The following is a 114,129-nucleotide window of genomic DNA, read 5'->3' on the forward strand; positions in this document are numbered from 1 at the left end:
GCGCTCACGGGCCTGCTCGTGACGACGTTCGCGTTCCTCGGCGTCAACATGTTCCTGTCCGGGCTGCACAGCTACGGACAACTCTGAAGCGCGTGCGGCGCGCCTACCGTGTTCTACCCATGCACTTCGGCGGGCATTACCCCTACAAGCCGGAGGCATGCCGGGCAAGAATGTCCTGACGAGCATCGCCGCATTGCGGGTGTGACGTAGGAGGAACTGCCATGAGACGTGTCTATTTCCTGGTGCCGACGGCGCACTGTGCGCAGTCGGTCGTCGGCGAACTGCTGTCGCTTCGAATCGAGTGGCGGCATATCCATTGCATCGCGAATCACGATGTCTTGCGCGACGGCTTGCCGGAAGCCACGCTGGTGCAACGCAGCGACCTTTTGCCGTCGCTCGCGCGCGGCACCGTCGTCGGTTTTGCGACCGGCATGCTGCTGGGGCTGATCCTTCTGGTGTTCCCGCCCGCGGGTTTGCCGATCGGTGGCGGCGTCGTCGTGGCGATCACGCTGTTCGGTGCGGCCTTCGGTGCATGGGTGGCGACGATGATCGGCGTCGACATGCCCAGCACGCGCCTGAAGCGCTTCGAGGACGGCATCGAGCACGGTGAACTGCTGCTGATGATCGACGTTCCGACCGACCGCGTTCACGAGATCGAGGACACGATCAAGCTTCACCATACGGATGCGCATCTGCAGGGAGAAGACCCGACCGTCCCGGCCTTTCCATGAACCGTCGGCCGGCCGAACGCCGGCGCGCTACGCGTTGCCGGACGCCATCGTTTCATGGCGCCGGGCAACGCGTCGTGCACGCGACGCAGGCGGCATTGCCGCGTGCAGGCCGCCGCGAGTCTCGCGTGTTTCAACTCGCGGCGAGCAGCCGTTTGTAGCGCGCGAGCACGCGCGGCACGTACTCGCGCGTCTGCGGCAGCGACGGGATGCGATACCCGGCCCGAATCACGGCGTTCTCTCCGGCATTGTAGGCAGCGAGCGTGAGCTCGACGTTCTCATTGAACAGGGTGAGCAGGAAGCGCAGATACCGTGCGCCGGCCAGCACGTTGTCACGTGGATCGAACATGTCGCCGCCCGAGAAGCGCCGCGCCGTTTCCGGCATCAACTGCATGAGTCCGAGCGCGCCTTTGTCCGATACCGCCTTCGGGTTGTATCCCGATTCGACGTCGATCACGGCGCGCAGGAGTTCGGGCGGAACATTGAACGCCCGACTCGCCTCGGCAATCACGTCCGCGAACGACGACGCGACAGCCCGTTTCGGCATGGCCCGCTTCGTCGCGGATTCGGCCGGCCGGGCGGCCGCGACGATCACTTTCAGATTGGCCGTGCCGGGCACGTTGGTCAGGACGATGACCCCGTTGCTCGCCACCGTGCCGAAGATCTGCGCGTGCGCGGCGCATGACCATGCCGAGCCGAATCCCACGCATGCGGCAATGACGGTCTCGCACAATCCGGATGAACGGCGGCGGTGCATATTGATGGCCTCCTGCATCTGCATTGTCGTGGCCGGGTCATCGCATCGACAATGGGGCACCCTCCTACACTTCGATGCCGGACGAGACGCCCCGCGGCGGCGCTGCAAAACTGTTACACAAGTAATCGCCGGTAGCGGGCGGTAATCCGATGAAGTTGACAATCCTTACGCGGACCGGTTGTTTTCTGCTCAATGCAACTGTTGTTGCAGAAGAAATCGTTTCCTGCCATGCGGAAGCGATCGGATAGTCCCGCCATCCGTAGTCCTACGGATGCGACGCGCACGCCCAATCGATTCAACCCTGCAACATTCCCGCCATTGCGCGACGTTTCCGCAGGCATGTGCCCGGCGCGGGCGCTGGCACGCGGCGCGGTGGCGCGAACCTTGCTCGGACGACGGGCGTGGCCAGTCGCTCGCGAGGCGGGCCACCAGGCCGGACCAAGGAAAGCATCAGAAAAAGCGTCCGGCACCGTGCAATCGGGGCATTGATGTCCGACGTGGTGCAAGCGCGGGAAAACTTGGGGGGGAGTCGTGAATACCAAATATCGCGTGATCATTGCAGAGGATCACGATCTGCTGAGAAACGGGCTCCGGTCGATGCTTTGCGCACAAGGCGAATACGAAGTCGTCGGCGAAGCGCGGGACGGCAAGGAGGCATGCCATCAAGCCATGACGCTCGCGCCGGATCTGATCCTGATGGATCTGTCGATGCGCGGGATGAACGGCATCGATGCGAGCGCGACGATCAAGCGTCGAACGCCGGCCATCCGGATCGTCGTGCTCACGGTGCATCAGAACGAGGAATACGTGCGCGAGGCACTGCGCGCGGGCGTCGACGGCTACGTGCTCAAGGACGTTTCGTTTGACGAATTGCTGCTCGCGATGCGCATGGTCATGCAGGGGAAGAAGCACCTGAGTGCGGATGTGTACGGCTACATGGTCGACTCGTTCGTGACCGGTCGCGAAATGCCCGCGCCGAAAAAGGCCTGGGACATCCTGACCGCGCGCGAACGCAGCGTACTGAAACTGATCGCGGAAGGGCGTACCAACCGGCAGGTCGGCCAGTACCTGAACCTGAGCCCGAAGACGATCGAGAAGTATCGGGCGAGCATGATGCACAAGCTCCATCTCGCGAATCTGACGGAGCTGGTGCTCGTCGCGATGAACATGGGGCTGTTGACCACGCTGGCGGCGAAATGCGCGGAACCGAACGTGGACGACGTGCCGGCGCACCCGGTCGTCGACGGAGGGGCAGACGCAGTCGCGCGGCTGGACGACTATCCGGCAGGCAGCGCGAAGCGCTGAGCGCGGCTGCAGGTCAGAGCGGCCAGGTTGCCGAGACGCGCGTACCCGTCGTGGCGGACGACCGGATCGCAAACGTGCCGCCGTGCGACTCGATGCGGTGCTGCATGCCGATCAGCCCGAGCCCCGCCGCGCGCGCGTCGTCCGTCGAAAGCGGGTGACGCTCGTAGCCGACACCGTTGTCGTCGATCGTCAGCAGCAGGCCGCCCGCGTCGTGTTGCAGGCCGATCAGGATTTCGGTGGCCTGCGCATGCTTGACGACATTATGCAGCGCCTCCTGCGCGACCCGGAACATGTCCGCCTTCAGATGATCCGGAATGTCGTCGTCGTCGACGTCGCAATTGAACTCGACCGACAGCTGGTTCGCGTCGCGCTCGATGTGGCGGCACAGCGAGGCGAGCGCGGCCGGCAGCCCGAGCCTGTCGAGCATGGGCGGCTTCAGTTCGCCGCAGATCTGGCGCACTTCGCCGATCGTCTCGCGGATCCGCAACACGGCGACGTCGAGCAGATTCGTCGCGTCGACAATCTCGCCGCGGCGAATGCGCATGAGCGCGTCCTCATTCATCAGCTTGATGAGTGTCAGTGCCTGGCCGAGCCCGTCGTGCAATTCCGCGGCAAGCCGATGTCGTTCCTTCTGCTGGCCCATCAGCAGATACGTGTGGCGGGCATGCACGCCCGCATCGTTCGCCGCGGCGCCGCGCCGTTCGGGCTCGGGCGTCGACGGTTCCTCGAACAGTGTCAGCGACAGGTGGGTGTCGGGAAGCGCCTGCTGATGTACGACGAATCGCGCGGGATGGCCGCTTCGCCCGCTGAGCATCGCCGTGAACGAATGATGCTGAAGGGCGGCGCTCGTGGACAGTTCGTTTGCCAGCTCGGCGTGGGCGTCGTCGGGCGCCAGGTCGAATAGATGCAGGCCGACGAGTTCGGCGGTCCTGTACCCGAACAGCGCCGCGGCACTGCGATTCACCGATACGAAGGTGCCGTCGTCGGCAAGTATGGCGAGCGCCGCGCCACGTGCATCGGTGACGATAGCGGTGCGGCGATCGTCGGGACGAAGCGCACTGCGCAGCTTGCGCATCGCGTCGATCAGATCGAGCAGCCTGATCCGTGGCCCTTCGGGCTGGCGTTCAGTCATGGTGGCTCCCGAGGCGCAGTTTTCAGGAAACCGTAAAGTTTCGATCATTCTAGGACGTGACCGACTCGGGCCGCAACATGGGGATTTCGCGCGTCCGTCATAGGGAAATACCTGCCGCGTGCAGTGGGGAATCCTGGCAAGCGGGCATGTCCTACCGGCCTTTGGGGGGCGTCATCCCATGACGCTCGCGATCAGATTCATGACACTGCATTGGCGGGGCGCGGAATTGTCCGCTGCCTGGGCGCGTGTCAGGGAGGCTGGTATGAACAGGATCGCAAGATCGACGATGGGCGCGTTCGTGGTCGCGGGCGTCGCGCTTGCAGCGACGCCCGCGTGGTGTGTGACCGATGGCGGCGCGATCGAGAATGCCGGCGGTGCGGTCGCCGAGAATGCCGTCGAGAACGCCGCCGCGAACGCGAGCGTCACGGAGAATGCCGCGCCGGATGCCAGCGCGAGCATGATGGGAAAGGACATGCAGAACGGTGTCGACAATCCCGTCACGAACGCCGCCGACAGCGCCGACGGGAGTGCCGCCGACAGCGCGGCGACGCACACCGCGGAGCACCCGATGGAGCCGGCTACCGAGCCCGCGATGCAGCCCGCCGCGGAGCATGCGACGGAGCCGGCTGCCGAGCCGGCGACGCCGCCCGCCACGGAGCCTGCCACCGGAACCCCCACGGAGCACGTACCGGCCGCACCCACCGAGAGCGCGGTGAGCAAAGCCGACTCGCCCATGACCGAGGGGGCGACCGAAGCCGCCGGCATGCACATGCATCACGCCGTGATGCCGGGCACCGTGCACACGATGGTCGAGTATGCCGCGCCGTCGGTCCAGCTCGTGCGAGACGACGGTCGGGCCGTCTCGCTGGTCAAGGAACTGGACGACGGCCGGCCGGTGATCCTGACGTTCATCTACACCAGTTGCACGACCATCTGCCCGATGATCAGCCAGACGCTCGAGCAGCTGCAGGGCGAACTCGGCGCCGACCGCGACAAGGTGCACATCATGTCGATCTCGATCGATCCGGAGGCGGACACGCCCGAGCGGCTCAGGACCTACGCGGCACGCTTCGGTGCAGGCCCCGAATGGCAGCACTACACCGGTACCGTCGATGCGAGCGTCGCGGCGCAACGCGCGTTCAACGTGTATCGCGGCGACAAGATGAACCACACGCCGGTGACGTTCGTGCGGGCCGCGCCGGGCCAGCCGTGGCTGCGTATCGACGGCTTCGCGACGCCGACCGAGCTGCTCGCCGCCTATCGAGACGTCGTTGCGTCCAACTAGCGCGTCTCTGCAAGGAGCGTCGAAATTGGAGAACAAGCATCGTGTGCTGATCGTCGAGGACCAGCATCTGTTGCGAGTCGGCCTGAGTCATCTGGTTGCTGAGCTGGCCGACTACTGCATCGTCGGCGCGGCGAGCGGCGGGGTCGAGGCCTGCCGTCTCGCCGAGAAGACGCGGCCCGACCTGATCCTGATGGATCTGTCCATGCCGGGCGGCAGCGGCTTCGAAGCGATCGCGACGATCAAGCGCGACGTGCCGCATGCGCGGATCATCGTCCTCACGGTTCATCACAGCGAAGACAACGTCAGGGAAGCGTTTGCCGCCGGCGCGGACGGGTACGTGGTCAAGGATTCACCGTTCGCCGACCTGGTTCGCGAGATGCGCTTCGTGATGCAGGGCAAGTGCGTGGTCAGCCTCGACGCGTATCGGGCCCGCGCCGGCCTGCACGGGCTGCGCGACGCGAACGTGCACAAGGCGCGATTGTGGAATGCGCTGACGAATCGCGAGCGCACGGTGTTGCGCCTCGTCGTCGAGGGGCACACGAGCCGGCAGGTCGGCGAGTGCCTGAAGGTCAGTCCGAAAACGGTGGACAAGCACCGTGCCAATCTCATGCGCAAGCTCGGCATCGCAAACCTGACCGGCCTGGTCCACTTCGCGATCGACATCGGCGTACTCGCGCTGAACGACGACGACCATATGTGAACACCCTCCATCGCGGCATGGCCCAACTGGGGGGGATTTACCCATGGGGATGGACGGCACTCCCTACTTCTGACGCGTACCGGCGTGAACAAGAATGCAGTCAACGGCATCGGCAGCGCTGATGCCGCGGGTCGATACAGGGGGGGAGCCGTGAGCCATGAATCGTCGATCCCGACCGGCGGGCCGGGTCAGCGGCAGCGTGACGAACGACGCGTGGGCCGCGCGTGCGCGAGCCGCGGCTTCACGTTGCTCGAGCTGCTCGTCGTGATGGTCATCATCGGCTTGCTGGCAGGGCTCGTCGCGCCACGCTATTTCGAACAGGTCGGCAAGTCGAACGTGAAGATCGCGCGTGCGCAGATCGTGTCGCTCGGCCAGGCGCTGGATCAATACCGGCTCGACGTCGGTGCCTATCCGACGACGGAGGAGGGGCTGGATGCGCTCGTGAACAAGCCGCAAAGCGAGTCGCGGTGGAGCGGCCCCTATCTGCAGAAGGCCGTACCGGTGGATCCGTGGGATCGGCCCTATCAGTATCGTTCACCGGGCGAGCACGGCGACTACGACCTGTTTTCGCTCGGCAAGGATGGACGCGGCAGCGGTACCGGCGAGAACGTGACGATCTCGTCGTGGTAGGGGGCGGCTGCCGCGCGCGTCGCGAGCAGTCCGCAAGGAGAGTCGACGTGAAATTCGTGCTGCGGGTATTCGATACGAGTGGCTCGGTACAGACGCTTCGCATCGACAGCGATTCGCCGGCGAACGCCGCATCGCTCGCGCGAGCGCGCGGCCTTCGCGTCGTCTCGGTCAGTACGGACGCCGGGCGGCAGCGGCGCCGCGCGACCCGGCTCGGGATGCCGGGGGCGCGGTTCGACGTCGACATGTTTGCGCGCGAGCTGGCGGCGCTGCTCGATGCGGGTGTCGGCCTCGTCGACGCATTGCGCACGCTCGGTGGCAACGCGCGGCGCGAAGCGTCCGCACAGGTGTGCCGCGACCTGCTGCGGCATCTCGAGGAAGGGCAGTCGCTGTCGGCGGCGCTCGAGCACGCGAGCCCGATCTTTCCGCCGGTGCTGGTGGCGTGCGTGAGGGCGAGCGAGCAGACCGGCGGCCTCGCCGACAGCCTGACGCGCTATTCGCTCAATAGCGCGACGCTGCGCGAGTTGCGCGCGCGGGTGGTGGCGGCGGCGATCTACCCGACGGTGCTGCTGTTCGTCGGTGCGGCCGTCGTGCTGTTCCTGCTCGGCTTCGTAGTGCCGCGCTTCGCGACGCTGCTCGAACACAGCGGGCGCGAACTGCCGCTGATGTCGCGGCTGCTGATGGCGTGGGGCAGCATGGTGCATGCGCACGGCGCCGAGCTGGCCGGGTGCCTGGCGGTACTGGCGGTGGCCACCGGTATCGCGCTGCGGCGTCCGGCACTGCGAATCTGGCTCGCGGACCGTCTGCTGGCGCTGCCCGGCATCGGGCAACACTTCCGCGTGTTTCGCCAGTCGCAGTTCTATCGCACGACGGCGATGCTGGTCGACGGCGGCATTCCCGCCATTCGTGCGTTCGAGCTCGCGCGCGGCCTGGTCGGCCGCGCGGACCAGGCCGCGCTTGCGCGCGCGCTGCAGCAGGTCCGCAATGGCGTGAAGATGTCCGATGCGTTCCAGCAGGCCGGTCTGGCGAACGCGATCGGCTACCGCCTGCTGACGGTGGCCGAAAAAACCGGCGGGCTCGGGCCTGTCCTCGACCGGATTGCCGCGTTTCAGGAAGCCCAGGTGTCGCGCACGATCGACCTGATTTCGCGCCTGATCGAGCCCGCGATGATGATCGTGATCGGCGTGGTGATCGGCGGCATCGTCGTGTTGATGTACATGCCGATCTTCGAGATCGCGTCGAGCATTCAGTAGGCCGTCCTGGAGGCGCGCGTGGACCCCGTCACATCCTCCCCCGACAACCGTCCCGACGCGGACGCCGAACTGCGCGACCTGCTGCGCACGCTCGGCGAACGGCACGGTTCGGGCATCCGCGCGCTCGAGGCGTTGACGGCGCAGACGGCGCTGGGCGCGGACGAGATGCGCGAGCGGCTCGCATCGCAATTCCGGATGAAGCCGATCGGCATCCGCGAACTGAACCGCCTGGAGCCGGATTTCGAGCGGGTGCCGTTCGTCGAGGCGACGGCGCGCCTCTGCGTGTGCCTGCGCGATCCCGACTGCGGCGCGCTGCTGTTCGCGATCGCCGATCCGCTCGATGCCCGCACGCGCGGCTGGGTCGAGCACCGGATGCGTGCGCACCCGGCGCTGCCGTACGGATGGGCGCTCGCGAGCGCGGGCGACCTGGGCGCCTATCTTGCCGTGCGCGAGAAGGACATCCGCGCGATGGATTCGCTCGCGTTCGACGATCCGATCGAGAGCGCGCCCGATCCGGCGTCGCTTGCATTGACGCTGCAGGGCATCAGCAGCGACGACAGCCCGGTGGTGCGTCTGCTCAATTCGACGATCTACGACGCGCTCAAGATGCTGGCGAGCGACATCCACCTCGAATGCCGGGCGAACGGATTGATGATCAAGTGCCGGGTCGATGGCGTGCTGACGGTGGTGGGGCGCGTGGAGGGCCGCGACGTCGCGGACCAGGTGCTGTCGCGCGTGAAGGTGATCTCCGAGCTCGATATCGCGGAGCGCCGCATTCCGCAGGACGGGCGCTTCAAGGCGATGTATGCCGGACGCGAGATCGATTTTCGCGTGTCGATCATGCCGAACCAGTTCGGCGAGGACGCGGTGTTGCGGATTCTCGACCGCTACCAGCTTTCCCAGGCGTCGGGCGGCCTGACGCTCGAGGCGCTGGGGTTCCAGTCCGCCGACACGAGCTTCATGCGGTCGGTCGCGTCGATGCCGTACGGCATGCTGCTCGTCACGGGCCCCACCGGCAGTGGCAAGACCACGACGCTTTACGCGATCCTCACTGAAATCAACAACGGGCTCGAGAAGATCGTGACGATCGAGGATCCCGTCGAATACCAGCTGGGCGAGATCCTGCAGATTCCGGTCAACGAGGCGAAGGGCCTGACGTTCGCGCGCGGATTGCGGTCGATCCTGCGGCACGATCCGGACAAGATCATGGTCGGCGAAATCCGCGACCCCGAAACCGCGCAGATCGCCGTGCAGGCCGCGCTGACCGGTCACCAGGTGTTCACCACCGTGCATGCGAACAACGTGTTCGACGTGATCGGCCGTTTCACCAACATGGAGGTCGATCCGTACAGCTTCGTATCGGCGTTGAACGGCGTGATCGCGCAGCGACTGCTGCGCCAGTGCTGCCCGGACTGCCTGGACGAGGACACGGTCGACGCGGATGCGCTCGCTCGCTCGGGTATCGACCCGGACACGGCCGGCAGCTACCTGTTTCGCCGCGGTACCGGGTGTGCGATGTGCCGCGGCAGCGGCTATCGCGGCCGGCGAGCGATCGCGGAGGCGCTGCGCATGAACGACGAGCTGCGACAACTGCTGTCGGAGCGCGCGCCGCTCGGACACATCAAGGCGGCGGCGCTGCGCTACGGCATGACGACGTTGCGGGCGTCGGCGATCGACCTGGTGAAGCGCGGCGAAACGACGCTCGAGGAGATCAATCGTGTCACCATGGTCGAATGATCGGCTTGCTGTCGGCATCGGCACGCGCGAGATCGTCGTCGGCATCCGCCCGCCCGCATGGTGGCGGCCGGGCCGGCGCGGGTTCGTCGCCGATCCGCTCTGCGTCGTCATTCCCGACGCACACTTCGGGAGCGAGACGGGGGTGCTCGACGCGCTGGGTACCGCGCTGGCCGCGACGGCCGGCCGCGACGGCGGCGCGAAGCGGCCGGCCGCGCGCGGCGCGCACATCGTGCTCGACGATTTCTGGTGTTGCCATGCGATCCTGCGCGGCGATTTCCGCGCGCTGCACGCACGCGAGCTCGAGGAAATCGCGCTCGCGCATTTCTCTGACACGTACGGGGTCGCCGCCGAGTCGCTGGTCACGCGCTTCGACGTGCGGCATGGCGGCCGTGCGCTCTTTGCGAGCGCGCTGCCGCGCACGCTGTACGACGGCATTCTCGCGACGGGCACATCCGGCGACGTTCGCATCCGCTGCCTTCGTGCGGGGCTTCCGGAAACGCTCAATCGGGTCGCGGTGAAGTCGGACGGCGACGCGATGCTGCTCGTCGTCGGCGAAGCGTTGCTGCAGGCGGTCATGATCGAACGCGGCGAGTGGACCGCGTACGATGCGCAGCGCCTCTTTCCGGGGGAGTCCGGCGATGCGTCGAGGCTTGCCGAACTCGCCGAGCAACTGTTCGAGCGCTCGGCGACGCGGACGGGCCTGAAGCGCGACGACTGCAAGGTCTATCTGTCCGGCGTCGACACGGATGCCGCGCCGTTCGAGGCGCGTTTTGCCGCGGTCATCCTGCCGCGCCGCGCGGCGCTCGACGGTTCACCTGCGCGCCGGTTGCTGGAGTACGCATCATGATCCGCACGCTCGACATCGATTTTTGCCGGCGCCGCGCTCGCATCGGCACGAGCGGCGTGATCCTGCTCGGCGTCGCCGCGTTGCTGTGGGGCGCGTGCGCCGTCCGGCTCTGGCATGCGTATGCGGAAAACGATCGCGTCAGGGAGCGTCTGGCGGTTGTCCAGCATCGCACGTTCGCGCAGCAACACGTCGTGAAGCCGCCGCCGACCGCGGCCGCGCGGCTCGCGGAAAAGCAGAGCCAGGCCGTGCTGCGCGAACTGACCGTGCCGTGGCAGACGCTCTTCTCGCTCGTCGAGGACTATCCGGGCCATGACGTCGCGCTGATCGGCATCGACCAGAACCCGGCACAGGGCCAGATTCGCATCACGGCCGAAGCGAAGGACCCGGACGCGATGATCGCGTACCTGAAGTACTTGCAGACGAGCGTCATGCTGCGCGAGGCGACGCTCAACGGTCATCTCGTCGAGGAAAACGTGGCGGGAAAGCCGGTGCGTTTCCAGATCACGGCCGTCTGGAGGAAGTCATGAAAGCCGATCGTGTCGCGGACCCCCTGCTCACGCTTCGTTTCGCGTGGCGGCGCGCATTCGGCCTGCCCGGGCTCGCCGGCATGCTGATGCTCGGTGCCGCGGGCATCACGTATGCGGCGATCGCCGGCGTGGAGTCCGACACGCGCGCAATACAGGCGCCGGCCGGTGTGGTGCGCGCCGCACACGGCCATCGTCCGGCCGACGTGCGCGGCACGGCGGTGGATGCGGCGACGCTCGACACGTTGCCGGAGCTCTTTCCGCGCTTTTCGCAAAGCGCGGACGACATTGCATCGATCTTCGAGCAGGCGCGCGACAGCCATCTGGCGCTCGGGTCCGCCGAGTACCAGATGACGACCGAGTCGGGCGCGCGCTTCGCGCGCTACCAGGTGCTGCTGCCGGTGAAGGATCAGTACGGCGCGATCCGGCATTTTCTCGCATCGGTGCTGAACAACGTGCCGAACGCGGCGTTGCAGGAAATCCACGTCGAGCGTCCGGCGGTGGGCAGCAGCATTCTCGACGCGCGGGTGCGTTTCGAACTCGTCTATCGGAGCGCCCAGCCATGATCTTCACCGTCATGAAACCCGCTTCGCGCAATCGACTCGTGGTCGTGCTCGTGCTGGGCTGCCTCGTCGTCGCCGGTACCGGATATCGCGTGCTGGTGGCGGCAATGCAGCAGCCGGCGCCGGGTGCAAGCGGCATCGTCCATCGCGACAGCGGGCGCGTGGCGCCCGCGCCGGCCCGCGCGCGCATCGCGGCGGCCTCTCATGCCGCGGCGCCTGCGCCCGCGTCGCATGAAGCGGCGGCAACCCCGCGGGAAAAGCTCGCCGCATTGCGTGCGCCCGTGTCCGTCGACGCGGCGCATGATCCCTTCACGGCGTCGTCATGGCTGCCGCCGCCTCCCGTCGTGCCGCCGCCGCCCGAAACGCGTCCGGCGCCGCCGACCGCGCCGCCCGTACCGTTCGTCTATCTCGGCCAACAGGACGCCAAGTCGGCGAAGCCGCACGTGTTTCTCGGCAACGGAGATCAGTTGCTGATCGTTTCGCCGGGTGACGTGATCGACAGCCAGTATCGGGTCGAGTCGGTGTCCGAATCGAACGTGGTGCTCACCTATCTGCCGCTGAACCAGATTCAGATGGTGCCCATTCCAATGGAAGGAAAGTAAATGGAAACCATACGTACACGGGATGCGTGCCGCGATGGGGACGGCGGCCGGCCGACGCGCCCTCGTTCCGTCGTGACGGACGACGCGCGGCCGGCATCGCCGAACCGGCTTGCGACGAAGCGCGCGCTGGCGATCGCGGCGGCGCTGCTCGCATGCGGCGGCTGCGCGCATGTGCCGAACCTTCAGGATGATCCGACCAACGCGCAGGTGAAGATTGACGCATTGCACGAGCGCAACGACGCGGTCGACCAGCTGCTTGACAACGCGGACACGTTTCGCCAGCAGAACGCGTTCGACGACGCGGCGCGCTCCGTCTACATGGCGAAGCAGCTCGATCCGACCAGTGAACGCGCGCGCCGGATCGCCACGATGATCGACCAGGACCGCAAGCATCTCGCGATCCTGCAGGAGGCGGACCGCATGATGAAGCGCGGTTCGTACGCGCAGGCGGCCGAACGCGTGCATCGCGTGCTGGTCGAGGATCCGGCCAATGCGATGGCGGCGCGGATGCAGGCGGACCTCGACGAAAAGCGCCGCCAGCAACACGCGGAACGCGACGACAAGTTCGCGGCGTCGTCGATCATGCGCACGCCGGTGTCGCTGCAGTTCCGCGACGCGAACGTGAGGATGGTGTTCGAGGCATTGTCGCGGACGTCCGGGCTGAACGTCATTTTCGATCGCGACGTGCGCGCCGACCTGAAGACGACGATCTTCGTGCAGAACGCGTCGCTGCAGGACACGGTCGACATGATCCTGTTGCAGAACCAGCTCGACAAGAAGCAGATGAACGCGAACACGCTGTTCATCTACCCGGCGACGCCGGCCAAGGAGCTCGAATACCAGGAGCTCAAGGTGCGCACGTTCCAGTTGTCGAACGTCGACGCGAAGCAGATCCAGTCGCTGCTGAAGAGTCTGTTGAAGGTGAAGGAGGCCGTGATCGACGAGCGCTCGAACACGGTGACGATCCGCGGCACGCCGGACACGATCAAGGTCGCCGAGGAGATGATTGCGGCCCAGGACTTGCCGGAGCCGGAGGTGATGCTCGAGGTCGAGGTGCTGGAGGTATCGCATGACCGGATGTCGCAGTTGGGCATCAACTGGCCCAACTCGTTTACGGTGTCGACGCCGAGCACGGTCAATACCTGGGGGGCGCTGCACCATCTGCCGGTCAATGCGCTGAACGTCAGCGGCCTGTCGGCCACCGCGGACTTCAAGCTGACCGATACCGACGCGAATCTGCTCGCGAGTCCGCGCATCCGCGCGCGCAACAAGGAAAAGGCGCGCATCATGATCGGCGACAAGGTGCCGGTGATTTCGAGCTCGAGCACGCCGAGCACCAGCGGCCCGTCGTTTACGCAGATGATCCAGTACCTCGACGTGGGCATCAAGCTCGAGGTCGAGCCGCAGGTCTATCGCGACGGCGACGTCGGCATCAAGCTGAATCTCGAAGTCAGCAACATCACCAACACGATCTCGAGCGGCAACTCGCAGGGGCTGAGCTCGCTCGCCTATCAGATCGGCACGCGCAGCGCGTCGACCAGCCTGCGGCTTCGCGACGGCGAAACGCAGATCATGGGCGGCCTGATTTCGGACGAGGACCGCCGCAACGCGAACAAGGTGCCGGGCCTTGGCCAGTTGCCGGTGCTCGGCCGCCTGTTCTCGGATCACGGCGGCGATCACAAGAAGACCGAGATCGTGCTGCAGATCACGCCGCATGTCGTCCGGCCGCAAGTGGCGGCGGATGCGGACACGCAGGAAGTGTGGTCGGGCACCGACGTCAACGTGCACGCCGACCAGTTGCGACTCGACCCGGTGGTGCTGAACGCGGAGACGCCCGCGGAGGCGAAGGCAGAAGCGAAGGGAGCGGCGCCTGCAGTGGCGAAGGCAGAGGCGAAGGTCGTTCCGGGCAGCGTGGGCGGCGGGACGTCGGGTGGCGCGGCACCGTCGCCGTTGGAGGCCGCGGCGAACCGTACGCAGCCGTCGCCGGCGAGCAGCGCGTTCGGGCAACTGCCGGTTGCCCCGCGCACGACGCCGCCGCCCGACCCTTACGGCGGGCGGTTCTCGAGGCCTCAGCCGGCGTCGCCCGCGCCATCCGCCGCGGCGGAGCAGCCGGCGGGCGGTGCTGCGCAGGCGGCAGCGCCGGCGGGCAATGAAGTGACGCCCGCGCCGGGCACGACCGTGACGCCGGTTGTGTCACCGGCGCCGGCGCCGGCTGAGCAGGCTGCCGCGGCGGTCAACGCGCCGGCCGCCGCACCGGCCGCCGCGCCCCCGACGCTGCAGATGCCGGCGGGCGATATCCCGAGCGAAAACCCGCTTCGCCCGGTCGGGAAGTGAGCCGTGGCCGCCCGCAACGCAGCAACGCGCGGCGGCCGTATCGGCCGGCGCGGCTTCACGTTGATCGAGATGGTCATCACGCTCGCGCTCGTGGCGATCCTCGCGCTCGCGATCATGCCGTTCTCCGAACTGATCGTGCAGCGTCAGAAGGAGCAGGAACTGAGCGCCGCGCTGCGTGAGATCCGCACTGCGCTCGATGCGTACAAGGACGCGAGCGATGCGGGGCAGATCGAGAAGGAGGCCGAAGCGTCCGGCTATCCGCCGTCGCTGACCGTGCTCGTGACGGGCGTGAAAAACGCCCGCGACCCGAAGGGCGGCCTGATGATGTTCCTGCGCCGGGTGCCGCGCGATCCGTTCTTCATCGGCGATCCCGATACGCGGGCCGAGGACACCTGGGACGTGCGCGCGTACGGCACGCCGCCGGATCCGGTGGCCGACGCGCCCCCTGCGGGCATCGAGCCCGGCAACGACGTGTTCGACGTGACGTCGAAATCCGCCCGGGTCGGCATCAACGGTATTCCATACAAACAATGGTGACGGTTCATCATGACACCCGCTCGCATCCGCAGGATCCGCGGCTTCACGCTGATCGAAATCGTGGTCGTGATGGCCATCATCGGGCTGCTTCTGACGCTGGCCGTGCCGCGCTACATGCACAGCATCGAGCGCGGCAAGGAGCAGGTGCGGCGGCAGAACCTCGCGGTGATGCGCAATGCGATCGACCAGTATTACGGCGACAACGGGCAGTACCCCGAGACGCTCGACGAGCTGGTCGCGAAGCATTATTTGCGCGCGGTTCCGGTCGATCCGGTGAATGGCGACGACAAATGGGCGACGCTTGCATCGCCGGACGAGACCAAGCCGGGCGTCTACGATGTGGGGCCGGCGAGCAGCGCGCAGGGCGTGCCGCCGGGCGTCGCAGGAGCGACAGCCGCGGCCGTGGCCGGAGCGGCGAAATGAACCGGGCCGGGCGCGGCGTCGCGCGCGCGATGCATGCCTGCCGGCGCGGCGGGCGGCAGCGCGGGCTCGTGCTGCTTGCGCTGCTGATCGCGCTGATGCTGATGTCGATCGCGCTGGCCGGCGCGCTGGACGTCTGGTCGCTGCAGCGGCGCCGCGAACAGGAGCGGCAACTGCTGTTCGTCGGCGACCAGTACCGGAGGGCCGTCATCGGGTACTACCGTCTCGCGCGCGCGTACCCGCAAACGGTCGACGACCTGCTGGACGATACCCGCTTTCCGAAGCCCATGCCTCACCTGCGCCGCGCGTATCCGGATCCGGTCAGCGGCAAGAACGACTGGTCGTTCCTGTGGCGGGCCGACCGTTTCTACGGCGTCCACAGCAGTTCGGATGGCGCGACGATCAAGCGCGCGGGATTTCCGGATCGATACAAGGATTTCGAGGGCGTCGAAACCTATCGGCAATGGAAGTTTCTTTACCTCGCACCGGGTCTGGCCGCGCCGGCCGGCGACGCGTCGGCGGCGGCGCCGACGCTGCCGGCCAGGGCGCCGAGCCTGTCCGGTTTTCCGGGCGGCTCGCTGCCCGGACAGGTGCCGGCCGGCTTGCGTTGACGCGGGTTCGGCACCACGCGATGCAAACCGCGCGCAAAAAAAAGCGCGACGCCCGCAACGGGCATCGCGCGTAAAACGGCGTGGAGCGCCGACGAATGAAACGTGATGGAGAAAGGGACGCCCGGTTATGACTGACCCCAGGAAGTTGGATGCGAATCCAACCTTTGGGGTGCAGTTCGGTTAGGGACGCCCGGTTAGGGGCGCCCGGCCAGGGACGCCCGGCCAGGGACGCCCGGCCAGGCGGCTCAGGCCTTCGCGAGCTTGATGCTGGTCGGCTCGGCCGTCAGGTAGCCGACGCTTGCGCCGAAGCGGTCCTTGTAGTTCGCGCGCACCAGCGGATCGAGCGTCGCCTTGACCTTGTCGTGCAGCGGCGACTCCCAGTCGCCCACGTGCTGGAAGTTGCTCATGACGTAGGTCCAGCCGTTGATCTCGTCGACCGCGTGCAGGCCCGTCGATTCGGCGCCGGCCGGGCACGACAGCACGCGCGCGAGCGACTTCGTGTCGACGTTGTAGGCCCACAGGAAGTTGTTGACGTGCATGCCCGAGTCTTCGCCGATGAAGAGCGTGCGCAGCTTCTCGGAGAACTTCAGGTTGTCCGGGTTCGCGATCTTGTCCGGGTTCGCGAGGTTGCCGAGCGCATCGGCCGCGGCGAGGTCCTCGCCGACGAGCGCGGCCGGCGCGCCCATGTCGACCGGCACCCATTCGCTGTCGATCGCGCCGCCCGACGTGTCGCGCTGGCCGGCCTTGAGGTTCAGCGCATAGACGGCGCCTGCCGCGATCTTCTTGTCCACCGCGACGTCGCGCGATACCGCATTGCCCTTGACCATCGACGTCTCGATCCGCGACATCGCCGTGTAGACGATCTTGTCCTTTGCGTTGACCGTCGTGCCTTCGAGCTTCGTGAACGCCATGCTGCCGCCGATCAGCGCCGCGTAGCGGTGCGTCTCGAGGAACGCGGCCGCCTTTTCCATCCCGGGCTTCACGCGGATCCAGTTGAACTTGCCGCCGAAGTGGATCTTCGTGTAGCTCGCGTCGCTCGGGTCGGTCGTCGTCAGGTCCATGATGTCCGACGCCTTCAGCGTGTTCGCGAGCGTCTCGATCTCGCCGCTCGTCGCGTGGCCGATCTTGATCCACGTGAGCGTCGCGCTGCCCGCGCCGGCGGACGACGTCTGCGTCCACTTCGCGACGTACAGCGTGCCGGCCGACAGGTCGGCCGCCTTGTCGGCGACGAACATGAACAGGCCGCCGTTGGTGGCGTCGTCACCCATCATCACGGTGCGCTGGTCCGGCATCACCTGGATCAGCTCGTGCGAGATGCGGCCGAGGCAGTAGTGCTTCTTCACCGTGCCGGTGCCGTCCGGGTTCACCGTGATCTCGGGCAGGTGGCCATAATGGTAGGGGTTCGCCTTCGTCTCGTCGCCGAACGTGTTCTTGCTGAATGCCTTGAACTGCGCGTCGGTCGCGGCCTTCGTCGCGTCCGGCTCGTATTCCTCGCTCGACAGGTGCGTGCCCCACGGCGACAGGCTCGCGCCGCACGTGATCCACAGGCCGTGCGCGTTCGACGTGTCGACGTTGTGGTACTTGACGACCTTCAGCGCGCCGTTGGACGGATCCTGGTCGAGCGTGATCACCGCGATCGGCGACGGCAGCTGGCCGTATTGCGATGCGCTCGCCTGGTCGCGCGTCGTGTATTCGAACTGCACGACCGCGAAGACCGTGTTGCCCTTCACGCCGGCGACGCTCGCGTTCTTCAGCGTCAGCAGCGAGCTGCCGTCCGGGCAGTCCGAATAGAACTGGCGCTCCTTGCCGGCCACCGAGCGGTCGATGATCGGCTGGTTGTTGATGTCGTAGTAGCCGCCCGCGAGCGTCGTGCCGCCCTTGCCGTCCGGCACCATGTCGCCCGTCACGAAGAACGGCCGGTACGCGAGCTTGAAGTTGCGCGACGAGCCGTCCGAGAACGACACCGACAGCGTCGAGCCGACCGTCGTCGTCGCCATCGCGGCCGCGTTGTCGAGCGTGGGCGCGGCCATCGCCGCGAACGCCGCCGACGCGTACGCGGCGGCCGGCGTCGCCGCCGGATCGTCGTCGCCGCCGCAGCCCGTCAGCAGGGCCGGCAGCGCGAGGCCGGAGAGGGGCAGCATGGGCGCGCCGGCGAGGATCTTCAGGGCCTGACGACGGGAAGCATTGGGCAACGCGGGCATGTGGAGTCCAGTTTCAGATGTTGGAAGAATGGCCTTCGCGAGGCAGGCAATCGGCAAGCCATGCGAAGGCAAGTTGAAAACTGGACCGAAGTGTAGGGATGCTCGATGAAAGTTTTTTGAATTGAAAACGTAATGATGCGTCGGGCGTCCGTCAGGTGTGCTGCCGGACGCCGGCCGGGGGCTTGAGGGTGCTCAGTCGCGCTCGGGCGTCGCCGAGATGCGGTGGATCGACAGGTCGGCGCCGTCGAACTCGGCTTCGCGATCGAGGCGCAGGCCGACGGTCGCCTTCAGCGCGCCGTACACGAGCGTGCCGCCCGCGGTGGCGATCGCGATGCCGCCGAGCGTGCCGACGAGCTGTGACATGAACGACACGCCGCCGAGGCCGCCGAGCGCGGGCATGCCGAACACGCCGGCCGCGAGGCCGCCGAGCGCGCCGCACATCCCGTGCAGCGGCCACACGCCGAGCACGTCGTCGATGCGCCACCTGTTCTGCACGCAGGTGAACATCGCGACGAACACTGCGCCGGCCGCGGCACCCGTGACGAGCGCACCGATCGGGTGCATCACGTCTGAGCCCGCGCAGACCGCGACGAGGCCCGCGAGCGGGCCGTTGTAGGTGAAGCCCGGGTCGTTGCGGCCGGCCATCCAGGCGGCGAGCGTGCCGCCGACCATCGCCATCAGCGAGTTCACGGCGACGAGGCCGCTGATCTTGTCGAGCGTCTGCGCACTCATCACGTTGAAGCCGAACCAGCCGACCGCAAGCACCCACGCGCCGAGCGCGAGGAACGGAATGTTCGACGGCGGATGCGCGGCGATCCGGCCGTCCTTCGCATAGCGGCCGTGGCGTGCGCCGAGCAGCAGCACGGCCGGCAGCGCGACCCAGCCGCCGAACGCGTGCACGACGACCGAGCCCGCGAAATCGTGGAACGGCGCGCCGAACGCATGCGTGAGCCAGTCCTGCACGCCGAAGCGGTCGTTCCATGCAATCCCTTCGAAGAACGGATAGATGAAGCCGACGATGATCAGCGTCGCGACGAGCTGCGGATTGAATTTCGCGCGTTCCGCGATGCCGCCGGACACGATCGCGGGGATGGCCGCCGCGAACGTCAGCAGGAAGAAGAAGCGCACGAGCGCGTAGCCGCTGTGCTGCGACAGCGTGTCGATGTCATCGAAGAACTCGACGCCGTAGGCGATCGTGTAGCCGATGAAGAAGTACGCGAGCGTCGACACCGAGAAGTCGACCAGGATCTTCACGAGCGCGTTGACCTGGTTCTTCTTGCGGACCGTGCCGAGCTCGAGGAATGCAAAGCCCGCGTGCATCGCGAGCACCATGACGGCGCCGATCAACAGGAACAGTGTGTCGACGCCGGATTTCAGACCATCCATGCCGTGGCTTCCTTGCGCAAAAAACGGGCGAGGAATGCAAGTATCGAGCCAACTTGGTGAACGATTGCGTGTAATTGGTGCGGAAGGCCATGCGATGCGGCATTCCGGTGACGCGTGCACGGTAGCGGGGCAGACCGGGTGCCGGACGGATGCCGCGGCGGGCGCACGTGCATGGTGCGAAGCGTGCGTAACTGGTGCGTGCGAGGCGCGTCCCGGTGCACCGCGATGCACCGGTCTGGCGCGTCAGCGGCGCGCGAACAGCGTGCGCGGCCGCCGCAGCCGCAGCGCGCATGCGGACCAGTAGGCGGCGACGGTCGCGAGCCCGAGCGCGGCGAACGCGAGCGCCGCGAAGCCCGCGTGGGACTGGCCGTCGCCGTCGGGGCCGAAGATGCCTTGCGCGACGATCAGCGCGGCCGTCCAGAAGCCGATTACCGCTTGAGCGAGCAGGCGCGCGCACGCCATGCGGCGCGGGCGCCCGACTGCATGCAGGCGCGGCGCGGACGGTGGGCGAAGGCACAGGAACAGGGTGGCGGCGAGCACGGCGGCCAGCGCGATGAACCAGTCGATGAGGAAAGCCATGAGGAAACAGGAAGCAGACAGAGTGGGTGGAAGCCTGCCCACTTTAGTGTCCGCGCGCCTGCGATTGAATCAGACGAATCCGAAATTGAAAGGCATTTTTAATCGGGAGTCGTCATTGGACCTGTGCCACAGGCGGTATCATCGACGTCGGTCCAACCATTCAGGCCGTGCGGCGCACGGCCGGAGATTGCTGATGAAGATGAAGACTTCGCGGGCGCGTCGCTTGCCCGGATGCGTGCTGGCGGCCGCGGCCGTCGGTGCGGCGCTGTTGCTCGCAGGCTGCGAGAAGTCCGGCACGCCGGCCACTCAACCCGATACGGCCGCGAGCGCGGCCGCCGATGCCGCGAGCAACGCGGCCAAGGCGCTCGACCAGATGGCGAGCACGGTCAACCAGCAGATCAATGCCGCGAAGGCCGGCATCGCGTCGGCGGCATCGGCGGTGCCGCCGCTGTCGGCAAGCGGCCTCGCGTCGGCCGCGCAGGCGCAGTTCGATGCGGCTGCTTCCGCGGTCGTCGCGCACGCGGCGTCGGAAGCTGGCGCGAAGATGGCGGAGGCCGGCAAGAAACTGCAGCAGTGGAGCCAGCAGAATGCGTCCGGCGCGAAACCGGCCAGCGGCCAGTAACACGTCGCTTGCACAATCCGCAAAATGTAATTATAGTGGTTACACATTGTCGCCGGCCGCGGGTCGGGCCGGCGTCGCCGAGTGAGTGAGGAATGAATACCAGCAGCCGGTTCGCGTTTGCCGTTCACGTGCTTGCCTTGCTGTCGATGCAGGAAGGCGCGCCGCTGTCGTCCGACATCATCGCGGGCAGCGTGAACACGAATCCGGCGCTGATTCGCCGCCTGCTGTCGATGCTGGCGGCCGCGGGGCTGACCACGTCGCAGCTCGGCGCGGGCGGCGGTGCGCTGCTGGCGCGCGAGCCCGGCGAGATCACGCTGCTCGACGTGTATCGCGCGGTCGACGATGCGCAGCTGTTTGCGCTGCACCGCGAGGCGCCGAATCCCGCGTGCCTCGTCGGGCGGCACATCCAGGGCGTGCTGATCGACTATATCGGCGACGCGCAGCGCGCGATGGAAGCGTCGCTTGCCACGCGTACGCTCGCGGACGTCACGGCAGACGTGCTCGAATCGGAGCACCACAGCCGGCCCGCCGGAAGCGCCGGCGGGTGAACGCAGGCAATGCATGATGCAGGGCAGGAGGCCGGGCGGCGCGCACACGCGGCGACCGGCACGACGGAGTTTCGCTCCGTTTTTTTTCGGTCTTATATGTAATCACTACAGTTACTTTTTATTTCTGGAGAATCGACATGACGCAACATACCTTGAACATCGCCCTGTTCGGCGCCACCGGGATGATCGGCTCGCGCATCGCGGCCGAAGCCGCACGCCGCGGCCATCGCGTGACCGCGCTGTCGCGCCATCCCGGCGCGGCCGGCGACGGCATCACCGCAAAGGCGGCCGATCTGTTCGATGCGGCCAGCATCGCAGCTGCGCTGCCGGGTCACGACGTCGTCGCGAGCGCGTACGGTCCGAAGCAGGACGATGCCGCGAAGGTGGTCGCGGCGGCGAAGGCGCTGGTTGCCGGCACGCGCCAGGCGGGCCTGAAGCGGCTCGTGGTGGTGGGTGGCGCCGGTTCGCTCGAAGTCGCGCCGGGCAAGCAGCTGGTCGACACCGAAGGTTTCCCGGACGCGTACAAGGCGGTCGCGCTTGCGCACCGCGATGCGCTCGACTATCTGAAAACGGCCGGCGATCTCGACTGGACGTTCTTCGCGCCGGCCGCGCTGATCGCGCCGGGCGAGCGCACGGGCACGTTCCGCACGGGCGTCGGCAAGCTGATCGTGGACGCGCAGGGCAACAGCAACATCTCGGCGGAAGACTACGCGGTCGCGTTCGTCGATGCGCTCGAGCAACACGGCTTCGTGCGCGAGATCGCGACGGTCGCGTATTGAGCGACATCGCGGCGAGGCGCGCGTGCGTGCCGCATTCGCCGTGAGCGGCGCGCACCCGGCAGCGCAAACAGCATTGACTTCAGGCGATTCCACCTCGACACGTGGCGTCGCCTGTTTCGTCCGGGGCGCCGATTATCGATGGGCGGGGGCGCACGGGGTCGTGCGCATCGCGCGTCCCTCCTTCCCTGATTGGTATTTATCCCGGTCGACGCCGTGCAGCGGTTTCCATATTGTTCCCCGTCATGCACGATGCATAGAAAAAATTTCTATCTACGAGGGACCGGGTAAATGGATGCCATCGATCGCAAGCTGCTGGAGCTGTTGCAGGCAGATGCCACATTGCCGATCGCGGAACTCGCGCAGCGCGTGAACCTGTCGCAGACACCCTGCTGGAAGCGCGTGCAGCGGCTCAAGGAAACCGGCGCGATTCGCGCGCAGGTCGCGCTGTGCGATCCGCGCAAGCTCGGTGTGGGCACGACCGTGTTCGTCGCGATCCGCACGAACCAGCACACGGAGGAGTGGGCGCAGCGCTTCACGCAGGCCGTGCGCGACATGCCCGAAGTCGTCGAGGTGTACCGGATGAGCGGCGAGACCGACTATCTGCTGCGGGTCGTGGTGGCCGGCATCGACGACTACGATCGCGTGTACAAGCAGCTGATCCGCGCGGTGCCGCTGTTCGACGTGAGCTCGTCGTTCGCGATGGAGCAGATCAAGTATTCGACCGCGCTGCCGGTGCGCGATCTGTCCGAGCCGGCGTAGCGCGGTACGCCGGCGCACCGCGTCGTCATCGCCATTGTCCGCTCAGCGGCCGCGCGCCAGCGCCAGCGCGCGTTCGTCCGCCAGCGCGTCGCGGCGCACGAACTCGGCGACGAACGGGCTGGCCGGATGATGGTGCAGCGCATACGGCGTGTCCCATTGCGCGAGCTGGCCATCCTTCATCACGCCGATCCGGTCGGCGATCGCGAACGCTTCAGCCTGGTTGTGCGTGACGAGGATCGCGGTGTGACCCGTGCGCTTCAGGATGTCGCGCAGTTCGAACGCGAGCCGCTCGCGCGTATCGACGTCGAGATTCGAGAACGGCTCGTCGAGCAGCAGCAGTTCCGGCGACGGCGCGAGCGCGCGGGCGAGGGCGACGCGTTGCTGCTGGCCGCCCGACAGCTCGTGCGGATACGCGCTGCCCGAATCGGCGAGGCCGACGAGTTCGAGCATGTCCGCGACGCGGACGCGCCGCTCGGCCTTCGGCATGCGCCGCAGGCCGAACGCGACGTTGTCGGCCGCGCTCAGGTGCGGGAACAGCGCATAGTCCTGGAACATCATCCCGATGCGCCGCCGCTCGGGCGGCACGTCGAGCGACGGCGCCGCGACGGGCGTGCCGTCCAGCACGATGCGGCCCATGCGCACGGGCTCGAAGCCCGCGATCGCGCGCAGCACGGTGGTCTTGCCGCAGCCCGATGCGCCGAGCAGGCAGCCGATGTCGCCGCGCGGCAGCGCGAGGCTCAGCCCGTCGACCACCGTGCGGCGGCCGTGCGGTGTGTCGTAGGTGACGCAGAGGTCGTGGAGTTCGAGCAGGTTCACGGTGTCAGGCTCCGATCTTGTGACGGGTGCGCGCGAGCAGGATCACGGGCACGAGCCCGGCCAGCACGATCGCGAGCGCGGCGACCGCGCCTTCCTCATAGGTGCCGCGCGCGGCTTCCGCATACAGCCAGGTCGCGAGCGTGTCGAAATTCAGCGGGCGCAGCAGCAGCGTCGCCGGCAGTTCCTTCATCGCGTCGACGAACACGAGCAGTGCGCTCGTCGTGAGCGCGGGCCGCAGCAGCGGCAAGTGCACGCGGCGCAGCGTGCCGCCGGGCGTCTCGCCGAGCGAACGTGCGGCCTGTTCGAGCGATGGCGGAATGCGGGCGAGGCCGGCTTCGATGCTGCCGGCCGAGATCGCGAGAAAGCGCACGGTGTACGCGATCACGAGCGCGGCCGCCGAACCCATCAGCAGCAGCCCGTCGCGGCCGAGCGCCGCGCCGAGCAGCCGGTCGGCCGCCGCGAGCGGGATCAGCAGGCCGATCGCGAGCACGGTGCCCGGCACCGCGTAGCCGAGGCTCGCGATGCGTGCGCACGCGCGGGCCGGGCCCGCACGTGCGCTGTCGCGCTGCGCGCGTGCGGCCCATGCGACGACGAGCCCGCAGGCAAGCGTTGCGACGGTCGCGGCGGCGGCGATCGCCAGCGTGTTCGCGAGCCCGGTCAGCAATTGCGCGGACACGCCGCCGACGAGATGCAGCCGCTTGCCGGTCTCGACCGCGAGGTAGGCGGCCGGTGCGCCGAAGCCGAGCAGCACCGGCAGCCAGCCGAGCGCGGCGACGCTCCACGCGGCCGCGCCCGTCAGCTTGCGCGGCGCGACCGGACGCATGCGCCGGCCGTGCGCGTAGCGCTGGCGGCGGCGCCCGTAGCGTTCGAGCATGATCATGCCGACGACGATCGCGAGCATCGCGAGCGCGATCTGCGCGGCGCCGGCGAGATCGGAGCGCGTGATCCACGTCGTGTAGACCGATACGGTCAGCGTCTGCACACCGAGGAATTCCGACGCGCCGATGTCGTTCAGCGTTTCGAGCAGCGCGAGGCTCACGCCGACCGCGATCGCGGGGCGCGCGAGCGGCACGACGACGCGCCAGAATGTCGCGATGCGTCCGGCGCCGAGCGTGCGCGCGGCTTCGAGAAGACTCGCGGACTGCGTGACGAACATCGCGCGCGTGCTCAGGTACACATACGGATACAGCACGAAGCCGAGCACGAAGATCGCACCGGGCAGCGAGCGCAGGTCGGGCAGGCGGAACTGGCGCGGGCTGTCGAAGCCGAGCAGCCAGCGGATCGCACCCTGGACGGGACCGATCGGGTGGAGCAGGTCGAGATACGCGAATGCGACGATGTAGGTGGGCACCGCGAGCGGCAGCAGCAGCGCCCAGGTCAGCATCCGGCGGCCGGGAAAGTCGTAGGCGGTGACGAGCCACGCGCAGCCGGTGCCGACCACCGTGACGATCGCGCCGACACCCGCGAGCAGCAGCAGCGTATTGACGAGCGCCTGCGGCAGCACGAATTCGACGAGATGCTTCCAGTGCGCGAGATCGGCGCCGAACGCGGCGGCGACCAGCACCGCGAGCGGCGCCGCGGCCGCCGCGGCGATCGCGACGGCCGCGGCGAGCCAGAGGCTGCCCGCGCGCGAACGGAACGGCTGGCGGCGCGCGCGGACCAACGGTGCATCAGTTGTCAAAGCCGACCTTGTCGACGAGCTGGCTGGCCGCCTTGCGGTGCTTCGCGATGTCGGTCAGCGGCAGCGGGTCGACCTTCAGCGTGCCGAAGCTCGCGATCACCGGATCGAGCTTCACGTTCGCGCGCACCGGGTATTCGTAGTTCGCCTGCGCATACAGCGCCTGCGCGTCCGGCGACACGAGGTACTCGAGCAGCTTCACCGCGTTGGCCTTGTGCGGCGCGTGCTTCGCGACCGTCGCGCCGCTGATGTTGACGTGCGTGCCGCCGCTCTTCGCGTTCGCGAACGTCGGCCGCACGACCTTGATCGCGTCGCCCCACTTGCGCGCATCGGTGCCGGCTTCCGCGTTCTTCATGTGACCGACGTAGTACGCGTTCGCCAGGCCGACGTCGCAGATGCCGCCGAGAATGTCGCGCGCGACGTCGCGGTCGCCGCCCGTCGCCTTGCGCGCGAGGTTCGCCTTCACGCCGCGCAGCCACTTTTCGGTCGCGGCTTCGCCGTCGTGCGCGATCATCGCCGCGACGAGTGCCGTGTTGTACGGATGCTGTCCCGAGCGGATGCAGACCTTGCCCTTCCATTTCGGATCGGCGAGATCCTCGTAGCGGAACGCGTCGACCTTCAGGTCCTTCTCCACATACAGCACGCGATCGCGCAGCGACAGCGCGTACCAGTCGCCCTGCGCGCCGCGCAGGTTCGCGGGAATCGCGTCGTCGAGCACCTTCGAGCGCACCGGCTGCGCGAGCCCGCCGTCGACGAGATCGAGCAGGTTGCCGATGTCGACCGTCATCAGCACGTCGGCCGGCGACTGCGCGCCTTCCGCCTTCACGCGCTCGAGCAGGCCGTCCTTCACGAACACGGTATTGACCTTGACGCCGCTCTGCTTCGTGAACGCGTCGATCAGCGGCTGGATCAGCTTCGGTTCGCGGGTGGTGTACAGGCTCACTTCCTCGGCCGCCTGGGCCAGCGGCGCGAACGCGGCGGCGGCAAGGGCGAGGGCGCCGGCGAGCGGCAGCAGGCGGGTGCGCGGATTCGACATGGAGACTCCGGTAAGGAAGGCAGACGAGGAAGCGTTCCGGGGCGTGCCTGCCGCCCGAGCGACCCGGAACATTACAAAGCGAAAGATTCCGGATTCTAGATCGGAATGGGAATGATTATCAAATGAAAGATGGGGGAAAGCTGCGGGGAAGGCGGAGGAGGGCGTGCAACGGGGGCGTCGCGGCGCGGGCGCAAGCGCGTAGAATGCCCGCTTCAACGAATTCGACGGAGCCGCACCGACCATGAACGATCAGCGCAAGAAGAACCCTGTCCGCAACGTGAGCATCTTGATCGTCGTGGCCGTGCTGCTCGTGATCGGGACGATCCTGTACAACGCGATCTCGCAGAAGCACGCGTACGACGAGGCCCATCCGGCCGAGGCCGCGAGCGCCGCGTCGCACTGACCCCGGCACGCCGCGCATGATCCTTGCGGCCCGGTCGGCCCGGTCGGCCGGGGCGCAAGCGACGTGCGGGAACGGCGGGATGCGCAAAGGAGCGGCGGGCGACGCGCAGATGCGGGCGCCGGACCCGGCGCGCCGCATGGAAAGGTCAGTCGTGCGTCAACGTGACGCAGGCGCGAACTTCGGGCGGATCCGTGCGTAGAACACGGCCGCGAGCAGCACGAGCCACGCTGCGCCGACGTAGAGCGCGACGCGCGTGTCCTCGAACCAGCCGAGCATCACGATCACGAAACCCATGAACGCGATCGTCAGCGCGGGCGCGACGGGCCACAGCGGCACCTTGAACTTCAGTGCCGCGACTTCAGCGCTCGACAGCCGGCGGCGCATCGCGACCTGCGACAGCAGGATCATGAGCCACACCCACACGGTCGCGAACGTCGCGATCGCCGCGACCACCAGGAATACGTCCTTCGGCATCAGGTAGTTGAGCAGCACGCCGACCAGCAGCGCGCCGGCCATCACGAGCACCGTGACCCACGGCACGCCGTGCCGCGACGTCGTCGTCAGCACGCGCGGCGCCTGGCCCTGCCGCGCCATCCCGAACATCATGCGGCCCGCGCCGAAGATGTCGCTGTTGATCGCCGAGATCGCCGCGCTGATCACCACGAGATTGAGGATCGTCGCGGCCGACTTCACGCCGAGCGCCGAGAAGATCTGCACGAACGGGCTGCCGTCGCTGCCGACGCCGGTCCACGGGCTGATCGACATCAGCACGACCATCGTCAGCACGTAGAACAGCAGGATGCGCGCGGGCACCGCGTTGATCGCGCGCGGAATCACGCGCTCCGGGTCCTTCGCCTCGCCGGCGCTCATCCCGATCACCTCGATGCCGCCGTACGCGAAGATCACGACCGACAGCGACGCGATCAGCCCACCGATCCCATTCGGGAAGAAGCCGCCATGGTTCCACAGGTTCGCGAACGTCGGCACGTCGGCCGAATGGCCGAAATGCATGCCGGTCAGCAGGATCGCGACGCCGCCGCCGATCATCGCGACGATCGCGCCGACCTTGATGATCGACAGCCAGAACTCGAGCTCGCCGAACACCTTCACGTGGCACAGGTTCAGCCCGCAGATGACCGCGACGACGCCGAGCACCCAGATCCATTGCGGGACGTCCGGAAACCAGAAACCCATGTAGATGCCGAACGCGGTGATGTCGGCGATCGCGACGATCACCATTTCGAGCGTATAGGTCCAGCCGGTGACGAAGCCCGCGAACGGGCCGAGGTTTTCGGTTGCGTAGTGGCCGAACGAGCCGGCGACGGGCTCGCGCACGGCCATCTCGCCGAGCGCGCGCATCACCATGTAGACAGCCGCGCCGCCCAGGATGTAGGCCAGGATCACGGCGGGGCCCGCGAGCTGGATCGCGGACGCCGAGCCGTAGAACAGGCCGGTGCCGATCGCCGAGCCCAGCGCGAGAAAGCGGATGTGCCGCGCGCTCAGGTGGCGCTGCAAGTTCTTCATCGAGTCTCCGATATCGTTTTATGCGACGGACCGGGCGAGCGGGGCCGGCCCGGTTGGCTCAAGTTGTCTATACAACTTAAATGTGAACGAATGATAACAAGCCGGGCCATGGGACCGGAATCGGGTATTCCCTGACTGGCGAAACCGGCGGAATCGGGCGTGGGGCCGTCGCGTGCCGTGCGCACGGGGCATGCTTCGGAAGGGGAGCGGGAGCGGGGGCGCGCCGCCGGCCGGCCGGCTTGCGTGCGCGGCCGGCGGCGGGACAGCGTCATGCCGTCATGCCGTCATGCGGGCAGGCGAATGACGCTCGCGTCCTTGCGGATCAGCAGCGACGACGCGAGCATCTGCTTGCACTGGTGCGCGAGTACTTTAAGGTCGTGCGTGAGCTCGGCGCCCACCGCATCGGATTTTTCCGCGGACACGACCATCGCGTCGAGGTCGCGCGTGATCTGCTTCGTCGCATCGAGCTGGTCGGCCGGCGGCGGCTCGCCGGCTTCCGCCTTCTCGAGGTTCTCCAGCACGGCGGACAGGCCGCGGCGCAGCGCGTCGTCGTGGACGAGGTTCTCGTCGGCCCTGCGGATCAGCGGCGCGGCGGCGGTGATCTGCGCGCCGAGCACGTGCGTCTGCACGAGCAGGTCGTTCAGCTCCGGCACGAAGCGCTGGTGCGCCTTCGGCTCGATCATCATCCGCTGGAACGCCTGACCGAGGTTCGCGAATGCGATGTGCACGTCCTTGCGCGCGAGGCGGTAGCGGTAGTCGTCGTCGAGGGCGGTGGCAGGCGCTTCGATCGCCGCGGCGACGCCCGGCACGACCGCCGCGCCGTCGGCGGCCGGCACGGGCGGCGGCGATGCGCCGCGCCTGGCGCGCCAGACGGCCTCGAAATACTTGCGGGTCGACGTCAGCGTGTCGGTGACGAGCTTGCCCATCAGCCGGTATTCCCAGTACGGGAACAGGCGGCTCGCGGCGATCGCGATCATGCAGCCGACCACGGTGTCGATCGCGCGCTCGCCGATGATGCGCATGCTGCCCGGCGCGAGCAGGTGGAACATCAGCAGCACGTACGACGACGTGAACACGACACTCGCCGCGTAGTTGAACAGCAGCAGGCTGTAGCTCATCACCATTGACCCGAACATGATCGCGATGAGCAGGTGCGGCTCCTTCACCGTGTAGATCAGCGCGATGCTCGCCGCGCAGCCGATCAGCGTGCCGACGATACGCTGCGCGTTGCGCTGCTTGGTCAGCGAGTAGCCGGGCTTCAGGATGATGATGGTCGTCATCACGATCCAGTATGCGTTCGTGAGCGGCAGCAGCCGGCCGAGCCAGAAGCCGACCGCGACCGCGATCGTCACGCGCAGCGCGTGGCGGAGGCTCGGCGAGCGCATGTTCAGGTTCGAGAAGATCAGGAGCGGCGACATCCGGCGCCGCTGCAGGAAGCGCGTGAGCGCCTTGTCGATCTTCAGTTCGGTCTGCTGCGGGTCGGCATGGCCCGACAGGTTGCGGCGCATCCGGTCGATCAGGCGCGTGGCGCTCCAGATGCGCCGGAACGTCGCGAGCACGGCCGCGTACGCTTCCGCATTGCTGGCCGGGAAGTTCTTCTTGCGCATCAGCTCGATCTCGTACTCGATCGCGCGCAGTTCGGCCTTCACGCTGATCCGCGAATGCGGCGCGCGGTTCTCGAGCACCGCGAGGCCGATCTCCTCGAGATCGGCGGCCGCCTTGCAGATCAGGTCGCGATAGAAAATGATCAGGTCCGAGCCGCCGAACGTGTTGCGCACGAGCGGGTAGTCGGTATGCGCGCCGACGAACAGCTCGTGCAGGTCGACGCTGTTGATGAACAGGTTGTACATCGTCGTGCGGCCGGGATCGAGCTTGCCGCGGCGCAGCTTCGGCAGGTTGCGCAGCACGATGTCGCGCGCGGTTTCCTGCGTTTCGACCGCGGTGATCTGCTTCGCGACGAGATTGCGGTAGCACTCGTCGAGATCGGCGTCGAGATCATAGAACTGCGCGCGCGCGAGCAGGTAGTCGGCGCATGCGAACAGGCTTTCGGCGAGCGCCTGCTGCTCGATCCGGCGCGCCTGCCATTGCGACACGAGCGTCGCCCAGTACGTGTACCAGAGGCCGCCCGCGAGAATCCAGCCCGCGTTGATGAGCGCCTGCAGCGGCGTGAACTTCTCCTCGAGCGTCATCACCATCATGAACAGCGTCGCGAAGCTGATCTGCGGCCAGCGGTTGCCGTAGACGACGATCAGCGACAGCACGAACGTGAGCGGCACGATCGTCAGCCACAGCGCGAAGATGTTCGGCGTGGCGAGGCCGGTCGCGAGCGCGGCCAGGAAGCCGATCACGCTGCACGCGAGCATTTCGTTGTGCTTGTACTTCAGCGGGCCCGGCATGTCGACGACGCACGCGCCGAGCGCGCCGGTCGAGATCGTGAAGCCGAGCTCCCGGTTGTGAAACACGATCAGGCACAGCACGGCCGGCAGCGACACGCCGACCGCGATCCGCAGGCCGCCGAAAAAGTACTGGCTGTAGAAAAACTTTCTGATTTCGACCGAATAGCGCATCGATGAGCTGAATGACAGACGAAGACGCCCGGGGCGGCGTATTGACTGGCGACGAGTCTATCGTATTTCGCGGTCCGCAAAAGCTGGCCGTTCGGACGAGGTTCGTCGCGACGGACCTTTTGCTATCCTTGGTGCTCCCGTTCGCCCGGTCCGGCCGGCGCGAGGCTTCGACACCCGCTTCATGCTCCATCTCTTCTATTCGAACCGTCACGAAACGCTGGCCGACGCGCTGCTCGACGACCTGGCCGCGTTCCCGGCCCGCAACGGCCCGTGGGCGCCGCAACAGGTCATCGTGCCGAGCGCCGCGCTGCGCCGCCGTCTCGAGCTTGACATCGCCGCGCGCCACGGCGTGTGCGCGAACGTCGAGTTCACGTATCTCGCGCAATGGCTGTGGGCGCAGATCGGCCGCGTGCTGACGGTGCCCGCGCGCTCGCCGTTCGCACCCGACCGCCTCGTATGGCGCTGCTACCGGTTGTTCGCGCAGGCCGCGGGCGGCGCGCCGTGGCTCGCATCGCCGCGGCTGGCCGCGTATCTGTCCGCGTCCGACGACGCGATGCGCCACGAGCTCGCACAGCGCGTCGCGGCCGTGCTCGATCACTACCTGACCTATCGGCCCGAATGGCTGGCCGCGTGGCAGGCCGGCGAGTCGGTGCTCGCGGGCGACGCCGCGCCGCGCGGAATCAGCGATGCCGCACGCGACGACGAGCACTGGCAGGCCGCGCTGTGGCGCGCGCTGCTTGCCGAGCTGAGCGAAAGCGGCACGCCGCCCGCGCATCGCTTCCTCGTGGAGGCGCGCAACCTCGGTCCCGAAACGGTCGCGCGCGCCGACTGGCCGGAGTCGGTCAGCGTGTTCGCGCTGCCGACGATGCCGCCGCTGCACGTCGCGCTGCTGCGCGAGCTGTCGCGGTGGATCGACGTGCGCGTCTATGCGCTCAACCCGTGCCGCGAATTCTGGTTCGACATCGTCACCGCCGCGCATGCCGAGGCGCTCGACGCGGCCGGCCGGCTCGACTACCAGGAAGTCGGCCATCCGCTGCTCGCGGAGTGGGGGCGGCAGACGCAGGCGCAGCTGCACATGCTGCACGAACTGACGGAAAGCGCCGCGTCAGGCGATGCATCGCGTTTCGTCGGGAATTCCGCGCCGACCTGGCTCGCGCGCGTGCAGAACGCGATCCTCGACCTGCAGCCGGAGGCCGAACTCGGCGAAGCGCCGGCCGAGCGCGGGATCGAGGTGCACGTGTGCCACAGTCTCGCGCGTCAGCTCGAGGTGCTGCATGACCGCCTGCTCGCGTGGTTCGACGCCGACGCGACGCTGCAGCCGTCCGATGTGCTGGTGGCGGTCGCCGATCTCGCGGCGGCCGGGCCGCTGATCGATGCCGTGTTCGGCACGGCGGGTGCCGGGGGCGCGCGCGTGCCTTACCGGATCACCGGCCTGCCGCCGTCGCAGGCGAACCCGGTCGCGCGCGTGCTGCTCGAATGGCTCGCGTTGCCGGAGCGGCAGGTCGGCGCGCCGGAACTGGTCGAATGGTTGCGCGTGGACGCGGTGGCGGCCCGTTACGGCATCGACGCAGCCGCGCTCGAGACGGTGCAGACCTGGCTCGCGGCCGCCGGCGCGCGGCGCGGGCTGTCGCCGACGGCGAGCGACGATGCGGCGGTGCCCGCGCCGCGCCATACGTTCTCCGACGCGCTCGCGCGGCTCTTCCTCGGCTACGCGATGCCCGAAGGCGCGGCACCGGTCGGCGCGTGGCTGCCGATCGAGGCGGCCACCGGCAGCGAGGCCGAACTGCTCGGCCGGCTCGCGCGCTTCACCGATGATCTCGACGGCTTTGCGCGGCGGCTCGCCGACGCCCACACGCCGCGCGCATGGAGCGAACTGTTTGCCGACACGCTCGCGCGGTTTTTCGACTCCGGCGCCGCGTACGCCGATGCGCTCGCGGGTGTGCGCGACGCGCTCGACGCGATGCTCGCCGCGATGACCGAAGGCGCACCCGACGAGGCGTTGCCCGCGGCCGTCGTGCGCGCGGGGCTGGCAGCCGCGCTCGACGATCCGGCGCGCGGCGGGGTGCCATGGGGCGGCGTCACGTTCTCGTCGCTGACGAGCCTGCGCGGGCTGCCATACCGCGTCGTGTGCCTGCTCGGGATGGACGACGGCGTGCTGCCGAGCCTCGCGCGCGCGGACGAGTTCGACCTGATGGCCGTCTTGCCGAAGCTCGGCGACCGGCAGCGCCGCGACGACGAGCGCAACCTGTTCCTCGACCTGTTGCTCGCCGCGCGCGACCGGCTGCTGATTGCCTATACGGGGCGCAGCATTCGCGACAACGCACCGTTGCCGCCCGCGGCGCTCGTCGACGAACTGCTCGACCATCTCGCACTCGTCACGGCCGGCGCGGACGCCGCGCCGGACGCGGTCGATGCCGCGCGGCGCGCGTTCATCGTCGAGCATCCGCTGCAACCGTTCGCGGCCGAGTATTTCCGGCCCGGCAGCGAACTGGCTTCGTACGACGCCGAGCGCGCGACGCTCGCGTCGCTGCTGGCGGCCGAAGCCGCGCGCGATGCGACGCGCGAGCAGCCGTTCTTCGCGCAGCCGCTGCCGGCCGAGCCGGTGGAGCCCGTCGCGTTCAGCGAATTCGAACGCTTCTGGCGGCATCCGGCCCGCGCGCTGCTGCGTGCGCGGCTCGGCATCGTGTTGTCCGACGCGCAGGCGGAACTGCTCGACACGGAGCCGTTCGCACTCGACTTCGCCGGCAGTGACGCACTCGCCGAGCGCGTGCTGCCGCTGCTGATCGAATCGGATGAAGGCGGCGTGCACGATCACGCGCTGCGCATCGCGGACGCCAGCCCGGAACTGCCGGGCGGCGCGACGGGTGCCGTCTGGCGTGACCAGGCGCTCGGCTCGATGACGCAGCTTGCGTCGAACGTGCGCCGTGCGCTGGCCGACGGCATGGAACGGCGGCCGTTCACGCTCGCGATCGCGCCCGCATGGCCCGACACCGACCAGGTGCTGTTCGGCGCCGATGACGCGATGCTGTCAGGCGACGCGGTGAGTGCGCCGCTCGAACTGCACGGCACGCTGAACCGGCTGACGCCGGCGGGTCAGGTCATCTATCGCTATGCACGGCCGAGCGCGCGTGACTACCTGTCTGCCTGGCTCGCGCATCTCGTCTATTGCGCGGTGGAGCCCGAGGGGCCGCGCCGCACGCTGTGGTTTGGCAGCGGCGGCGCCTTCGAACTCACGCCGGTCGCGGCACCGCTCGAGCGTCTCGCGCCGCTCGCGGCGCTGTTTCGCGCGGGGCGGCGGATGCCGCTGCGGTTTTTCCCGCGCAGCGCATGGGCGCGCATTTCCGACGGCGAGGCGAAGGCCGCGAGCGTCTGGATCAACGAGCGCGTGGTGAGCGAAGCCGACGATCCGGCCATCGCGATCGCGTGGCGCGGCGCCCATCCGTCGCTCGACGAACCGTTCGGCACACTCGCGCGGCTCGTGTTCGAGCCGATGCTGGAACATCTGAAGGAGGTCGCATGAGCGCCGCATCCCCGCCGCAGGCGGCGCTCGAACTCGACGTGTTCGCGTGCCCGCTCGACGGCGTCAACCAGATCGAGGCGTCGGCCGGTACCGGGAAGACGTGGAACATCTGCGCGCTGTACGTGCGCCTGCTGCTCGAGAAGGATCTCGGCGCGGATGAAATCCTCGTCGTGACCTTCACGAAGGCGGCGACCGCCGAGCTGCACGAGCGGATCCGCGGGCGGCTCGCGCAGCTCGCGCACGCGCTCGATACCGGCGACGACGGCGGCGATCCGTTCGTCGCGCGTCTGCTCGAGACGACGCTCGGCGAAGCCGGCACGCTCGACCCCGAGACCGCAGCGAAGCGGATCCGGCGTGCGCTGCGCGCGTTCGACCAGGCGGCGATCCACACGATCCACGCGTTCTGCCAGCGTGCGCTGCAGGAAGCGCCGTTCGCGGCCGCGATGCCGTTCGCGTTCGACATGCAGGCCGACGATGCGGCGCTGCGCTTCGAGCTCGCGGCGGACTTCTGGCGTACGCGCGTCGAACCGATGGCCGCGCGCTGGCCCGGCTTCGCGACGTGGCTCGTCGATTCGGGCGCGGGCCCGGCCGCCCTCGACGCCCAGCTCGCGCGCCGGTTGAAGAAGCCGCTGGCCGCGCTGCGCTGGGACGGCGTCGTCGAACCGGACGAATCGGCGGAGGCCGCTGCCGCCGAATGTTTTGCGGAGGCTGCGCGGATGTGGGCCGACGAGCGCGACGCGATCGACGCGGTGCTGCGCACCGCGCAGCCCGCGCTCAACCAGCGCTCGCACAAGCCCGACGCGGTCGCCGATGCGCTCGGCGCGTGGTCCGCGCATTTTGCCCAGGGCGATGCGACTGCCGCGCTGCCGAAGGCGGCGCTCAAGCTCACGCGCACCGCGCTCGCGAAGGCGACGAAAAAGGGCGGCGTGCCCCCCGAGCACGCGTTCTTCGACGTGGCCGACGCGCTCGAAGCGGCGGTGGCCGCGGCCGAGGCCGCGCAGCGTGCGCGCTGGCTCGCGCTGATCGCCGACTGGCTCGACACGGCGCCGGGCGAGCTGGCTGAACGCAAGCGTACGCGTCGCGTCGTGTCGTTTGACGACCTGCTCGCGAACCTGTATCACGCGCTGCATGCGCACCCGTGGCTCGCCGAGACGCTGCGCGCCCGCTATCCGGCCGCGCTGATCGACGAATTCCAGGATACCGACCCGCTGCAGTTCGCGATCTTCGACCGGATCTTCGCGCCGGGCGGGCCGCTCTTTCTCGTCGGCGATCCGAAGCAGGCGATCTACAGCTTCCGCGCGGCGGATCTGCATACCTATCTTGCCGCGCGGGCAAGCGCGAGCGCGTGCTATACGCTCGCGGTCAACCAGCGCTCGACGCCGGCGATCGTCGACGCGTGCAACCGCTTCTTCATGTCGAACCCGCGCGCGTTCGTGCTCGACGGGCTCGACTATTACGCAGTGCGGGCCGGCACGCGCATGCGTGCACCGTTCGTCGACGCAACCGATCCGGGCCCGGCCGGCGATTTCCGGATCTGGGCGCTGCCGGGCGGCGACGGCACGCTGCTCAAGCGCGACGCACAGGCGCAGGCTGCCCAGGCGTGCGCGGCCGAGATTGCCCGGCTGATGCGCGGCGCGCGCGAAGGGCATGCGCGGCTCGGCGATACGCCGCTGTCGCCGGGCGACATCGCGGTGCTGGTGCAGACGCACCGGCAGGGCAGTCTCGTGAAGCGCGTCCTTGCCACGTGGGGCATCGGCAGCGTCGAGCTCGCGCAGGCGTCGGTGTTTTCGACCGGCGATGCGGAGCAGCTCGAGCGCGTGCTGGCGGCGATCGATGCGCCGGGCGACCTGCGGCGCCTGCGCGCGGCGCTGGCAGCCGACTGGTTCGGCCTCGATGCGGGGGCGCTGTGGCGGATGGAGCAGGGCGACGGCGACGCGTCGCGCGAAGCGGCGGACAGCACGGACGCGATGAGCTGGGTCGAGCGCTTCTCGCGCTATCGGCTGCTGTGGCGCGAACGCGGCTTCGCGGTGATGTGGCGCACGTTCACGCGCGAGCTGCGCATCGCCGAGCGGCTGATGGCCGGCGCGGACGGCGAACGCCGCGTGACCGACATCAACCATCTGGCCGAATTGACGCAGGCACGCGCGTCCGCGCAGCCGGGTATCGCGCCGACGCTGCGCTGGCTTGCCGCGCAACGGCTCGATGGCGGCGGCGAGGAAGCGCAGCTGCGTCTCGAATCCGATCGCAACCTCGTGCAGATCGTGACCGTGCACAAGTCGAAGGGCCTCGAATACGCGGTCGTGTTCTGTCCGTTCCTGAACGACGGCGGGCTGCGCGAGCCGCCCGCGTCGGGGTTGCCGGCCGCGCGCGAGTATCACGACGACGCGGGCGACGCCGTGCTGCATTACGGGTGCGACGACGAAGCCGCGGCGCATGCCGCGCGCCAGGCGCTGCGTGAACAGGCGGCGGAACGCGCGCGGCTCGTCTACGTGGCGCTCACGCGCGCGGTCTATCGATGCTACCTCGTCGCCGGGCCTTATCTGTCGTCGCGCTCGACCCGCGAGGCGCGGCGCAGCGTGCTGAACTGGCTCGTGGCCGGCGCCGGCCAGTCGTTCGACGCGTGGCTCGACGAGCCGCCCGACGAAGCGGCGCTCGACGCCGCGTGGCAAGCGCTGGCGGGTGGCCCCGTGAGCGTTGCGCCGGTGCCGGTGCCGGCGCGTCGCGAACGGCTCGCGGCCGGCCACGATGCATCGCAGGCGCTCGCGGCACGCCATGCGACGCGCGTGCTGCGCGACGCGTGGCGGATGGCGAGCTTCAGTTCGCTGACGGCGTCGATGGCGCGCGAGGAGGCGGGCGTCGCGGTCGTCCCGGACGACGAGCTGCGGCCCGATCACGATGCGCTTGCCGCCGTGGCGCCGGACGGCGCGTTCGTCGTGCCCGACATGGTCGCGGCCGAGCCGCCGGATGACGACATCCTCGTGTTTCCGCGCGGTGCGGCAGCGGGCGAATGTCTGCACCGCCTGTTCGAACTCAGCCGGTTCACGGAGCCCGATTCGTGGCATCGGGCCGCGCTCGGCGCGCTGCATGACCGGCCGGTCGAGGCCGAGCCCGAACTCGCGACGCGCCTGCCGGCGATGATGGCGCGGCTCGTCGACGATGTCGTGCGTACGGAGCTCGTGCCGGGCATGCGGCTTGCGGATCTCGATCCCGCCAAGCGGCTCGACGAAATGGGTTTCCTGTTCCCGGTGCCGTCGCTCGAGCTGGGCGCGCTGCGCCGGCTGCTGGTCGCGCACGGCTATCCGGACGTTGCACTGGACGCGGGCATGCTCGCCGGTTTCATCAAGGGTTTCATCGACATGATCGTCGAACACGACGGCCGGTTCTGGATCGTCGACTGGAAGTCGAACCATCTCGGCAATACGCCGGATGCCTATGGCCCGCGCGCGCTCGACGTCGCGATGGCTGATCACGCGTATCACCTGCAGGCGCTGCTCTATACGGTCGCGCTGCATCGCTATCTGCGCGGGCGGCTGCCCGACTACGACTACGACACGCATATGGCGGGCTACCTGTACCTGTTCGTGCGTGGCGTGCGGCCCGACTGGCGCAGCGGCGGCGAACCGGCCGGCGTGCATGCGCGCCGGCCCGCGCGCGAACTCGTCGACGCGCTCGACCGGATGATGGAAGGGGGCCGCGCATGAACGTGTCCGACGATACGCTCGAATTCACCGGCGGCCTCGCCGCGCGCCTGCCCGAGCCCGCGGATTTCGGCATCGCGCTTGCGGAAGGATTCGCGCGGCGCATCGGCGACCTGTCGCGTCGCGCGGGTGCGCCAGCCGCGGCCGCGCGCTGGGCGGCGCGTGCCGCGTTCGCGACGAGCCGGGCGACCGCGGGCGGTCACGTGTGCGTGTCGCTCGGCGCGCTCGCGCAGCGCTACGAGGAGCCGGTCGACGACGTGCGCGCGGCGCTCGCCGCCAGCGGCGTGGTGGCGTTCGGCACGCTCGCGCGCGGCGACGAGCGGCCGCTGATCGTCGACCGGCACGACCATCTGTATCTGTCACGCTATTTCGACTACGAACGGCGGCTCGCCGATGCGCTCGTCGCGCAGGCCGGCGTCGCCGCACCGGGCGACGCGCTGTCGCCCGACCGGTTGCGCGACAGTCTCGCGCGTTACTTCGGGCCCGCGACGGGCGAAGTGGACTGGCAGCGCGTCGCGGCGATCGTTGCGCTGACAGGGCGCGTGACGATCGTCAGCGGCGGCCCCGGCACCGGCAAGACGACCACGGTCGTCGGTGTCCTGGCGTGTCTGCTCGACGCGCATCCGGGGCTGCGCATCGCGCTGGCGGCACCGACCGGCAAGGCCGCGCAGCGGATGCAGGAAGCGCTGCACGCGCGGGCGGGCGACCTGCCGCCGGAACTGGCCGCGCGCCTGCCCGACACGTCGTACACGCTGCATCGCCTGCTGGGCGGCGGCGGAGCGGCGGGCTTCCGCCATCATCGCGACAATCCGCTGCCGTACGACCTGATCGTCGTCGACGAGGCGTCGATGATCGACGTCGCGCTCGCCGCCCATCTGCTCGATGCGCTTGCGCCCGGCGCACGGCTCGTGCTGCTCGGCGACAAGGATCAGCTGGCCGCGGTCGAGGCCGGCGCGGTGTTCGCCGAACTCAGCGCACGGCCGACGTTTACCGCCGCCGCACGCATACGCATCGCGGATGCGCTCGGGATCGACGAAGCGGCCTTCGTCGCGGCGTTGCCGGTGCTGGACGGCGAGGCGCCGGCGGCCGTTGCCGCTCCGGCTCCGGCTCCGGCATCCGCGCCGTTGTCGGCGACCGCGATGCGCAAGCAGCCGGCGCGGCGGAACGTGGATACGCGCCAGGCGTCGCTGTTCGATGACGACCTGCAGGACGAAGCGTTGTCCGCTGCCGATATCGCGCCGCCGGCCGCTTCGTTGCCGACTGCGGCGCCTGCACCGACCGCTACCGACAGCGTCTCGGCGGCCGCCGATCCTGCGTGGATCGAGGTCGACGAACTCGCGTGGCTCGACGCGGTCGAGCTCGCGCCATTCGAACCGGCCGATGCGGCGCTTGCGTCGACCGTCGCAACGCGAGCCGACGATATCGCCGCCGCGTCTCCCGCGCCCGCACCGCTTGCAGACTGCGTCGTCTGGCTCGAACGCAATTACCGTTTCGGTCTCGATTCGCCGATCGGCCGCCTGTCGCTCGCGATCCGCCGCGGCGACGTGCAGGCCGCGCTCGATGCGTTGCCGATGGACGATACCGCTGCCGCGTCGTTTCATGACGACGCGGGTGATGCGCTCGCGGCATCGACGGTCGAGCGGCTTGCGCGCCGGTTCGGCGCATACCTCGACGCATTGCGTACCGCGTTGTCCGAGCCGGTGCCCGATCCGTTGCCCTTGTTCGACGCGCTCAACCGCTTCCGGATCCTGTGCGCGACACGCACCGGCTCGCGCGGCGCCGAGCACGTCAATGCGCTGGTGGCCACGCACGTGAGACATGCCGCACGCGTGCCGCTCGCGGTCGGCGCACACTGGTTCACCGGGCGGCCGATCATGGTGACGCGCAACGACTATGCGCTCGGGCTGTTCAACGGCGACATCGGCATCGCATTGCCGGACGCGCACGGCGTGCTGCGCGCGTGGTTCCGCCGCGCGGACGGCACCGCGCGCGCCGTGTCGCCCGCCGCGCTACCGCCGCACGAAACGGCGTTCGCGCTGACCGTCCACAAGTCGCAGGGCTCCGAATTCGACGAGGCCGCGCTCGTGCTGCCGGCGTCGTTCGGGCGGGTGCTCACGCGCGAGCTCGTCTATACGGCCGTCACGCGCGCACGCACGCGCGTGCAGGTGATCGGTCCGCGGCGCGTGCTCGCGCAGGCGGTCGCGACGCGCACGCAACGCGATTCGGGCCTGGCGGCCCGTGTCGACGAGGCGCTCGCGCGGCGCCGCAAGGAGACGTCGCGATGATGATCCGCTACACGCTCGATCCGGCCGAAGTCGAATGGACCGCCGTGCGCGCGCAGGGCGCCGGCGGACAGAACGTCAACAAGGTGTCGAGCGCGATTCACCTGCGTTTCGACATCCGCGCGTCGTCGCTGCCGCCCGTCATCAAGGAACGGCTCCTCGCGCTGTCCGACCAGCGCATCACGCGCGACGGCATCGTCGTGATCAAGTCGCAGGAATACCGCACCCAGGAGAAGAACCGCGAGGCAGCGCTCGCGCGGCTCGATGCGTTGATCGGCAGCGTCGCGTTCACGCCGCGTGCGCGCGTCGCGACGCGGCCGACGCGCGCATCGAAGGAGCGGCGGCTCGAACACAAGTCGCGGCGCGGCATGGTGAAGTCGGGAAGAGGGAAGGTGATTGACTGACGAAACGCCGAACCGGGCGGCGCGGCGGGCGGATCCATACCGCCCGCGCCTGCTACCGCATCACGGTGCCCGCGCTGTCTAGCACGAAGTCGACGCAGAACACGACGAGGCGGCTTTGCGCGCGAATCGCGACGGCCGCGGTATAGCAGTCGCGGCCTTCGGTCAGCGAGAAGTGCGGGCCCATCAGCGCGACACGCCCCGGCGCCGCGATCGCGCGCTGGAAGTACGGGCGGCGCGACCAGTTGCTGTGCGTCTCCGGGAACAGCGGCGCGAGCCGCGTGCCGCTCGCCTGGCCGCCCTCCGGGGGCGCGCCGATCGACGGCAGGAACTGTTCGCCGATCTCGTCCGTGACGAACACGCGGCGCGCGGCCGGCACCGTGAATACGCGCTGCGCGGCATCGTTCAGGTTCCCGCTCGCGGAAAACGCGGCCGCGCCGGCGAGCACGAGCCGCTCGATCGCGTCGAAGCCCGGCTGCTCGGCGATCGCCGGCACATGCCGATGCGCGATGAAGCGTTGCCACGCGGCATCGAGCATCGCGGGCGCCGCAGCGCTCGCATGTGCGATCGATGCATCGGGCTGGCCGAACTGGAAGCCCTGGACGAAGTCGATATCGGCCTCCATCAGCGCCTGCAGCGCGTCGTCGCTTTCGACGCCCTCGGCGAGCACCATCGCGCCGGCCTGGTGGAGCATCGATACCAGGTGATGCATGATGCGGCGATCCTCGGCGGACCAGGTCGCGCGCTCGACGAGCGAGCGGTCGAGCTTGACGATATCGGGCCGTGCGCGCCATACGCGGTCGAAATTCGAGAATCCGGTGCCGAAATCGTCGATCGCGATGAGGAAGTCGCGATGCTGGATCATGTCGATCGTGCGGGCGAGCGCGGCTTCGTCGCGCGCCGGCTGCTCGATGACTTCCAGCACGATGCGGTTCGGCGGCAGTGCGAAATGCCGGCACAGTGCCTCGACGAATTCGCGCTGCACGAGGCCCGAATCGAGCACGCGCGGCGTCACGTTCAGGAACAGCCAGCCGTCGCCGATACCTTGCGCGACGAAGTTGGCCGTGTGCAGGCAGCGGGCGAGCCGGTCGAGCAGCAGTGCATCGGCAGCCGCGCGCGTCCTGTCGAACAGCGCGACCGGCGAAACCAGCGTGCCGTTCTCGTCCACGACGCGCAGCAGCGCTTCATAGCCGACCACGCGCTTGTGCGTGATCGACAGCACGGGCTGAAACACGCTGCGCAGCGTCGTGTCGCGAAACGTGGCGATCCAGCCGCTGGGCGTCGGCGTGAGGCGTTCGAGCAGGGAGTCGAGCGAGAGGTCGCGGGAGGGCTTCATGTCAACGATGCCCTGGGGCGATCGGGGGAGCGGTGTCGTGACGCCACGCCGAAGCCGTCGCACGCGCAGGTGGACGTGAAAGAACGTGGAGCATCGTAACCGCCTTCTGCGGATGAGTGTTCCGAGTGTAACGGGAATGGCGCGGCGCGCGTATCAGGGAAACTCCAGACGCAAACGCTACACCGACGCTTGGACGGGGCTGTCCGCCCGGTTCAACGCGCAACGGCCGCCAATCGTGCACGCAGCGACGGCGCCACGTGTGCCGCGTGCATTGCGTGCGAAGAATGCGGGGATTCGGAGAACCGGGGAAGCCGGCCGGCTGCGCAACCGTGCGCGGTCATCTGCATCGGGTGATAAACGAGATGCTCCGGCGCGCACCGGTCGGCGGTCGGCGCTTGAGGACCGGTAGCCGGCGCGTCGCGGAAAACCGGGCAACCGGGCAACCGGCGGGGCGCCGGCCCCGCATGCCGCTCAGGTTGCTTCGCCGCCGCGCGGGCGGAGCCCGGGAATCCGCTTGATCACGCCGGTCGCAAGCGCGGTGCCGACGAGCACGATCGCGCAGCCTTCGATCATCACGACCGATACGTGTTCGCCGAGGAACAGCGCGCCCCACAGCAGGCCGAACACCGGTATCACGAACGTCACGGTAATCGCGCGGGCCGGGCCGACATGCGCGATCAGGTAAAAGAAGATGAAATACGCGATGCCCGTACAGGCGATGCCGAGCGCGAGCACGGCACCCCACGCATGCGTGCTGACGGCTGCTGCGGGCCACGTCGCGATCGCGAACGGCAGCAGCAGCACGGTCGAGCCGATCATGCTGCCGGTCGCGTTGACGAGCGGATCGACGCCGCTGAGCTTGCGCTTCGTATAGTTGGCCGCGATGCCGTACAGCAGCGTCGCGCCGAGCGCGGCGGCGGCGGCCAGCGCGGTCGCGCCGGCGCCGGTGCTGCCGTGCGCGTTCGCGATCTGATCCCAGACGAGCGTGAGCACGCCGGCAAAGCCGATCACGAGGCCGATCGCGCGCGGCAGCGACAGCTTGTCCTTCAGCCACAGGTAGGCGACGAGCGCGCCCCACAGCGGTGTCGTCGCGTTGATCACCGAGGTCACGCCGGCCGATAGCGTCAGTTCGGCATAGGCGAACAGGCAGAACGGCGCGCCCGAGTTCAGTACGCCGACGACGAACAATGGCCACGCGTGCCGGCGCAGCCGCGCGCCGAGGTCGGCGGGCTTGAAACGCGTCAGCGCGAGGCCCGTCAGGAACAGCGCGCCGATGCCCACCCGCAGCGCCATCAGCGGCGCGACGCCGAATTCGGCGACGCCGATCCGGATGAACAGGAACGACGCACCCCACAGGGCGGCGAGGACGGTCAGCAGAAAGGCGTTCTTGGGCGACATCGGGCGTGGCAGGCGAGGGGGACGGGACGCGGTGAATCTTACACCGCGTTACCGCGCCTTCGTTTCATGATCGGATGAAACGACAAGAAACGGGAAATCCGTTTTTCCGCCGACGCGAACCGCCCGGGCGGCCGGCGCGGCCGCTCAATGATGGCGCCAGCCGCCGTGCCCGCCGCGTCCGCCGAAACCGAAGTTCAGCGACAGCGCGGGGCCCCAGTAGCCGCCCCATGCAGGGGCATAGGCAGGGGCCGGATAGTAGTACACGGGGCCGGGGTCGACATACACGGGCGCGGGCTGTACCGGCGCCGCCGTGTAATAGCCGGACGGATAGTAGCCGTAAGGGTAATAACAGCCGGCGAGTGTCGCACACGCGAGCACCGCGGCGACGAGGGTCCTGTTCATGATGTTTCTCCGGCGGCGCCGGCAATCGGCAGATGCTTAAGCTTAGGACGCACGGCGATGACACGGTGTGCAAAACGGTAACGGATCATTTCCGTGCATCGCCCTGCGCGCCCGGACGACTGCTGCCGCCAGACGCGAAAAGACGCGAAAACGGCGCTTCCGCACCGCGGAAACGCCGTCAGGCCGAAACTGAAGCGTGCCGCCCGTCGCGCGGGCGCCCGGCCGGCTTACTTGCCGATCTGGTTGCCGATGATGCCGCCGGCTGCCGCGCCACCCAGCGTCGACAGCGCGTTGCCGCCGATCGCCGCGCCGGCTACGCCGCCGACACCCGCACCGATTGCCGTGTCGCGCTGGCGCCGTGTCATCGAATCGCAGGCCGACAGGCTGGCCACCGTCGCGACGAGCAGAGCGCATACCCCAAAACGCCGAATCGAGTAACTCATGATCGTTGTCCTTGTGGTGGTGAACGGGAGGGCGCACGACCGGCTGACGGCCGCGCATGACCCCAATCTACCCGCCGTCCCGACGCGCTGCTGTAAGGACTTGTTAAGGCTCGGACGGTTTCGTAATCAATTGTTTCCCTTGCGCCGGCGGGCACGCGGCATGCACGCGGATGCAAAAAAGCCCGCTCGAAAGCGGGCTTCGTGCAGTGCGTCACGAGGCGGTCCGTGCAGACCGCCGCGTTCGCTTACTGACGGTGATAGATTTCGGCGCCGGTCTTCACGAACTCGACCGCCTTGACTTCCATCCCCTTCTTCAGCGCCTCGCTTTCCGATACGCCCTGCTGCGCCGCGAACTCGCGGACGTCCTGCGTGATCTTCATCGAGCAGAAGTGCGGGCCGCACATCGAGCAGAAGTGCGCGACCTTCGCCGAATCCTTCGGCAGCGTCTCGTCGTGGAATTCGCGCGCCTTGTCCGGATCGAGGCCGATGTTGAACTGGTCTTCCCAGCGGAACTCGAAACGCGCCTTCGACAGCGCGTTGTCGCGCACCTGCGCGCCGGGGTGACCCTTGGCGAGGTCGGCCGCGTGCGCGGCGAGCTTGTACGTGATGATCCCTTCCTTCACGTCGTCCTTGTTCGGCAGCCCGAGGTGTTCCTTCGGCGTCACGTAGCACAGCATCGCGGTGCCGAACCAGCCGATCATCGCGGCGCCGATGCCCGACGTGATGTGGTCGTAGCCCGGTGCGATGTCGGTGGTCAGCGGCCCGAGCGTGTAGAACGGCGCTTCCTTGCACCAGTCGAGCTGGAGATCCATGTTCTCCTTGATCAGCTGCATCGGCACGTGGCCGGGGCCTTCGATCATCACCTGCACGTCGTGCTTCCACGCGATCTGCGTGAGCTCGCCGAGCGTCTTCAGTTCGCCGAGCTGCGCTTCGTCGTTCGCGTCGTAGATCGAGCCGGGGCGCAGGCCGTCGCCGAGCGAGAAGCTCACGTCGTACGCCTTCATGATCTCGCAGATCTCTTCGAAGTGTTCGTACAGGAAGCTTTCCTTGTGATGCGCGAGGCACCACTTCGCCATGATCGAGCCGCCGCGCGACACGATGCCCGTCATCCGGTTCGCGGTGAGCGGCACGTACTGCAGGCGCACGCCCGCGTGGATCGTGAAATAGTCGACGCCTTGCTCGGCCTGTTCGATCAGCGTGTCGCGGAAGATTTCCCAGGTGAGATCCTCGGCCTTGCCGTTGACCTTTTCGAGCGCCTGGTAGATCGGCACCGTGCCGATCGGCACCGGGCTGTTGCGGATGATCCACTCGCGCGTTTCGTGGATGTGCTTGCCGGTCGACAGGTCCATCACCGTGTCGCCGCCCCAGCGGATCGCCCACGTCATCTTGTCGACTTCCTCGCCGATCGACGACGTGACGGCCGAGTTGCCGATGTTCGCGTTGATCTTCACGAGGAAGTTGCGGCCGATGATCATCGGCTCGGATTCCGGGTGGTTGATGTTCGCGGGGATGATCGCGCGGCCGCGCGCGATCTCGTCGCGCACGAATTCCGGCGTGATCTCGGCGAGCGCGTTCGCGCCGAAGGCCGCGGCGCCGAACGCCTGGCCCGGATGCTGGCGGCCCATCATCGCGGCGAGCTTCGCGCCGTTCGGGCCGCTCGACTTCAGGCTCTCGATGTACTCGGCGCGGCGCTGGTTCTCGCGGATCGCGATGTATTCCATTTCCGGCGTGATGATGCCCCGACGCGCATAGTGCATCTGCGTGACGTTCTTGCCGGCCTGTGCGCGGCGCGGGTTGCGGTGCAGGCCCGGGAAGCGCAGGTCGGCGGTGGCCGGGTCGGCCGCGCGCTCGAGGCCGTACTGGCTCGACAGGCCGTCGAGCACTTCGGTGTCGCCGCGCGCTTCGATCCAGCGCTGGCGCAGCGCGGGCAGGCCCGCGCGGATGTCGATCTTCGCGTCCGGATCGGTGTAGGGGCCCGACGTGTCGTACACGTAGATCGGCGGATTCTTTTCGCCGCCGAAGCCGGTCGGCGTGTCGGCCTGCGTGATTTCGCGCATGGGCACGCGGATGTCGAGCTGCGAGCCGGTTACATAAACCTTTCGCGAATTGGGCAGCGGCGCGACGGCAGCGGCGTCGACATGGGCGTCGGCGGACAGAAACTTCGGATTGGCGTTCATGCAATCTCCTGTATGAGCGCCGGACAGGCGCGTCGGCGCTTGCCCGGAGCCCTTGACGAATGTGGGGCTCGAGCTAAGCAGGAGACGAGGCTTGGTGAGGCGGCGGATTTCGTCAGAGGGATGGCGGCGAAATCCGTACGCTTCCCTGCGCTGGCATTATCCAGATCAGGTTCAAAGGGTATTTCTCACCCGCAATGCCGGTTGTTTGACCGAACGCATTGCAGGACCCCCGCGTTAGCAGCGCACACGATACACTGGCTTGGCGGCGGTTTCAACCGGGAGAGGATCGGCTGTCCCGGTGCGGCCGCAGCATGGCGGGCGGCGCGATGGCCCGTCGAAATGGCAGTGTGCGTTGCCGCGGCATGGTCCGAAGGATCGACCGGCAGCGGCGAAGCGGTGCAACATGGCGCGCTTTCACGCGACCTAAAAAAAATTTCCGCAGCGGCTGTCATTTCCCGCGACGTCGTCCGTCTATTCGGCTCCTTGAACCCATGTTTTGGAGAGATGTCATGAAAAAAATTCTGATCGCCGCCTGCGTTGCCGCTTGCGCCACGGTCGCCTCGGGCGCGTATGCGCAGAACGATGCGATGTCGAAGGACAGCTCGTCGATGTCGAAGGACGCGATGGGTCACGACGCGATGGCGAAGGATGCGATGGGCCATGACGCGATGGCGAAGGATGGCGCGATGAAGAAGGGCGCCATGAAGAAACATGCGATGAAGAAGGACGCGATGGGCCACGACGCGATGGGCAAGTCGTCGGGCGACAAGATGGCGCCGTCGAACTGACGGAGGCCGGGCAGCGCGCGCGGCCGGCGCGTGTGCTGCACGACGGCCGCCCGCCCGCGTCTCGTTCTGTCTCGTCTCGCCGACTCGTTCCGGGAGTCTTCATCATGCAAACCGTTCCCGCCACCGGCCGTGCGGCCGCCACGCCGCCCGCACGCCCGATCCATCCGCTGTGGGTACGCGTGAGCCACTGGCTCAACGCGCTCGCGGCGATCCTGATGGTGTTGTCCGGCTGGCGCATCTACGACGCGTCGCCGATCTATCCGCCATTCGTGTTTCCGCACGGCATCACGCTCGGCGGCTGGCTCGGCGGCGCGCTGCAATGGCATTTCGCGGCGATGTGGCTGCTCGTCGGCAACGGGCTGTTCTACCTGACGATGTCGATCGCGACCGGACGCCTCGCGCGCAAGATGCTGCCCGTCACGCCGGCGTCCGTGTGGCGCGACGTGCGCGCCGCGTTGCGCGGCCGGCTCGCGCACGACGATTTGAGCGTCTACAACGCGGTGCAGCGTGCCGCGTACCTGGTCGCGATCGTCGATCTGATCGTGCTGGTGCTGTCCGGGCTGACGATCTGGAAGTCGGTGCAGTTTCCGCTGCTGCGCGAACTGTTCGGCGGTTACGACAACGCGCGCGTCGTGCATTTCTGGGCGATGTCGCTGCTCGTCGCGTTCTTCGTCGTGCACGTCGCGATGGCGCTGCTGGTGCCGCGCTCGCTGCTCGCGATGCTGCGCGGGCGCTGACCGGTCAACTCCGGGTGAAGGAAATCATCATGTCGGAATCCGAATACAAGCGCGACGGTTCGCGCTGGACGCTCGACCGCAAGTCGCTCGAGCTCGACGTGCGCCGCGAGCTGGAGATGCCGTCGCGGCGGCTGTTCAACCGGCGCATCCTGACGCTCGGCGGGCTGACGATGCTGACCGGCTGCACGCTGCACGACGATGCGTCGGTCAATACGTTCCTCGAGAAGGTGTCGCGCATGAACGATCGCGTGCAGGCCTGGCTGTTCAGCGGCGAGCGGCTCGCGCCGACCTATACCGAAGCCGACATCACGCGGCCGTTCCCGTTCAATGCGTATTACGGCATCGACGATGTGCCGCACGTCGATGCGGCGACTTACCGTCTCGTGCTGTCGGGCCGCGTGACGGGCAAGCGCGTGTGGACGCTCGACGAGCTGTATGCGCTGCCGCACGCGGAGCAGATCACGCGGCACATCTGCGTGGAAGGGTGGAGCGCGATCGGCCGCTGGGGCGGCACGCCGTTCGGCGCGTTTCTGGCGCGCACCGGCGCCGATACGCATGCGAAATACGTCGGTTTCAAATGCGCGGACGACTACTACGAAAGCATCGACATGCCGACCGCGCTGCATCCGCAGACGCTGCTCGCATTCGACTACGACGGCCATCGCCTGCCGCCGGAATTCGGTTTCCCGATGAAGCTGCGGATGCCGACCAAGCTCGGTTACAAGAATCCGAAGCACATCATGGAAATCTTCGTGACCGATACCTACCCGGGCGGCTACTGGGTCGATCAGGGGTACAACTGGTTCGGCGGATCGTGAGCGACGGGGCGCGCCCGCTGTCGTGCTTCGCGGTGCGTTACGCGGATGCGCGCACCTGCAGGTCGACGCGCAGGCCGACGGCCGCCGCCATGTTCACGAGCGCGTCGAGCCCGAACAGGTTGATCTTGCCGCGCAGCAGATCGGACACGCGCGGCTGCGTGACGCCCAGCCGTTGCGCGGCCTGGGCCTGGCTCAGTTCGAGCTGCGCGATGCGCTGCTTGAGCGCGATCATCAGTTCGGAGCGCAGCTTCATGTTCTCGGCCTCGGCCGGCTGGCCCTCGATTGCGTCCCAGACGCTCGCATGGCGTTCGTTGCTCATTGTTTCCTCTCCATTATCAGTGCCCGATAGCGCCGGGCGGCCAGTTCGATATCGGCCTGGCAGGTGCGTGCCGATTGCTTGCGGAAGCAGTGCAGCACGTAGATCGCGTCCGCGAAGGTCGCGACGTAGATGATCCTGAATGCGCCGCTCGCATCGCGCAGGCGTATTTCCCGCACGCCGGGGCCGACGGTGCGCATCGGCTTCCAGTCGTCGGGTGCCAGGCCGCGCTGCACCTGGTCGATCTGGTGGCCGGCTTCGCGGCGCGCCGGCAGCGGAAAGCCGCGAAGCGCGTCCAGCGCGCTGCCGACGAAGACAACCGGCTTCGGCGGAAGGATGGTGGAATTATACAAAATCTTGTATGAAAGGTGTGCAGGTCGAATGAGCGAAACGTCGGCGGTCGGACGGGCAGGCCGACCGTCACGACAAGCGCGAAGCGGCACCTGACGCGCATGACTGGCCATCAGGCCGAGGTATCGATCGCGATCGTGCGGGAAGGGGGAGCAGGGCACCCGAGACGCCGGCACAGCGCATGTCCGGCCCCGGATTTCGCCCGCCGGCGGCGCGATAATGTCGCGCCGAAACGTCAGTCGATATCCTTTCAGACTGGTCCGACGATGCTTTTGAATCCTTGATGCCATAATGCCGAGCGTGTGTGGACGAAGCCGTTTGCGCACGTTTTTCGACCCTCTGCCGCCGCCTGCCGGTTCTCATTCGTCGTCGTTCGTCCTGCCATGTCGTTCCGCACGTTCGTCTCCGCCTTCCTGACCCCGTCAGGGTCGTTTGCCGGCCTCGCCGGCGTCTTTCAGCGGAGCACGCGACACATCGTGCGGGCGGGCTGATCGATGACCCCGCTCGACCGTCTTCTCGATTTCCTCGCCCGCCTGCCGATCCGGATCCGCCTGCCGCAAAGCCGCGGCGGCCGCGTCGCACTGGCGCTGGTATTCATCTATTTCGTCTGGGGTTCGACCTACAGCGGCCTGCATTTCGCGCTGCAGTCGTTCCCGCCGCTGCTGCTGTCGGGGCTGCGCAACCTGCTCGGCGGGATCGGCCTGTTCATCTTCGCGCTGCGGCGCAAGCCCGAATGGCCGACGCTGCTGGAAATCCGCAATTCGGCGATCGTCGGCACGATGCTCGTCGCGCTGTCGTCCGGCACGATCGCGCTCGGGATGCGCACGGTCAGCAGCGGCTCGGCCGCGGTGATGGTCGCCACGGTGCCGCTGTTCGCAACCGTGATCGCGGCGGTCGCCGGGCGCCCGGTGACGAAGGGCGAGTGGGCGGCCGTCGCGCTCGGGATGGTCGGCATCGTCGTGCTGAATTCGGGCGGCGCGGCCGCCGCGAACTCGGCGCTCGGCACGATCTGCGTGCTGGCCGGCGCGCTGTTCTGGGCGGGCGGCGCGCATCTCGCGACGCGGCTCAAGCTGCCGTCGGACCTGTTCCTGTCGACGTCGTTGCAGATCGGCCTGGGGGGCCTGATGTCCACGATCGCCGCGTGGCTGATGGGCGAGCGCATCGAGCAGGTCGCGGCGGGGCCGGTGTTCGCGTTCGTGTACCTGATGGTGTTCTGCACGATGGCCGCGTATGTCGCGTACGGGTACCTGATTCGCCATACGAGCCCGATCATCGCGAGCAGTTGCATGTACGTGAACCCGATCGTCGCGGTCGCGCTTGGCGCGCTGATGCTCGGTGAACCGGTGACGACGGCGACCGTGGTCGCCACCGTCGCGATCCTCGGCAGTGTCGGGTTGTCGTTCGTGTTCGATCCCGCGCGCCGGCCAGCGGCGCGTGCGGCGGCAGACGCTTCGCCGGCCGCCGCGGCGGCCGTGGCCGCCGAATCGGCGGCGGGTGCGGCGTCCGGACCGGACCCGGCCGCGATGCCGGATCCGGCGCCGATCCTCGCGCCTTCCGCGGTCCCGCTTGCGGTGCCGGCGCCGGCCGCCGTCGTGGACCCGGCCGCGGTCATGGATCCGGCGCCGGCATTCACGCCGCCGCCTGCCGATGCACCTGCCGTGTCGCGCGCCGACGCGTGACGCTTGCGCGCGACACCGCCAGGTTCAGCCGCGCCGTGCTCCACGATGGTGGGACCAGCCGGCGAGCGCGGTAAACAGCAGTCCGGCCGAGCACATGCCGATCCAGCCGAACGCGTGCCACGCGGCGACGCCGACCGACGAGCCGAACGCGCCGCCGATGAAGTAGCACACCATGAACACGGTGTTGATGCGGCTGCGCGCCTCGGGCTTCAGCGCGTAGATGCGCGACTGGTTCGAGATCTGCGCGGCCTGCACGCCGACATCCAGCACGATCACGCCGATCACGAGCCCGACGAGGCTCGCGCCCGACAGCGCAAAAATCACGAACGACGCGGCGAGCAGTGCGATCGAGAGCGAGATGATCGCGCGCGGGCCGCGCTTGTCCGCGAAACGGCCCGCGTGCGGCGCGGCCAGCGCACCCGCGGCGCCGACGATCCCGAAGAGCCCCGCAGCCTGCGGGCCGAGATGGAACGGCGCGCCGGCGAGCAGCAGTGTCAGCACCGGCCAGAACGCGCTGAACGCGGCGAACAGCGCGGCACCCGTCAGAGACGCCTCGCGCAGCCCGCGCAGTTCGACCGCCAGGTGCCACATCGAGCCGAGCAGCTTGCCGTACGACAGCGTCGACGTCGGCGAACTGCGCGGCAGTCGCAGCACGATCACCGCGGCCAGCGCCACGAGCGCCGCGACCGATGCACCGAACACCGCCCGCCAGCCGAAATATTCGGCGACGAAGCCGGCGGCCGTGCGCGCGAGCAGGATGCCGAGCAGCAGGCCGCTCATCACCGTGCCGACCGCATGCCCGCGCTCGGCGGGCGGCGCGATCTCGGCCGCGAACGGCACGGCCTGCTGCGCGGTCGTCGCGAGCACGCCGATCGCGAGGCTCGCGGCGGCGAGTACCGCCAGCGACGGCGCGGCCGCAGCCACGATCAACGCGATCGACAGGCCCGCGATCTGCATCAGGATCAGCCCGCGGCGATCGAAACGATCGCCGAGCGGCGCGAGCAGGAACATGCCGGCCGCATAGCCGAGCTGCGTCGCGGTCGGCACCGCGCCGATCCACGACGCGCCGTCGGGGAAGGCCGAGCGGAAGCTGTCGAGCAGCGGCTGGTTGTAGTAGATGTTCGCGACCGACACGCCCGCGATCGTCGCGAGCAGCAACAGCAGGCTGCGCGAGTAGTGGGGCGAGGCGGCGTCGGTCGGACGGTCGGTGGAGGCGGCGGACATGGCGGCAACGGAACGGAGTGGGGCGGCGTGGCGCGCGGCGCGGCGTCGGTTGCGCAGGTGGCCGGGCGCCGATCGAGGCTGCCGATCATACCGGAGCACCGTGAATCCTGCCGGCCGGGCGACTCGGCGGTGCGACCGGCGCGAGCGGCACGTGACGGGCCGCTATCGGCCGCGATGAGCCGCAACGGGCCGCGACCGCCCGCAGCCGCCCGTCATCGCGCGCGCCGCGCGCCGTCAGTCGACCAGTTCCCCGCTCGGTTCATAGAACGGATAAGGCCCGTCGCCTTCGTCCACATAGACGTGATGGGATGTCATCCCCGTTTCCGGTGAATGGAAGTGCACCGCGAACGCGGGCGGCTCGAGCCGGAACGCGGACGGCGCGTCCGCGCGCAGGTCGAACGCAACCTGATGCGCGGGCGCCGGCACGGCCGACGCGAGCGTGCCGCCGAAGCGCGTGAACATCGTACGGTGCACGTGGCCGCACAGCACGCGCTCGACGTTCGGATAGCCGCGCAGCAGCGCATCGAGCTTCGCGGCGGCGGCGGGCGCGAGGCGCAGCGCGTCCATGTGCCCGATTCCGGACGCGAACGGCGGATGATGCAGCGCGACGATCACCGGCCGGTCGCGCGCGGCGTCGAGCTGCGCGGCGAGCCACGCGAGCCGCGCCTCGCACAGGTCGCCGTGGCTCGTGCCGGGCACCTGCGAATCGAGCGCGAGCACGCGCACGGCGCCAACGTCGAGCGCGTATTGCACGAACTCGCCGCCCTGCAATTCGGGGCGATCGGCGAATGCGCGGCGCAGCCCCTCGCGATCGTCGTGATTGCCGACCATCAGGTAGTACGGAATCTCGAGCGGCGCGAGCAGGTCGCGCAGATGGCGGTACTCGTCGTCGTGGCCGAAGTCGGTCAGGTCGCCCGTGACGAGCACCGCGTCAGGGCGCGGCACCAGCGCGTTCAGCTTCGCGACGCAGCGCGCGAGCGCGGCGGCCGTGTCGACGCGCCGGTACGCGAGCTGGCCCGGGCGCTTGATGTGAAGATCGCTGATTTGAGCAAGCAGCATCGTCGTTCCTCGGAATGTCTGGTTATTGTGGGGCGGTGTTACGCGGCGAGTGCGATCAGGCCTTCCGCCGCGATCGTGAGGCCGACCGCCGTGCCGCGCGCGAGCTCGATGCGGCCCGGCACGTCGATCACGAGCGCGTCGGGCGCCGCATGCTCGATCGTGAGCCGCGTGCGCTCGCCGAGGAACGCGCACGCGCCGATCGCGCCGCGCAGCGGCGCATGAGCCGGATCGGCGAGCTGCGCGTCCTCCGGGCGGAAGAACCACTCGTCGGCGGCGTGCGGCGTGACGATCGCGCCGCCCGTCGTCACGAGCGCGCCGTCACGCCATTGTCCCGCAAGCCGGTTCAGCGTGCCGATGAACTGCGCGACCGTGCGGTTCGCCGGCCGGTAGTAGATGTCGCGCGGCGTGCCGATCTGCTCGATGCGGCCCGCGCCCATCACGACGATCCGGTCGCCGAGTTCCATCGCCTCGGCCTGGTCGTGCGTCACGTACACGGTCGTCACGCCGAGTTCGCGCAGCAGCGCATTCATCTCGCGGCGCAGCACGTCGCGCAGCTTCGCGTCGAGCGCGGTCAACGGCTCGTCGAGCAGCAGCACGCGCGGGCGCACCGCGAGCGCGCGCGCCAGCGCGACACGCTGGCGCTGGCCGCCCGACAGCTGATCGACCGGCTTGTCCGCGTGCGCGTCGAGCCGCATCATGGCGAGCAATTCGTCGACGCGGTCGCGCAGCGCGCGCGGCTCGGTCTTGCGGATCTTCAGCCCGTAGCCGACGTTGCCGCGCACCGTCAGGTTCGGGAACAGCGCGTAGTTCTGGAACACCATGCCGACCTGGCGGCGCTCGATCGGAAGCAGGGTCACGTCGTCGCCGCCGAACCGGATCGTGCCGCCCGCGTCCGGCGTGTCGAGACCGGCGATCAGGCGCAGCGTCGTCGTCTTGCCGCAGCCCGACGGGCCGAGCAGCACGAGCGTCTCGCCCGCGCCGATCGACAGGTCGAGCGGTTCGAGCACGCGCGTGCCGCGGAACGTCTTCGCGCAGCGGGTCAGGGTGATGGGTGTGGAATCGAGTTTCATGAGATCGGTAAAGTCAGCGCAGGGTCAGCGCGGGCGGCGCTTCACGGCGCGCGTGCCGGACGGGTCGACGCCGAGCCACTGCATCGCGACGAGGAGCGGCAGCGTCATCAGCAGGAACACGATCGTGTACGCGCTGCCGACTTCGAGACGCAGCGATGCGTAGGTATCGGCGAGCCCGACGGGCAGCGTCTTCGTGTCGGGCGTATGCAGCATCCACGTCAGGTTGAATTCGCCGATCGACAGTGTGAGCACCGCGAGCGCGCCCGCGACGATGCCGGGGCGCAGGTTCGGCAGCACGATCGTCACGAAGCGCGTGACGAACGACGCGCCGAGGCTCGCCGCACCTTCCTCGAGCGTGCGCAGGTCGGCACCGGCCGCGACGGCCGCGACCGCGCGCACCATGAACGGCAGCGTGAACACGACGTGGCCGACGACGATGAACCACAGGCTCATCCGGAACGCGGTGAAGCCGCCGTACACGACCAGCAGCGCGAGTGCCGATGCGAGGCCCGGCAGCGCGACCGGCAGCACGAGTGCTTCCTCGATCGCGCGGGCGACGCGGCTCTTGCTGCGCGCGAGCGCATAGCCGGCCGGCACGCCGACGACGAGCACGATCGCGAGCGTCGCGAACGCGACGCCGAGCGACAGCACGACCGAGCCCTGGTACTGCTGCCACACCTGTTCGAGCCAGCGCAGCGTGAGGCCGCTCGACAGCCCGCGGAAATAGTTGACGGTGAGGCCCGCGAGCACGGACATCACGACGGGCACGATCAGGAACGCGCACAGCAGCAGCGTGACGCCCCATTGCAGCGCGGCGATCGCGCGCGCGCCCGTGACGCGCGGCGCGCGTCGGGCGGCGCCGCGCGCATGCGACGGAGCGGGCGCCGGCGACGGCGCGGACGAACCGGAAAGCGATTGCATGAAGGATTCCTCAGGCCGCAGCGGCGGCGGTGTGTCCGGTGAAGCGACGTGCGAGCGCGAGCACGGCCCACGTGACGATGCCGAGCACGATCGACAGGCCGGCCGCCGTCGCGATGTTCGCGTTCAGCGTGAATTCGGTGTAGATCGTCATCGGCAGCACGTTCAGGTCGGTGGCGAGCGTGAATGCGGTGCCGAACGCGCCCATCGCGGTCGCGAAGCAGATCGCGCCGGCCGCGACGAGGCCCGGCGCGAGCGCCGGCAGCACGATGTCGATGAAGATGCGCCACGGCGACGCGCCGAGCGAGCGCGCGGCTTCCTCGAGCGATGCGTCGAGCTTCGACGCGGCCGCGATCACGGTGACGATCACGCGCGGAATCGAGAAGTACAGGTAGCCGACGAACAGCCCCGCAACCGAATACGCGAACACCCACTTGTCGCCGGTCAGCTTCGCGGACAGCATCCCGATCAGCCCCTGCCGGCCGGCGAGCATGATCACCATGAAACCGACCACGACACCCGGGAACGCGAGCGGAAAGGTGAGCAGCGCGAGCAGCACGCGCTTGCCGGCGAATTCGCGGCGCGCGAGCAGCAGCCCCGAGATCGTCGACAGCGCGAGCGTCGCGAGCGTGACACCGGCCGACAACGCAACCGTTTCGCCGAGGCTCTTCATGTAGCGCGCATTGCCGAGCAGCGCCGCGTACTGCGTGAGGAACGCGCCGTCGGCGGACACCTGCACGAGTGAAATCATCGGCAGCAGCCAGAACGCTGCAAACACCGCGAGTGCCGGCGCGACGAGCGCGACGCGCCAGCGCAGCGGGAAAGTGAGGTCGAGCATTGCGTGGGGCCGGCCGCTTACTGCATCACCTGCAGGTATTGCAGGCCGAACGCTTGCTGGCCGGCCGCCATCTTGCCGAAGTCGACCGGTTTCGCCCGGGCGTATTCGCTGGCCGGCAGGAACTTCGCGGCGATGTCCGCGCCGAGCGTCTGCGCGCGCACCGGGCGCAGGTATGCGTTGGCCCACAGCTTCTGGCCTTCGTCGGACAGCACGAAGTCAAGCACCTTCCTGCCGTTCGCGTCGTGCGGCGCGCCCTTCACGAGGCTCATCACGTACGGCACCGCGATCGTGCCTTCCTTCGGAATCACGAACTCGACGTTCGCGTGATCCTTGTACTTCGCGCGATACGCGTCGAAGTCATAGTCGAGCAGGATCGGAATCTCGCCGGACAGCACGCGCGCATACGCGGTCTGCTTCGGCACGATCGGCGCGTTCGCCTTCAGCTTGCGGAACCAGTCGAGCCCCGGCTTGAAGTCGTCGAGGCTGCCGCCGAGCGCCTGGTTGACGGCGACCGCGCCCGCATAGCCGACGAACGCGCTCGACGGATCGAGGTAGCCGACCATGCCCTTGTATTCGGGCTTCAGCAGATCGGACCACGAGCGCGGCACCGGCTTGCCGTCGAGCGCGTCCTTGTTCACGAAGAAGCCGAGCGTGCCCGAGTGGATCGCGAACCAGTAGCCTTGCGGGTCCTTCAGGTTCGCGGGGAGGTCGTTCCAGTGCGCGGGCTTGTACGGGGCGATCACGCCCTTGTCCTTCGCCTGGAAGGCGGACGACACGCCGAGATAGACGACGTCGGCGACCGGGCTCTTCTGCTCGGCGATCAGCTGCGCGATCGCCTGGCCCGAGTTCTTGTTGTCGAACGGCACGCGGATGCCGGTCTTCTGCTTGATCGCCGCGATTTGCGCGGCCCAGTCGGCCCATTCGGGCGGGCAGTTGTAGCAGATCGCGGTTTCGTCGGCATGGGCAGCGGGCGCGAACGCGACGAGCGCGGCGCAGGCGACGGGCGCGGCGAGCGCGCGCAGCAGCGAGGTCAGGCGAAAGGACACGGTGGGTCTCCGGGCGGGGTGTGGGTATCTCGCCGCGCCGCGCGCGATGGCGCGGCGCGCGCGTTCAGGCTTGGTGCAACAGCAGGTCGGTAGCCGGCGGCGCGACCGTCGCGCCGTCGCGCACCGTGTGCGGCAGGATCAGCGACGTGCGCTCGATCGTCGCGCCGCCGATGCATTCGACGAGGCGCCGCCATGCATGGCGGCCGATGTCCTGGTTCGGCGTCGCGACGCTCGCGAGCGGCGGCGCAAGCAGCTCGCCGATCGCGATGCCGTCGAAGCCGAGCACCGACAGGTCGTCGGGAATCGAGAACCCCGCGCGGCGCAGGCCGCGCATCACGACCATCGCGAGCAGGTCGTTGCTGCAGAAGAGGGCGGTCGGGCGCGTGGCGTGCGCGGTGAGGTGCGCGAGCACCGCGTCAGGCAGCTCGGCCGCGTTGAAGTCGACTTCGACCGGCGGCAACGTCGCGACGCCGGCTTCCTCGAGTGCCTGCGCGTAGCCGAGATGGCGCTGGCGTGCGCGATCCGATGCGGCGAGCGAGCCGGCCAGCATCAGCACGCGGCGATGGCCGCGCACGGTCAGCAGACGGACGCCGTCATAGGCGGCGCGGCGGTTGTCGACCGACACCGACGGGCGGCGTTGCGTGTCGTTGTGCATCAGCACGTAGTGCGGGCCGTCGCGGTCGAGCAGGTCGAGCAGCGGATGGGTGTCCGCATCGGCGACGGTCAGGATCAGCCCCTCGACGCGCTGCTCGCGCAGCGTCTCGATCGCGTGGCGCTCGCGCGCCGCGTCGTATTCGGTCGTCATCACGATCAGCTTGAAGCCGGCCGCGGTCGCGAGCTCGTCGATGCCCTGCAGGCAGTCGGCGAACACCGGGTTCGACAGCGTCGGCACGACGACGCCGACGAGCCGCGTGCGCTCGCCGCGCAACTGCCGGCCGAGCGGGCTCGGGCGGAACTGGAGCGTGTCGATGGCGCTGCGGATGGTCGCCAGCGTCGCGGGGCTGACGGTATGCGGCGCGTTGATCGCGCGCGAGACGGTGGCGATCGAAAAGCCGGCGAGCGCGGCGACGTCCTTGATGGTCGGGGTCATGAAGTTACGCGATGTAAACGTTTTCGACGGGGAAATTATCGAAAACGTTTGTGACTTCGCGATGACGCGCGAGACGTCTGTTTCGTAAAAAGAACGATACAAACATCAGACGTTAGGCGCCCGGCGAGCGGGGCGGACTGGATTGTATCGGTGGATGCTGCGGCGCGGGATGAAATCGGCGGAGGTGTCGCGTCGATGCCGATTCCGGCGCGGACGGTGCCGGCACATCTGCTGCGTGCGCAATGCACTGCGCATGAATCAGCGAACGCATGCGCAAGCAATGGTAGAATCGCGTCCGCCCTTTTGCCGGGGTGATGAAATTGGTAAACATAGCGGACTTAAACGGATTGAGTGCCCGGCCGGAAACGGTCGGTGCAGAACCCTTCAAATTCGGTGAAACCCCTGATGCGCGCATCGAGGCAACGCCGAGCCAAGCCTCGCGGTACAGCGACAGCGAGGAAGGTGTAGAGACTAGACGGGGGGCGCCTAAGGCGCACGGGCGGCGATCACGCCCGCGCGCGACGGCGAAGGCATAGTCCAGCGCACGAACGGCTTCGTCTCGACGACGCCGGCTTCGAAAGGAGCAGTGTGACGAAAATCCGCCGCCTTAACTGGCTTGCCGGTTCGAGTCCGGTCCCCGGCACCACCGATCGCTTCGATGCGATTCGACGAGGGTCCGAAAACCCGCGAGAAAGAAGACGCTCGCGGGTTTTTTGTTTGCGCGGCGTTCCATCGGGTGCATCTGCCATCCGGGGTAGGTGGGAATGGGCTGCATTCGCGGTCACCTTGGCGAGCACGCACCGATGCTGGTTGTGCGTCGCCCCCCTTCGGTTGCCGTTCTCGTTACGTTTGCATTCCTGATGAGTTGGCGGTGGATGCGGCCAGCCTGTCGATCAGGGCGCGCGAGGCTGAAGACAAGCGGCGATGTGGCGCATAGATCACCGAGAACGGGCGTGTGCGGCCGCGAAGGTGGGGCAGGACTTCGACGAGGCTGCCATCCCGAACCCGATCCTGAACAATGGAATCAGTATCGGGTCCAGCCCGCGTTGCAGGCATCGCGCGGCGAGATAAACGCCGGCGACTGGGGGCGAACGTCAGCTTGCCGGCCGGCCTCGAATACTCGAGCGGCATGAGTTGCGATGCCGCTTCAGCATCTCGTGCCATGCGTCTGATAGTTGCGCAGGCAACCGTCGCCCGCGCGTCATTGAGTCTCGTCAGAAATGATGCAGCAGCGCGATGCGTGCGACGTACTGGTTGGGGCCGGACGAGATGTCGGCCGCGCCAGGCACATAGGCGTAGTCGAAGTCGGTACCGGTATGCGCGTTGACCGCACGTTGGTAGACGCCTTCGACGAAGACCGATGTGCGCTTCGACACGTCGTAGTTCAGCTTCGTGCTCAGTTGATGCCACTTCGGATTGAACGCGCCGCTCGTCGAATCGACGCGCGCCTGCGTATACGTGTATGCCGCGCCGATGTAGAACGCGGACGTGAAGTGATAGAGCCCGTTGACTTCGAAGTTGTCGAACTTCCACGACTTCCACGTGCCGCCCGGCGGCTGGGTCGTGCCGGTAAAGTAGGCGTTTGACGTCGGGTCGTAGACGTCGACATGCGAATACGCGAAGCCGATCAGCGCGTTCGAGTAGGCGTAGTTCAAGCCGATCCCGATATTTTGCTGCGACGAAGCATCGAATGTGTTGTCACCGGTGATCGCGCCGTTCGAATCGGCGTTGCGCGCGTTACCGATCTTGAGGTACGACGCGCCGATCGTCAGGCTGCCTTGCTGATATTGCAGCGCCGCGCCGTACAGACGGTTGTTCGCAAAGCCGCCTGCCTGGTTGCTGAAACCGTACATTGCCTCGGCCGTGAAGCCGTGCCAGACCGGCGACACGTATTTGACCGCGTTGTTGACGCGGAACGAGTAGTCCGTGTTGTCGTTGTCGTACGGGTGCGCGAACAGGTATCCGGTCCAGTTGCCGTTCGCGGTCAGCGGGGAGAAGAGATCGACACTGGGATCGTACTGCCGGCCGAGCGTGAGCGTGCCGTAGCGGTCCGACGCGATGCCGACGAACGCCTGCCGCCCGAAGGCGCGTCCGCCCTGGCTCATTTTCCCGTTGTTCACGTCGAAGCCGCTTTCGATCTGAAAGACCGCCTGATAGCCGCCGCCGAGATCTTCGACGCCCTTGATGCCCCAGCGGCTGCCGTAATCGTAGCCGCTTTGCAGTTGCACGGTGCCGTGGCCGCGCGCGTTGCTCGTGTAGTTGACGCCGTCCTCTATCTTGCCGTACAGCGTCACGCTGCTCTGCGCGTGCGCGGCGGCAGCCAGCACGGCGACGGGCACGACGACTCCCCAACGCTTGTTCATCACGATTTTCCCCCAAGGTCTTTTGTTTGCTGGTCTGACGTGTGTCGTATCGCGTTGCGTGATGCCGGGCGGCCCTTGGCGATGCGACGGGCGCAGTGTAATAAGCCGTTATTCCGCTGTTAGTGCGTCCGCATGGAAAGGTGCTCTCCATATCGGGGGCTGTTCGGCAGCGCGTAAAGCGGTTACGTGAGGTGGCGATCGAGCGATGGGTATGGGGAGATCGTCGCGGGCTCCGGCGTCGCGAGGGTGAGGCTATCGACGACCGACATGGCTTGCTCGGGGCGGACGTTTCCGAAGGGGATGCCATGCCGGTTCGACACTGCGGCGCGGCTCGCAGGCGCGCTTCACTGCGACGAAAGCGACACCATGTGATACTTGGGCACGCACGTCGCACCGGGTACCTTTGCCGCCATCGGCATACGCGACCCCGCCGATCGCCCTCAACGCAGTTTGCCTCCCGCACGACCACCCGTCATGACCGACTCGAGCCATCACTATTACGAACCGTCGCAAGGCCACGGCCTCCCGCACGATCCGCTGAACGCGATCGTGGGCCCGCGCCCGATCGGCTGGATATCTTCCCGCGGCAACGACGGCACGCTCAACCTCGCGCCGTACAGCTTCTTCAACGCGTTCAACTATCGTCCGCCGATCATCGGATTTTCGAGCACCGCCGCGAAGGACAGCCTGCGCAACGTGCAGGAGACCGGCGAGTTCGTCTGGAACCTCGCGACGCGCGAGCTTGCCGAGAGAATGAACCAGACCTGTGCCGCCGTGCCGTACGGCGTCAACGAATTCGAGCTCGGCGGCCTGACCGCGATTGAGTCGCGCCTCGTCAACGTCCCGCGCGTGGCGGAAAGCGGCGTCAACTTCGAATGCAAGGTGATCGACGTGATCCGGCTGCGCGATCACAAAGGTGTGGATACGCCGGCCTCGCTGGTGCTGGGTGAGGTCGTCGCCGTCCATATCCGGAACGACCTGCTGAAGGACGGCATCTTCGACACGTTCGGCGCGGGCATCATTCTTCGCGCGGGCGGTCCGTCGGCCTACGTGCACGTCAAACCCGACAGCCGGTTCGACATCGCGCGCCCCGACGCGTAATTCGTCGCGCGCCGGCGCGGCCCGGCGAGCGGCCGCTGAAGCGCCCGGAAGGACAAAGACCCCGACGAAGCCAAGGATTTCGCGGGGTCTTTTGCTTCGTATCCTCGAGGATGCTCGGGCGTACACCGACCGGTTCGGTTTCGATTCCCGCTCTCGACCGGCCGTTGATGCAGCGCAGCACGCGCGACATGCATGCGCCCCGCCGGCAGCCCCGATCGCCCGCCGACATCCGCCATGGCAAATCTGCTCACCGCAATCGAGCGGCTTGGTCATCGACGTCCCGCGCCGCAAGGCATAAATTTCCAAGGTTGGCGTGCTTATCCGTGCGCCAGCCCGCGCGTGAGCCGGCAACCGGCCGCGCGTTTCCAACAGCGTGAGACACAATCGAGCGTGGAGACGACACGATGAGCCTGTCAGAGCCATTGCGTCTGCATGTGCCGGAGCCCACCGGGCGTCCGGGCTGCAAGACGGATTTTTCCTATCTGCATCTGTCGCCGGCCGGCGCGGTTCGCCGCCCGCCGATCGACGTTGCGCCGGCGGACACCGCCCATCTCGCCCGCAGCCTCGTGCGCGTGCTCGACGACCACGGCCAGGCCCTCGGCCCGTGGGCACCGGACCTGGACGATGCGCGCCTGATCGCCGGAATGCGCGCGATGCTGAAGACCCGCATCTTCGACGCGCGCATGATGATCGCGCAGCGTCAGAAGAAAATCTCGTTCTACATGGTGAGCCTCGGCGAGGAGGCGATCGGCGCCGCACATGCGATGGCGCTGCGCCACGGCGACATGTGCTTCCCGACCTACCGCCAGCAAAGCATCCTGATCGCGCGTGACGTGCCGCTCGAACGGATGATCTGCCAGCTGATGTCGAACGAAGGCGATCCGCTGAAGGGACGCCAGCTCCCGGTGATGTACTCGGACCGCGAAGCCGGCTTCTTCTCGATTTCAGGCAATCTCGCGACGCAGTTCATCCAGGCGGTCGGCTGGGCGATGGCGTCGGCGATCAAGGGCGACACGAAGATCTCGTCCGCCTGGATCGGCGACGGCGCGACCGCGGAAGCCGACTTCCACACCGCGCTGACGTTCGCGCACGTGTATCGCGCACCGGTCGTGCTGAACGTCGTCAACAACCAGTGGGCGATCTCGACGTTCCAGGCGATCGCGGGCGGCGAGGGCACGACGTTCGCGGGGCGCGGTGTCGGCTGCGGCATCGCTTCGCTGCGCGTCGACGGCAACGACTTCCTCGCGATCTACGCGGCATCGACCTGGGCCGCCGAACGCGCGCGCCGCAATCTGGGCCCGACGCTGATCGAGTGGGTCACCTACCGCGCGGGCGCGCATTCGACCTCGGACGATCCGACGAAATACCGGCCGGCCGACGACTGGGACCATTTCCCGCTCGGCGATCCGATTGCCCGCTTCAAGCAGCACCTGATCGCGAAGGGCATCTGGTCGGACAGCGCGCACGACGCGCTCACGGCCGAGCTCGAGGCCGAGGTGATCACCGCGCAGAAGGAAGCGGAGACGTTCGGGACGCTGGCCGACGACCGGATTCCGTCGCCGGCGTCGATGTTCGACGATGTGTACAAGGAGCTGCCCGCGCACCTGCGCCGTCAGCGCCAGGAACTGGGAGCGTGATCATGGCCCAACATGAAGCAACGGCGGCATCGGAGCAGCCGATGACGATGATCCAGGCGCTGCGCTCCGCGATGGACGTGATGCTCGAGCGCGACGGCGACGTGGTCGTGTTCGGGCAGGATGTCGGCTACTTCGGCGGCGTGTTCCGCTGCACCGAAGGGCTGCAGGCCAAGTACGGCAAGTCGCGCGTGTTCGACGCGCCGATCTCGGAAGGCGGGATCGTCGGCGCGGCGGTCGGGATGGGCGCGTATGGGTTGCGGCCGGTCTGCGAGATCCAGTTCGCGGACTACTTCTACCCGGCGTCCGACCAGATCGTGTCGGAAGGCGCGCGGCTGCGCTACCGCTCCGCGGGCCAGTTCACCGCGCCGCTGACGATCCGCATGCCGTGCGGCGGCGGCATCTACGGCGGCCAGACGCACAGCCAGAGCCCGGAAGCGATGTTCACGCAGGTCTGCGGATTGCGCACGGTGATGCCGTCGAATCCGTACGACGCGAAAGGGCTCCTGATCGCCTCGATCGAGAATGACGATCCGGTGATCTTCCTCGAGCCGAAACGCCTGTACAACGGGCCGTTCGACGGCCATCACGAGCGTCCGGTCACGTCGTGGCTCAAGCATCCGGGCAGCGTGGTGCCGGAAGGCTATTACACGGTGCCGCTCGATACGGCTGCCGTCGTGCGGCCCGGCAGCGACGTGACGGTGCTGACGTATGGCACGACCGTCCACGTGTCGCTCGCCGCGGTCGAGGAAACCGGCATCGACGCGGAAGTGATCGACCTGCGCACGCTGTGGCCGGTCGATCTCGACACGATCGTCGCGTCGGTGCGCAAGACCGGCCGCTGCGTGGTGGTGCACGAGGCGACGCGCACCTGTGGCTACGGCGCGGAACTGGTGTCGCTCGTCCAGGAGCACTGCTTCTACCATCTGGAAGCACCGGTCGAGCGGACGACGGGCTGGGACACGCCGTATCCGCACGCGCAGGAATGGGCGTATTTCCCCGGGCCGGCCCGGGTGGGCGAAGCGTTGCGACGCGTGATGGAGGCCTGAAATGGGGATTCATGTCATCAAGATGCCGGATATCGGCGAAGGGATCGCCGAGGTCGAGCTGGTGGCCTGGCACGTGCAGCCCGGGCAGGTGATCGCCGAAGACCAGCCGCTCGCCGATGTGATGACCGACAAGGCGGCGGTGGAGATTCCGTCGCCGGTCGCGGGCAAGGTGCTGGAACTCGGCGGCCGGATCGGCGAGATGATGGCGGTCGGCAGCGAGTTGATTCGTCTCGAAGTCGAAGGCGATGGCAACCTGAAACCGGGAGCGAAGGCACGCGATGCAGGTGCGGATGCGACGCCGCGTCCGGCGGCGGTCGATGCGCCTGCCAAGGCATCCAGAGTCACCGAGCCAGCCGAAACAGCTGATGCAGAAGCGCACGAGCCGTCGAAGGCAAAGCGTCACGCTGCCGACCGCGCGCCGGCCGCGCCGCGTCGCGCGGAACACGCGGAACACGCGGAACACGCGGAACACGCGGAACACGCGGAACACGCGGAACACGCGTTGCCGCCGCGCGCGGCGCTCGCGCCGGGCGAACGGCCGCTCGCGTCGCCGGCGGTGCGCCAGCGCGCATGGGACATGGGCATCGAGCTGCGCTACGTGCGCGGCACCGGCGAAGCCGGGCGGATCCTGCATGCGGACCTCGATGCGTATGCACGCACGGGCGGCGCTGCGGCGCGTGGATCGCACGCGCACGGCTATGACGAGCGCAACGACGAAACCGAGGTGCCGGTGATCGGCCTGCGGCGCGCGATCGCGCGCAAGATGCAGGAAGCGAAGCGCCGCATTCCGCACTTCAGCTACGTCGAGGAGATCGACGTCACCGAGCTCGAATCGCTGCGCGCCGAGCTGAACCGGCGCCACGGCGACTCGCGCGGCCGGCTCACGCCGCTGCCGCTGCTGATTCGCGCGATAGTGATCGCGCTGCGCGACTTCCCGCAGATCAACGCGCGCTATGACGACGAGGCAGGTGTCGTGACGCAATACGGCGCGGTGCACATGGGCGTCGCGACGCAGACGGACGGCGGCCTCACGGTGCCCGTGCTGCGTCATGCGGAAGCGCGCGACGTGTGGTCGATCTCGGCGGAGATCGCGCGGCTCGCCGACGCGGTGCGCGCGAACCGCGCGCAGCGCGACGAGCTGATTGGCTCGACGATCACGATATCGAGCCTCGGCGCGCTCGGCGGCATCGTGTCGACGCCGGTCATCAATCATCCCGAGGTCGGCATCGTCGGCGTGAACCGGATCGTCGAGCGGCCGATGATCCGCGACGGCGCGATCGTCGCGCGCAAGATGATGAACCTGTCGTCGTCGTTCGACCATCGCGTCGTCGACGGCGCGGACGCGGCCGAATTCATCCAGGCCGTGCGCGGGTTGCTCGAGCGCCCGGCGCTGCTGTTCGCGGAGTGAGCACGATGAATCACGAACACACCACGTTGCTCGTGATCGGCGGCGGTCCGGGCGGTTATGTCGCCGCGATTCGCGCGGGGCAGCTCGGCATTCCGACGGTGCTGGTCGAGCGCGAACGGCTCGGCGGCACGTGCCTGAACATCGGCTGCATTCCGTCGAAGGCGCTGATCCATGTCGCCGATGCGTTCGAGCAGGCATGCGGGCAGGCCGGCGAGGGCATGCTCGGGATTCGCGTGCGCACGCCGGAGATCGACATCGCGAAAAGCGTCGCGTGGAAGGACGGCATCGTCGAGCGGCTCACGCGCGGCGTCGGCGCGCTGCTGAAGAAGCACGGCGTGCGCGTGCTGCATGGCGACGCGTGCGTCGTTGACGGCAAGACGGTCGATGTCGTCGCCGGCGACGACGCGACGCGCATCGCGTGCGAGCACCTGTTGCTCGCGACCGGTTCGGAACCGGTCGCGCTGCCGTCGATGCCGTTCGGCGGCCACGTCGTGTCGTCGACCGAGGCACTGTCGCCCGCGTCGTTGCCGAAGCGGCTGGTCGTCGTCGGCGCCGGGTACATCGGGCTCGAACTCGGGACCGTCTATCGCAAGCTCGGCGTCGACGTCGGCATCGTCGAGGCGGCGCAGCGCGTGCTGCCTGCGTATGACGCGGAACTCGCGAAGCCGGTCGCGGATTCGCTCGCGCGGCTCGGCGTCGGATTGTGGCTGGGTCACAATGTGCTGGGCCTCGCGAGCGACGGCGCGGTGCGCGTGCAGGCGCCCGACGGCACGGAGAAGACGCTGCCGGCCGATCGCGTGCTGGTCGCGGTCGGCCGCCGGCCGCGCGTCGACGGCTTCGGGCTCGAGTCGCTGCCGCTCGATCGCGATGGCCCCGCGCTGCGCATCGACGACGCGTGCCGGACGTCGATGCGCAACGTATGGGCGATCGGCGACGTCGCCGGCGAGCCGATGCTCGCGCATCGCGCGATGGCGCAGGGCGAGATGGTGGCCGAGCTGATCGCGGGACGGCGGCGCACATTCACGCCGGCATCGATCCCGGCCGTGTGCTTCACCGATCCCGAGGTCGTCACGTCCGGCTGGTCGCCCGACGACGCGAAGGCGGCCGGCGTCGACTGCATCAGCGCGTCGTTCCCGTTCGCGGCGAACGGCCGCGCGATGACGCTGCAGGCGACCGACGGTTTCGTACGCGTCGTCGCGCGGCGCGACACGCACCTGATCGTCGGCTGGCAGGCGGTCGGGCGCGGCGTGTCGGAACTGGCCGCGGCGTTCTCGCAGTCGCTCGAGATGGGCGCGCGGCTCGAGGACGTCGGTGGCACGATTCACGCGCATCCGACGCTCGGCGAAGCGATGCAGGAGTCGGCGTTGCGCGCGCTGGGGCATGCGTTGCATGTGTGAGCTTGTGCCGGCATGTGCGGCCGAACGAAGCCCCGCCCTGGCGGGGCTTCTCGTTTGCGCCGTCAGCAGGCGCAGTTCGTTCTGCTCATGAAAGTGCCGGTGCCCGGGCGGGCCGCGCCGTCACGTCGCGGTAGAACGCATCGATCGCGTCCACCATCTGCGCAAGCCCCGGCTGTTCGAGCGGATAGTGGCCGGCGTTCTCGAGCATCACGACCTTGACCGGCACGTCGCGAATGCGCGCGAGGAACGGCTCGCTCAGGTGGCGCGGCGTCCAGCGGTCCGCGGCCGGCTGCGTGAGCAGGACCGGGCAGACGCGGAAATCCTCCGGCTCGAGCGCCGGCCGATACGCCATGTACGAGTCGAGAAAGGCCATCGTCATCGCGTTGCCGGCCGAGGTGCGATCGGACAGCCACACCTTCAGCGCGTCGTCGCGGTTGACGAGCGCGTGCATCTTGCTCGCGAGCGACATCGGGATGCGCATCGCGCGCAGTGGCGTCTTCGCGGTGAAGTGCGTCATCGGGCCGCCGACGCGGCTCATGAACAGGTTGCGTGCGGTTTCGTCGCGCACCTGTTGAAGACGCTGATCGAGGAACGTCATGCCGACGATGCCGTCGACCCTGCCGTTCAACGCGGCCACATGATAGGTCAGCATGCCGCCCGCGCTCAGTCCGTAGAGCACGACCGGGCGATCGTCCTTCGCGCGCTCCGCGTCGATCAAATCGCTGCCGGCGCGCACCCAGTCGTCGTAGCGCACGAGCGCGCCGCGTGCCACTTCGGTCAACCCGTATTCGGGCATGTCGACGGCGATCGTCTCGTAGCCGCGCCGCGCGAGCTGCTCGCCGACGATCATCGACATCTGCCGCCCGTTGGTGCCGACGCCATGGAACAGGATCGCCTTCACTTTGGCCTCGGGATTGCGATACGTGTCGAGGTGGAGGCGATGACCGTTCCAGCGCCACCATTCTTCATGCGGCTCGCGCTCGGCCGTCCACTGGAAATCGGGCGGCAGGAACGCCTGCATGGCGCGCCAGGCGGGCTGGTCTGCATAGGTCCTGGACATGGCGCGGACTCCGGTCGATTGCCCGAAAGGGCGGGTTGCGATGGGTCCCATCATGATCCGGCGACCGGTCGCCGGCCATGCTGGCGTGGGCCAACCACTTTAGAATCTAGGCCAACACACGTCACGAGGTGCCCGATGAACGTCTGGAACCTTGCCCGCAGCCCGGCTTCCGTCCTGCTGATGATCGCGTTCGGGCGCGAGCGCGGGATCGCGCCGGCGGCCTTGCTGAAGGGCTCGCAACTCACGCTGAAGCAGCTCGCCGATCCGGACTTCACCGTGCAGGCCGCGCAGGAGCTGACCGTCGCGTCGAACCTGCTCGCGCTGACCGGCGACGCGCCGGGCGTCGGCCTGACGGTCGGCCTGTCGTACCAGCTGTCGGCATACGGGCTGCTCGGGTACGGGCTGCTGAGCAGCGCGACCGGGATGGACGCCGTCGCGCTGGCGGGCCGCTATCTGGCGCTGACCTATACGTTCGTCGGGATGACGTACCGTCGCGCCGGGCGGCACGACGCGATCGTATTCGACGCGGCACCGGCGCTGTCCGCGCCGCTGCAGCGCTTCTTCGTCGAGCGCGCGATGGGCGCGACCTGCCGCGTGCTGCGCGACGTGATCGGCGACGCGTTCGAACTCGCGACGTTCGATCTTGCGTACGACAAGCAGCCGGGCGGCCGGCAGGTACTCGGCACGCGGGTCCGGTACGGTCGGCCGGCCAATACGATCACGTTCTTGCATGCGCATCTCGAACGGCCGTTGCCGCAGGCCAACGCCGCGACCGCCGCGATGTGCGAGCGCATGTGTGCGGAGCTGGTCTCGCGCCGGCGCACGCGGGTCGATCTCGTGGCGTTCCTGAACGAGTACCTTGCCACGCGTCCGTTCGACCGCCCGCCGCGGCTGCAGGACATCGCGACGCTGCTGAACATGAGCGAGCGCACCCTGAAGCGCCGGCTGCAGGACGAGGGCGTGCGCTTCCGCGACATCTCGAATGCGGTGCGCAAGACGCGCGCGCAGACGCTGATCGCCGAAGGGCGGCTGTCGATCAAGGAAATCGCGGAGGCGCTGGGGTTCAGCGACATGTCGTCGTTCTCGCAGGCATACAAGCGGTGGACCGGTGTTGCGCCGAGCGTGTCGCGGCAGGCGGGATCGGGCTCATAGCGGGCGGGCTGCGGGTTGCTGTTGACCCTTCCGCGCGAACCGTTCATCGTGTCGATTCCACCCTGATTCGCTGGCCGCGCCCGGTTGGGATCACGGCGGCGTGACATGCCGACGGCGGCGCGCGCTGCTGTCGCTCACGACCAGCCGAGGCCGGCCTCACACGGAACAACCCGACATGAAACTGTTGCTCGTCGGCGCGACCGGACTCGTCGGGCGCAACGTCCTCGAAGCCGCGCTGGCCGATGCGCGGGTCGACCAGGTCGTCGTGCTCGCGCGCCGGCCGTTGCCGCCGCATCCGAAGATGCGCGCGCTGGTGGTCGACTTCGATCACCTGCCCGAGGCAGCCGACTGGTGGCAGGCCGACGCGGTGATCTGCACGCTCGGCACCACGATGCGGGTCGCGGGCTCGCGAGCCGCGTTCCGTCGCGTCGATCACGACTATCCGCTGGCCGTCGCGCGTCTCGCGCACCGGTCCGGCACGCCGGCCTGCGTGCTGAATTCCGCGCTCGGCGCGGACCCGGCGTCGCGCATCTTCTACAACCGCGTGAAGGGCGAGGTCGAGCGTGCGCTCGCGGGCATCGGGTTCGCATCGCTCACCTGCGTGCGGCCGGGCCTGATCGGCGGCAGCCGCGACGAGTTCAGGTTCGGCGAACGGATGCTGGTGCGTGCGCTGGGTATCGCCGGGCCGCTGCTGCCGCCGAAGTGGCGCGTGAATCCCGCGTCGCGCATTGCCCGCGCGCTGCTCGACGCCGCGCTCGACGCACGCCCGGGCGTGCATGTGATCGGATCGGAACGGCTCGCCTGAGCCGGAACGGGCGACGTGCCGCCGACGCAGATGGCCGGCACGCATGAACGAACGGACGCTCGCGCCGGCTATTCGCGCACGCAGCCGTCAAGCGGGCCGAACTGTTCCGCGAGCGCATCGCAGAACGCATCGCGCGCTTCGCCGCCGTCGCTGTTGCGCGGCGTCGCGAGCTGGAATTCGACCGTGTGGCTCAGCTTGCTCGCGAGCAGCCTGCGCATCTTGCCGGCCGCAACCCACGGCGCCGCGACATGGTCGGGCAGGAAACCGACATGCGCGCCGGACAGGATGAAGATCACGTCGGCCTCGACGTTCTCCGAGAACGCAGTCGGCTGCGCGTTGCGCAGCGTCGAGCCGGGAGTGTGGGTCTTGTAGCGCCGCGCGACGTTGCTCACGCGTGCGACGTCGTTGACCGATACGGTCCTTTTCTCGGCCAGCGGATGCCGGGCGCCGCAATAGAGCGACTGCTGCTCGACGAACAGCGGCGCGTAGGTGAGGCCAGCCTGGTGCCCGGAGAAATAGCCGACTGCGAGCTGCAGCTCGCCTTTCAGCAATTTGCGCTCGAGCTCGTCGGGCGCGACCGCGAGCATTTCGATCAGCACGTCCGGCGCCTGCGTGCGAAAGCGGCCGACGGCTGTCGCGATCGCTTCGACGATGTCCGGTGCGAGCCGCTCGGACAAACCGATGCGCAGCTCGCCGAGCAGCGTGCCCGACACGTGCTGCGTATCGCGCGTGAAGGCGTCCATTGCCTGCAGCAGGCGCCGCGTCGACTGCAGCACGCGTTCGCCCTTCGCCGTGAGCCGGAAGCCGCTCTTGCCGCGTTCGCACAGCCGGAAGCCGACACGCGTCTCGAGCTTGGCCATCTGCGTGCTGATCGTCGACGGCGCCATCCCGAGCGTACCTTGGGCCGCGCTGAAGCCGCCGCTCTCGACGATCGTGACGAAGAGCCGCAGCAGTTGCACATCCATGTCTCTCAAGCGGGTCAGCATGGCGATACGTCGCGTTTCGTGAAGTCAGCTTATGTTAGTTCATATTTTCCGTTGGATGGCGGCGCGGCAGAATCGGGCACGAGGTCGCCGGTCGCGCGACCGGTGTCCCCATCAGACAGGAATCCGACGATGAGCCAGAACGATCTCGCGTTCACGCGCGACAGCCTTTACGGCACGCAGGCCGAACCGACCTTCGCCGGTGCGACGAGCTTCATGCGCCGGCGCTTCAGCCGCGATCTCGAAGGCGTCGATCTCGCGATCACCGGCGTGCCGTTCGATGCGGCCGCGTCGCACCGGCCGGGTACGCGCTTCGGCCCGCGCGGGCTGCGGGTCGCGTCGACCGGCATCGCGTGGGAACGTCCGTGGCCGTGGACCTTCGACCCGTTCGACGTGCTGGCCGCAGTCGACTACGGCGATTGCGCGTTCGATCTCGGGCAGCCGGAGTCGGTGCCGGGCGCGATCGAGCGGCATGCGGATGCGATCCTCGGGCGCGGCTGCGCGATGCTGACGCTCGGCGGTGACCACTTCATCACGTATCCGCTGCTGAAGGCGCACGCGAAGGTGCACGGGCCGCTGTCGCTCGTGCATTTCGATGCGCACACCGATACGTGGCCCGATCGCGACGTGAAGCGCATCGATCACGGCACGATGTTCTATCACGCGGCGCGGGAAGGGTGGGTCGTGCCCGAGCGATCGGCGCAGATCGGGATTCGTACGACCAACGACGAGCTGATGGGATTCGAGATCCAGGATGCGCGCAGCGTGCACGCGTCGACGCCCGCGGCGGTCGCCGCGCGGATTCGCGAACGCGTCGGCGATCATCCCGTGTACCTGACGTTCGACATCGACTGTCTCGATCCGGCGTTTGCGCCGGGCACCGGCACGCCGGTCTCGGGCGGATTGTCGAGCCATCAGGCGCTCGAGATCCTGCGCCACCTGAACGGCATCAACCTGGTCGGGATGGACGTGGTCGAGGTGTCGCCGCCGTATGACCACGCGGAAATCACGTCGCTGGCCGGCGCGACGATCGCGCTCGAACTCATCTGCCTGTATGCGTCGCGCCGTTCCCGACGAGCGTAAGACTGTTTCGTCAGACCAGGCGATAGCGTGAACGTGGCGCGCGTGCTGACCTACGATGAAGACATCGCGTCCAACGTCAGCACGAATCGTGTGCACCCACTACCGCGCCCCCGATGAAGACCCGGGCATCAGCGAGCTGAAGATAGGCATCGGCGACCTGTTTCGCCGCGATCCCTGGGCACCCGACGTGTATCCCGATTACGCGGCGCCCATCGCGCGTGCCGACGGCGACGGCCTTGCGGTCGTCCGCGCGGTGTTCGGCTTCTGGCCGAAGTTCATGCAGCCCGAGCGCCTCGACGAGAACGGCCGCAAACGAAAGAAGCTCGATACGGTGAACGCGCGCGCGGAGACGGTCGGTTCGTCGCGGCTCTACGGCAACGCATGGCGCAACGGCCAGCGCTGCCTGATTCCGGTGCGCTGGATTGTCGAGCCGTGCTACGAGACGGGCCGCAACGTGTGGCACCGGATCGGCGTCGACGGCTGGCAACCGTGCTGCGTCGCCGGCATCTGGCGGCGCTACGAAGCCGCCGACGGCCGCGAGCGGATCGGCATGACGATGCTCACGGTCAATGCCGAGGATCACACCGTGTTCGCGCGAATGCATCGACCCGGCGACGAGAAGCGGGGCGTCGTGATCCTGCGTCGCGACGACTACGACGAATGGCTGCACGCACGCGATGTCGAGGTTGCGCGGCGCATGCTGACGCTCCTTTCTGCCGGCGACATGGTCGCCGCGCCCGATCAGGAACTGCCCGCCGGCACCTGAGCCTTCATTTTTCACACGCAACCGGCGACTCCGCAGGTCGGACGTGTCCCGTTTTCTCGGACGATTTCTAAAATTGCCGGACACCGGGTAATCACCGATATCACCAAAGTTGTATATACAAGATCATCCGCTGGCAATGTCGGCATACGTCGTGCCGGTTGCGCGTCCGCGTGCAGACCGTGCGTGCGTGGCGCATGCCGGCGATCCACGGCGCACCGCACCCGACGAGCCGAAAGGGCGGCTCGGCACGTTTCCTGTCTCGTCAAAACCATTTGTGATCCTCAGTATCTTGGAGATTGTCCCGTGTCAACGAATCCCAGTGGAAAAGCCGGCGGTCTGATCGAGGTACGCTCGATCGACTTCATTCCAGATGCCGAACGCCACGGCGGCCTGCTGAGCCAGTTCACGCTGTGGCTGTCGGCGAACATGCAGATCACGGCCATCGTCACGGGCGCGCTGGCGGTCGTGCTCGGCGGCGACGTGTTCTGGTCGCTGCTCGCGCTGTTGCTCGGCCAGCTGGTCGGCGGCGCGGTGATGGCGCTGCACGGCGCGCAGGGGCCGCAGCTCGGATTGCCGCAGATGATCTCGAGCCGCGTGCAGTTCGGCGTCTACGGCGCGATGATCCCGATCGTGCTCGTGTGCCTGATGTACATCGGCTTCTCCGCCAGCGGCTCGGTGCTCGCCGGGCAGGCCGTCGCGCAACTGCTGCACGTCGACGACGCGGCCGGCATCCTGCTGTTCGCGGCCGTGATCGTCGTGCTGACGGTGTTCGGCTATCGCGCGATCCACTTCGTCGGCCGGATCGCGAGCGTGATCGGGATCGTCGCGTTCGTCTACATGTTCGCGCAGCTGTTCGCGAACCACGACGTCGGCGCGCTGCTCTCGAACAAGCACTTCTCGCTCGCGAGCTTCCTGCTGTCGATGTCGCTGTCCGCATCGTGGCAGATCGCGTTCGGCCCGTATGTCGCCGACTATTCGCGCTACCTGCCGCGCTCGACGTCGTCGGTCGCCACGTTCCTCGCGGTCGGCCTCGGCTCGGTGATCGGCGCGCAGGCCGCGATGGTGTTCGGCGTGTTCGCGGCCGCGCTGGCCGGCAGCCAGTTCGCGCACCACGAGGTGTCGTACATCGTCGGCCTCGGCTCGACGGGCGCTGTCGCCTCCCTGCTGTACTTCAGCATCGCGTTCGGCAAGGTGACGGTGACCGCGCTCAACGCATATGGCAGCTTCATGTCGATGGCGACGATCGTCAGCGGTTTCCGCGGCAAGGGCGCGGTGTCGTCGCGCAGCCGCCTCGTCTACATCTTCGGGATGATCTGCGTATCGACGCTGATCGCGCTTGCCGGCCGCCATTCGTTCCTGAAGGAATTCACCGCGTTCATCCTGTTCCTGCTCGCGTTCTTCACGCCGTGGAGCGCGATCAACCTGGTCGATTACTACTGCTTCACGCGCTCGCGCTACGACGTGCCGGCGCTGTCCGATCCGGATGGCCGCTACGGCCGCTGGAACGTGATGGCGATCACGATCTACGTCGTCGGCATCCTGGTGCAGCTGCCATTCATGTCGACGCACATCTACACGGGCGCGCTCGTCGACGCACTCGGCGGCACCGACATCTCGTGGATCCTCGGCCTCGTCGTGCCGGCCGCGCTGTACTACGTCGGCGCGCGTGCGTCGCGACGCAGCATCCCCGAGCGCCTGATCCTGCCGCTCGAGCGCGGCGAGGTTCACCACTGACGCATCGCGTCGCCCGACGGGCCGGCCTCCAGCCGGCCTGAGCGGCCCGCCGCGCCGAATCCGGCGCGACCGGCAGCCGCGCTGCACCTCACCTTCGTTTCCCGCGATGCCGGCATGGCAGACCACCGTGCCCGGCATCGTTCCATTCTCATTTCATTGAATAGTATGACTAAGCAAATGAACGCACGAGGCAATCGTTCCCGGGCGCGATCGGCGCATGCCGGTCTTCGCATGGCCGTCGCGGCCGCATGCCTGGGTGGGTCGGGCGCCGCGCTCGCGCAGGACGGCGTCACGCTGTACGGCGTGATCGACGAATTCGCGCAGTACGTGAATACCGGCAACGGCTATACGGCGGCGATCGGCTCGAGCGGCCAACGGGGTAGCCGCTTCGGGATGAAGGGCGGCGAGGACATCGGCGGCGGCCAGAAGATCGAGTTCGCACTCGAGAACGGCTTTAATCCGAACGACGGTTCGCTGGCGAGCTCGGGCAGCATGTTCAATCGGCAGGCGTGGGTCGGCATCGCGGGGCAGTGGGGCACGGTGCGCGCGGGCCGCCAGAATTCGCCGCTGTTCAACGACCAGGGCGGGCAGGATGCGTTCGGCGGCGTCACGCAGGCGTCCGGCATGGACAACCTGACCGTGTTCAAGTTCCGCACCAGCAATACGCTGTCGTACCAGAGCCCCGAGATCGCCGGCTTCCAGGCCGGGCTGTACGTCGGGTTCGGCGATGCGGGCGGCGTGCGCTCGGCAGGCTCGAGCCAGCAGTTCGACGTGACCTACTCGCACGGACCGTTCGCGGCGTTCGTCGCGGGCCAGTGGCTGAAGAACGCGACCGCGACCACGACCGATCGCACGATCATGGCCGGCGCATCGTACGAGATCGGCAAGGCGACCGTGTACGGCGGCTTCTCCGCGGTGAAGTGGGCCGATCTCGGGATCGATTCGCGCGTGTACGGGCTGTCGGTCAAGTACCAGCTCAATCCGGCGAACTATGTCGCGCTCGGCTATGCATACCTGCACGACCAGACGTCGCAAGGCGACAACGCGGACCAGTTCGGGCTGATGTACGAATACGACCTGTCGAAGCGCACGAGCTTCTATGGCGCGCTGTCGTACCTGCGCAACCGCAACCAGGCCGGCTACACGCTCGCCGGCGCGGCGAATCCGGGCCTGCCGCTCGCGTATCCGGGCGCGAACGCGCGCGGCGTGCAGCTCGGCATCGTGCATCGCTTCTGACGATGCATCGGGCGCCGGGCTGTGCGGCGCAGGCGTTTTTTCAATGCCGGTGCCGTATATCGACACCATGAGGATCGCCGTGCGCTCACCCGTTCGCGGCGACCGGTGCGCGGCGGCGCTGGTTCGCCTGCAGCGCGACCAGTGCGAGCCCTGCCGCGGCGATCAGTCCGCCGACGAGCGGCACGGCTGCATAGCCGAAGCCGGCCGAGATCGCCGCGCCGCCGGCTGCCGCGCCGACAGCGTTGCCGAGGTTGAACGCGCCGATGTTGACCGCCGACGCGAGGCCCGGCGCTTCGTGCGCGGCACGCATCACGCGCATCTGCAGCGGCGGGACCACCGCGAACGTGGCGACACCCCAGGCCAGCAGCGTGACCGCGGCACCGGCATGCGTGCGGGCGAGCACCGGAAACGCGGCCATCGTCACGATCAGCAGCACCAGGAAGCCGATCAGCGTGCCGTCGAGCGAGCGGTCGGCGAGGCGGCCGCCGGCGATGTTGCCGATCGAGAAGCCGACGCCGATCAGCACGAGCATCGCGGTCACGAAGCCGGGCGTCGCACCGGTCAGGTGTTCGAGCGTCGGCGCGACGTACGTGTACAGCGTGAACATCGCGCCGGCGCCGAGCACCGTGGTCGCGAGCGCGCCGAGCACGACGGGGCGCGTCAGCACCGACAGCTCGGCGCGCAGGTTTGGCATCTTGCCGGCTTCGCCCTTCGGCAGCGCGGCGAACAGGCCGGCGATCGCGATCAGGCCGAGTGCCGCGGTAGCCGCGAACGACATGCGCCAGCCGATCATCTGGCCGAGCCAGGTCGCGGCCGGCACGCCGCCGACGTTCGCGATCGTGAGGCCCATGAACATCGTCGCAACCGCGCTGGCCTGCTTTTCACGCGGCACGAGGCTGGCCGCGACCACCGAGCCGAGCCCGAAGAACGCACCGTGGTTGAGGCTCGTGACGAGTCGAGCGAGCAGCAGCGTCGTGTAGTCGGGCGCGATGGCCGACAGCAGGTTGCCGATCGTGAAGATCGACATCAGTGCGATCAGGGCCGATCTGCGCGACCAGCGCGCGAGCAGCAGCGTCATCAGCGGCGCGCCGGCCATCACGCCGATCGCATACGCGCTGATCAGCATGCCGGCCTGCGGAATCGACACGTGCACGCCGTCGGCGATCACGGGCAAGAGGCCCATCGGCGAGAACTCGGTCGTGCCGATGCCGAACGCGCCGGCGGCAAGCGCCAGCAGCGGCAGCGCGGCGCTGCCGCCCGGGCGGGAAGGGGAAGAGGTCGTGGCGTTCACGCGATGCGCTCCTGCAAGCGTTGGGCAACGGCACCAGGGCCGTTGTGGACAGCGTGAAGTGTGCCTGCATGACTTTTGCGGAAAAAGCCGCGTTCGAGCGAAATTATCTTGATTTGATGTCAACAATGCGCGATCGGGGCGTCGTGCGTGCGCGGCTCCCGGCCCAAAAAAAACCCCGGTCACAGGGGGACCGTGACCGGGGCAGAAAGGCATCCTCTCTTTGGCACGAGGGTTGGATGCGGGGCGCAGTATATTTCGGCGCATAACGATTCGAAATGACGTTAAGCGGCTGTTTTTGGTGCCAATTTAAAAATACCGGCGCGGTAGCGCCGGTTGTCATCGATTTGAAAGATTTTTTCGTCCGTTCGAGCGGCCGTTTGGCGTGCGCGGGCAGCGAAGCCGGTTGCCATGCGACGCGACCGCGCAGGGGGCGAATCCGCTGCCGGGCGATGCTGCGCAATCCGTCGCCGGCGCGCGGCTCGTGCACGCCGGGCGGTCGGTCAGTCCGCGTGGCCGGCTGCGTCGCGCACCGCGTCGAGAAACCTCGCGACGACGGGGGAAGGCGGCGCCGCCCCGTCGAACACGAACTCGATGTCGAAGCGGCTCGCGAGTTCGTCGAGCGCGACGAGCCGGACGGTGCGCGGGCATGTCGGCGATGCGCTTTCCGGTACGAATGCGCAGCCCATGCCGGCCGCCACGAGACCGATCAGCGTCGGGATGTCGCTGCCGACCTGCGTGATGCGCGGCGTGAAGCCGGCGTGTTCGCACTGCGCCATCAGGAAGCGGTGGTGCGCGGCGGAGCGCTGCGCGTCGAACCAGACGAACGGTTCGTGCGCGACGTCGGCGAGCGTGCGCGGCGCGTGGAAGCGGCCGCCGGGCGGAGCGGGCATCGCCAGTACAAAGCGGTCGCTCAGCAGCCGCACGCCCGACAGATGCGGTGCCTCGTCGCGGCGCCACGCCATGATGCCGCCGTCGAGCTGGCCGCGCATCAGCGCCGCCGCCTGCTCGGCCGACAGCATCGGTGCGATCGACAGCTTCACGTCCGGACACGCATCGCGAAACGCCTTGAGCACGTTCGCGACGACCGGCAGCGGCAGACAGTTCGGCAGTGCGCCGAGCCGCAGCTCGCCGAGCTGGCCGGCCGCGCTGCGCAACGCACGCTCGCGGCTTTCCTGCAACATCGCGAGCAGGCGGGTCGCATCCTGCAGGAAACTCGCGCCGGCCGCCGTGAGCGTGACGCCCGTCGCGCGGCGGACCAGCAGCGGCGCGCCGATCGCGTCCTCGAGCTCGCGGATCTGCCGCGACAGCGCGGGCTGGACGATCCCGGCCGCGCGGGCGCCGGCCATCACGCTGCCGGCTTGCGCGACTGCCACGAAGTAACGCAGGTGACGCAGTTCGATCTGACGCATGCGCGGTCGGCTCCGGTTTCGATTCGTTGGGTATGCCTGTCAAGCATAGCAAGTGCCATTCGATGGTATTGGAAAGCATGGCCGGCGTGCCGTACGATGGTCGCGGTTGCCGGGCCTGTTCACAGGCCGCGTGCGTTCCCTTTGTCCCGACCGTATCCCGCACCATGCCGCTTCATATCCAGACCCCCTATATCCGCTCGCAAATCGCGTCGCGCCGTCTCGGTACCAACATCCGGCTGAAGCTCGACGCGCTGCAGCCGTCCGGCTCGTTCAAGTTGCGCGGCATCGGCGCGGTTTGCGAAGCGCGGCATGCGGCCGGCGCGCGCCGGTTCGTGTCGTCGTCGGGCGGCAATGCGGGCATCGCGGTCGCGTATTGCGGTCGTGAGCTCGGTGTGCCGGTGCTCGTCGTCGTGCCTGAAACCGCGTCGGCCCGCGCGCGCGAGCTGATCCGTGTCGAAGGCGCGGAGGTGGTCGTGCACGGCGCGAGCTGGGCCGAGGCGAACGCGTTCGCGCTGTCGGCCGTCGGCACGCAGGATGCGTTCGTGCATCCGTTCGACGACCCCGTGCTGTGGCAGGGGCACGCGACGATGATCGACGAGATGGCGGCAACCGGCCCGAAACCCGACGCGGTGGTGCTCGCGGTCGGCGGCGGCGGGCTGCTGTGCGGCGTGCTCGAGGGGCTCGCGCGCAACGGCTGGCACGACGTGCCGGTCGTCGCGGTCGAGACGGAGGGCGCCGACAGTTACGCGCGCTCGGTCGCGCAGCGGCGCCCGGTCGAACTGCCTGCGATCACGAGCATCGCGACGTCGCTGGGCGCGAAGCGGCCGTGCGACGCGGCGGTCGAATGGGCGACGCGGCATGCGATTCATCCGGTCGTGGTGTCGGATGCACAGGCGGTCGCTGCGTCGCTGCGGTTCCTGGACGAGCACCGGATCGTCGTCGAGCCGGCGTGCGGCGCCGCGCTGGCCGCGCTCGAACTGTCGGTGCCGGTGCTTGCCTCGGCGTCGGACATCGCAGTGATCGTGTGCGGCGGCGTGACGGCGACGGTCGAGCAGTTGCAGACGCTGAACGCGACGTTGCGGTAACGCGCCTGCGCGCGGGACGCGGCGCAGCCGGCAGGCGATGCTGGCGAAGACGTAACGGCGGGGTGACGGCGGCGCGGGAACGATCGCCGGCGTTTGTGAAAGCGGGATTGGCGTTGTCCGTCGCGACGGGCTGTTCCCGATCGCCGGTCACGTCATGGCGAGCACGCGCAGCCGGTGGGCCGGTGTGCGGTCATCTCGTCGGACGTGACAGGGAGGAGGGCATGTGGCGCGCCGCACGCAATGGGCGTACGGCGCGCGGAGTCGGCCGCGCGGTCAGTTCGTGGACGGTGCGCTGGCACCGGTCGGTGCGGACGAGGCGACGGGATCGGCAGCGGGAGGCACCGGCGTCGTGTCTGCCGACGTCGGCGCGGCGTTCGACGGCGCAGGTGCGGATGCCGCAGGCGCGGCCGATGCCGGCGTTGCGGCGGCCTGCCTGGCAACTGCAGGCATCGATGCGGCAGGCGTCGACGTCGAAGCGGGCGTCGACGCAGGGGCGGGGGCCGAAGCCGAAGCAGGCACCGAAGCGCCACCGGCCCCCACACCCGGCCCCACACCCCGCATCGCCCCCGGCGCGACCACGGCCGATGCCGCGGCGGGCACGGCCGGCACGACCGACGTGCCCGAAGCCGGCGCGACGCTCGGCACCGACAGCGGCACCGGCGCGGCCGGCGGCGTCGGCACGACGGGCGTCGTCATCTTCATCGGCTCGCCTTGCGGCGTCGGTGCGGGTTCGGGCAGCGGCGCGACCGGTTCCTTCTCGGCCGCCTTGACGGTCGCGCGATCGCGACGGGCCGGATCGATCTTCAGGAAATGCTCGACGAGATTGAAGAAGCGCTCGTAGAACACGCCGGCGGGAATCGTCTCGCTCGCGGTCTTCACGAGCGCGTCGTCGCTCGACCCGATCGGCAGCGACAGCGAACCGAACACGCTGAGCCCGACGCTTGCCGACGTATTCGACTTCTTCAGCGTGTAGCGGTCCTGCACCGCGTTCACGTACGCGATGCTCGACGTGCCGTCCGCGTTTGCGTCCGCACACACGACGTGAAACTCGATCACGACGTGCATGTCGTTGCTCGGCTGGAAATTCTTGCTGCCGTCGACCGCATCGTTGCGCGACGACGACACGACATAGCCCTGGCTCAGCAGCGCGCGGCGCGCGGCCTCGCAGGCCGCGTCGGATTTCGAGCGGAACGTGTGCGCATACGGGCTGCTGGCCGCGTCGAACTGCTCCTGCTGATAGATCGGCTTGGGCGGCGACGAGCACGCCGCCAGCACGGTCGCGGCCGCGAGCGCGCACGAAACGGAAAACAGGCGAAATCGGTTGTGCATGGCGTCTTTCAAAAGGCTCGGCGAGATGCCGCGCGGGGCTGCGGGCGCAGGGCGCACAACGGTGGTGCCGGTGCGATGCGCGTGGCAATCTCGTATGGCCGGGGCGTCATTATAGTTTCGTTTGATGTCGCGCTTGCTTCAGGCGGCCTGCGTCGGCCGCGCGGCGGCGAACAGTTGCGACGCCAGCGGATGGTGTTCGCCGCGCCGCGAGCGGATCGCGTGGATCTCCTCGGTCACGTCGCCGGCGCGGCCGAGCCGGCGCAGCCCGCGCAGCAGCGACGCGTCGTTCGCGCCGAGTTCGCTGAGCGGGAACACGCCGAGGCCGCGTGCCGCGAACACGGCCATCAGTGCGCTGTCCTCGAATTCCCCGGCCACGCGCGGCACGACCCGCTCCCGCTCCAGCCAGAGGTCGAGGCGTGCGCGCAGCGCCGAATGGGCGGTCGGCAGCAGCACCGGCAGCTCGGCGAGGCAGTGCGGGAAGCGCTGCCGCGCCGCCGGCGTGACGAGTGCCGCGGGCCCGTACCAGTCGACCGGCGACGCGACGAGCCGCTCGCTCGTCACGCGCAGATTCGACCCCGACGGCGCGCCCTGGCCGGCCAGCACGAGATCGAGGTGATGCAGCGCCAGTTCCGCGAGCAGCGTGTCGTGCTCGCCGTCATGGCACAACAGCCGCAGCGTGGGCGTGTCGAGCACCGGCGCGAGGATCGCATGCGCGGCGAGCTTGGAAATCCCGTCCGCGAGGCCGACCGCGAGCCGCACGGTCGGCTGGCTGGCCGCCGCGCGCACTTCGTCGGGGATCAGCCGGCCCATCTCGAAGATGACCTCCGCGCGCGCATACGCGGCCTGGCCGGCATCGGTCATCGCGACGCCGCGCCCGGCCGGGCGCAGCAACTGGTGGCCGAGCGACTTCTCCAGTTCGCGCACCTGCGCGCTGATCGTCTGCACGGCCATGTCGAGCCGCTCGGCGGCGCGCGCGAAGCCGCCTTCCTTCACGACGACCCAGAAATAGTACAGATGTCGAAAATTCAGCATCGGATCAATATTTCGGAAAAACCGAACCAAAGATCAGATTCTCTCTGATTTTCTCGAAGTCGTGGGGCGCCTATCATCAGGCTTTCCCCATTCGAATCGGCCCTTTTCATGGACTACCTGCTGACGCTTGCCGCCGACCCCGCCGTCTGGGCCGCGCTCCTGACGCTCGTCGTGATGGAAGTCGTGCTCGGCATCGACAACCTGATCTTCATCTCGATCCTCAGCAACAAGCTGCCCGAGGCGCAGCGCGCCCGCACGCAGCGCCTCGGCATCGCGCTCGCGCTCGTGATGCGCCTCGCGCTGCTCGGCAGCGTCGCGTGGATCGCAAGCCTCACCGAACCCGTGTTCACGCTGTTCGATCACGCGTTCTCGTGGCGCGACATGATCCTGCTGTCGGGCGGCCTGTTCCTGGTGTGGAAGGCGACCACCGAGATCCATCATCACGTGTCGCATGACGGCGACGGTGCGGGCGTGTCGGGCGGCGCGGCCGGCCTGACGGTGTGGGCCGCGATCGGCCAGATCGTGATGCTCGACATCGTGTTCTCGATCGACAGCATCGTGACCGCGATCGGCATGACCGAGCACGTCCCGATCATGTTCGTCGCGGTGATCGTCGCGGTGAGCGTGATGCTGTTCGCCGCGCAGCCGCTCGCACGCTTCATCGATCGCAACCCGACGATCGTGATGCTCGCGCTGTCGTTCCTCGTCGTGATCGGCATGACGCTGATCGCGGAGGGCTTCGGCTCACACGTGCCGAAGGGTTATATCTACGCGGCGATGGCGTTCTCGGCGTTCGTCGAGGGCATGAACATGCTGGCGCGGCGTGCGAAGGCGAGGCGCGCGGCGCGGGTCGAAGGTCGCTGAGCAAGCGGGCGGGCCGCGTCCTGCCCTCGATCCGGAATTCTCAATGCAAGGAGAAGCGTGATGAAATGTCCTGTATGCAAGACCCCCGACCTGCTGATGGCCGAGCGCCAGTCGATCGAGATCGACTACTGTCCGACGTGCCGCGGCGTCTGGCTCGATCGCGGCGAGCTCGACAAGCTGATCGCACGCGAAACCGGCGATGTGCCGGCACGCCGCGACGCGCCGCCGCCGCGGCACGATGCGCAGGCGCAGCGCGGGCGTGACGATGGCTGGGGGCGCGACGGGCGCTCACACGACGACCGTTATCGACACGAAGGCCAGCGTCGCAAGAAATCGGTGTTCGACCTGTTCGATTTCGATTGAGTGCGACGGCGCGCGCGTACCGCGCCGCGCCGCACGTTGAACAAAGCCCCGCCAGGTGTCATGCCTGGCGGGGCTTTGTCTTCAAGAGGGACATCGCAACCTGCATCAACGCGAGACGAAGTGAATCGATGCGACAATCGTCGCGCTATCCACAGACCACGGAGACGGGACGGACATGGACATTCAACGCATCGCGATCGTCGGGGCCGGCGTGATCGGCGCGAGCTGGGCGGCTTTCTATCTGTCGAAGGGCTTCGACGTCGTCGCGACCGATCCCGCGCCGCAGGCCGACGCGCGGCTGCGCGACGCGCTCGCTGCGTTCCTTGGCGAGCGGGCCGCCGAATTTTCCGCGCGGCTGTCGTTCGACGCGGATCTCGTGCGCGCGCTCGACGGCGTCGATTTCGTGCAGGAAAACGGTCCCGAGCGGCTCGACCTGAAGCGTGCGCTGTACCGGCAGATGGACGACGTGTTGCCCGCGCGCGTGCCGATCGCGTCGAGCTCCTCGGGCCTGAAGATGTCCGAGATCCAGACCGCGTGCGACCGGCATCCGGAACGCTGCCTGATCGCGCATCCGTTCAACCCGCCGCACCTGATTCCGCTCGTCGAGCTGGTCGGCGGCGACGCGACCGACCCGGGCGTGATCGCGCGCGTGAAGGATTTCTACGACGCACTCGGCAAGCAGACGATCGTGCTCAACAAGGAAATGACCGGCCACGTCGCGAACCGGCTCGCGGCGGCGCTGTTTCGCGAGGTGTATCACCTCGTGGGGGAAGGCGTGGTGAGCGTCGCCGATGCGGACAAGGCGGTCGCGTGGGGCCCGGGTTTGCGCTGGGGGCTGATGGGGCAGTGCCTGACCTATCACCTCGGCGGCGGCGCGGGCGGGATCGCGCACTTCCTCGAACACCTGTCGGGGCCGATCACGACGTGGTGGGACGACCTCGGCACGCCGTCGTTCGATCCGGCCGTCGATCGCAAGCTGAACGACGAACTGCGCGCGATCCAGGGCGCGCGCTCGATGCAGGAACTGGAGGCCGAGCGCGACCGGCTGCTCGTCGAGCTGATCGACGCGCGGCGCCGCAGCTTCCTGCCCTGAGCGCGTCCGCGCCGCGCGTTTCGGCCGGGCCGTAAAGGGTTATTGCTGGGTGGCCGTTTGCGGTGCCTGTGGCGTCTGCGCGAGCCACGCGGGCTGCACGGCCTGCACCAGTTCCCGGTTGCGTGCGCGCGTCGCGGCATTCGGCGGATAGTTGCCGTCGTTGGTCGGCAGTTCGCCGTCGAGATAGGCCTGCTTCAACTGGGCGACGACTTCCGCGCGCGTCAGGCCCGGTGCGGGCGCCGCGGCATCGGTTTGCGCAAAGGCGGGGGACAGCAGCGCGGCTGCGGCGGTCGCGACGGCGAATCGCAAGACGTTCATGGTGTGCTCCGATCAAGGGGACGGGACAGCGGACGCGCGGCACACTGCCGTGCGTTCCGATGGGTCCCATTGTCGCGAGCGGGTACTGCGCGGACGCTGACGCGTTCCGGGCAAGACCGTCAGTTGCGCGCGAACGCCGCGGCGGGGCGGCGTCGGCGTGATGCGCGATGGAAGACGATCGTTACAGTTCGGCCGCCGCCGTGATCAGCGTTGCTTCGAGCGCGAGTGTCGAGCGCGAAGCGGCCGCCGGCCGGTCGATCACGTATTCGAGTTCGCCGAGTTCGGGCAGTCCCGCGTCGAGCCGCGCGAGCCCGGCCGGAATCACGTAGCCCGCGAACGCGCTGACGCCGAGCCCCGCGCTCGCGGCCGCGCGCAGCACCGCGATGCTGCTGCTCACGACGGCGATCCGGTAAGGGCGGCCCACCGCCTCCAGCGACTCGAGCACGCGGCGGCGCGACACGCTCGGCTCCGGATGCATCGCGAGCGGCAGCACGGCCTCGTGACCGGTGATCCGCGAATCGGGGCCGGTGCACCAGTACAGCGGTTCGCTGCGGATCACGCGGCCGCGCCGGCTGCCCGCGACGCGCTTGGCGAACACGAGATCGTGGCGGCCTTCGTCGAGCGCATCGAACAGGTCGCCCGACAGCCCCGTCGAGATCGCGAGCTCGACGTCCGGATTGCGCTGCACGAAGCTCGCGAGCGCGGCCGTCAGGTGCGCGGACGCGAAATCCTCCGACATCGCGAGCCGCACCTTGCCCGACAGCGGCGGGCCGCACACCGACGTGACGGCCTCGTCCATCAGTTCGAGGATGCGCACCGCGTAGCGGAACAGCGCGTCGCCGTGCTGCGACAGGTGCACGTTGCGCGTGTCGCGCTCGAACAGCGGCCGGTCGAGCAGCTCCTCGAGGCGGCGGATGTGCTGGCTGACGGTCGACTGCGACAGGCTCACGCGCTCGGACGCGGCGGTGAAACTGCCGGACTGGGCGACGGCGACGAAGCTGCGCAGCAGCTCGGGCGGTAACGGACGCATTGCTAAATCCACTGAATCGGTTTCGACAACTTCATAAATGGCCGGATTTTGCGGCGCTAGTATCGGATCACGCCCTGGTGCGGCCCATGCAAGCGGGCCGCACCGGACGCGTAGCCCGTGTCGCGCCGCCGGCTGTATCGGTCAGTCTAAGCCATCCGGCGTCCGGCCCGAAACCGCATCATCCCATCGACCCCCGAGAACGCGCTCGCACGACGAGCCGCCGGGCCGCGGCGCACCGCCGCAGGAGACAGGCAGTCCGCACGGGATCGGCGTGCGGGCCCGGCTCCCGCAGGTGTCAGGCGCCCGTCACGAAGAGACTGGAGACGACTCATGATCATCTACGGAACCGCGCTGCTGGCGTTCTGCCATCTGGCCGGACTGTTCCTCGGCGACCTGCTGGGCGCCGCGATCGGCGTGAAGACCAACGTCGGCGGCGTCGGCATCGCGATGCTGCTGCTGATCTGCCTGCGCCTGTGGCTGCACCGGTGCGGCTGGCTGCCGAAGGAGACCGAGGCGGGCGTCGGTTTCTGGGGCGCGATGTACATCCCGGTCGTCGTCGCGATGGCCGCGAACCAGAACGTCGTCGCCGCGCTGAAGGGCGGGCCGGTCGCCCTGCTCGCAGCCGTCGGCGCGGTCGCGATCTGCGCATGCTGCATTGCGGTACTCGTGCGCATGGGGCGCGACGACACGGCCTTCGCGGGCGTGCCGGCACTCGACGAACAGTGAAGGAGACCGCCATGCTGCAGATGCTCGAAAAAACCGTCGCCCATAACGGGCTCGTTGCGTCGTTCGCGCTGGTCGGCCTGATCATGTGGCTGTCGTCGATCGCGTCGCGCAAGCTCACATTCGGCCGCGTACACGGCTCCGCGATCGCGATCGTGATCGGTCTTGTGCTCGCGTATGTCGGCGGCGCGTTCACCGGCGGCCAGAAGGGGATCGCCGACGTGCCGCTGTTCGCCGGCGTCGGCCTGATGGGCGGCGCGATGCTGCGCGATTTCGCGATCGTCGCGACCGCGTTCGAAGTGCAGCCGACCGAGGCGCGCAAGGCCGGCCTCGTCGGCGTCGTGTCGCTGCTGCTCGGCACCGTGCTGCCGTTCATCGTCGGCGCATGCGTCGCACGCGCGTTCGGCTATACCGATGCGGTCAGCATGACGACCATCGGCGCGGGCGCCGTCACCTACATCGTCGGGCCCGTCACGGGCGCGGCGATCGGTGCGAGCTCCGACGTGATCGCGCTCAGCATCGCGACGGGGCTCGTGAAGGCGATCATCGTGATGGTCGGCACGCCGGTCGCGGCCAACTTCATGGGCCTCAAGACCCCGCGCTCCGCGATGATCTTCGGCGGCCTCGCCGGCACCGTGAGCGGCGTGAGCGCGGGCCTCGCCGCGACCGACCGCCGGCTCGTGCCGTACGGCGCGCTGGTCGCGACGTTCCATACCGGCGTCGGCTGCCTGCTCGGCCCGTCGGTGCTGTTCTTCGCGACGCGCGCGCTGGTCGGCGCATAGCCGCCGCCTGCGTGTCGGGCGGCCCGCGGGGGCCCAGCGCGCGCAGCCGGTGCGCGCGGGCCCCGGCGGGCCGCATCCATCGCGGCGTCCTCTGAGTCGCATGCGTCAACATCATCAATCGGCGGCGGCGCCCGGCTTAGAATGCCGCTGAACCATCGAAGCGGGAGAACTGTTCATGACGGGATGGAATCACGCGCGGCAGGCGCGCGATGCACGCCTCGCGGCCGGCGCGGCCTTCGCTCGCGGCAAGCGGGTCGATGCGCGCGACACCGTCGCGTTGCTCGAAGCGGTGCTGCGGCCCGGCGACCGCGTTTGCCTCGAAGGCGACAACCAGAAGCAGGCCGACCTGCTCGCGACGGCGCTCGCCGACGTCGACAGCGCGAAGATCCACGACCTGCACATGGTGCAGTCGGGCGTCGTGCTGCCCGAGCATCTCGACGTGTTCGAGCGCGGGATCGCGAAGCGTCTCGACTTCGCGTATTCGGGCCCGCAGTCGCAGCGGATCGCGAAGCTGCTGTTCGGCGGCAAGATCGCGCTCGGCGCGGTGCACACGTATCTCGAGCTGTTCGCACGCTACTTCATCGACCTCACGCCGCAGGTCGCGCTGATCGCCGCGGTCAGCGCGGACGCCGACGGCAACCTGTACACCGGCCCGAACACGGAAGACACGCCGACCGTCGTCGAAGCCACCGCATTCAAGGACGGCATCGTGATCGCGCAGGTCGACCGCATCGTCGACAAGGTGCCGCGCGTCGACATTCCCGGCGACCGCGTGCATTTCGTCGTCGAGGCCGGCCGGCCGTTCTACGTCGAGCCGCTGTTCACGCGCGACCCGGCCGCGATCACCGAGACGCAGATCCTGACCGCGATGCTCGCGATCAAGGGCATCTACGAACCGTACGGGATCAAGCGCCTGAACCACGGGATCGGCTTCAACACGGCCGCGATCGAGCTGCTCCTGCCGACCTACGGCGCGAAGCTCGGGCTGAAGGGCAAGGTCTGCACGCACTGGGCGCTCAATCCGCACCCGACGCTGATCCCCGCGATCGAATCGGGCTGGGTCGAGCAGATCCACTGCTTCGGTTCCGAAGTCGGGATGGACGACTATATCCGCGCGCGCTCCGACGTGTGGTTCACGGGCTCCGACGGGTCGCTGCGCTCGAACCGCGCGTTCTGCCAGACCGCCGGCCTCTATGCGTGCGACATGTTCATCGGCTCGACGCTGCAGATCGACCTGTCGGGCCATTCGTCCACGGTTACCGCCGAGCGGATCGCCGGTTTCGGCGGCGCGCCGAACATGGGCAGCGATGCGCGCGGCCGGCGCCACCCGAGCGAGCCGTGGCTGAAGGCCGGTGCGGAAGCCGACCCCGACACGCCGGCGGCGCTCAGGCGCGGCCGCAAGCTGGTCGTGCAGATCGGCGAGACGTTCGGCGACAAGAACGTGCCGATGTTCGTCGAGAAGCTCGACGCGCTGAAGCTCGCCGACAAGCTGCAGCTCGACCTCGCGCCGATCATGGTCTACGGCGACGACGTCACGCACATCGTCACCGAGGAAGGGATCGCGAACCTGCTGATGTGCCGCGACAAGGACGAGCGTGAGCACGCGATCCGGGGCGTGGCCGGCTATACGGAAATCGGCCGCGGCCGCGACCGCAGGATGGTCGAGCGGCTGCGCGAGCGCGGCGTGATCCGCCGCCCGGAGGATCTCGGCATCGATCCGCTCGACGCCGACCGCCGCTGGCTCGCCGCGCGCTCGATCAAGGATCTCGTGCACTGGTCGGGTGGCCTGTATGCGCCGCCGGCCCGGTTCCGCAACTGGTGAGGAAGAGGGCATGGAACAGTTGAACTATCGCTTCACCGCGCGCGAACGCGCGCAGGGCGAACGGGCCACGGCGCTCGTCGGCGTGGTCGCGTCCGGCAATCTCGAGGTGCTCGTCGAGCGCGTGCTGCCGGGCAATGCATGCGAGATCGACATCCGCACCGCGGCGATCGGTTTCGGCGCGGTGTGGCAGGCGGTCGTGTCGGACTTCGTCGAACGGCGCGCGCCGGGCGGCCTGAAGCTGTCGATCAACGACGGCGGCGCGCGGCCCGACATGGTGTCGCTGCGGCTCGCGCAGGCCGTGCGCGCGATCGAGGGGGACGCATGATGAACGACGTGATGCATGACGCACCCGCGTTCGTCGCGAACGGCGCGAGCTGGTACGAAGCGTCGGCGCGCCAGCGCGTCGACGGGCTGCTCGACGCGGGCAGCTTCACGGAATTTCTCGGGCCGGGCGAGCGCGTGACGAGCCCGCACCTGCCGCTGTTCGACCTGCCGCAGCAGTTCGACGACGGGATGGTGGTCGGCCACGGCCGGCTCGACGGCAAGCCGGTGTTCGTCGCCGCACAGGAAGGCCGCTTCATGGGCGGCGCGTTCGGCGAAGTGCACGGCGCGAAGCTCACGGGGCTGCTGCGTGCGGCGCGCGAACCCGGCACGCCGGTGCTGATCCTGTTCGATACGGGCGGCGTGCGGCTGCAGGAAGCGAACGCGGGCGAACTCGCGATCGCCGAGATCATGCGCGCGCTCGTCGACGCGCGTGCGGCCGGCGTGCCGGTGATCGGGCTGATCGGCGGGCGCGCGGGGTGCTACGGCGGCGGCGGGCTGCTCGCCGCGTGCTGCTCGGCGCTCGCGGTGTCCGAGCAGGGGCGCATCAGCGTGTCGGGTCCCGAAGTGATCGAGACCAATCGCGGCGTCGAGGAGTTCGACGCGAAGGATCGCGCGCTGATCTGGCGCACGATGGGCGGCAAGCATCGGCGGCTGATCGGCGGCGCGGACCGCTATGTGGCCGATACGCCGGACGCGTTTCGTGCAGCCGCGCTCGAGCTGCTCGGCCGTGCGCCGCGCTTCGATGCGGCGATGCTGCGTGCGGAGCAGACGCGTCTCGAAGCGCGCGTCGAACGGTTCGGCGCATGCAAGGACGCGCTCGACGTGTGGCGCACGCTCGGCGCGGACACGCCGGAAGCGATCCCCGGCATGCCCGACGACGCATTCGCGAAGCTCGCCGACCAACTGCAGGAGTTCCAGCATGACGCTCGATGAAGTACTGACTTCGCTGTTTCCGAAAGGCCATTCGATCGCGCGAACCGGCGGCCTGCTGAAGGGCCGGGCTGACCTGGCCGGCACGCGCGTCGACGTGATCGGCGTCGCCGACCGCTTGCCGTTCGGCATCGACGAAGCCGTGACGCTCGCGTCGCACGTGCTCGACACGATCGAGCGCGGCGGCGACACGCCGATTCTCGTGCTCGTCGACAGCGACAGCCAGCGGATGAGCAAGCGCGACGAACTGCTCGGCCTGAACGAAGGCTTGTCGCATCTCGCGAAATGCCTGATGCACGCGGAGCTCGCCGGGCACCGGACGATCGGCGTGCTGTACGGCCATACGGCCGCCGGTGCGTTCATCGCGACCGCGCTCGCGACGCGCACGCTGCTCGCGGTGCCGGGCGCCGAGCCGGAGGTGATGGACCTGCCGTCGATGTCGCGCGTGACGAAGCTGCCGATCGACGTGCTGAAGGAGATGGCGCGCTCGACGCCGGTGTTCGCGCCGGGGCTCGACAATCTCGTGAAGATGGGCGCCGTCGACGCCGTGCTCGACCCGTCCCGCGCGCTCGACGCGCAGGTCGGCGAATGGCTCGGCAGACCGGCCGATCGCGGCGATGGCCGTGCGGCGCGCGGCCGGCCGGTCGCGGCCGACGTCGCGCGACGCGTCGAGGCACTCGCGCGTGCAGCACGCTGACACGCCGCCGCGCCGCCACACGCTCGTCACGCTGACGGCGGCAGGGTGGGGCGCGGCATGCGCGCGGGATCCCGCGCTGGCGGCCGATCCGCTCGTGCGGGCGTGGGCCGCGCACGGCTGGCCGCTGATCGTGCGCCGCGCATCGCCCGACGAGGCCGATGCGGGGCGCATCCCGCTCGGCCTGCCGCTGCCGCCCTCCGCGGGCAAGCGGCGCATTGCACTGAACGTCGCCGCCGACATGGTGGAGTCGATCGGCCCGCTGCCCGCGTTGGCCGACGTGCTCGCCGTCGCCCCCGACGCATGGCACGCGACGTTGCGCGAGCTGGATGCGCTCGGCGCGCGCTGCGGCGTGCCGGGTCGCGTGTTCGGCAGCCTTGCATGGCAGGCGCTCACGGGCGAGCGCTACCTGAGCGCGTCTTCCGATCTCGACATCGTGTTTCCGCTGCCGGCCGCCGCATCGCTCGCCGCGCTGCTCGACGGCCTGGCGGCGCTCGACGCGCGTGCGCCGATGCGCATCGACGGCGAACTGCTGCGCGACGACGGCGCGGGCGTGAACTGGCGCGAACTGCATGCGCGGCTGCCTGAAGTCGCGGTCAAGACGGCGATCGCTGTCGAATTGATGTCTGCCGACGCATTCACGGGAGGCATGCGATGAGCGCATGGGCCGCCCGCCGCGCACCGGCGCCGTCCGACGCCGAGCGCATCGCCGAGCTCGCCGAGCGCAGCCTCGTGCTCGAAATCGAGACGTATCCGAAACCGGGGCTCGTGAGTCACGTCGACACGGGCAGTCATACGGACATGGACGCCGCGACGTTCGCGCGCAGCGCGGCCGTGTTGCGGCCGTACTTCGCGGAGCTCGCCGACGCCGGCGCACGCGACGCGGACATGGCCGTGCTGCGCAAGATCGGGCTGCGTGCGGAACACGCGATGCTCGCCGCGACCGGCGGCGTCAACACGCATCGCGGCGCGATCTTCGGGCTCGGGCTGCTGTGCGCGGCCGCCGGCCGTCGCACGGTGCCCGGCACGGCTGCTCGCACGATGACGCTCGGTGCGTTCGTCGCGCGGCGCTGGGGTACCGAGATTCTCGGCGGCCCGCGGCTGCCCGACAGTCACGGCGAGCGTGCGAGCCGCCGCTACGGCGTCGGCGGCGCGCGTCGCGAGGCGGCCGACGGGTTCACGACCGTGTACGGCGTCGGGTTGCCGGCATTGCGCCGTGCGCGGCGCAGCGTCCCGGACGACCCGGAAGGCGTGCGTGTCGACGCGTGCTTTGCGCTGATCGCCGTGCTCGACGATACGAATCTGCTGCATCGAGGCGGGCAGGCCGGCCTCGATTTCGCGCGCGCCACGGCGCGCGCATTCGTCGCTCGCGGCGGCATACGCGCCCGCGACTGGCGCTTGCGTGCGGCCGCCGCACACCGCGCGTTCGTTGCACGCCGGCTGAGCCCGGGCGGCGCGGCCGACCTGCTGGCAATGAGCGTGTTCGTCGATGCGCTCGAAGCGGACGAAGCGGACGAGGTGAGGCGATGACGCTGGCGATCCTGTGTTCGGGGCAAGGCGCACAGCGCGCGGACATGTTCGAACTGACCGGCGCGGTGCCGCAGGCCGACGCGCTGTTCGCGCACGCGGGCCGGCTGCTCGGCGACGATCCGCGCGACTGGGTGCGGCACGCCGAACCGGACGCGCTGCGCGAGAACCGCGCCGCGCAGATCCTCTGCACGGTGCAGGCGCTCGCGGCGACCGCGCTGCTCGAGGCGGTGTGGCCGCGGCGTCGCTGTGTCGCGGGATACAGCGTCGGCGAAGTCGCGTCGTGGAGCGTCGCGGGGATGATCGACCCGTACGATGCGCTGGATCTCGCCGATGCGCGCGCGCGCGCAATGGACGCCGCGAGCGGCGGCGCTGAGCGAATGGCGTTCGTGCGCGGGCTGACGCGCGCGCAACTCGCGCAGCTGTGCGATGGCCGCGACGCGGCGATCGCGATCGTCAATCCCGGCGACGCATTCGTGGTGGCAGGGCGGCAGGCCGACGTCGCCGCGGTGGCCGGCGACGCGGCACGCGACGGCGCACTGCGCGTCGCGCCCGTGTGCGTGCGGATCGCGTCGCACACGCGCCGGCTCGCGTCGGCGGTGCCCGCGTTTCGCGCGTCGCTGGCCGCCGTGAACGTGCGCCGGCCGCTGCCCGGCACGCGACTGTTTTCGGGGATCGACGGCGCGTCGGTGCTTGATGTCGAGGCGGGGCTCGACAAGCTCGCGCGGCAGATCGCGGAGCCGGTCGAGTGGGCGGCCTGCCTGGCCGCGTGCGTCGAGGCCGGCGCGACCGCGTTCCTCGAACTCGGCCCGGGCCGGGCGCTGGCCGAGATGGCGAGCGGCGCGTATCCGGCGCTGCCGGCGCGCAGCGTCGCGGATTTCCGTTCGGTCGACGGCATCGCGAGCTGGCTCGCGCGCGTCGCGGCCGGCTGACCGGCGGCGCGCAAGCGGTCCGGCAACGCGGCGAAATCGATTCGGGAACCGGCCCGTCCGATGGCCGTTCCGCAGCGGGTGTTGCGCCGGCGCAGCACCGTTTCAGCAGGCGCTTGCCACGCGAATTGGCGTCGCTACAATGGCGCCCGCCATGAGACCAGCCGCCTTCCTCCTCGCCGCGCTCGGCTGCGCGGCGACCGCCCACGCCAGCCCGATTCCGTCCGACGCCGCCTCGGTCGGCACGTACTTTTCGTATGACAATGCGGCGGCCGACGCGACGGTCGACCTGATCGGGCAAGCACAGCGCCGCGTGCTGCTGGCGGGCTACGCGTACGTGCCGCCCGCGGTCGCGGCGGCGCTGCGTGCGGCGCGCGCGCGCGGGATCGAAGTGCGGGTCGTGCTGGTGCGTTCGTCGCGTGCCGGCAAGTACAGCGGCGCGGGCTATCTGAAATCGGCCGGCATCGATGTCGCGATCGACTCGCGGCACGGCGATCCGGCGCCGCGCTTCGTGATCGTCGACGACAGCGTCGCCCTGACGACGCTGTCCGACGGCGCGGCCGCGCACGCGGAAACGGTGAACGTGTTCCAGCGCGCGCCGGAGCTTGCGCAGTCGTACGCACAGTCGTTCTGGCGGTTGTACCGGCAGGCCGGCGGGCTCTGACCGCCGACCGGCGGTCCGCCCGGGCCGCGCGAGCGAACCCCGCTCATCCCTTTCTCACCGCAATTCGCATGCCGCCCGCGCCGGTATGACCCCGCTTGCATCGGCGCGCCCGATGAACCATGCTCGTTGGACAGGCGCCGGCGCGATGGTCGCGCATCCGGTGCAACGGCAGGGAGCCGATCGTGACCGAGTGTTTTGCCGATCGCGCCGACGCGGGTCGCCGGCTTGCGCACGCGCTGCGCGACTATGCGGGGCGGCGCGACGTCGTCGTGCTCGCGCTGCCGCGCGGCGGCGTGCCGGTGGCATTCCCGGTCGCGCAGGCGCTGCGTGCACCGCTCGACGTGCTGGTCGTGCGCAAGCTCGGCATGCCGTTCGATCCCGAATTCGCGATCGGCGCGATCGCGACCGGCGGGGCGATCCACCTGCAGCATTCGGCGATCCGCGCGATGGGCGTGACCGATGCGCAAGTGGCCGACGTGATCGCGCGCGAGACCGCCGAGCTGCGGCGGCGCGACGCGCTGTATCGCGGTGCGCGGCCGCCGCTGCCGGTCGACGGCCGTATCGTGATCGTCGTCGACGACGGCGTCGCAACCGGCGCGTCGATGCGCGTCGCGCTGCAGGCGCTGCGCGAGCGCCATCCCGCGCGCGTCGTGGTTGCCGTACCGGTCGCGCCGGCCGATGCCGAGCATGCCCTCGACGATCTGGCCGACGTGTTCGTCACGGAGTTGCAGCCGCAGGGGTTCTTCGGGATCAGCCAGTTCTACGCGCGTTTCGACCAGACCGGGGACGACGAGGTGCGCGCGCTGCTCGAGGCGGCGCGCGCGTGGGACGACGGCATTACGTCCGCCTGATCCGGCGCCGGCGCGATCCCGGGCGTTCGGCTTCGGCCTGCGCGAACACGCGCTGCAGCGCCGGATGGACGTCGCCGCGCCAGCGGTCGCCGGTGAACAGCCCGTAGTGATCGCAATCGTCGATATCGAGACGATGACGCTCGCTGGCCGCGAGGCCGCGGCACATGTCGAGTGCCGCATGCGTCTGGCCGGCGCCGGTGACGGCGTCGCAACCGCCTTCGACCGTCAGCAGTACGACACCGCGCAGCGCGGCCGGCTCGACGCGCCGGCCGCCGACCTCCCACGTGCCGTTCGCGAGGCACATCCGCTGGAACACGACATCGACGGTATCCAGGAAGTATTCGGCCGGCATGTCGAGCAGCGCCGTGTATTCGCGCAGCGCGCGCCGCGCGTCCGTCAGTGCCGTCACATCGAAGTGCGACGCGGCGCGCGCGTAGTCCTCGATCAGCGTCAGGAACCGCTGCGGAAACAGCAGCGCGATCTCGCCTTGCTGAAGATAGGTCGGGAACACATGGCGGCCATGGCCGGGGAAGTGGGGCGGCACGATGTCGATCAGGTGGCGGCGGCACCACGCGAGCGACCGGGACGCGGCCGTGGTGCCGAGCGTGCTCGGATTGACACGCGCGTCGAGCGGCCCGCCGATCAGCGTGACGCTCGCGGGCGCTGCGAGGCCGCGCGCCGCGCGCAGCGCGAGCGCGCCGAGCGCGGGTACGGTGGCCTGGCATACCGCGACGACGTGCAGCGGCCGGTCGTCGCGTGCGAGCGCGTCGACGAAGCCGTCGAGCGTCGCCACGTATTCGTCGAGCCCGAAGCGGCCCGACGCGAGCGGGACGTCGCGCGCATTGACCCAGTCGGTCACGCAGACGTCGCCGTCGGCGAGCAGCGCCTCGACGGTCTCCCGCATCATCACGGCCGCATGCCCCGCGAGCGGCGCGCACAGCAGCACCGTGCGCCGCGCATCGTCGCGCGCGAAGCGCCGCAGCTGGCAGAACGGCGTGCGCGCGATGATCCGCTCGTCGACGGCCGGCCGCCGGATCTCGAAGCGCGGCGGCCCGACGGCCGGCCCGAGCAGCGGCTCGAAGAGGTCGTCATAGCACGACGACGCGGCGTGCGGCAGCGTCGCCGCGGGCCACACGTCGAACGCGTGACGCGTCGCCTCGCGCCAGGCGCGCATCCATTCCCGCTGCTGCTCGACGACGGCATACCACATGGCAAACCTTGGGGCGGAAGGGGCGTGAATCTGCATTATGGTCATTCTGGCCGCGCAGCGGGTGTCGGATACGTGACCGGATGACGTGCATCAGGTGCGCGTCGCGCTAGGCGGCGACGCACGGCGCTGCTACAGTCGTCGGTCCCATTCCCTCACGCGGAGCGTTTGCGATGAAGCTGATCGGCATGCTGGATTCCCCGTTCGTGCGCCGTGTCGCCATTTCGGCGAAGCTGCTCGACCTGCCGTTCGAACACGAGTCCGTCTCGGTGTTCCGCCACTTCGACCGGTTCCGGACCTTCAATCCGGTCGTGAAGGCGCCGACGCTCGTGACCGACGACGGCACGACGCTGATCGATTCGTCGCTGATCGTCGACTACCTCGACCATCGCGTCGCGCCGGAGCGGCGCCTGCTGCCCGACGCCGTCGATGCGCGGCTGCGCGCGCTCGTGCCGGTCGGCTTCGCGCTGGCGGCGGCCGAGAAGACGGTGCAGGTCGTGTACGAGCAGTCGCTGCGCCCGGCCGACAAGCAGCACGCGCCGTGGCTCGAGCGCGTGCTGAGCCAGCTCGAGGCTGCGTATGGCGCACTCGAGCCGCTCGTCGCGGCCGCGAACGGCTGGCTCGGCGGCGCGCGCCTGTTGCAGTCCGACGTGACCGTCGCCGTCGCATGGCGTTTCACGCAATTCATGACCGCCGAATACCCGGCGCTCGCGCGGATCGACCCGGCCCGTTATCCGGCGCTCGCCGCGCACTCGGTGCGCGCGGAAGCGCTGCCGGCGTTTGTCGAGACGCCGCTCGACTGAGCCCGGCTTCGATCGCGTCGGCACGGGGCGAGGGCGGGGCGGCGCGACCGGCGCGTGGTCTCGTCGCGACCCGCGTCGGCACGGATCGACCCGTCCGTCCTCGACCACCGCCCGGCCGCCTGTTCTCTCCCCGGTCGCCGCAGCGTCCGCAAAACCACGTCGCGTCCTTCCGCTTTACGTTCCCGAACTGCCCCACGCCACCCGCTCGGCCCTGTCGGATCAAGGGGCGGCCGATTGTTCACCGCCGCCAACAAGTGACTTCGCATTCGTGCGGTTTATCCGGATGCGGCCCATCCCTAGAATCCACTCCATCGAATATGCATTGCCTGATGGAGCCGATGATGAGAGCCCTGATCGAATCGAGCCTGTACCACCCGTCCGTCGTGTTGCCGCTTGCCGCGCTGACGCAGCTGATGGTCGAGCGCGATTTCAATCTCGGCCAGGTCGGCCTGATCGTCGCCGCGCGTGGCGCGCAGGCTGCGGTGTCGCGCTCGCGCGCGCTGATCTTCTCCCGCCACGGCGAAGCGCACGCATGAACGCGCGTCCGCTGCACGGATGAAAAAATGCCCGGCCGGCGGCAAGCCGGTCGGGCGGAGCGGAGTCGATCGGGCCCCGGCTTGTGCCGGGGCTTTTTCGTGGGTGACGCTCAAGCGCGCGCGGTCGGCACGACGCCGTAGACGTCCGCGTCGTCGTCCTCGCGCAGCTGGCGCACCAGCTGGTGTGCCTCGCGGCGCGTCGCGACGGCCGGCGGCGAGCCCTTGAGCGGCTGGCGCGCGGTCTCGGCCAGCGCGAGCACCGACACGATGCCGATCGCGGCGGCGCCCATCATGTAGTACGCGGGCATCATCAGGTTGTGGGTCACGTCGACGAGCCACGCGGTCACCAGCGGCGTCGTGCCGCCGAACAGCGACACGGACACGTTGAAGCCGATCGCGAGCGCGCCGTAGCGGATCTCGGTCGGGAACAGCGCCGGCAGCGCGGACGGCATCACGCCGGTGAAGCACGACAGCAGCATGCCGAGGATCAGCAGGCCGCCGAACACCGATGCGGTGGTGCCCGCATGGATCAGCATCATCGACGGGATCGACAGCAAGAGCAGGCCGACGCAGCCGGACAGCATCACGGGCTTGCGGCCGATCTTGTCCGACAGGCGGCCGGCGGCGAGCGTCAGCGGCATCATCAGCACCATCACGATCAGCACCAGCACGAGGCTGTGCGACTCGTCGAAGTGCAGCGTCGACGACATGAAGCTCGGCAGGTACGACAGCACCATGTAGTCGGTCACGTTGAAGATCAGCACGAGGCCGACGCAGAGCAGCAGCGCGCGCCAGTTGTGCAGCAGCGTTTCGCGAAAGCGTGCCTTCGGCACGGCCTTGTCCTGCGCTTCGCGCTCTTCGGCCTGGCGCTTGAACGCCGGCGTTTCCTCGAGCTTCATCCGGATGTACAGGCCGATCAGGCCGAGCGGGCCCGCGATCAGGAACGGCACGCGCCAGCCCCACGACAGCAGTGCTTCCTGCGACAGCGACGCGGTGAGCAGCGCGACGACGCCGGCCCCCATCACGTAGCCGATCAGCGTGCCGAACTCGAGGAAGCTGCCCATGAAGCCGCGGCGCTTGTCGGTCGAGAACTCGGCGATGAAGGTCGCGGCGCCGCCGTATTCGCCGCCGGTCGAGAAGCCCTGCACGAGGCGGGCGACGAGCAGCAGCACGGGCGCCATGATGCCGATGGACGCGTAGCTGGGGATCAGGCCGATCGCGAAGGTGCCGACGGCCATCATGATCATGGTGGCGGCGAGCACGCGCTGGCGGCCGATGCGGTCGCCGAGCGGGCCGAACACCATGCCGCCGAGCGGACGCACGAGGAATGCGGCCGCGAACGTGCCGAAGGTCGCGAGCAGCTGCGCGGACGGGCTGCTCGACGGGAAGAACACCTTGCCGAGCGTGACGGCGATGTAGCTGTAGACGCCGAAGTCGAACCATTCCATCGCATTGCCGATGGCCATCGCGCTGACGGCGCGCTTGAGCAGGCTCTGGTCGACGACGGTAATGTCGTCCGCGGCGAGCGGGGCCTCGCCGGACGACTTGGAGGAAGAAGCAGCGGTCGGGCTGACGTGTGTTGCGGTCAAGGTCATGCACTCCTTTGACTGCGCCGGAACGGGCGGGCCGTCCGACACGGTTTGCCGGCGAGCGCGATGTCGTGTGCTGCGCGTCGGGGCAAGCCTTTAAGCACTTACTGCACATGGGGCGGTAAGGGGCCGTAAGGGACTGCTTCGACGCGGGCCCGAAGGGCCGTCGCGACGGTGCGCTCATGAAGAATGGGCCGCGTGATGCGAGCGGCGAATGCCGGTGCGGACGGGGTCCGGCGTTCCGGCAAGCGCCCCGGAGGGGCAACGAAACGAGAAAAGCGGGCCTGTCGGGCGGGCTTTCCTGTGGATGCAATTTCGGTCGAAGCACCGGCCCGCAACGCACGGACGGACTTCTTTCGAAATCGAATAGACAGAGATTGAATGTTGAAACAGGCGACATGATAGCACGATGGCAGACGATCGCGCAAATTGCCTGGAATCCCCGGTCTGGCGGCCGTTCCGGCGGGGGCGGCTCCGGTATGATCGGCGGCGCGCGGCGGGGTCGCGCGGCCCGCCCGGCGACGGGCGAATCCACGAGGAACCGGATGAGCGAACTGATGAAGATTGCGGCGCTGTTTGCCGTCACCGCACTGGCCGAAATCGTCGGCTGCTACCTGCCGTGGCTCGTGCTGAAGGGCGGGCGGCCCGTGTGGCTGCTGGTGCCGGCCGCGCTGTCGCTCGCGCTGTTCGCATGGCTGCTGACGCTGCACCCGAGCGCGGCGGGACGCACGTATGCGGCGTACGGCGGCATGTACATCGCGGTGGCGCTGATCTGGCTGCGCGCGGTCGATGGCGTCGCGCTGACCCGCTGGGACGCAGTGGGCGCGATGCTCGCGCTCGGCGGGATGGCCGTCATCGCGCTGCAGCCGCGCGCGTAAGCGCGGCCGCGGCGCGGCGGGTGGGGTGTCGCGTCAGGCGGCTTCGGCGGCGTCCGCGTCGGCGGACTTGCGCCATACGCAGGTGCCCTTGACCGATTTGTCGAGCTCGTCGAGCTGGGTCTGGTGGGCGGCGAGTTCGTTGTCGCTCGCCGCGAGCACCGGCAGGTCGAGCGACGCGAGCGACACGCGCTGGCCGTTCGCCGCGCCGCCGTCGGCGCCTGCGTCGTCGAGCATGTCGATCACGAGGCTGTCCTGGCCGCGCGTCATCGCGAGATAGACCTCGGCGAGCAGCTCCGAGTCGAGCAGTGCGCCGTGCAGCGTACGGTGCGCGTTGCTGATGCCGAACCGGTCGCACAGCGCGTCGAGCGAGTTGCGCTTGCCCGGGAACATCTGCTTGGCCTGCACGAGCGTGTCGATCACGCCGCCGCAATGCTCGGTGAACGGCGGCAGGTCGAGCCGCGCGAATTCGGCATCGAGGAACCCGAGGTCGAACGGCGCGTTGTGGATGATCAGCTCGGCATCCTTCACGAAATCGCGGATCTGGTCGGCGACTTCCGCGAACTTCGGCTTGTCGCTCAGGAATTCGGTCGTGAGGCCGTGCACGGCCAGTGCGCCCGGATCGCTGTCGCGCTCGGGGTTCACGTAGATGTGCAGGTTGTTGCCGGTGAGCCGCCGGTTCAGCAGCTCGACGCAGCCGATTTCGATCAGGCGGTCGCCCGTGCGGGGGTTCAGGCCGGTGGTTTCGGTATCGAGAATGATCTGGCGCATGTCGGATAAATCGGGAAAGACAGTAGGGCGGCCTGCGTTCAGGCCACGAGCGATTCGACGCCGCGATTCGCGAGCGCGTCCGCGCGTTCGTTTTCGGGATGGCCCGCGTGGCCCTTCACCCAGCGCCACTCGACCTCGTGCTGCGCGACGAGCGCGTCGAGCCGCTTCCAGAGGTCGGCGTTCTTCACCGGGGTTTTCGATGCGGTGATCCAGCCTTTCTTCTTCCAGCCGTGGATCCACTCGCTGATGCCTTTCTGGACGTATTGCGAGTCGGTATGGACGATCACGCGGCACGGCCGCTTCAGCGCTTCGAGCGCGGCGATCACGCCCATCAGTTCCATGCGGTTGTTGGTCGTGTCGGGCTCGCCGCCGAACAGTTCCTTCTCGCGGTCGCCGTAGCGCAGCAGTGCGCCCCAGCCGCCGGGGCCGGGGTTGCCCTTGCAGGCGCCGTCGGTATAGATGTCGATGGTGTCGGTGGTCATGGGTGTTCTTGATGGGTGGTCGGGGTGGCCGCCGGCGTCAGGCCCGGCGCGAGCACGGGCTTCTTCATCCTGATCTGGCCGACGAGGCGCATGCCGCGCACGCGCTTGACGGCCGTGACCATGTAGACGGCGCCGAAGATCGGCCACCAGCGGTCGCCGGCGGCTTCCATGAAGCCGTAGCGGGCAAGCCATTTGTCGGTGACGAGCGGCGGCCGGTAGCAGCCGAAGCGGCCGCGCTCGAGATCGAAGCCGAGCAGCTTGATCCAGTCCTTGAGCCGGATGAACGCGATCTGGTCGCGCGCGGCCGGCACGAACGGGCGGTTCGCCATGCGCCCGAACGATTGTCGCATGCCCCACAGGCTCAACGAATTGAAGCCGGTGATCACGAGCTGGCCTTCCGGCATCAGCACGCGTTCGGCCTCGCGCAGCAGGCGGTGAGGGTCGGACGTGAATTCGAGCGTGTGCGGCATCACGATCAGGTCGACGCTCTGCGACTCGAACGGCAGGTCGAGCAGGTCGCACCAGGTCGTGCTGCGATCGGCCGGCGCATGTTCGGGCGCGCGCGCCTCGCGCGCCCACGGATACTGGTAGGGCGCGCTCGCGCCGCTCGCCGGATCGAGCACGAGGCCGCGATACGGCATGCGGTTCTCGCGCAGCGCATCGAGCTGCGGCAGGCCGAGCTGGAGCGCGTGAAACCCGAAGACGTCGGACACGATCCGGTCGAGCTGCGCCTGCTCCCAGCCCAGCACGTAGCGGCCGGGCGGCGAGTCGGTCCAGGCGGGCCAGTCTATAATTTGTGGATCGGACATAACGATGATTGCGCGCCCATGAACGAGCTGGAATACGTGCCGGTGCCGGCATTCGAAGACAACTATATCTGGCTCGTCTCGGACGGCCGCGATGCGATCGCCGTCGATCCGGGTGAAGCCGCGCCGGTACGCCGTGTTCTTGCCGAACGCGGCTGGCGGTTGACCGCTATTTTACTCACGCACCATCACGCCGACCACGTCGGCGGTGTCGCCGCACTGCGCGATGGCCAACCGGACGATGTGCCGCTCGTTGTTTACGGCCCGGCGGCCGAGGCGATCGGCGTGGTCACGCGGCCGCTCGCGGGCGGCGATCGCGTGACGCTCGATGCGCCGGCGCTTGCGTTCGACGTGCTCGACGTGCCCGGTCATACGCGCGGCCACATCGCGTATTTCCAGCGGGCCGGTCAAGGCGCGGCCACCCCGCACGTGTTCTGCGGCGACACGCTGTTCTCGTGCGGCTGTGGCCGCCTGTTCGAAGGCACGCCCGCGCAGATGCTCGCGTCGCTCGACGCGCTCGCGGCGCTGCCCGGCGACACGCACGTGCATTGTGCACACGAATACACGCTGTCGAACATCCGTTTCGCGCTCGCGTGCGAGCCGGGCAATACGGCGCTCGCCGCCTGGCGCGACGACGCGCAGGCGCGGCGCGCGCGCGGCGTGCCGACGCTGCCCACCACGATCGCGCACGAACGTGCCGTCAACCCGTTCATGCGGGCGGACAGCACGGCGATCCATGCAACGCTCGAGGCCGAGCTGCACGAAACGGTGCCGGATCGTCTGGCGGCATTCACGCTGATGCGCGAGTGGAAAAATCGTTTCCGATGAGGCATTCCGGAGGACTCCAAAACCTCAGGTGGCATCTGTAAAAATTGCTCCAAATGTAGGATTTCGCTGAGTTTTCGGTGTTTTTATTGACGTGAAGCACGCACTTCCGTAGTATCGCCAGCAATTTCCAGCCGTCGGAAGCCGAGATTTTCATGCGACTTATATTGAGCGCGCTGATGGTCCTGCTACTCGCCGCTTGTGCGAGCCAGGGCCCTGTCGCCAACAACGCCGCCGATTCGCAGGCGACGTCCACCTACCTCCGTAAATCAGCCACTGCCAAAGAAACTGTCGACGTCGACAAGCAATCCGTCGGCGACCTGACCAGCGCAGATTCCGATCTGTGGGCGCGCATTCGCCGCGGCTTCCAGATGCCCGACCTGCAGACCGACCTCGTCGACATGCAGACGACGTGGTACACGCAGCGGCCCGATTACGTGCAGCGCATGACCGAGCGCTCGCAGAAGTACCTGTATCACATCGTCGAGGAACTCGAGGCGCGCCACATGCCGACCGAGCTCGCGCTGCTGCCGTTCATCGAATCCGCGTACAACCCGCAGGCGCTGTCGGTCGCGAAGGCGGCCGGCATGTGGCAGTTCATGCCGGGCACGGGCCGCACGTACAACCTGAAGCGCAACATGTGGCAGGACGAGCGCCGCGACGTGCTCGCGTCGACGAGCGCCGCGCTCGACTACCTGTCGCGCCTGCATGACATGTTCGGCGACTGGTATCTGGCGCTGGCGGCCTACAACTGGGGCGAGGGCAACGTGCAGCGCGCGATCGCGCGCAACCAGGCAGCCGGCCTGCCGACCGACTACCAGAGCCTGCGGATGCCGAACGAGACGCGCAACTACGTGCCGAAGCTGCAGGCGGTGAAGAACATCATCGCGAATCCGCAGCAGTTCGGCCTGGCGCTGCCTGACATTCCGAACCACCCGTATTTCGTGACGGTCACGACGTCGCGCGACATCGACGTGGCGGTGGCCGCGAAGCTCGCGAACCTGCCGCTCGACGAGTTCCGCTCGCTGAACCCGTCGTTCTCGAAGCCGGTGATCCTCGGCGCGACCGAGCCGCAGATCCTGCTGCCGTTCGACAACGCGGCGGCGTTCGAGAAGAGCCTGAAGGCCTACAACGGCCAATTGTCGACGTGGACCACCTATACGGTCAGCGAGCGCGCGCGCCCGGCCGCGATCGCCGAGAAGATCGGCGTCGACGCCGATACGCTGATGTCGGTCAACAAGATTCCGGCCGGCATGCGCCTGAAGCCGGGCTCGACGATCGTCGTGCCGCGCGGCGATGACGACGACGAGGACATTAGCGCGGACGTCGCGGAAAACGGCGTGCTCGCGATGGAGCCCGACGTGCCCGACACGCGCAAGATGCTGATCCGCGTGCGCCGCAAGCAGTCGATGGCGGCGATTGCGGGCCGCTACGGCGTGTCGGTCGGCCAGCTGAAGGCATGGAACCGCACGCATCGCGATCTGGCGATGCCGGGTCAGGCGCTCGTGCTGCACGTGCCGGTCGGCCGCGCGGTGCCGGCCGAGCCGGGTCCGGAGCGAATCGCGACGTCGGCCGGCGGCGCGCATATCGAGCGCGCGAGCCTGTCCGTCGGCGGCAAGTCGCGCGGCGCGAAGCATGCTGCCGCGAAGCCGGCGGCCCGCGCGGCGAAGGCCGCTCCCGCGAAGGCGGCGCCGAAGGCCGCGGCAAACAAGGGCAAGAAGAAGTAGCGCCGTCGCGATCGCGACGCGGCGGTCCGGCCGGGTCGCGCGATTGCGTTTATCGTCCGACGAAACGCGCAGCAACGCCGTCACCGAGGTGACGGCGTTTTCGTTTGTGCAAGGCAACGGGGCCGCTGCCACAGGCGGGGGCGATGTCGTCGGTGCAGGCGAGGGTGCCCGCGCAGCAGCTCGCGAGCGCAGCCTGGTACGTGTGGCCCGCGCGCGGCGCTGGCAAGCAGGTTGATCCGGCGGTACGCTGACAGGTGGGGCGGCCGAGTAAACGGGGCCGCAGCAGCGCTGGCCGCGCGCCGTCGCCACGGCGCCATGCGTGCCGCATGTACGATCGGACGGCCATATCGATTGAAGATAAGGCCATTTTCGGGCTATAATTTGAAAGTTTGTGCTGATCAACCTCGCACCCTAGCGCCTACCTCACTCATCCCGTTCATCCGCCGCACGCCGCCTGTCGGGCGATGCCGCGAAGCCTCGTGCGCCACGCGCCGGGTTCGCGTCTCGACAACGCAGGTCGCGTCCAGCTAGCGACTCCGCGCGCCTACGCAGCGCGGCGCTCGCGCGGCAGGGTAAACAGGTCGGCAGCAGGGTGTTCCCCAAGGAGCCTCCCGTGTTGCCGTCTTTTTCTCCCGCCTTGCTTGCACTCGCCGACGGCACGGTCTTTCGTGGTTATTCGATCGGGGCCGAAGGCCACACGATCGGTGAAGTCGTGTTCAACACCGCGATTACCGGCTATCAGGAAATCCTGACCGATCCGAGCTACGCGCGTCAGATCGTCACGCTCACCTACCCGCATATCGGCAACGTCGGCGTCAATGCCGAAGACGTCGAAGCCACGAAAGTCCATGCCGCCGGCCTGATCATCCGTGATCTGCCCACGCTCGCATCGAACTTCCGCATGGGCCGCACGCTCGGCGACTACCTGCGCGACGAAGGCGTCGTCGCGATCGCCGGCATCGATACCCGCAAGCTGACCCGCATCCTGCGCGACAAGGGCGCGCAGAACGGCTGCATCCTCGCCGGTTCGGACGACGAGGCCAAGGCGATCGAGCTCGCGCGCTCGTTCCCGGGCCTCGCGGGCATGGATCTCGCGAAGGTCGTGTCGACCACGAAGCCGTTCGAGTGGAAGCAGACCGAATGGCGCCTCGGCAGCGGCTACGGGATGCAGGAAGCCCCGAAGTACCGCGTCGTCGCGTATGACTTCGGCGTCAAGTACAACATCCTGCGCATGCTCGCGGAGCGCGGCTGCCACGTGACGGTGCTGCCCGCGCAGGCGAGCGCGGAAGATGCGCTCGCGCTGAATCCGGACGGCATCTTCCTGTCGAACGGCCCGGGCGACCCGGAGCCGTGCGACTACGCGATCGCGGCCACGAAGGCATTCATCGAGCGCGGCGTGCCGACCTTCGGCATCTGCCTCGGCCACCAGATCATGGGCCTCGCGGTCGGCGCGAAGACGCTGAAGATGAAGACGGGCCACCATGGCGCGAACCACCCGGTGAAGGATCTCGGCGACGGCCGCGTGGTGATCACGTCGCAGAACCACGGCTTCGCGGTCGATGCGGATTCGCTGCCGGCCAACGCGCGCGTGACGCACGTGTCGCTGTTCGACGGCACGCTGCAGGGCTTCGAGTTGACCGACAAGCCGGCATTCTGCTTCCAGGGCCACCCGGAAGCGTCGCCCGGTCCGCACGACATCGGCTATCTGTTCGATCGTTTCACCGCGCTGATGGACGCGGCGAAGCAGCGTAACGCTTAACGTCACCGACGCAACCGAAGGACGGGAGATTCGCATCATGTTCGGCCACGCACTCGGCATCACGGATATCTGGACCTACGTGTTCGGCGTGATCTTCATCATCCTGCTGCCGGGGCCGAACTCGATGTACGTGCTGTCGCTCGCGGCGCAGCGCGGCGTGAAGGCCGGCTATCGCGCGGCGTGCGGCGTGTTCGTCGGCGACACGGTGCTGATGGTGCTGTCGGCCGCCGGCGTCGCGTCGCTGCTGAAGGCGAACCCGCTGCTGTTCTCCGTCGTCAAGTACGGCGGCGCCGCGTATCTGCTCTACATCGGCACCGGCATGCTGCGCAGCGCGTGGCGAAAGCTGCGTGCGCCGGCCCAGGCACCGGCCGACGCGCCGCCCGCGGTCGACGGCGAGCGGCCGTTGCGCAAGGCGCTGATCGTGAGCCTGCTGAATCCGAAGGCGATCCTGTTCTTCATCTCGTTCTTCATCCAGTTCGTCGACCCGGCATTCCCGCATCCCGCGCTGTCGTTCGTCGTGCTCGGGGCGATCGCGCAATGCGCGAGCTTCCTGTACCTGAGCACGCTGATCTTCGCGGGCGCACGGCTCGCCGAGCATTTCCGCCGCCGCCGCAAGCTCGCGGCGGGCGCGGCGAGCAGCGTGGGCGGCCTGTTCATCGGTTTCTCGGTGAAGCTCGCGCTCGCCACCATGAGCTGAGCGCGGCCGGCCGACCCACGACAACGATTACTTATTGAATTCACAAGCCATGCCAAAACGCACAGACATCAAAAGCATCCTCATCATCGGCGCCGGCCCGATCATCATCGGCCAGGCGTGCGAGTTCGACTACTCGGGCGCACAGGCATGCAAGGCGCTGCGTGAGGAGGGCTACAAGGTCGTTCTCGTCAACAGCAACCCGGCGACGATCATGACCGACCCGAACACGGCCGACGTCACGTACATCGAGCCGATCACGTGGGAAGTCGTCGCCCGCATCATCGAGAAGGAGCGCCCGGACGCGATCCTGCCGACGATGGGCGGCCAGACCGCGCTGAACTGCGCGCTCGACCTGCATCACCACGGCGTGCTCGAGAAGTTCGGCGTCGAGCTGATCGGCGCGTCGCCGGAAGCGATCGACAAGGCGGAAGACCGCCAGAAGTTCAAGGACGCGATGACCAAGATCGGTCTCGGCTCGGCGAAGTCGGGCATCGCGCACTCGATGGAAGAAGCGACCCAGGTGCACGCCGAGATCATGGCGTACACCGGCGGCAGCGGCTATCCGGTCGTGATCCGTCCGTCGTTCACGCTCGGCGGCTCGGGCGGCGGCATCGCGTACAACCGCGAGGAGTTCGAGGAGATCTGCAGGCGCGGCCTGGATCTCTCGCCCACGCGCGAACTGCTGATCGAGGAATCGCTGCTCGGCTGGAAGGAATACGAGATGGAAGTCGTGCGCGACCGCGCCGACAACTGCATCATCGTGTGCTCGATCGAAAACCTCGACCCGATGGGCGTGCACACCGGCGACTCGATCACGGTCGCGCCGGCGCAGACGCTCACCGACAAGGAATACCAGATCCTGCGTAACGCATCGCTCGCGGTGCTGCGCGAGATCGGCGTCGACACGGGCGGCTCGAACGTGCAGTTCTCGATCAACCCGAAGGACGGCCGCATGGTCGTCATCGAGATGAACCCGCGCGTGTCGCGTTCGTCGGCGCTCGCATCGAAGGCGACCGGCTTCCCGATCGCGAAGGTCGCGGCGAAGCTGGCGGTCGGCTACACGCTCGACGAGCTGAAGAACGAGATCACCGGCGGCCAGACGCCGGCGTCGTTCGAGCCGACGATCGACTACGTCGTCACGAAGATCCCGCGTTTCGCGTTCGAGAAGTTCCGTGAAGCCGATTCGCGCCTGACCACGCAGATGAAGTCGGTCGGCGAAGTGATGGCGATCGGCCGCACGTTCCAGGAATCGTTCCAGAAGGCGCTGCGCGGCCTCGAAGTCGGCGTCGACGGTCTCGACGAGAAGTCGACCGACCGCGACGAGATCGCGATCGAGATCCACGAGCCGGGCCCGGACCGCATCTGGTACGTCGGCGATGCGTTCCGCATCGGCATGACGGCCGAAGAGATCTTCGCGGAAACCGCGATCGATCCGTGGTTCCTCGCGCAGATCGAGCAGATCATCCTGAAGGAAAAGGCGCTGTCGGGCCGCACGCTCGCGTCGCTGACGTTCGACGAGCTGCGCTTCCTGAAGCAAAGCGGCTTCTCCGACCGCCGCCTCGCGAAGCTGCTCGGCGCGACGCCGGAAGACGTCCGCCGCCGCCGCGTCGAACTGAACGTGCGCCCGGTCTACAAGCGCGTCGACACCTGCGCGGCCGAGTTCGCGACCAAGACGGCCTACATGTACTCGACCTACGAGGAAGAGTGCGAGGCGCAGCCGACCACCAACAAGAAGATCATGGTGCTGGGCGGCGGCCCGAACCGGATCGGCCAGGGCATCGAGTTCGACTACTGCTGCGTGCATGCGGCCCTCGCGATGCGCGAGGACGGCTACGAAACGATCATGGTCAACTGCAACCCGGAAACGGTGTCGACCGACTATGACACGTCCGACCGCCTGTACTTCGAGCCGCTGACGCTGGAAGACGTGCTCGAGATCGTCGACAAGGAAAAGCCGGTCGGCGTGATCGTCCAGTACGGCGGCCAGACGCCGCTGAAGCTCGCGCTCGACCTCGAGGCGCATGGCGTGCCGATCGTCGGCACGTCGCCGGACATGATCGACGCGGCCGAAGACCGCGAACGCTTCCAGAAGCTGCTGCAGGATCTCGGCCTGCGCCAGCCGCCGAACCGCACCGCGCGCGCCGAGGAAGAAGCGCTCGCGCTGGCGGCCGAAATCGGCTATCCGCTCGTCGTGCGCCCGTCGTACGTGCTGGGCGGCCGCGCGATGGAAATCGTCCACGAGCCGCGCGACCTCGAGCGCTACATGCGCGAGGCCGTGAAGGTGTCGAACGATTCGCCGGTGCTGCTCGACCGCTTCCTGAACGACGCGATCGAATGCGACGTCGACTGCATCTGCGACGGTGAAGCGGTGTTCATCGGCGGCGTGATGGAGCACATCGAGCAGGCGGGCGTCCACTCGGGCGACTCGGCATGCTCGCTGCCGCCGTACTCGCTGTCGAAGGAAACCGTGGCCGAGCTGAAGCGCCAGACGGGCGCGATGGCGAAGGCGCTGAATGTGGTCGGCCTGATGAACGTGCAGTTCGCGATCCAGCAGGTGCCGCAGGCGGACGGTTCGAAGCAGGACATCATCTACGTGCTCGAAGTGAACCCGCGCGCGTCGCGCACGGTGCCGTACGTGTCGAAGGCGACCAGCCTGCCGCTCGCGAAGATCGCGGCGCGCGCGATGGTCGGCCAGACGCTCGCGCAGCAGGGTGTGACGAAGGAAGTCGAGCCGCCGTACTTCAGCGTGAAGGAAGCGGTGTTCCCGTTCGTCAAGTTCCCGACCGTCGATCCGGTCCTCGGGCCTGAAATGCGTTCGACCGGCGAAGTGATGGGTGTCGGCCAGACGTTCGGCGAAGCGCTGTTCAAGTCGCAGCTCGCGGCCGGTTCGCGCCTGCCGGAGTCGGGCACGGTGCTGCTGACCGTGATGGATGCCGACAAGCCGAAGGCGGTCGAAGTCGCGCGCATGCTGCACGACCTCGGCTACCCGATCGTCGCGACCAAGGGCACGGCTGCCGCGATCGAAGCGGCCGGCGTGCCGGTGAAGGTCGTCAACAAGGTGAAGGACGGCCGTCCGCACATCGTCGACATGATCAAGAACGGCGAGATCGCACTCGTGTTCACGACGGTCGACGAGACGCGCCAGGCGATCGCCGATTCGCGTTCGATCCGCATGAGCGCGCAGGCGCACAAGGTCACGTACTACACGACGATGTCGGGCGCGCGCGCGGCCGTCGAAGGCCTGCGCTACCTGAAGGATCTGGAAGTCTATGATTTACAAGGTCTTCACGCTCGCCTAAACTAAGCAGTCAGTTACCTGTCGAAGCAACACGTGCCGCGATTAAGCGGTGTTTCCGGTTCGCCGGGAATACGTTTAATCGCGGTGATTTTTTTTATAGCCGTTTTTAGCGATTGAGCCGTTTATGAGCACCATTCCGTTGACAAAGCGTGGCGCAGGGCAACTGCGCGATGAATTGCAGCGCCTCAAGTCCGTCGAGCGGCCGGCCGTGATCAACGCGATCGCGGAGGCCCGCGCACAGGGCGATCTGTCCGAAAACGCCGAATACGATGCCGCGAAGGAAAAGCAGGGCTTCATCGAGGGTCGCATCGCGGAACTCGAATCGAAGCTGTCCGCCGCGCAAGTCATCGATCCGACGGTGCTCGACGCCGACGGCCGCGTGGTGTTTGCCGCGACGGTCGAACTCGAGGATCTCGAGTCGGGCGACACCGTCAAGTACCAGATCGTCGGCGACGACGAAGCCGATATCGACCACGGCCTGATCTCGGTCAGCTCGCCGATCGCACGCGCGCTGATCGGCAAGTCCGAAGGCGACGTCGCGGCCGTGCAGGCACCGAGCGGCGTGCGCGAATACGAAATCATCTCGGTCAGCTACATCTGAAGCGGGGCGACGTGATGCCGCATCGCGTGTTCCGTCTGCTGTCGGCCGTGTGGGTCGGCAGCCTGCTGACGATCGGGTATGCGGTCGCGCCCGTGCTGTTCAAGACGCTGGAGCGGATGACGGCCGGCTCGGTCGCCGCCCAGCTGTTTCGCATCGAGGCGATCCTCGGTGTCGTGTGCGGCGTGCTGCTGCTCGCGCTGTCGAACCAGCAGGTGCGGCGCGGCAACGGCGATTATCGTCGCGTGCGCTGGATCGTCGCGGCGATGGTCGCGTGCGTGCTGGTCGGGTATTTTGCGCTGCAGCCGTTCATGAACGCGCTGCGGGTGGCCGCGATGGAAGCGGGCACCGATATCGCGAACTCGCCGTATGCGAGCCGCTTCGGGATGCTGCATGGCGTCTCGAGCCTGTTCTATCTCGTCGAGAGCGTGCTGGGGCTGATGCTGATCTGGCGTCTGCCGGCGCAAGACGCCTGAGCGGCTTGGGCGCCGCGCGGGCAGGGCGGCACGGGTTGCCCCGTGCCGCGCGGCAGGATTACTTGTCCTGGTGCGGCCGCTTCGTGCTGGCCTGACGCTTTTTCGCACGCTTCACGGTGCCGCCCGCCGTCACGCGCTCGTTGCCGCGCACGACGACCTTGGTCGGCTTCGGGCGACGCACGGGGCTCGCGTTCGGCGACACCTTGATGACCTTGACGGTGCGCGGCGCACGGCCTTTCTTGTCGTCGACGGCTTCAGCCGCGCTCGGCAGCGCGCCGGCACGGCGGCCGCGGGCCGGGGCCGCCACGGCTGCCTCGGGCTTCCAGATCACCAGCAGCTTGCCGATGTGCTGGATCGGCGCCGCGTTCAGGCGGTCGCAGATCTCGTCGTAAATGGCGACGCGCTCGTCGCGCTCGTCACCGAACACACGGATCTTGATCAGTTGGTGCGCGGCGAGGTGCACCTTGATTTCCTTCAGCACGGCGTCGGTGAGCCCTTCGGCGCCGATCAGCACGACGGGCTTGAGCGCATGGGCCTGGGAGCGCAGCGCGGAGCGCTCGGCGGGGGAAAGCGAAAGGGCGGGCATGGAAATGTCGAAATCTAAATAGGGGCGCGCTGCGTCAGGAGCGAATCGCGGGAAGTTACCGCATCAGCCGCGCGCCGAAACCACGTAAAATCGCGGCTTGGGCCTCAAAAGGGGCCGCAGCCGCGCGAAGAAGACGCGTATTATCCGCCAAAAGCAAGGCTTCACGAAGCAAATGGCAGCAATCTCTCTCTCGAATGGCAAAAAACCGCTTTAACCAGCACTGGCTGCACGACCACATCAACGACCCGTACGTCAAAATGGCGCAGCGGGAGGGCTATCGCGCGCGTGCCGCGTACAAGCTGAAGGAAATCGACGAGCAGGACAAGCTGATCCGTCCGGGCCAGGTGATCGTCGACCTCGGCGCGACGCCGGGCAGCTGGAGCCAGTATGCCCGCAACAAGCTCGCGCAGGGCAAGAAGCGTGACGCGGAGCGCGAAGGCGGCATCGACGGCACGATCGTTGCGCTCGACATCCTGCCGATGGAGCCGATCGCCGACGTCCACTTCCTCCAGGGCGACTTCCGCGAGGACGAGGTCCTCCACCGGCTCGAAGAATTGCTCGAAGGCCGCGCGGTGGACCTTGTTATTTCCGACATGGCCCCCAACCTCTCCGGCGTGGCCTCGGCGGACGCGGCGCGCATCGAGCATCTGTGCGATCTGGCGCTCGAATTCGCGCAGAACCATCTGAAGCCGGACGGTGCGCTGCTCGTGAAGTGTTTTCACGGCAGCGGCTACAGCCAGATCGTCGAGAAGTTCAAACAGCAGTTTAAGACCGTCGCGCCGCGCAAGCCGAAGGCGTCCCGCGACAAATCGTCCGAAACGTTCATTTTGGGTCGGCATCTGAAGCATCCGCATTGATGCGGAGCAGGGTGCCGCAAACGGGCTCCGGCCCTTGCCAGACAAGCAAAGCGCTATCGCGGCGGTTGTCAATGCTTATGGCGGGGGTGGTCGGACTGGATTAGAATGACCGAGGAGCGCTGCAAGGAAAATGTAGGCGCTCGTCTACGAGTGAAGGAGTGGTGCTTTGAACAACAATATGTTTTCGAAGGCAGCAGTGTGGCTGGTGATCGCACTGGTGCTGTTTACGGTGTTCAAGCAGTTCGACAAGCCCCGCGTCCAGGAAGGTGTGTCCTATTCGCAGTTCATGGACGACGCCAAGAACGGCAAGGTCAAGAACGTCATCGTTCAGGGGCGCAACCTCACCGTCACTCCGGCTGATGGCCAGAAATACCAGATCGTGTCGCCCGGCGACATCTGGATGGTCGGCGATCTGATGAAGTACGGCGTGCAGGTCAGCGGCAAGGCGGACGACGAGCCGAACGCGCTGATGTCCGCGCTGTACTACCTCGGGCCGACGATCCTGATCATCGTGTTCTGGTTCTACATGATGAGGCAGATGCAGGGGGGCGGCAAAGGCGGTGCATTCTCGTTCGGGAAATCGCGCGCGCGGCTGATCGACGAGAACAACAACGCGGTGAACTTCTCCGACGTCGCGGGCTGTGACGAAGCGAAGGAAGAAGTGTCCGAGCTCGTCGACTTCCTGCGCGATCCGCAGAAATTCCAGAAGCTGGGCGGTCGCATTCCGCGCGGCGTGCTGCTCGTCGGCCCGCCGGGTACCGGCAAGACGCTGCTCGCCCGCGCAATCGCCGGTGAAGCGAAGGTGCCGTTCTTCAGCATCTCGGGTTCCGACTTCGTCGAAATGTTCGTCGGTGTCGGCGCGGCCCGTGTGCGCGACATGTTCGAACAGGCGAAGAAGCACGCACCGTGCATCGTGTTCATCGACGAAATCGACGCGGTCGGCCGTCATCGCGGC

104 protein-coding genes, 2 pseudogenes and 1 riboswitch (1 of these 107 only partly in view) are annotated in these 114,129 nt (G+C 68.3%); of the genes and pseudogenes, 66 read left to right on the forward strand and 40 right to left on the reverse strand.

The features are described from left to right. Window positions 1–221: 221 nt before the first annotated feature. On the forward strand, window positions 222–731 hold the full coding sequence (locus DIE21_RS20830) for a DUF1269 domain-containing protein (protein WP_124499498.1): 510 nt from the start codon (window positions 222–224) through the stop codon (window positions 729–731). A gap of 130 nt (window positions 732–861) precedes the next feature. Here the strand turns inward: DIE21_RS20830 and DIE21_RS20835 are convergent, their stop codons facing one another. After that, window positions 862–1,485 carry a lytic transglycosylase domain-containing protein gene (locus tag DIE21_RS20835; RefSeq protein ID WP_124499606.1) on the reverse strand — a complete coding sequence of 208 codons (624 nt, stop codon included), beginning with the start codon at window positions 1,483–1,485 and terminating at the stop codon, window positions 862–864. Between the two features lie 531 nt (window positions 1,486–2,016). Here DIE21_RS20835 and DIE21_RS20840 point away from each other — a divergent pair. Further along, the gene (locus DIE21_RS20840) at window positions 2,017–2,790 is read left to right on the forward strand and encodes a response regulator transcription factor (RefSeq protein ID WP_124499499.1); all 774 of its coding nucleotides are present in this window, start codon (window positions 2,017–2,019) and stop codon (window positions 2,788–2,790) included. 13 nt (window positions 2,791–2,803) lie between these two features. Here DIE21_RS20840 and DIE21_RS20845 read toward each other — a convergent pair whose 3' ends face one another. Further along, window positions 2,804–3,922 carry an ATP-binding protein gene (locus DIE21_RS20845; RefSeq protein ID WP_124499500.1) on the reverse strand — a complete coding sequence of 373 codons (1,119 nt, stop codon included), beginning with the start codon at window positions 3,920–3,922 and terminating at the stop codon, window positions 2,804–2,806. Window positions 3,923–4,634: 712 nt separating this feature from the next. Here DIE21_RS20845 and DIE21_RS20850 point away from each other — a divergent pair. The 13 genes from DIE21_RS20850 (at window position 4,635) to DIE21_RS20910 (ending at window position 15,962) form a co-directional block, all read left to right on the forward strand. Beyond that, on the forward strand, window positions 4,635–5,207 hold the full coding sequence (locus DIE21_RS20850; protein WP_409364643.1) for an SCO family protein: 573 nt from the start codon (window positions 4,635–4,637) through the stop codon (window positions 5,205–5,207). A 25-nt stretch (window positions 5,208–5,232) separates the two neighbouring features. Continuing rightward, entirely contained in the window at window positions 5,233–5,907 is a 675-nt protein-coding gene (locus DIE21_RS20855; RefSeq protein ID WP_124499501.1) for a response regulator transcription factor, read from the forward strand. Window positions 5,908–6,120: 213 nt separating this feature from the next. Next, window positions 6,121–6,537, forward strand: coding sequence for a type II secretion system major pseudopilin GspG (gspG, locus tag DIE21_RS20860; RefSeq protein ID WP_185642817.1), 417 nt, complete (start codon window positions 6,121–6,123; stop codon window positions 6,535–6,537). Window positions 6,538–6,584: 47 nt separating this feature from the next. Beyond that, on the forward strand, window positions 6,585–7,787 hold the full coding sequence (locus tag DIE21_RS20865; protein ID WP_124499502.1) for a type II secretion system F family protein: 1,203 nt from the start codon (window positions 6,585–6,587) through the stop codon (window positions 7,785–7,787). A gap of 18 nt (window positions 7,788–7,805) precedes the next feature. Next, window positions 7,806–9,524, forward strand: a complete 1,719-nt coding sequence (locus DIE21_RS20870) for a GspE/PulE family protein (protein ID WP_124499503.1) — start codon at window positions 7,806–7,808, stop codon at window positions 9,522–9,524. Beyond that, a complete protein-coding gene (locus tag DIE21_RS20875) occupies window positions 9,505–10,371 on the forward strand; it encodes a hypothetical protein (protein WP_124499504.1) in 867 nt (288 codons plus the stop codon). The genes DIE21_RS20870 and DIE21_RS20875 overlap by 20 nt, the downstream gene beginning before the upstream one ends. Further along, the gene (locus DIE21_RS20880; protein WP_124499505.1) at window positions 10,368–10,898 is read left to right on the forward strand and encodes a hypothetical protein; all 531 of its coding nucleotides are present in this window, start codon (window positions 10,368–10,370) and stop codon (window positions 10,896–10,898) included. Before DIE21_RS20875 ends, DIE21_RS20880 begins: the two co-directional genes overlap by 4 nt. Next, on the forward strand, window positions 10,895–11,461 hold the full coding sequence (locus DIE21_RS20885) for a hypothetical protein (RefSeq protein WP_124499506.1): 567 nt from the start codon (window positions 10,895–10,897) through the stop codon (window positions 11,459–11,461). Before DIE21_RS20880 ends, DIE21_RS20885 begins: the two co-directional genes overlap by 4 nt. Further along, window positions 11,458–12,060 carry a hypothetical protein gene (locus DIE21_RS20890; protein ID WP_124499507.1) on the forward strand — a complete coding sequence of 201 codons (603 nt, stop codon included), beginning with the start codon at window positions 11,458–11,460 and terminating at the stop codon, window positions 12,058–12,060. The genes DIE21_RS20885 and DIE21_RS20890 overlap by 4 nt, the downstream gene beginning before the upstream one ends. Then, complete coding sequence (locus DIE21_RS20895; protein ID WP_124499508.1) at window positions 12,061–14,394, forward strand: type IV pilus secretin PilQ; 2,334 nt, start codon at window positions 12,061–12,063, stop codon at window positions 14,392–14,394. 3 nt (window positions 14,395–14,397) lie between these two features. Further along, on the forward strand, window positions 14,398–14,931 hold the full coding sequence (locus tag DIE21_RS20900; protein WP_124499509.1) for a type II secretion system protein: 534 nt from the start codon (window positions 14,398–14,400) through the stop codon (window positions 14,929–14,931). 9 nt (window positions 14,932–14,940) lie between these two features. Then, complete coding sequence (locus tag DIE21_RS20905; protein ID WP_124499510.1) at window positions 14,941–15,354, forward strand: type II secretion system protein; 414 nt, start codon at window positions 14,941–14,943, stop codon at window positions 15,352–15,354. Next, entirely contained in the window at window positions 15,351–15,962 is a 612-nt protein-coding gene (locus DIE21_RS20910; protein ID WP_124499511.1) for a type II secretion system protein, read from the forward strand. The genes DIE21_RS20905 and DIE21_RS20910 overlap by 4 nt, the downstream gene beginning before the upstream one ends. 245 nt (window positions 15,963–16,207) lie before the next feature. On the opposite strand, the gene DIE21_RS20915 is transcribed toward DIE21_RS20910, so the two are convergent. The 3 genes from DIE21_RS20915 to DIE21_RS20925 all read right to left on the reverse strand — a co-directional run bounded on the left by DIE21_RS20915 (window position 16,208) and on the right by DIE21_RS20925 (window position 20,128). Continuing rightward, window positions 16,208–18,163, reverse strand: coding sequence for a PhoX family phosphatase (locus tag DIE21_RS20915; protein WP_124499512.1), 1,956 nt, complete (start codon window positions 18,161–18,163; stop codon window positions 16,208–16,210). A 192-nt stretch (window positions 18,164–18,355) separates the two neighbouring features. Further along, entirely contained in the window at window positions 18,356–19,549 is a 1,194-nt protein-coding gene (locus tag DIE21_RS20920) for an ammonium transporter (protein ID WP_124499513.1), read from the reverse strand. A gap of 243 nt (window positions 19,550–19,792) precedes the next feature. Further along, window positions 19,793–20,128, reverse strand: coding sequence for a hypothetical protein (locus DIE21_RS20925; protein ID WP_124499514.1), 336 nt, complete (start codon window positions 20,126–20,128; stop codon window positions 19,793–19,795). Between the two features lie 193 nt (window positions 20,129–20,321). On the opposite strand from DIE21_RS20925, the gene DIE21_RS20930 reads away from it, so the two are divergent. The 4 genes from DIE21_RS20930 (at window position 20,322) to DIE21_RS20945 (ending at window position 22,836) form a co-directional block, all read left to right on the forward strand. Next, entirely contained in the window at window positions 20,322–20,750 is a 429-nt protein-coding gene (locus DIE21_RS20930; protein WP_124499515.1) for a hypothetical protein, read from the forward strand. Window positions 20,751–20,842: 92 nt separating this feature from the next. Continuing rightward, window positions 20,843–21,298 carry an Rrf2 family transcriptional regulator gene (locus DIE21_RS20935; protein ID WP_124499516.1) on the forward strand — a complete coding sequence of 152 codons (456 nt, stop codon included), beginning with the start codon at window positions 20,843–20,845 and terminating at the stop codon, window positions 21,296–21,298. Window positions 21,299–21,435: 137 nt separating this feature from the next. Next, window positions 21,436–22,077 carry an NAD(P)-dependent oxidoreductase gene (locus tag DIE21_RS20940; protein WP_124499517.1) on the forward strand — a complete coding sequence of 214 codons (642 nt, stop codon included), beginning with the start codon at window positions 21,436–21,438 and terminating at the stop codon, window positions 22,075–22,077. Between the two features lie 288 nt (window positions 22,078–22,365). Continuing rightward, a complete protein-coding gene (locus DIE21_RS20945) occupies window positions 22,366–22,836 on the forward strand; it encodes an Lrp/AsnC family transcriptional regulator (protein ID WP_006754321.1) in 471 nt (156 codons plus the stop codon). A gap of 42 nt (window positions 22,837–22,878) precedes the next feature. On the opposite strand, the gene DIE21_RS20950 is transcribed toward DIE21_RS20945, so the two are convergent. The 3 genes from DIE21_RS20950 to DIE21_RS20960 are packed head-to-tail and all read right to left on the reverse strand — an operon-like array spanning window position 22,879 to window position 26,366. Continuing rightward, entirely contained in the window at window positions 22,879–23,652 is a 774-nt protein-coding gene (locus DIE21_RS20950) for an ABC transporter ATP-binding protein (RefSeq protein WP_124499518.1), read from the reverse strand. A 4-nt stretch (window positions 23,653–23,656) separates the two neighbouring features. Next, on the reverse strand, window positions 23,657–25,333 hold the full coding sequence (locus tag DIE21_RS20955) for an iron ABC transporter permease (RefSeq protein WP_124499519.1): 1,677 nt from the start codon (window positions 25,331–25,333) through the stop codon (window positions 23,657–23,659). After that, window positions 25,323–26,366, reverse strand: coding sequence for a Fe(3+) ABC transporter substrate-binding protein (locus DIE21_RS20960; protein ID WP_124499520.1), 1,044 nt, complete (start codon window positions 26,364–26,366; stop codon window positions 25,323–25,325). The genes DIE21_RS20955 and DIE21_RS20960 overlap by 11 nt, the downstream gene beginning before the upstream one ends. A 241-nt stretch (window positions 26,367–26,607) precedes the next feature. Between DIE21_RS20960 and DIE21_RS20965 the strand changes: the two genes are divergently transcribed. Further along, window positions 26,608–26,769, forward strand: a complete 162-nt coding sequence (locus DIE21_RS20965; protein WP_006476417.1) for a hypothetical protein — start codon at window positions 26,608–26,610, stop codon at window positions 26,767–26,769. A gap of 156 nt (window positions 26,770–26,925) precedes the next feature. Here the strand turns inward: DIE21_RS20965 and DIE21_RS20970 are convergent, their stop codons facing one another. Together DIE21_RS20970 and DIE21_RS20975 are read right to left on the reverse strand one after the other, a co-directional pair. Further along, window positions 26,926–28,293: an amino acid permease gene (locus DIE21_RS20970; protein ID WP_124499521.1), complete on the reverse strand. Its 1,368-nt coding sequence runs from the start codon at window positions 28,291–28,293 to the stop codon at window positions 26,926–26,928. A gap of 284 nt (window positions 28,294–28,577) precedes the next feature. Then, window positions 28,578–30,860, reverse strand: coding sequence for an FUSC family membrane protein (locus DIE21_RS20975; RefSeq protein ID WP_124499522.1), 2,283 nt, complete (start codon window positions 30,858–30,860; stop codon window positions 28,578–28,580). Window positions 30,861–31,041: 181 nt separating this feature from the next. Between DIE21_RS20975 and recC the strand changes: the two genes are divergently transcribed. From recC to arfB, 4 genes are read left to right on the forward strand one after another with little or no spacing between them, the layout of a single operon-like run. Further along, entirely contained in the window at window positions 31,042–34,380 is a 3,339-nt protein-coding gene (recC, locus tag DIE21_RS20980) for an exodeoxyribonuclease V subunit gamma (RefSeq protein WP_124499523.1), read from the forward strand. Continuing rightward, on the forward strand, window positions 34,377–38,081 hold the full coding sequence (gene recB, locus DIE21_RS20985; RefSeq protein ID WP_124499524.1) for an exodeoxyribonuclease V subunit beta: 3,705 nt from the start codon (window positions 34,377–34,379) through the stop codon (window positions 38,079–38,081). The genes recC and recB overlap by 4 nt, the downstream gene beginning before the upstream one ends. Further along, window positions 38,078–40,363 carry an AAA family ATPase gene (locus DIE21_RS20990; protein WP_124499525.1) on the forward strand — a complete coding sequence of 762 codons (2,286 nt, stop codon included), beginning with the start codon at window positions 38,078–38,080 and terminating at the stop codon, window positions 40,361–40,363. The genes recB and DIE21_RS20990 overlap by 4 nt, the downstream gene beginning before the upstream one ends. Continuing rightward, window positions 40,360–40,764, forward strand: coding sequence for an alternative ribosome rescue aminoacyl-tRNA hydrolase ArfB (gene arfB / locus DIE21_RS20995; protein WP_124499526.1), 405 nt, complete (start codon window positions 40,360–40,362; stop codon window positions 40,762–40,764). Before DIE21_RS20990 ends, arfB begins: the two co-directional genes overlap by 4 nt. Window positions 40,765–40,816: 52 nt before the next feature. On the opposite strand, the gene DIE21_RS21000 is transcribed toward arfB, so the two are convergent. From DIE21_RS21000 to thiC, 5 genes are all read right to left on the reverse strand, one after another. Beyond that, window positions 40,817–42,097, reverse strand: a complete 1,281-nt coding sequence (locus DIE21_RS21000) for an EAL domain-containing protein (RefSeq protein ID WP_124499527.1) — start codon at window positions 42,095–42,097, stop codon at window positions 40,817–40,819. A 471-nt stretch (window positions 42,098–42,568) separates the two neighbouring features. Then, window positions 42,569–43,495 (reverse strand): DMT family transporter, encoded by a 927-nt coding sequence (locus tag DIE21_RS21010; RefSeq protein ID WP_124499528.1) that lies wholly within the window; start codon window positions 43,493–43,495, stop codon window positions 42,569–42,571. Between the two features lie 144 nt (window positions 43,496–43,639). After that, window positions 43,640–43,897 (reverse strand): hypothetical protein, encoded by a 258-nt coding sequence (locus tag DIE21_RS21015; protein ID WP_124499529.1) that lies wholly within the window; start codon window positions 43,895–43,897, stop codon window positions 43,640–43,642. Window positions 43,898–44,124: 227 nt separating this feature from the next. Next, entirely contained in the window at window positions 44,125–44,340 is a 216-nt protein-coding gene (locus tag DIE21_RS21020; protein ID WP_124499530.1) for a glycine zipper 2TM domain-containing protein, read from the reverse strand. Between the two features lie 245 nt (window positions 44,341–44,585). Further along, window positions 44,586–46,517, reverse strand: a complete 1,932-nt coding sequence (gene thiC / locus DIE21_RS21025) for a phosphomethylpyrimidine synthase ThiC (protein ID WP_124499531.1) — start codon at window positions 46,515–46,517, stop codon at window positions 44,586–44,588. A 124-nt stretch (window positions 46,518–46,641) separates the two neighbouring features. After that, window positions 46,642–46,758, reverse strand: a riboswitch (TPP riboswitch). A 268-nt stretch (window positions 46,759–47,026) separates the two neighbouring features. Between thiC and DIE21_RS21030 the strand changes: the two genes are divergently transcribed. The 3 genes from DIE21_RS21030 to DIE21_RS21040 all read left to right on the forward strand — a co-directional run bounded on the left by DIE21_RS21030 (window position 47,027) and on the right by DIE21_RS21040 (window position 48,860). Further along, window positions 47,027–47,305, forward strand: a complete 279-nt coding sequence (locus DIE21_RS21030) for a pentapeptide MXKDX repeat protein (RefSeq protein ID WP_124499532.1) — start codon at window positions 47,027–47,029, stop codon at window positions 47,303–47,305. 104 nt (window positions 47,306–47,409) lie between these two features. Next, the gene (locus tag DIE21_RS21035; protein WP_124499533.1) at window positions 47,410–48,042 is read left to right on the forward strand and encodes a cytochrome b/b6 domain-containing protein; all 633 of its coding nucleotides are present in this window, start codon (window positions 47,410–47,412) and stop codon (window positions 48,040–48,042) included. A gap of 29 nt (window positions 48,043–48,071) precedes the next feature. Beyond that, window positions 48,072–48,860, forward strand: a complete 789-nt coding sequence (locus tag DIE21_RS21040) for a molybdopterin-dependent oxidoreductase (RefSeq protein ID WP_124499534.1) — start codon at window positions 48,072–48,074, stop codon at window positions 48,858–48,860. 37 nt (window positions 48,861–48,897) lie between these two features. Here the strand turns inward: DIE21_RS21040 and DIE21_RS21045 are convergent, their stop codons facing one another. Both DIE21_RS21045 and DIE21_RS21050 read right to left on the reverse strand, forming a co-directional pair. Next, window positions 48,898–49,179, reverse strand: a complete 282-nt coding sequence (locus DIE21_RS21045) for a helix-turn-helix domain-containing protein (protein ID WP_124499535.1) — start codon at window positions 49,177–49,179, stop codon at window positions 48,898–48,900. Continuing rightward, on the reverse strand, window positions 49,176–49,529 hold the full coding sequence (locus DIE21_RS21050) for a type II toxin-antitoxin system RelE/ParE family toxin (RefSeq protein WP_124499609.1): 354 nt from the start codon (window positions 49,527–49,529) through the stop codon (window positions 49,176–49,178). Before DIE21_RS21050 ends, DIE21_RS21045 begins: the two co-directional genes overlap by 4 nt. A 492-nt stretch (window positions 49,530–50,021) precedes the next feature. Between DIE21_RS21050 and DIE21_RS21060 the strand changes: the two genes are divergently transcribed. Then, complete coding sequence (locus tag DIE21_RS21060; RefSeq protein WP_124499536.1) at window positions 50,022–51,206, forward strand: EamA family transporter; 1,185 nt, start codon at window positions 50,022–50,024, stop codon at window positions 51,204–51,206. A gap of 24 nt (window positions 51,207–51,230) precedes the next feature. Here the strand turns inward: DIE21_RS21060 and DIE21_RS21065 are convergent, their stop codons facing one another. The 9 genes and pseudogenes from DIE21_RS21065 to DIE21_RS21110 form a co-directional block, all read right to left on the reverse strand. Beyond that, a complete protein-coding gene (locus DIE21_RS21065) occupies window positions 51,231–52,430 on the reverse strand; it encodes an MFS transporter (protein WP_124499537.1) in 1,200 nt (399 codons plus the stop codon). Window positions 52,431–52,664: 234 nt separating this feature from the next. Then, on the reverse strand, window positions 52,665–53,489 hold the full coding sequence (locus DIE21_RS21070) for a phosphodiesterase (RefSeq protein ID WP_124499538.1): 825 nt from the start codon (window positions 53,487–53,489) through the stop codon (window positions 52,665–52,667). Window positions 53,490–53,527: 38 nt separating this feature from the next. Continuing rightward, complete coding sequence (locus tag DIE21_RS21075; protein WP_124499539.1) at window positions 53,528–54,559, reverse strand: ABC transporter ATP-binding protein; 1,032 nt, start codon at window positions 54,557–54,559, stop codon at window positions 53,528–53,530. Between the two features lie 24 nt (window positions 54,560–54,583). Then, on the reverse strand, window positions 54,584–55,480 hold the full coding sequence (locus tag DIE21_RS21080) for an ABC transporter permease (RefSeq protein ID WP_124499540.1): 897 nt from the start codon (window positions 55,478–55,480) through the stop codon (window positions 54,584–54,586). Between the two features lie 10 nt (window positions 55,481–55,490). Continuing rightward, complete coding sequence (locus DIE21_RS21085) at window positions 55,491–56,315, reverse strand: ABC transporter permease (protein WP_124499541.1); 825 nt, start codon at window positions 56,313–56,315, stop codon at window positions 55,491–55,493. 17 nt (window positions 56,316–56,332) lie between these two features. Then, the gene (locus DIE21_RS21090; RefSeq protein ID WP_124499542.1) at window positions 56,333–57,361 is read right to left on the reverse strand and encodes an ABC transporter substrate-binding protein; all 1,029 of its coding nucleotides are present in this window, start codon (window positions 57,359–57,361) and stop codon (window positions 56,333–56,335) included. Window positions 57,362–57,425: 64 nt separating this feature from the next. Beyond that, a complete protein-coding gene (locus tag DIE21_RS21095; RefSeq protein WP_124499543.1) occupies window positions 57,426–58,451 on the reverse strand; it encodes a substrate-binding domain-containing protein in 1,026 nt (341 codons plus the stop codon). An 843-nt stretch (window positions 58,452–59,294) separates the two neighbouring features. Further along, window positions 59,295–59,477, reverse strand: a pseudogene (locus DIE21_RS37890) (LysR family transcriptional regulator); the annotation flags it as partial. A gap of 188 nt (window positions 59,478–59,665) precedes the next feature. Next, window positions 59,666–60,814, reverse strand: coding sequence for a porin (locus DIE21_RS21110; RefSeq protein ID WP_124499544.1), 1,149 nt, complete (start codon window positions 60,812–60,814; stop codon window positions 59,666–59,668). 474 nt (window positions 60,815–61,288) lie between these two features. On the opposite strand from DIE21_RS21110, the gene DIE21_RS21115 reads away from it, so the two are divergent. From DIE21_RS21115 to lpdA, 5 genes are all read left to right on the forward strand, one after another. After that, window positions 61,289–61,915 (forward strand): flavin reductase family protein, encoded by a 627-nt coding sequence (locus tag DIE21_RS21115; protein ID WP_124499545.1) that lies wholly within the window; start codon window positions 61,289–61,291, stop codon window positions 61,913–61,915. 404 nt (window positions 61,916–62,319) lie between these two features. Further along, the gene (locus DIE21_RS21120; protein ID WP_124499546.1) at window positions 62,320–63,552 is read left to right on the forward strand and encodes a 3-methyl-2-oxobutanoate dehydrogenase (2-methylpropanoyl-transferring) subunit alpha; all 1,233 of its coding nucleotides are present in this window, start codon (window positions 62,320–62,322) and stop codon (window positions 63,550–63,552) included. Window positions 63,553–63,554: 2 nt separating this feature from the next. Further along, window positions 63,555–64,598, forward strand: coding sequence for an alpha-ketoacid dehydrogenase subunit beta (locus tag DIE21_RS21125; RefSeq protein ID WP_124499547.1), 1,044 nt, complete (start codon window positions 63,555–63,557; stop codon window positions 64,596–64,598). 1 nt (window position 64,599) lies between these two features. Beyond that, on the forward strand, window positions 64,600–66,006 hold the full coding sequence (locus tag DIE21_RS21130; RefSeq protein WP_124499548.1) for a dihydrolipoamide acetyltransferase family protein: 1,407 nt from the start codon (window positions 64,600–64,602) through the stop codon (window positions 66,004–66,006). A gap of 5 nt (window positions 66,007–66,011) precedes the next feature. After that, the gene (gene lpdA, locus DIE21_RS21135; protein WP_124499549.1) at window positions 66,012–67,403 is read left to right on the forward strand and encodes a dihydrolipoyl dehydrogenase; all 1,392 of its coding nucleotides are present in this window, start codon (window positions 66,012–66,014) and stop codon (window positions 67,401–67,403) included. 85 nt (window positions 67,404–67,488) lie between these two features. On the opposite strand, the gene DIE21_RS21140 is transcribed toward lpdA, so the two are convergent. Further along, window positions 67,489–68,463: an alpha/beta hydrolase gene (locus DIE21_RS21140; protein WP_124499550.1), complete on the reverse strand. Its 975-nt coding sequence runs from the start codon at window positions 68,461–68,463 to the stop codon at window positions 67,489–67,491. Between the two features lie 135 nt (window positions 68,464–68,598). Between DIE21_RS21140 and DIE21_RS21145 the strand changes: the two genes are divergently transcribed. Further along, entirely contained in the window at window positions 68,599–69,615 is a 1,017-nt protein-coding gene (locus tag DIE21_RS21145) for an AraC family transcriptional regulator (protein ID WP_124499551.1), read from the forward strand. 175 nt (window positions 69,616–69,790) lie between these two features. Beyond that, a complete protein-coding gene (locus DIE21_RS21150) occupies window positions 69,791–70,420 on the forward strand; it encodes an NAD-dependent dehydratase (RefSeq protein WP_124499552.1) in 630 nt (209 codons plus the stop codon). 68 nt (window positions 70,421–70,488) lie between these two features. Here DIE21_RS21150 and DIE21_RS21155 read toward each other — a convergent pair whose 3' ends face one another. Further along, on the reverse strand, window positions 70,489–71,406 hold the full coding sequence (locus DIE21_RS21155) for a LysR family transcriptional regulator (protein WP_124499553.1): 918 nt from the start codon (window positions 71,404–71,406) through the stop codon (window positions 70,489–70,491). A 129-nt stretch (window positions 71,407–71,535) separates the two neighbouring features. On the opposite strand from DIE21_RS21155, the gene speB reads away from it, so the two are divergent. The 4 genes from speB to DIE21_RS21180 all read left to right on the forward strand — a co-directional run bounded on the left by speB (window position 71,536) and on the right by DIE21_RS21180 (window position 76,222). Further along, window positions 71,536–72,486, forward strand: a complete 951-nt coding sequence (gene speB / locus DIE21_RS21160; RefSeq protein ID WP_124499554.1) for an agmatinase — start codon at window positions 71,536–71,538, stop codon at window positions 72,484–72,486. Between the two features lie 88 nt (window positions 72,487–72,574). Beyond that, on the forward strand, window positions 72,575–73,252 hold the full coding sequence (locus DIE21_RS21165) for an SOS response-associated peptidase family protein (RefSeq protein WP_124499555.1): 678 nt from the start codon (window positions 72,575–72,577) through the stop codon (window positions 73,250–73,252). A 303-nt stretch (window positions 73,253–73,555) separates the two neighbouring features. After that, on the forward strand, window positions 73,556–74,986 hold the full coding sequence (locus tag DIE21_RS21175; protein ID WP_124499556.1) for a cytosine permease: 1,431 nt from the start codon (window positions 73,556–73,558) through the stop codon (window positions 74,984–74,986). A gap of 165 nt (window positions 74,987–75,151) precedes the next feature. Continuing rightward, window positions 75,152–76,222: a porin gene (locus tag DIE21_RS21180; protein ID WP_124499557.1), complete on the forward strand. Its 1,071-nt coding sequence runs from the start codon at window positions 75,152–75,154 to the stop codon at window positions 76,220–76,222. Window positions 76,223–76,307: 85 nt separating this feature from the next. Here the strand turns inward: DIE21_RS21180 and DIE21_RS21185 are convergent, their stop codons facing one another. Both DIE21_RS21185 and DIE21_RS21190 read right to left on the reverse strand, forming a co-directional pair. Then, a complete protein-coding gene (locus DIE21_RS21185) occupies window positions 76,308–77,513 on the reverse strand; it encodes an MFS transporter (protein ID WP_124499558.1) in 1,206 nt (401 codons plus the stop codon). A 500-nt stretch (window positions 77,514–78,013) separates the two neighbouring features. Beyond that, a complete protein-coding gene (locus DIE21_RS21190) occupies window positions 78,014–78,922 on the reverse strand; it encodes a LysR family transcriptional regulator (protein ID WP_124499559.1) in 909 nt (302 codons plus the stop codon). A 164-nt stretch (window positions 78,923–79,086) separates the two neighbouring features. On the opposite strand from DIE21_RS21190, the gene DIE21_RS21195 reads away from it, so the two are divergent. After that, entirely contained in the window at window positions 79,087–80,007 is a 921-nt protein-coding gene (locus DIE21_RS21195; RefSeq protein WP_124499560.1) for a pyridoxal-phosphate dependent enzyme, read from the forward strand. Between the two features lie 273 nt (window positions 80,008–80,280). Here DIE21_RS21195 and DIE21_RS21200 read toward each other — a convergent pair whose 3' ends face one another. Both DIE21_RS21200 and DIE21_RS21205 read right to left on the reverse strand, forming a co-directional pair. Further along, window positions 80,281–81,336, reverse strand: coding sequence for a DUF2242 domain-containing protein (locus tag DIE21_RS21200; RefSeq protein WP_124499561.1), 1,056 nt, complete (start codon window positions 81,334–81,336; stop codon window positions 80,281–80,283). Window positions 81,337–81,474: 138 nt separating this feature from the next. Further along, window positions 81,475–82,368: a LysR family transcriptional regulator gene (locus tag DIE21_RS21205; RefSeq protein WP_124499562.1), complete on the reverse strand. Its 894-nt coding sequence runs from the start codon at window positions 82,366–82,368 to the stop codon at window positions 81,475–81,477. 108 nt (window positions 82,369–82,476) lie between these two features. Here DIE21_RS21205 and DIE21_RS21210 point away from each other — a divergent pair, with 108 nt between their 5' ends. The 3 genes from DIE21_RS21210 to DIE21_RS21220 all read left to right on the forward strand — a co-directional run bounded on the left by DIE21_RS21210 (window position 82,477) and on the right by DIE21_RS21220 (window position 84,688). Then, window positions 82,477–83,232: a TerC family protein gene (locus tag DIE21_RS21210; RefSeq protein ID WP_124499563.1), complete on the forward strand. Its 756-nt coding sequence runs from the start codon at window positions 82,477–82,479 to the stop codon at window positions 83,230–83,232. 60 nt (window positions 83,233–83,292) lie between these two features. Further along, window positions 83,293–83,595, forward strand: coding sequence for a zf-TFIIB domain-containing protein (locus tag DIE21_RS21215; RefSeq protein ID WP_124499564.1), 303 nt, complete (start codon window positions 83,293–83,295; stop codon window positions 83,593–83,595). 175 nt (window positions 83,596–83,770) lie between these two features. Continuing rightward, window positions 83,771–84,688, forward strand: coding sequence for a 3-hydroxyacyl-CoA dehydrogenase NAD-binding domain-containing protein (locus DIE21_RS21220; RefSeq protein WP_124499565.1), 918 nt, complete (start codon window positions 83,771–83,773; stop codon window positions 84,686–84,688). Between the two features lie 39 nt (window positions 84,689–84,727). Here the strand turns inward: DIE21_RS21220 and DIE21_RS21225 are convergent, their stop codons facing one another. Together DIE21_RS21225 and DIE21_RS21230 are read right to left on the reverse strand one after the other, a co-directional pair. Beyond that, window positions 84,728–85,006 carry a DUF4148 domain-containing protein gene (locus DIE21_RS21225; RefSeq protein ID WP_124499566.1) on the reverse strand — a complete coding sequence of 93 codons (279 nt, stop codon included), beginning with the start codon at window positions 85,004–85,006 and terminating at the stop codon, window positions 84,728–84,730. Between the two features lie 181 nt (window positions 85,007–85,187). After that, window positions 85,188–86,036 (reverse strand): LysR substrate-binding domain-containing protein, encoded by an 849-nt coding sequence (locus DIE21_RS21230; RefSeq protein WP_006754565.1) that lies wholly within the window; start codon window positions 86,034–86,036, stop codon window positions 85,188–85,190. A 330-nt stretch (window positions 86,037–86,366) separates the two neighbouring features. Between DIE21_RS21230 and madL the strand changes: the two genes are divergently transcribed. The 11 genes from madL to DIE21_RS21285 all read left to right on the forward strand — a co-directional run bounded on the left by madL (window position 86,367) and on the right by DIE21_RS21285 (window position 95,282). Then, window positions 86,367–86,762: a malonate transporter subunit MadL gene (gene madL / locus DIE21_RS21235; RefSeq protein WP_124499567.1), complete on the forward strand. Its 396-nt coding sequence runs from the start codon at window positions 86,367–86,369 to the stop codon at window positions 86,760–86,762. Window positions 86,763–86,773: 11 nt separating this feature from the next. Next, window positions 86,774–87,541: a malonate transporter subunit MadM gene (gene madM / locus DIE21_RS21240; RefSeq protein ID WP_124499568.1), complete on the forward strand. Its 768-nt coding sequence runs from the start codon at window positions 86,774–86,776 to the stop codon at window positions 87,539–87,541. Between the two features lie 175 nt (window positions 87,542–87,716). After that, window positions 87,717–89,363 (forward strand): malonate decarboxylase subunit alpha, encoded by a 1,647-nt coding sequence (gene mdcA, locus DIE21_RS21245; protein WP_124499569.1) that lies wholly within the window; start codon window positions 87,717–87,719, stop codon window positions 89,361–89,363. A gap of 10 nt (window positions 89,364–89,373) precedes the next feature. Beyond that, window positions 89,374–89,688: a malonate decarboxylase acyl carrier protein gene (gene mdcC, locus DIE21_RS21250; protein ID WP_124499570.1), complete on the forward strand. Its 315-nt coding sequence runs from the start codon at window positions 89,374–89,376 to the stop codon at window positions 89,686–89,688. Then, on the forward strand, window positions 89,685–90,620 hold the full coding sequence (locus tag DIE21_RS21255; protein WP_124499571.1) for a biotin-independent malonate decarboxylase subunit beta: 936 nt from the start codon (window positions 89,685–89,687) through the stop codon (window positions 90,618–90,620). Before mdcC ends, DIE21_RS21255 begins: the two co-directional genes overlap by 4 nt. Beyond that, a complete protein-coding gene (gene mdcE, locus DIE21_RS21260) occupies window positions 90,607–91,314 on the forward strand; it encodes a biotin-independent malonate decarboxylase subunit gamma (RefSeq protein ID WP_124499572.1) in 708 nt (235 codons plus the stop codon). The genes DIE21_RS21255 and mdcE overlap by 14 nt, the downstream gene beginning before the upstream one ends. Then, window positions 91,301–91,969 (forward strand): malonate decarboxylase holo-[acyl-carrier-protein] synthase, encoded by a 669-nt coding sequence (mdcG, locus tag DIE21_RS21265; protein WP_124499573.1) that lies wholly within the window; start codon window positions 91,301–91,303, stop codon window positions 91,967–91,969. The genes mdcE and mdcG overlap by 14 nt, the downstream gene beginning before the upstream one ends. Then, window positions 91,966–92,841, forward strand: coding sequence for a triphosphoribosyl-dephospho-CoA synthase MdcB (mdcB, locus tag DIE21_RS21270; protein WP_124499574.1), 876 nt, complete (start codon window positions 91,966–91,968; stop codon window positions 92,839–92,841). The genes mdcG and mdcB overlap by 4 nt, the downstream gene beginning before the upstream one ends. Further along, on the forward strand, window positions 92,838–93,770 hold the full coding sequence (locus DIE21_RS21275) for an acyltransferase domain-containing protein (RefSeq protein ID WP_124499575.1): 933 nt from the start codon (window positions 92,838–92,840) through the stop codon (window positions 93,768–93,770). Before mdcB ends, DIE21_RS21275 begins: the two co-directional genes overlap by 4 nt. Window positions 93,771–93,909: 139 nt before the next feature. Continuing rightward, window positions 93,910–94,431: a phospholipase D-like domain-containing protein gene (locus DIE21_RS21280; protein ID WP_124499576.1), complete on the forward strand. Its 522-nt coding sequence runs from the start codon at window positions 93,910–93,912 to the stop codon at window positions 94,429–94,431. A gap of 182 nt (window positions 94,432–94,613) precedes the next feature. Further along, the gene (locus DIE21_RS21285; RefSeq protein ID WP_260426678.1) at window positions 94,614–95,282 is read left to right on the forward strand and encodes a phosphoribosyltransferase; all 669 of its coding nucleotides are present in this window, start codon (window positions 94,614–94,616) and stop codon (window positions 95,280–95,282) included. Here the strand turns inward: DIE21_RS21285 and phaZ are convergent. Beyond that, entirely contained in the window at window positions 95,269–96,492 is a 1,224-nt protein-coding gene (gene phaZ / locus DIE21_RS21290; RefSeq protein WP_124499578.1) for a polyhydroxyalkanoate depolymerase, read from the reverse strand. The two genes, DIE21_RS21285 and phaZ, sit on opposite strands and share 14 nt — an antisense overlap. A 170-nt stretch (window positions 96,493–96,662) precedes the next feature. Here phaZ and DIE21_RS21295 point away from each other — a divergent pair, with 170 nt between their 5' ends. Together DIE21_RS21295 and DIE21_RS21300 are read left to right on the forward strand one after the other, a co-directional pair. Beyond that, window positions 96,663–97,292, forward strand: a complete 630-nt coding sequence (locus tag DIE21_RS21295) for a glutathione S-transferase family protein (RefSeq protein ID WP_124499579.1) — start codon at window positions 96,663–96,665, stop codon at window positions 97,290–97,292. Between the two features lie 341 nt (window positions 97,293–97,633). Next, a complete protein-coding gene (locus DIE21_RS21300; protein WP_124499580.1) occupies window positions 97,634–97,828 on the forward strand; it encodes a hypothetical protein in 195 nt (64 codons plus the stop codon). A gap of 110 nt (window positions 97,829–97,938) precedes the next feature. On the opposite strand, the gene proP is transcribed toward DIE21_RS21300, so the two are convergent. After that, on the reverse strand, window positions 97,939–99,423 hold the full coding sequence (proP, locus tag DIE21_RS21305) for a glycine betaine/L-proline transporter ProP (RefSeq protein WP_124499581.1): 1,485 nt from the start codon (window positions 99,421–99,423) through the stop codon (window positions 97,939–97,941). Window positions 99,424–99,962: 539 nt separating this feature from the next. Here proP and DIE21_RS21315 point away from each other — a divergent pair. Beyond that, window positions 99,963–100,295 carry a YnfA family protein gene (locus tag DIE21_RS21315; protein WP_124499582.1) on the forward strand — a complete coding sequence of 111 codons (333 nt, stop codon included), beginning with the start codon at window positions 99,963–99,965 and terminating at the stop codon, window positions 100,293–100,295. Between the two features lie 33 nt (window positions 100,296–100,328). On the opposite strand, the gene dnaQ is transcribed toward DIE21_RS21315, so the two are convergent. The 3 genes from dnaQ to DIE21_RS21330 are packed head-to-tail and all read right to left on the reverse strand — an operon-like array spanning window position 100,329 to window position 102,354. After that, a complete protein-coding gene (gene dnaQ / locus DIE21_RS21320; RefSeq protein WP_124499583.1) occupies window positions 100,329–101,063 on the reverse strand; it encodes a DNA polymerase III subunit epsilon in 735 nt (244 codons plus the stop codon). Between the two features lie 38 nt (window positions 101,064–101,101). After that, window positions 101,102–101,545, reverse strand: coding sequence for a ribonuclease HI (rnhA, locus tag DIE21_RS21325; protein WP_124499584.1), 444 nt, complete (start codon window positions 101,543–101,545; stop codon window positions 101,102–101,104). Continuing rightward, window positions 101,542–102,354 (reverse strand): class I SAM-dependent methyltransferase, encoded by an 813-nt coding sequence (locus tag DIE21_RS21330; RefSeq protein ID WP_124499585.1) that lies wholly within the window; start codon window positions 102,352–102,354, stop codon window positions 101,542–101,544. The genes rnhA and DIE21_RS21330 overlap by 4 nt, the downstream gene beginning before the upstream one ends. 18 nt (window positions 102,355–102,372) lie before the next feature. Between DIE21_RS21330 and gloB the strand changes: the two genes are divergently transcribed. The 7 genes and pseudogenes from gloB to DIE21_RS21375 all read left to right on the forward strand — a co-directional run bounded on the left by gloB (window position 102,373) and on the right by DIE21_RS21375 (window position 111,826). Beyond that, window positions 102,373–103,179 (forward strand): hydroxyacylglutathione hydrolase, encoded by an 807-nt coding sequence (gloB, locus tag DIE21_RS21335; protein WP_124499586.1) that lies wholly within the window; start codon window positions 102,373–102,375, stop codon window positions 103,177–103,179. Between the two features lie 152 nt (window positions 103,180–103,331). Next, window positions 103,332–104,903 carry a transglycosylase SLT domain-containing protein gene (locus DIE21_RS21345; RefSeq protein WP_124499588.1) on the forward strand — a complete coding sequence of 524 codons (1,572 nt, stop codon included), beginning with the start codon at window positions 103,332–103,334 and terminating at the stop codon, window positions 104,901–104,903. Between the two features lie 613 nt (window positions 104,904–105,516). Beyond that, window positions 105,517–106,662 (forward strand): glutamine-hydrolyzing carbamoyl-phosphate synthase small subunit, encoded by a 1,146-nt coding sequence (gene carA, locus DIE21_RS21355; RefSeq protein WP_124499589.1) that lies wholly within the window; start codon window positions 105,517–105,519, stop codon window positions 106,660–106,662. 37 nt (window positions 106,663–106,699) lie between these two features. Then, window positions 106,700–107,359 carry a leucine efflux protein LeuE gene (gene leuE, locus DIE21_RS21360; protein WP_124499590.1) on the forward strand — a complete coding sequence of 220 codons (660 nt, stop codon included), beginning with the start codon at window positions 106,700–106,702 and terminating at the stop codon, window positions 107,357–107,359. 49 nt (window positions 107,360–107,408) lie between these two features. Then, window positions 107,409–110,663, forward strand: coding sequence for a carbamoyl-phosphate synthase large subunit (carB, locus tag DIE21_RS21365; protein ID WP_124499591.1), 3,255 nt, complete (start codon window positions 107,409–107,411; stop codon window positions 110,661–110,663). Window positions 110,664–110,781: 118 nt separating this feature from the next. Next, window positions 110,782–111,258 (forward strand): transcription elongation factor GreA, encoded by a 477-nt coding sequence (greA, locus tag DIE21_RS21370; protein WP_014897431.1) that lies wholly within the window; start codon window positions 110,782–110,784, stop codon window positions 111,256–111,258. Window positions 111,259–111,272: 14 nt separating this feature from the next. Continuing rightward, window positions 111,273–111,826, forward strand: a pseudogene (locus DIE21_RS21375) (DUF4149 domain-containing protein). Here the strand turns inward: DIE21_RS21375 and DIE21_RS21380 are convergent. Then, window positions 111,790–112,317 (reverse strand): YhbY family RNA-binding protein, encoded by a 528-nt coding sequence (locus tag DIE21_RS21380; protein ID WP_124499592.1) that lies wholly within the window; start codon window positions 112,315–112,317, stop codon window positions 111,790–111,792. The pseudogene DIE21_RS21375 and the gene DIE21_RS21380 sit on opposite strands and share 37 nt — an antisense overlap. A gap of 194 nt (window positions 112,318–112,511) precedes the next feature. Here DIE21_RS21380 and DIE21_RS21385 point away from each other — a divergent pair, with 194 nt between their 5' ends. Both DIE21_RS21385 and ftsH read left to right on the forward strand, forming a co-directional pair. Beyond that, window positions 112,512–113,174 (forward strand): RlmE family RNA methyltransferase, encoded by a 663-nt coding sequence (locus tag DIE21_RS21385; protein ID WP_124499593.1) that lies wholly within the window; start codon window positions 112,512–112,514, stop codon window positions 113,172–113,174. Between the two features lie 166 nt (window positions 113,175–113,340). Beyond that, on the forward strand, window positions 113,341–114,129 hold the 5' portion of the coding sequence (gene ftsH / locus DIE21_RS21390; protein WP_124499594.1) for an ATP-dependent zinc metalloprotease FtsH. The gene runs 1,107 nt beyond the window's last position; the window shows 789 of its 1,896 coding nt (coding positions 1–789); it begins with the start codon at window positions 113,341–113,343; the stop codon falls past the right edge of the window.

It is taken from the genome of Burkholderia sp. Bp9140 (assembly GCF_003853425.1).
Taxonomy (GTDB): Bacteria; Pseudomonadota; Gammaproteobacteria; order Burkholderiales; family Burkholderiaceae; genus Burkholderia.

Bases quoted from the DNA above. Each gene is read 5' to 3' on its own strand.
- DIE21_RS20945 (WP_006754321.1), top strand. From the start codon at position 22,366: ATGGATGCCATCGATCGCAAGCTGCTGGAGCTGTTGCAGGCAGATGCC.
- madL (WP_124499567.1), top strand. From the start codon at position 86,367: ATGATCATCTACGGAACCGCGCTGCTGGCGTTCTGCCATCTGGCCGGA.
- greA (WP_014897431.1), top strand. From the start codon at position 110,782: ATGAGCACCATTCCGTTGACAAAGCGTGGCGCAGGGCAACTGCGCGAT.
- lpdA (WP_124499549.1), top strand. From the start codon at position 66,012: ATGAATCACGAACACACCACGTTGCTCGTGATCGGCGGCGGTCCGGGC.
- DIE21_RS21315 (WP_124499582.1), top strand. From the start codon at position 99,963: ATGAGCGAACTGATGAAGATTGCGGCGCTGTTTGCCGTCACCGCACTG.
- DIE21_RS21200 (WP_124499561.1), bottom strand. From the start codon at position 81,336: ATGCACAACCGATTTCGCCTGTTTTCCGTTTCGTGCGCGCTCGCGGCC.
- DIE21_RS20885 (WP_124499506.1), top strand. From the start codon at position 10,895: ATGAAAGCCGATCGTGTCGCGGACCCCCTGCTCACGCTTCGTTTCGCG.
- DIE21_RS21155 (WP_124499553.1), bottom strand. From the start codon at position 71,406: ATGCTGACCCGCTTGAGAGACATGGATGTGCAACTGCTGCGGCTCTTC.
- DIE21_RS21095 (WP_124499543.1), bottom strand. From the start codon at position 58,451: ATGACCCCGACCATCAAGGACGTCGCCGCGCTCGCCGGCTTTTCGATC.
- DIE21_RS21230 (WP_006754565.1), bottom strand. From the start codon at position 86,036: ATGCGTCCGTTACCGCCCGAGCTGCTGCGCAGCTTCGTCGCCGTCGCC.
- DIE21_RS21225 (WP_124499566.1), bottom strand. From the start codon at position 85,006: ATGAACGTCTTGCGATTCGCCGTCGCGACCGCCGCAGCCGCGCTGCTG.
- arfB (WP_124499526.1), top strand. From the start codon at position 40,360: ATGATGATCCGCTACACGCTCGATCCGGCCGAAGTCGAATGGACCGCC.
- DIE21_RS21195 (WP_124499560.1), top strand. From the start codon at position 79,087: ATGCCGCTTCATATCCAGACCCCCTATATCCGCTCGCAAATCGCGTCG.
- DIE21_RS20990 (WP_124499525.1), top strand. From the start codon at position 38,078: ATGAACGTGTCCGACGATACGCTCGAATTCACCGGCGGCCTCGCCGCG.
- DIE21_RS20830 (WP_124499498.1), top strand. From the start codon at position 222: ATGAGACGTGTCTATTTCCTGGTGCCGACGGCGCACTGTGCGCAGTCG.
- DIE21_RS20940 (WP_124499517.1), top strand. From the start codon at position 21,436: ATGACGCAACATACCTTGAACATCGCCCTGTTCGGCGCCACCGGGATG.
- DIE21_RS21275 (WP_124499575.1), top strand. From the start codon at position 92,838: ATGACGCTGGCGATCCTGTGTTCGGGGCAAGGCGCACAGCGCGCGGAC.
- leuE (WP_124499590.1), top strand. From the start codon at position 106,700: ATGTTCGGCCACGCACTCGGCATCACGGATATCTGGACCTACGTGTTC.
- rnhA (WP_124499584.1), bottom strand. From the start codon at position 101,545: ATGACCACCGACACCATCGACATCTATACCGACGGCGCCTGCAAGGGC.
- DIE21_RS21210 (WP_124499563.1), top strand. From the start codon at position 82,477: ATGGACTACCTGCTGACGCTTGCCGCCGACCCCGCCGTCTGGGCCGCG.
- recB (WP_124499524.1), top strand. From the start codon at position 34,377: ATGAGCGCCGCATCCCCGCCGCAGGCGGCGCTCGAACTCGACGTGTTC.
- phaZ (WP_124499578.1), bottom strand. From the start codon at position 96,492: ATGTGGTATGCCGTCGTCGAGCAGCAGCGGGAATGGATGCGCGCCTGG.
- DIE21_RS21085 (WP_124499541.1), bottom strand. From the start codon at position 56,315: ATGCTCGACCTCACTTTCCCGCTGCGCTGGCGCGTCGCGCTCGTCGCG.
- DIE21_RS21180 (WP_124499557.1), top strand. From the start codon at position 75,152: ATGACTAAGCAAATGAACGCACGAGGCAATCGTTCCCGGGCGCGATCG.
- speB (WP_124499554.1), top strand. From the start codon at position 71,536: ATGAGCCAGAACGATCTCGCGTTCACGCGCGACAGCCTTTACGGCACG.
- DIE21_RS20925 (WP_124499514.1), bottom strand. From the start codon at position 20,128: ATGGCTTTCCTCATCGACTGGTTCATCGCGCTGGCCGCCGTGCTCGCC.
- DIE21_RS21070 (WP_124499538.1), bottom strand. From the start codon at position 53,489: ATGCTGCTTGCTCAAATCAGCGATCTTCACATCAAGCGCCCGGGCCAG.
- mdcC (WP_124499570.1), top strand. From the start codon at position 89,374: ATGGAACAGTTGAACTATCGCTTCACCGCGCGCGAACGCGCGCAGGGC.
- DIE21_RS21255 (WP_124499571.1), top strand. From the start codon at position 89,685: ATGATGAACGACGTGATGCATGACGCACCCGCGTTCGTCGCGAACGGC.
- DIE21_RS21150 (WP_124499552.1), top strand. From the start codon at position 69,791: ATGAAACTGTTGCTCGTCGGCGCGACCGGACTCGTCGGGCGCAACGTC.
- DIE21_RS21020 (WP_124499530.1), bottom strand. From the start codon at position 44,340: ATGAGTTACTCGATTCGGCGTTTTGGGGTATGCGCTCTGCTCGTCGCG.
- DIE21_RS21295 (WP_124499579.1), top strand. From the start codon at position 96,663: ATGAAGCTGATCGGCATGCTGGATTCCCCGTTCGTGCGCCGTGTCGCC.
- DIE21_RS21075 (WP_124499539.1), bottom strand. From the start codon at position 54,559: ATGAAACTCGATTCCACACCCATCACCCTGACCCGCTGCGCGAAGACG.
- recC (WP_124499523.1), top strand. From the start codon at position 31,042: ATGCTCCATCTCTTCTATTCGAACCGTCACGAAACGCTGGCCGACGCG.
- DIE21_RS20970 (WP_124499521.1), bottom strand. From the start codon at position 28,293: ATGAAGAACTTGCAGCGCCACCTGAGCGCGCGGCACATCCGCTTTCTC.
- DIE21_RS21045 (WP_124499535.1), bottom strand. From the start codon at position 49,179: ATGAGCAACGAACGCCATGCGAGCGTCTGGGACGCAATCGAGGGCCAG.
- DIE21_RS21080 (WP_124499540.1), bottom strand. From the start codon at position 55,480: ATGCAATCGCTTTCCGGTTCGTCCGCGCCGTCGCCGGCGCCCGCTCCG.
- DIE21_RS20905 (WP_124499510.1), top strand. From the start codon at position 14,941: ATGACACCCGCTCGCATCCGCAGGATCCGCGGCTTCACGCTGATCGAA.
- DIE21_RS21300 (WP_124499580.1), top strand. From the start codon at position 97,634: ATGAGAGCCCTGATCGAATCGAGCCTGTACCACCCGTCCGTCGTGTTG.
- DIE21_RS20965 (WP_006476417.1), top strand. From the start codon at position 26,608: ATGAACGATCAGCGCAAGAAGAACCCTGTCCGCAACGTGAGCATCTTG.
- DIE21_RS20890 (WP_124499507.1), top strand. From the start codon at position 11,458: ATGATCTTCACCGTCATGAAACCCGCTTCGCGCAATCGACTCGTGGTC.
- DIE21_RS21345 (WP_124499588.1), top strand. From the start codon at position 103,332: ATGCGACTTATATTGAGCGCGCTGATGGTCCTGCTACTCGCCGCTTGT.
- DIE21_RS21145 (WP_124499551.1), top strand. From the start codon at position 68,599: ATGAACGTCTGGAACCTTGCCCGCAGCCCGGCTTCCGTCCTGCTGATG.
- DIE21_RS21010 (WP_124499528.1), bottom strand. From the start codon at position 43,495: ATGTCGCCCAAGAACGCCTTTCTGCTGACCGTCCTCGCCGCCCTGTGG.
- thiC (WP_124499531.1), bottom strand. From the start codon at position 46,517: ATGAACGCCAATCCGAAGTTTCTGTCCGCCGACGCCCATGTCGACGCC.
- DIE21_RS21380 (WP_124499592.1), bottom strand. From the start codon at position 112,317: ATGCCCGCCCTTTCGCTTTCCCCCGCCGAGCGCTCCGCGCTGCGCTCC.
- DIE21_RS21205 (WP_124499562.1), bottom strand. From the start codon at position 82,368: ATGCTGAATTTTCGACATCTGTACTATTTCTGGGTCGTCGTGAAGGAA.
- carB (WP_124499591.1), top strand. From the start codon at position 107,409: ATGCCAAAACGCACAGACATCAAAAGCATCCTCATCATCGGCGCCGGC.
- DIE21_RS21190 (WP_124499559.1), bottom strand. From the start codon at position 78,922: ATGCGTCAGATCGAACTGCGTCACCTGCGTTACTTCGTGGCAGTCGCG.
- DIE21_RS21015 (WP_124499529.1), bottom strand. From the start codon at position 43,897: ATGAACAGGACCCTCGTCGCCGCGGTGCTCGCGTGTGCGACACTCGCC.
- DIE21_RS20895 (WP_124499508.1), top strand. From the start codon at position 12,061: ATGGAAACCATACGTACACGGGATGCGTGCCGCGATGGGGACGGCGGC.
- DIE21_RS21140 (WP_124499550.1), bottom strand. From the start codon at position 68,463: ATGTCCAGGACCTATGCAGACCAGCCCGCCTGGCGCGCCATGCAGGCG.
- DIE21_RS20975 (WP_124499522.1), bottom strand. From the start codon at position 30,860: ATGCGCTATTCGGTCGAAATCAGAAAGTTTTTCTACAGCCAGTACTTT.
- madM (WP_124499568.1), top strand. From the start codon at position 86,774: ATGCTGCAGATGCTCGAAAAAACCGTCGCCCATAACGGGCTCGTTGCG.
- mdcB (WP_124499574.1), top strand. From the start codon at position 91,966: ATGAGCGCATGGGCCGCCCGCCGCGCACCGGCGCCGTCCGACGCCGAG.
- DIE21_RS21215 (WP_124499564.1), top strand. From the start codon at position 83,293: ATGAAATGTCCTGTATGCAAGACCCCCGACCTGCTGATGGCCGAGCGC.
- DIE21_RS21065 (WP_124499537.1), bottom strand. From the start codon at position 52,430: ATGTCCGCCGCCTCCACCGACCGTCCGACCGACGCCGCCTCGCCCCAC.
- DIE21_RS21220 (WP_124499565.1), top strand. From the start codon at position 83,771: ATGGACATTCAACGCATCGCGATCGTCGGGGCCGGCGTGATCGGCGCG.
- DIE21_RS21130 (WP_124499548.1), top strand. From the start codon at position 64,600: ATGGGGATTCATGTCATCAAGATGCCGGATATCGGCGAAGGGATCGCC.
- DIE21_RS20915 (WP_124499512.1), bottom strand. From the start codon at position 18,163: ATGCCCGCGTTGCCCAATGCTTCCCGTCGTCAGGCCCTGAAGATCCTC.
- DIE21_RS21125 (WP_124499547.1), top strand. From the start codon at position 63,555: ATGGCCCAACATGAAGCAACGGCGGCATCGGAGCAGCCGATGACGATG.
- dnaQ (WP_124499583.1), bottom strand. From the start codon at position 101,063: ATGCGCCAGATCATTCTCGATACCGAAACCACCGGCCTGAACCCCCGC.
- DIE21_RS21030 (WP_124499532.1), top strand. From the start codon at position 47,027: ATGAAAAAAATTCTGATCGCCGCCTGCGTTGCCGCTTGCGCCACGGTC.
- DIE21_RS21110 (WP_124499544.1), bottom strand. From the start codon at position 60,814: ATGAACAAGCGTTGGGGAGTCGTCGTGCCCGTCGCCGTGCTGGCTGCC.
- gloB (WP_124499586.1), top strand. From the start codon at position 102,373: ATGAACGAGCTGGAATACGTGCCGGTGCCGGCATTCGAAGACAACTAT.
- DIE21_RS21115 (WP_124499545.1), top strand. From the start codon at position 61,289: ATGACCGACTCGAGCCATCACTATTACGAACCGTCGCAAGGCCACGGC.
- DIE21_RS20935 (WP_124499516.1), top strand. From the start codon at position 20,843: ATGAATACCAGCAGCCGGTTCGCGTTTGCCGTTCACGTGCTTGCCTTG.
- DIE21_RS20930 (WP_124499515.1), top strand. From the start codon at position 20,322: ATGAAGATGAAGACTTCGCGGGCGCGTCGCTTGCCCGGATGCGTGCTG.
- DIE21_RS21000 (WP_124499527.1), bottom strand. From the start codon at position 42,097: ATGAAGCCCTCCCGCGACCTCTCGCTCGACTCCCTGCTCGAACGCCTC.
- DIE21_RS21120 (WP_124499546.1), top strand. From the start codon at position 62,320: ATGAGCCTGTCAGAGCCATTGCGTCTGCATGTGCCGGAGCCCACCGGG.
- DIE21_RS20835 (WP_124499606.1), bottom strand. From the start codon at position 1,485: ATGCACCGCCGCCGTTCATCCGGATTGTGCGAGACCGTCATTGCCGCA.
- DIE21_RS21330 (WP_124499585.1), bottom strand. From the start codon at position 102,354: ATGTCCGATCCACAAATTATAGACTGGCCCGCCTGGACCGACTCGCCG.
- DIE21_RS20910 (WP_124499511.1), top strand. From the start codon at position 15,351: ATGAACCGGGCCGGGCGCGGCGTCGCGCGCGCGATGCATGCCTGCCGG.
- mdcE (WP_124499572.1), top strand. From the start codon at position 90,607: ATGACGCTCGATGAAGTACTGACTTCGCTGTTTCCGAAAGGCCATTCG.
- DIE21_RS20880 (WP_124499505.1), top strand. From the start codon at position 10,368: ATGATCCGCACGCTCGACATCGATTTTTGCCGGCGCCGCGCTCGCATC.
- DIE21_RS20920 (WP_124499513.1), bottom strand. From the start codon at position 19,549: ATGGATGGTCTGAAATCCGGCGTCGACACACTGTTCCTGTTGATCGGC.
- DIE21_RS21385 (WP_124499593.1), top strand. From the start codon at position 112,512: ATGGCAAAAAACCGCTTTAACCAGCACTGGCTGCACGACCACATCAAC.
- DIE21_RS21035 (WP_124499533.1), top strand. From the start codon at position 47,410: ATGCAAACCGTTCCCGCCACCGGCCGTGCGGCCGCCACGCCGCCCGCA.
- DIE21_RS21040 (WP_124499534.1), top strand. From the start codon at position 48,072: ATGTCGGAATCCGAATACAAGCGCGACGGTTCGCGCTGGACGCTCGAC.
- DIE21_RS21060 (WP_124499536.1), top strand. From the start codon at position 50,022: ATGACCCCGCTCGACCGTCTTCTCGATTTCCTCGCCCGCCTGCCGATC.
- DIE21_RS20960 (WP_124499520.1), bottom strand. From the start codon at position 26,366: ATGTCGAATCCGCGCACCCGCCTGCTGCCGCTCGCCGGCGCCCTCGCC.
- mdcA (WP_124499569.1), top strand. From the start codon at position 87,717: ATGACGGGATGGAATCACGCGCGGCAGGCGCGCGATGCACGCCTCGCG.
- proP (WP_124499581.1), bottom strand. From the start codon at position 99,423: ATGACCTTGACCGCAACACACGTCAGCCCGACCGCTGCTTCTTCCTCC.
- DIE21_RS20845 (WP_124499500.1), bottom strand. From the start codon at position 3,922: ATGACTGAACGCCAGCCCGAAGGGCCACGGATCAGGCTGCTCGATCTG.
- DIE21_RS21280 (WP_124499576.1), top strand. From the start codon at position 93,910: ATGGCGCCCGCCATGAGACCAGCCGCCTTCCTCCTCGCCGCGCTCGGC.